This window comes from Priestia sp. FSL R5-0597 (assembly GCF_038006305.1).
Lineage (GTDB): Bacteria > Bacillota > Bacilli > Bacillales > Bacillaceae_H > Priestia > Priestia zanthoxyli.
This window is the reverse complement of sequence record NZ_JBBOUZ010000001.1, coordinates 823,185-938,527: the sequence shown is the minus strand read 5'-3', so window position 1 is coordinate 938,527 and position 115,343 is coordinate 823,185. Positions and strand designations below refer to the sequence as shown.

Genomic DNA, 115,343 nt, shown 5'->3' with positions numbered 1-115,343 from the left:
AAACGCGTAACAGCTGACCACCCAATAAGAGCTGGCAAAAAGGCAAAAGCCGTATTCGCAATTAAATTAATCATGCTTGCGAAGTCTTTCCACTGTGTATGAACATCTACGATTGATTTATCATCGTAAAAAATTCCGGCTCCTGTTAGTACATTATTGATTCCCATCAATAAACCCGCAGTTACGATGGCCGGTAAAATAGGAATAAAAATGTCAGCTAATGTTTTTATTGCGCGCTGCAGCGGATTTAAGTTTTTAGCCGCTTCGTTTTTCACTTCTTCTTTTGATAGCTCGCCTATACCTGTAAGCGCCACCATTTCTTTATATACTTTATCCACCGTGCCTTGACCAATGACAACTTGAAACTGGCCGTTTGTAGAAAAAGATCCTTTTACTAATTCGTGCTCATCTAGCATACGTTGATTGACTTTACCTTCATCTTTTAAAACAAGTCGAAGGCGCGTTACACAGTGCGTTGCAGCAGAGATATTTTCTTTTCCGCCAACGGCTTCTACAATGCGTTCAACAGATTCTCGATTCATGTCTTTTCCCCCTTGTTTCCGCTTTCATTTCACTCCTATATCTCCTATCCCCCATATAAATCTCACCACAAACCTGTATATACAAGTTTTATGTTTTTATTCTAACCTGTATATACAGGTTCGTCAACAAAAATAAAAGTACTTCTTTTTCATTTCATGATATAGTCAAAAAGCAAGGTGTATGGAAGGAGACATTACAATGCTGCAAGTAAGATTAATGGGAACACAAGAAGAAATTAATGAAGCAATCAAACAATTTGAACAGAACTACCATATAGAACATCAGTCAAAAGAATATACGCGAAGCGCTAATCCAAAATATGAGCACAAAAAAGATACTCGGGTGTATCTTTCTATGCATCCTAAAAAATAATTTCTGCTTTATTTCAGAGAAGAATAGTAGCTTTTACAAACTAAAGGATTTATATTATAATTTCAGTATTTACTATAACATCCGATTTGTATTTAAAAATCAGAAAGAGGCTTAAAAATGGCATATAACGACATATCTCTTAGAGAGAAAAGTATTGTGTTTATCGGCTTTATGGGGGTAGGAAAAACAACTATTGGAGAAATGGTTGCCAAAAAATTGTATAGAGATTTTGTTGATATAGATCAAGAAATCGAAAAAGAATTTAATATGCCTACTTCTCAGATTTTTAAAGAGCACGGTGAAACTTTCTTCAGACAAAAAGAAAAAGAAGTAATAAGTCGACTTTCACAGCAGCGCTTAAAAATCATTTCTTTAGGGGGAGGCGCTTTTTTACAAGAAGAAATTCAAGAGATTTGTTTATCTAACTGCATCGTATTCTTTTTAGATTTGTCTTGGGATTCTTGGAAAGAACGCATTAGTTTGATCATTGATAGCCGTCCTGTTTTACAAGGAAGAAGCTTAGAAGATATTGAAAAGCTATTTTACGACCGTCAAGCTATCTACTCAAACCACCATTCAAAAGTTGAAACTGATAATTTGGATATCGAAGAAGTAGCTAACTATATCGTTGATTCATTAAAAACAGCTTGGGATATTTATCAACCTTAATGAAATAAAGGTTTGTTCCCTCAACAAGCCTTTACAAAAAAGACGTAGCTTAATGCTACGTCTTTTTTCATTCCTAATGGGAACTCATATAAAAATTGATAAAAAAGGCAATGGTGATTACATACATCATCCAATGAATTTCGCGATGGCGTCCTGTAAACAGTTTAATCGCTGTGTATGAAATGAAGCCGAATGCTAACCCTTCTGCAATGCTGTAGGTTAACGGCATCATGACAATTGTTAAGAAAGCGGGAACAACTTCAGTGAAATCGTCGAAGTTAACGTTTCGAATGTCACTTAGCATAAGCGAACCAATAATAATGAGTGCTGGAGCAGTAGCAACGCTTGGGATAAATTGAATAAGCGGTGCAAAAAACAAGGTAAATATAAATAAGATGGCAACCGTTAATGCCTTTAAGCCGGTACGCCCTCCTTCTGCAATACCTGTTGCATTTTCAATATACGTATTTAGCGCAGTGCTTCCAAAAATAGCACTCGCCATTGTACCAATTGAATCTGCTGCAAGCGCGCGATTTAAACCTGGAATTTTACCGTTTTTATCTACTAAGTTTGCTTTTTTAGATAGTCCAATCAATGTCGCTAGCGTATCAAATAATTCTACGATGGTGAAAGAAAATACAACTGAAAAAATGCCGTAGGCAACTGCACCCTTTAAATCCATTTGAAAGAATGTTTCTCCAACGCTTGGCGGCGTAGCTGAAAAGACGTCTTTCAGAGAATGAGGAACTGCTTGTACTCCTACAATCATTGCTAATATTGTCGTAGCAAAAATACTTATAATAAGAGCACCTTTTACATTTTTAGCCATCAGTACAGCTGCTAATATCAGCCCAAAAATAGCAAGTAACGGGCCTTTATCCATGACATTTCCAAGCCCTACAAAAGTAGACTCGTTTGCCACAACTAATCCAGCGTTTTTCAAACCGATAAACGCAACAAAAAGACCAATTCCAACTGCTATTGAAGACTTTAATACGTTCGGAATGGCATCAATAATCTTTCCGCGTATTCCTGTTACCGTTAAAACAAAAAATAAGACCCCGGATATAAAAACTGCTCCAAGTGCCGTTTGCCATGACAATCCTTGTCCTAATACTACTGAATACGTAAAAAACGCATTTAAACCCATCCCTGGACCGGTTACAATCGGGAAGTTTGCCCATAGAGCCATCAGTAACGTACTAAATACAATGGCATAAATGGTAGCTGCAAGAGCCGCTTCTCGAGGGATACCCGCGTCAGACATGATAATGGGATTGACGATTACCATATAACTGACCGTCATAAAAGTTGTAAGTCCTGCTAGTATTTCTTGTTTTGGTGTTGTGTTGCGCTCTGATAGTTTAAACAAGCGCTCTAATATTCCGTTACGCTCCAACACGCGCGCCTCCCTACTTCTAAAAAAAAATAAAAAATCCTACCTATTCGAATGTCCTAAAAAGGACACGATTTAGGAGGATTTTACGTTTCAAAGTAAAATCTTTTGTCCTATTATAGTCTTAATTTGTAGATATGCAAAGGTAGAAAACGCTATCATTATAAAAATTTTTATCTTCCGTTAGTTTGGAATTTTGAAAATTTATTTCTCTTATCTTTTTAGTCTGTTGCAAGAGTACTCTTTTTACTCATTTATACAAAAAAGAGATTGAAACATAACTAAATAAATCCATTCTAAAGACAAATAAATGGAATAACCGCAGAAGTCTACGCCTTGTCCTCCAATCAACAGCTAGAAGCAACTAAACAGATGAAACCTACGTTCACCTTGACAACAAAAAACTCAAATTATTAATCAATAATTCCGATTAATAATTTGAGCTTTACTTTTGTTAAAATACTTTTATCCCAGCCTCTTCTTCGTTTTACATCTTACGAAATTAAAAGTGGAATTCTTTTTAAAAGACGATCTATCGAATGATTTGCCTCTTTCAGCACAATTCCCTGGTCAATGGTTTTTAACTGGCGATTCTCCATCACAATTTCACCGTCAACCATTGTTAGTTCTACATCTCCTCGCGTTGCTGAATACACAACTCTGGAAATAGGGTCTACGCCGTAAGATGGAAAAGTATGAAGCTGATTTAAATTTAAAATGGCAAGATCCGCTTTTTTCCCAACCTCTAAACTTCCAATTTCTTTTTCAAGCCCAACTGCTTTCGCTCCGCCGATTGTAGCCATTTCGAGCACGTGTTTTGCATTCATGGCTGTTGGTCCGTAAGAGGGTTTATGAATCGTAGCGGCCAGCCTCATTTCGTTGAACATATCCAAATTATTATTACAAGGAGCACCATCAGCGCCAAGGCTTAAAAATACACCTTGCTCTAATAAACTGGGCACATCTGCGATTCCCGATGCAAGTTTTAAGTTTGAGCCTGGGCAATGACTGACTTTTACTCCTTGATTCTTAATAATTTGCTTTTCTTGATCGTTTAGCCACACACAGTGCGCTAAAATAAGGCGCTCATTGGCTAATCCTAAATGGTCTAAGTACATGATATTTCTCATACCCGTTTCAGCTTCTACAATGCGAATTTCTTCTTGATTCTCAGAAGCATGAGTATGGACATGAACATTATAGGCAGCTGATAAATGGCTCACTTCACGCAGCAAATCTTCCGTACACGACAGCACAAATCTTGGGGAGAATGCGTATCGAATACGACCGTTATTTGAATTATGCCATTTTTCAAGCAGCTCTACGCTTTCTTTAATCGAGTCAGCCGTTGTCTCCTGCAGAGCTTTTGGCAGATCGTCGCCTTTTTTATCCATCATTACTTTTCCTGCAAGAGCTCGGATTCCACTCTTAGATATAGCTTGAAAAGCAGAGTCTGTATGATGAACAGTTTCCATATCGACAATTGTTGTAGTCCCGCTTTGAATGAGTTCACCGATCCCTAACAGTGCTGAATAATAGATAGATTCTTCATCATGCGAAGCTTCAAGCGGCCATATTTTCTTCTTTAGCCAGTCTAGCAGCTCTAAATCATCTGCTTGCCCTCTAAAAAGCGTTTGACATAAATGAATATGAGTATGTATAAAGCCCGGCACAATCGTTTTATTTGCTGCGTCAATGACTTTATCTACCTTTTCCGGATGCAGATTTTTCCCGATGGCTGCAATACGATTTCCAACAATATAAAGGTCACCGTAAATAATATCATTCTTCTCATTCATCGTAATAATCTCTGCATTTTTAATTAATGTGTGCGTCATACCTTCTTTCCCCTCTTTCGTAACATCTATCTATTTCTAGCTCAAACCGAACACTAACATCTTCAAGCAATCTTTCTTACACTGGTCTTAAATATATATGGTGCATGCTCTGAGTTGAATAAGTGCAGGTAACCTCATGGGCGATAGAGACTTTGGGTAAAAAAAATTCCTAGCTGATTATACAGCTAGGAGGTTGGATTTATGATAAAATCCCAAGTCCCTTTTTCAAGAGGTTATACGAAATCGCAGGAGAATAATGTGATCTTGTATTTATAATATGGTGTTTTCAGTCTATATACCAGCTTTTTGTCAGAAGTTCTAACATTGTTTTTTTATTCTTTTTCACTATGTGACTTTTCTTGACACCCTTAATTTTCATGTTATGCAATTTATTCTCGTTTCTTCTATGTAATATTTACTAAAAATAAAGAATCTATCTTCTGTTTCTATACAAAACAGAAAAGTTATTTTATGATTTGTATGATTAAAAAACTACAAATCTATATTTTAGGGGTGATTAACTTGGAAAAAATAAATGTTGGCTGTCGTTTTACGCTTTCCGTTATGAGCGATAACTTCATCGATATTATTTTAAGCGCACTAAACGAAGTGGATATGTCTAAAGTTCAGCGAAAAACGGACCGTGTTAGTACGTTTATTGAAGGAACTGCCAAAGACGTATTTGAAGTTGTACAGGCCATTTATAAAAGTGCTGGAAAATCAGAAAAGCATATTGTGCTGAATGCCACGTTTTCAACAGGGCGTCACGAAGAATATTTCGAAGAAAGAAAAATAAACTCAAAAGAAAACATGCCTTTAAACCAACAGCTTTGTGCTTCGTTCCCTGTATCCACTCAATTTTCTTTGTATCCATTAGATACGCCGCATTATGTAGACATCATCAAAAGCGGAATTGGCGCAGTTAAACAACAGGGAGTATTTGCCGAAACCGTGCCTTTTGCAACAGCTTTAGAAGGAGATGTGGACAAAGTATTCGCTTCTCTATACGAATGCTTTATGAAATCTGTACAGCAAGCTCGTGTCGTGATGACAGTTAATATGTCAGCACACAGCCCTTCTTCAAAACGATAAATTACTTCTTATCTATTTATAAAGATAGAGTACTAGAAAGGATTTATATGAATATGGCTACAAAAAGAACGTTTTTTGCTTTTTCCCTGATAGGTGCATTATTATGTCTATTAGTCGTACCAAACTCTGTTCAGGCTAGTGAAAAACCTGCTCATTTAACGGTTGCTTCTTACACGCAGTTCTTGAAAGGGCAAGGTGATAAAAGTTCACTGTATGAATTTTCAAAACTGTCGCGTCAACAAAAACAAAAAGTTGTACAATCACTAAGGGATCCATCTCTGTTCAAAATGGATATTGAAGAGAGCAGCGGCACGGTCGAAGCTGCAAGTACAGCAGCATACGGAGCAAAAACGGCTTCACCTTTATTCAAAACAGCAGCTTATACGGCTTCTTATAAAGCGGCTGGATTTACAACAACAAAACTAACGGTGTATGTAGATTATTACACAAAAAGCTCCTCAGTAACTTCAGTCAAAAGTGTACGAGGTGTGGTCACAAAAAACGTAAACCCCCTTGTGTCTATTTCAAAAAAGAGCTCAAAATCTTGGGTACAAAATAATCGAGCCTACGGACGAATTGACTGGCAGTGGAAAGTTGCAGCTAAAAATGCTGGAATCAAAAGACAAACCGCTTATGGTACGGCTTCCGGCGCTTCTGGCGGATCTACAGCTACAGTCAATTGATAATGAGGAATAAACGATGAAAAAAATGATGTGGTGGATTATTGGTATTACGGCCGGGGTGCTTTTACTAGGAATTCTGGTAGGTTATTTATCATTTTACAGCATATAAAAACAGCAGGTAATTTCACCTGCTGTTTTTTATCTAAATGTCATATTCTTGTCATAAAATTAAAACCTCCACTTACAGTGTCTAAGTGCCTGTAAGAAGAGGTTGGGATCACAATTGTTAGTAAGCCTGGTCTCTTCTCATCTTTCAAGCACTGCTTGTGGGAGTTGGCACGGTTCTATAAAGTCCGTTGCCGAGGTTTCACAGGGCCTATCCCTCCGCCTCTCTTGATAAGAAGTTTGTCGAATTTTGTTGATAATTGTTGATAAGATAAATATTATGTTACATGCTGCACAAACAGATGTCAACTACTTTTCAGAAAATTGTTTTCCCTCTAAAACTATGATATCGCTACCATTACTATGACAACTAGGTTACAAATATATAAATTTTTTATATTTTTTTATTACGCTTTTACAGCTGACTTTTTCTCAAAAGAAGTAATAGCCTCATCTAGCATACGAATGCCGTCATCTATCTGTTCTTTTGTCACAGTAAGCGGAGGTACCATGCGAATAACTTCACTTGCATTTCCGCAAAAATAAAATAACACGCCTTTTTCTAAAGCTAAGTCCAAAATCTCGAATAAAGCGTCTCCATCTCCTTCTCCCGTATGCGGATTAACAATTTCAATTCCAATCATAAGTCCTAAACCACGGATATCTCCAATAACTGAATGTTTTTCCTTTAAAAGATGCAGCTTTTCTAATGCATAAGCGCCCATTTTTTTCGTGTTATCCAGCAGCTGTTCTTCTTTCATCACTTCAAGAGTTGCAAGAGCTGCTGAGCATCCGATAGGATTCCCTCCAAATGTTGTACTATGTGTGCCAAGAGGCCACTGCTTCATTAATTCTTGAGAAGCGACCGTTGCGCTAAGCGGAATTCCAGAAGCAATTCCTTTTGCTATAGCCATAATATCTGGTACAACATCAAAGGTTTGGCCAGCAAACCATTCACCGGTACGGCCAAACCCTGTTTGCACTTCATCAAAAATAAGTAATATTCCGTGACGATCACAAATCTCTCTTAACTTCTTCATCCAGCTTTTCGGAGGGATAATATAGCCGCCTTCACCTAATACTGGTTCCAAAATAACGGCAGCCACTTCTTCAGGCGTGACTTGGTGCTTAAAGAGTATTTCAAAATCTTTTTCAAGCTTTTCAGTGAAGTATACATCGCTGTCTAGCTCCGCAGAGCACTCTTTTGGATTGGCATATGGAAGTTGATACGTCAGTCCCGAAGGCTGCTGAAATTGTCTATATTTGCTTTTCGATGTTGTAACACTTAAAGCTCCCATCGAGCGTCCATGAAAACACCCTAAAAAAGAAATAACATACGGACGCTTTGTGACATGTCTCGCTAATTTTAAGGCTCCTTCAATTGCTTCTGTGCCGCTATTTCCAAAGAAAAAGCAGTCTAAATTGCCCGGCGTTACTTTTCCTAACTCATCGGCTAACTTTAATATCGATTCGTACATAATGACACCTGAGGGACCGTGCAATAATTGATCTGCTCCGTCTTTGATTGCTTTTACTACTTTCGGATGTCTGTGTCCTACATTTGTCGTAGCGATTCCGGAAGTAAAATCGAGATATTCTTTACCATCCAATCCATAATAATAGCATCCTTCTTCTTTCACAACGGGCAAATTCGGATGATCTTTAGCCATTGTCGGTGCTAGCAATTCAGGCATTCTTTCAAATAAGTGACTCCAATCTTTAGACATACTACATCCTCCTTGAAATTATACAAATCAATTAATCTTATTCCGAAATATAGTTACTTATTAAACAATATTAGGAAATCCAGTTATACTAAACGCTTTAATAGAATAGTAATAAAACTTATTTTACTATGCATTTTTATTAAAATCAATTGTATAAATATTTATATATATAATTAATATGCGGGGTCTCATCCCTTCCGCTTTTCCCATAGGAGTCTTCGCCTTTCCCTCCAATCAACAGCCAGAAGTACTTACATATATGAAACCTGCGTTCACCATAACCATAAAAAAATCCGAACGATTAATCGTTCGGATCCTCCCTCAACTAAAATACTACTGTCACAGCCTCTTTAAGTATATTTATTCAAGATGTTTGGCATCATTGATTGTTTCAAGACGCCATTTTCCACTTTCATAAGCAAAAGTTGTAATCGATGTATTTTGTAAAATAGTAGTCCCTGTTCCTTGTTCTCCGCTTGTTACATGATGAATGAATGTATTAATTGCCGCCCCGTGACTAACAACTGCTACTTTCTTTCCAATAGACTCCTTCATAATTTCCGTTAAACGCCGAACCATCCGTTCTTGAGCGGCTTCGAGTGTTTCAATATTATATAAAGGTTCTTCTCCCCAATTTGTCGCATAGTTTGGCACAAGATCATGCAGAACTTCTACGTTCTTTGATTCTAATTCTCCAAAAGAGCGCTCGCGCAGCTGCTCACAAACCTCGACTTTCTCTACTTTAGCGACTGCGGCAATTTTCCTAGCCGTCTCCTGCGCACGAAGCAAATCGCTTGTGTAGACTACATCAATATGGATATCTTTAAAACGTTCCGCTACGCGTTTGGCTTGTTGCTTTCCTGTTTCGTTGAGCGGAATATCAGCATGCCCTTGAATAAGTTTGTTTTTATTCCAATCTGTTTGGCCGTGTCTAATTAAGTAAAGCATCGTAATCCCCCTTTAATCTCGTTTTAAAAATTGATAAACAGCTTTATCAACCTCTGAGCTTTCATGTAAATCCGAATGTGCTTCATGAAACGTTTGGAGATGAATGTGTTCGGTAAACTCTTGCAGTCCGTATGCACTTTCTACTGTTACCACTCCATCTGTCTTATCTCCCACATCTCCTGCTCCTGAAAAAACGTCGATCTCTTTTGAGAAATCTTGACGACTTTCGTATAGCTTGTTTAACGCTATAGAGTGAAAAGCTAAATCACGAGCCCCCATAGATCCGATATGATTGCGTGCATGAGGATACATCTCCATTAATTCCTGATAATCTAATCCTTGAATCGGCGATCCTAACGTAACTAACTTTTGAATATATTGAGGGTTAGCCAAACTAACTGCTGCTGCTGTTACTCCTCCCATACTATGTCCAACTAAATCAACAGAAGATGCTTTATATGTATCACGTACATCTTGCATAATAGCTTCAATCCATTTTTGCTGCTGTGCAATACTGGCATCTGGCTTTTTAAAGACGATATGAATAAGCGGGAGTTTTCCCTCTTTTGCTTTCATAATGTGCTTCCACTGAATAGCTCCATCTTTTTGAACGACGCAGTAAGCTACTTTAGTTCCCCATCCGTTTTGTTCAAATCGTTTAATCATTTTCCCTAAGCTTTTTTGACTGCCTAAATAGCCATGAATAAATAAAACCGGCACATTTTTCGATTGGGCGCCTCGTTTTATTTGTGGGGCAAAAATATAAAAACAAAGCGAAATAAATAATATGATACTAATCAATAAAATTAACAGCCGCAAGTTCTCACCCTCCGATCGTCTCGTCTATTACACTCATTAATAAAAAAATTTGGAGTAAATTTTATTCTGATACGTCCTGTAAGCTGCAGAACTTGTCATCTTTTTCTTGTCAACGAGCTGCTCAAAGCGCAAACGCTTTTCCGTAAGCATCTCTGTTAGCCTTTGTTCTTCATTAGCATCCGTGCATATAGAAATCAATTCTTCTATTGTAGCCATATCTCGTTTTAGCTCTTGTTCATCACTTATCATATTTGCATTTTTTAACATCCTATACGCTTGGCGCAGTTCTTCAGGTATATGTGATAAATCTTCTAACTTTAATGGTTTTCCTTCCCCAGGCAGCTTATCAAAGTCACCGTCTTTTATTGCTTGTCTAATTCTTTCTTCAGCAATTATATACGCAATATCCAAGGAAAGACCTCCTTTAAGAAAATATAAAATTCAATCTTACCTTCTATATAAAAGATGTATAAAAAACACAGCTTTTATAACCGTATTTTTTATTATACTATGATTATAAAAATTGAACTACCTTCACTTCTTGGAGAGACTATCCTCCCTTTGTGAAATCGTTTCTAGAGCTTCACTCCTTTCACTATCAAACTTTCTTGAGCAGTTTGTTAACGAGCTGAAAGTCAATAAACGATTCTGCATGAGGTTTTGTTATCTTATCTTACTATATTTATACAAAAAAGCCTCCTTACGCATGTAAGGAGGTGGAAAAAGGTAATTCTAAGGTCATCATGTTATGCCTACTTTCTATAAAACCACATTTTGATAGCGTTTTCAATGTTTTTTTATTACTTTACTAATTTTCTTTTCGTTTAATGAGACTCCGTACATATAACGAAGCCTCACCAAATTTCTACTCTTCTTTATCTGATGGAATCATAATTTCTCCTTCATGCTCTTGTTTTTTCAAAAGCAGCTGGAGAATCGTTTTAGATAGTTTACTAGGCTGATAGGGTTTAATCAGAAACTCACACACTCCAAGCTCTAATCCTTTGCTTCTTTCGTCTAAAGCAGATGAGATTAAGATAGGAATTTTTTCTGTCTCTGTATTTTCTTTGAGATGCCTTAAAACATCCCAGCCGTCTAACTTATTTTCTCCTAGCATGATATCTAGAACAACCACTTCAGGCTTTTGCTGATGAATAGAGTTTAATGCGTCTTCTCCGTTATTAAAATACCGAACGTGAAAGCCGCTTTCTTTTAATTCTACCTGTAAAAGCGTCGCTAAACTTTTATCATCTTCTACAATCACTACGCTTTTACGGTTATCATTCGCACTTATCATCATTTCTTCATCGTACTGAACTTCATGTAGAAGCGGGAGAACAATCGTGAATGTTGTTCCTTTTTTCCATTCTGATTGTACAGTAATGTCTCCACCATGAGCTTTTACAATTTCTTTTACAATTGCTAACCCTAGACCCGTTCCGCCAATTTTGCGCATATCGGAGTTATCTACTCTGTAGAATTTGGTAAACAAATGTCCTAGCGCTTCACTTGGTATACCAATTCCTTCATCTTGAATATCAATATAAACAGCGTGTTCCTTTTGATACACTTTAACTGTAACGTTCCCTCCATCGGGCGAATATTTTACTGCATTGCTAATTACATTATTAAACAATTGCAGAAGCTTATCTTTATCTCCCATTACTGTAAAATGCTCTTGATCGGAAATCATATCAAATTCATGCTTACTTGTTTGTATGTTCTGGACCTCAATCACCTGCTTAATAAGCGGCAGAATGTCTTGATACTTTTTATCGTAGGTTTGTTTCCCCGCTTCCATTCTTTGGACATCCAAAAAATCGTTGATTAAAGAAGTTAACCGCTGTGCTTCCTGATAAATAGTAGTTAAATACTTCTTCTGTCTTTCTTCTTTTAATGTTTTGTTTAGCATAAGCTCAGTGAACCCTAATACACTTGCTAAAGGTGTGCGCAGCTCGTGACTCACAGTGCTTACAAATTCCGACTTCATCTGATCAACTTCAAATTCTTTCGTAATATCACGATGAACGAACAATACGCCAAACATCTGACGGTTTCGATATACGTATTCGCTATAAACTTTTATAACTTTTCGCTTACCTTCCGTGTGCAGATAATAAACAAAAGATTTTTCTACTTGCTCTCCCTTACAAATGGCTTTAACGTATTGTCTTAGCTCCTCTATATTTTCGACTTTTTGAGAGAGAGCATCTAGCCATTGATCGCGAGAAAGCTGAAGAAGCCCGCTTTGATGCTCATATTGAAACAATTCGCTAGTCTTCGTATTCACTTGTAGAATCGTACCGCTTGTATCTACAAGCTGCATTCCTTCTTGAATCGAATTTAAAATATCTTGAGATAGCAGTCTGTCATGCTCAGACTCTTCGTAAATATAAATTTTTTCAAGAGCAATCGTAATTTGTTTGGCCAATATTTCAAATGTCTGTAATTCATGTTCTGTGTATTCATCCGCGTAGCGGCTGTAAAACATATAGGCTAGCATATCTCCCTGTGAAGACAGCACCGGTACGATAACATCATACAAATAAAACGTTTGCCGATGATATAGGCGCTCATGTTCTATACACTCTCTTTTTACTACCATACATTTTTTCGTCTTTTGCACATGATCAATGTAATTATTATGAAGGTTTTCCATCATCTGTTTAACACTTGATGAAGATAGACCAAATGAAGCATGTGTCTTTTCATCGGTTAGCATAATAAAACCGTGATCAGCTTTCATTACTCGGCTCATGTTTGTGACAGCACTCGTGAGAACTTCTTGCTTGTGAAGAGAATTTGTTAGTCCATGCACAAATAAATTGCGCAATTCTAACTCGCCTTCTCGTTCCTTTGTCAATTCCAATGCGTGCTGAAGTTCATCTTGCTGACTGTGCAACTCATCTTGCTGTGCAATCAGCTCTTCATTTTGAGCCGTTAACTCCTGTTCGTTATTTTGCAAAGTCGATACCATTTTGTAAAAGGCCTGAGATAGCATACCGATTTCATCTCTTCTATGTTCATCAAATGTCATAGGCATTTCTTTTCCCGCAGCAATTTCGCTTGCCGTATATGCTAGCTGACTCAGCGGCTTTACAAACTTATTTAGCAATACCCGTGTAAGCAATAATAAAATGACCACTGTAAACGCTAAAAATAAAATAAAGAACGTTTGACTTTTCTGCATGTCACTCGACGTGTCATCGTACTGTGTATTTAAGTCTTTAGTTAATTCATTTTGGTAGTCATCAAGTTCTTTTTGCATTTGTTCTATTGATTTAGAAGCAGCCTTCCGCTCAGGACTAGAGCGGACTCCTTCAATGCCTTTTTTGTCGTAAATATCTTTAAAATAAGGAAGCGTTTGATTAAAATACGTGTTTAGCATCACCGTCGCTTCATTTACAAACGTACGTTCACGTCTATCTGCCGCTAGACCTGAAAGTCGATCAAGATTTTCTTCGATACTTTTTTGCTGACTTGCAGCCTCGTTATACATATCCTCTGAATCAAATGCAATAAACCCACGAGCCTGCAAAAAAGCTCTGTTCATTGATTTATCAATTGTAGATAGCAGCTGTGCCTTTTCCCGTACTTGTGCCCTGTACTGGGCATAATCAGCTGTAATTTCTTTTTGCCGTACAACAAGTACAGTTGAACCCGCCGCAAAAGCAAGTAAAAGGATACTTGCTAAGAAGATGAACTGGGTTGAGATACTTTTTCGTTTTAGTTTATTGTTCATCTAAAATTTCCTCAACACGTTCGGCTAGCAATAGGGGACTAAACGGTTTAGACATAAAATACGCAGCCCCTGCTTCTAACACCCGGCTTTGATCAGCAGCTTGATTCTTAGCTGAAAGCATCAATACTTTTGTATGGCGCTTATCTTTCATTTCTTTCAGCTGCTGAATGACTTCAAGCCCGGTGAACACGGGCATCATATAATCCAAAATAATTAAGTCAAAATCACGTTCTTTAATAAATTCCAACGCTTCTTCGCCGTTTTCTGCTTCCGTCACTTCATGTCCTTCATCTTCAAGCGTATCTACCACTAACATACGAAGCACTTCTTCATCTTCCGCTAATAAAATTTTTGCCATTGTTATTCCTCCGCTTGTAGTCGTCCATACGTTTTTTGCAATATGAAGTAGGACGGCTTTATTCGTTCGTGAAAAGTTGGATACTCCCAATTTTTCCACTTGTATAAGTAAAAATCTTTTAATAAAAGTTCTCCTTTTTTCTGAGTCGGAAACGTATCTTCCACGTCATTGCTCTTCTTATTAACAGCTACGACTCCCACTTGAATTCCTTTCATTTTCTCGCTGGATTCTAATCCTTTTTTGGACCAAATATCTCCCATTATTTCTTTTTGACTCGGGTCTTTTACATTTAAAAGCGCCCAAGGAATGCGAAGTTCAGCAATTCCATTTGATTCATTCACTTTAAAATCTGCCAGCGAATCAAATGAAGAAGAGTTAGGATCGCTGTTTCCTTCTTGGAGCTTCCCAGTTTCATAGGCGTCAAAAGGAATGGTTCTCTTGTTTTTCCCCTCTCCAATCGCTAATTCTTTGTTAAGGGCGAGCCTGATTGGATTAAACATGCCGTTATCTTTTGTATCGGTTCCTTTTACAGATGGAATCATTTGAAGCTGATGGGCATACGAAAAATAATACGTATCGTAATAGCTGTCTATCCACAAGTGACTGTCCTCTTTCCCGTTTAATTCTGCTACAAAATCAATTCCTTTTGTTTTTAAAGAAGGAATTTGAGGAATCTTTGACTGTCCCTGATTGTTAATTGTGTTAAACAAGAAATAAAGCTTTTGATCTTCCAGCTCTTTTGCACTCACGTGTAGATATAGATAACCTTCATCACTTGTAATGTTCAATGCTTTTAACTTCTTAGACGGCTTATATACCGACTTGCTGTTCAGCTTTTTCCAATCATCTGATTTGCCGTCTACTTTGACTTTCAGCTTTGTTCCTGGATCAAAACTCAACAGGCCAAAATGCTGTTCTCCCGTTTGCAAATTCGTCCAAAATGGCCTGCGGTTCGGATTGTCGTACTCCATCGTATTCCACGTTCGCTTAAACCATTCATCTTGCCATGTAAAGACCATACCGCCAGCCATTTTTTCTTCAACAATATCTTCGTACAAGCGTGACAGAATCTTTCCTTGTTCTTGTTCCGTATGAAAGCCTTGATCCCATCCGTATACGTTTCTATGGGTGAGTCCTCGCGAAGCCGGAATGCCAAATTCAGCAACAAGCACGGGCATATGATGAACTTCTTTCATATTTTGCAAATAACCTGCGTAGTTATTTTTCTCTCCTCGATGATCGCGATAAGCGAGATAACGAGGTTCATAGTTTAAGAAATCAGGATAGTAAGGATAAATATGATAAGAAGCAAATAATCCCGGCTCAAATTTTTTAGTTGTGTGAATTAAATTAGGATTAACAGACACTTTATCTTCGTCTTCAGAAGGCTCATATGGATGAGTCAATAAATCCGTCGTCACCCAGTTCGTAAAGCTCATAGGCCGCTGCCAATCATATTTATCCTGCTCATAGGAAATTGTTTTTTCCATAAGCTGCGCAAGCCAAATTTCAAAGGGATTGCCTTTTTCCGTATAGATGTACTTCCCTTTAAAATCTTTCATTCCTTTATGTTTTTCATTTGTCGAAAGGGCTACCGTGGGATCCCATTCAACTCCTATAATCCAGCCTAAAACATAAGGAGACACGTCTGCTGTATACGTTCCGCTTGCATGTCCCGTCCGTTTTGGCAGTGTTGCATTTCCATGAATAACGTTTACAATCCTTTTCATTTCAGCTTCAAATTCTTTTGTATTTTCCTTTGCAAAAGCATCTTGTGAATCATAGAAAACTTCTTCATTCACCCATACTCCATGAAAAAGATAAATGGGTTCTTTGGCTTTTTGGTTATACTCAGCAAGCGCTTCATAAAAGCCGGGAGGGTGAATGGTGTATACGCGGATTGAGTTTGCATTCATCTTGCCAATTTCTTTAAACCAGCGCAAATATTCTTCTTTCGAAATAGCGGTCTCACCAGGGAAATGGCCTGGCTTACTAATGCCCATATTTACTCCTTTAATCAGCAAATCTTTCCACTTGCCGTTTTGATAAACTTGCAAATAATCTTTTCCTACTTTCCCTGCTACTTTACGGTCAGCATCTTCATAGATTTCCATATTTTCATTAAAAGTAACAGAAGCAGGCTGCGATGCATTTTGCTGTTGATCTATAATCTTATTCATAAGAGGCAGATAAACAGTCCAGTAAAAAGAAGACTCATCTTCTTTTCCGATTTTCTCTGTCCATTTCTTCCACACCGGGTAAAAAGAGGTTTGATAAATGGAAGGTACTTCTCCTTGATCTGCAAAATCTCCTGCAAAGTAATAAGTATCATATCGCTCTTTATTATGATGAACGACTGCTGGTATGGACAAAGGAATACCATTTTCCTTTAGCTTGTTTTTTCCTTCAGAATCCAAGTGAAAGACAAACTGAGCCTGCACATCACTTTTTTGCTGGGGTGTAATTACGTCAAACCAATATTGATAAGCAGATTCATCCTGTAAATTCAATGTTTTTTTTCCTTGTTTTATATATTGAAACCATACTGGATTTTCTTTTAATTCTTTTTCCGTTATAATAACGAGCTTATTGGATTCATTAACAAACAGTAAGCCTTTGCCCGTAAGGTTCCACTCTTTGTTGTACTGCTTTTTGTAAGCACTTTTCACCCAAGCAGGAACTTCTTCACTGCCGAATTCATCAAAATAGCGACCAATCCAGCCGGACCACGTAACATTGTACAATTCATACAGTTCTTTGCGAACGTCTAGAGAAGTAGGACTTCCAAATGTATTAAACTCTCCAATCAGCGTTTTTGTACGTCCATTCAGTGCTTTCTTAACGTAGCTCACGTCTTCAGAAGTCATGCCGCCATACACCAGCTGAGAACGATCTCCTCTTTTAGCTTTTACGCCTAAATCTTCTTTGTATACGCCATACGTGTCCGTGATATAAATCATATCTGCAGAGTTTGTTTTTGGCAGAGATTTAATGCTGTATGTTTTATCTCCATTCGGATAAAACCCTGCATAATCTTTTGAGATTTCATAAGGCTTCCCGTCTTTGCGTACTTTCGCTTGATTCAGCATCCACATTAAGCCCTGATGCTCTCGAAACGTTTGATCTGGCACTGTTTTATCAATGACAAGCATATTCAAATCAGTTGGTTTCTTTAGCTGCCAAATAAGAAATGGCGAAGCCGTTACTGCCATAACCAAAATAATGCCGCCGATTAATAACCATTTTTTCATTGTGAAACTCCTTTTCGCTGCATGTCTCCCCAGCCTTTTTTATTGCGAATAACGTCCAACAATCCATGACAGCGCCATATAACAGTTAGAGGGCGATACCAAAAGGATTCAGTCAGGGAAAAGACAAACAGCTTAGCGATATCAGATACTTTTGGATATTTGCGAAGGCTCCACTCTTCTAGCAAAACAGCCGCCATCGAATAAAGAGAACCATATACAACCATTAAGAGAAAAAGCAAATACGCAAATTCCACATAAATCCCGCCTACAACTAGAGAAATAACAATAAACAAATAGCCTAACATTTCCATAACCGGCCCGATTAGTTCAATAAACACAAAATAAGGCATAGAAATCATTCCGATACTTCCGTATTTCGGATTAAACAGCATCTCTTTATGCTTCCAAAGACTATCAAATAAACCGCGGTGCCAGCGGTTTCGCTGTCTTCGCAAATATTTGATTTCATCAGGTGCCTCTGTCCAGCATACGGGATCTGGAATATAAACAATTTGATTGTTGGCTTTTTTCTGTTTAATCAGTCGGTGGAGGCGAACAACAAGCTCCATGTCTTCGCCGACTGTATGAGAATAACCCCCAGCTTCAATCACCCAGCGTTTAGAAAATACGCCAAATGCTCCTGATACAATAAGTAATAAATTATGGCGACTGAGACCAATGCGCCCCATAAGAAAGGCACGTAAATATTCAATAATCTGCATCACAACAAGCGGCTGCGTATCAAGTCCAATCGATACGACCGCACCGTTTTCGATTTTACATCCGTTTGCAATTCGAATACTTCCTCCTGAAGCAATTACTTCTCCGTCTGAATCAATAATTGGCTTCATAACTTTTAAAAAAGCGTCTCTTTCTAACACTGAATCGCCATCGATCGAACAAAAATAAGGATAGTTGGATAAATTAATTCCTGCATTTAATGCATCTGACTTTCCTCCATTTTGTTTATCGACTACATATAAATAATCGTATAATTTAGAACGATATACAGCTTTTACTTCTTTCGTTTCCACTTGCTTTCTCACAACTCGATTCATTTTCACAAGAGAAAACTCTTCGATAAGCTTTTCTAACGTATCATCTGAAGATCCGTCATTTACTACGATTACTTCATATTCCGGATATTCAATTCCGAGCAGCGAACGTACGCTTCCAATAATCCCGACAGATTCATTATAAGCGGGAACTAATATAGATAACGGCGTTGTATAGCTAACCGTAAGCAAATCTTCATAAGGTTCTTCATCGTTTAATTGATATTGCTTTCGCAGTTGAAAAGCAGAGATGATAAACATCATAAAATAAAAACAAAGCACAAAAATCATATAAGCAAATACAGCCCATCCGCAAATGGACAATAAAAGATGCCAAACACTATTCCACAACCGTAATTCCTCCTTTTTCAAGCCATTCTGCTGCCATATCTTTCGAAAACTTGTCATCAGTCGTTTTATATACATGAACTAAGTATTCTGTACCCGTTGGGATTTTCATCATTGACTGAGCAGCATTTGAACGCACAAGAAAATGAGAATCTTTTAGCGACTGCTCGAGAAGTGACAATCCCTTCTCATCTCTCGTTTTGCCTACTAGTTTTGTAGCCATCATTCTTTCTTGCCACATATCTGATTGAAGATGTTTCGTGAGCTCCTCTATTTTTAATGGAAAAGATAAAGCGTTAAGTGATTTCAACGAACGAATTCGCAGTTCTTCTGATGAACTTTTCATGTACACTTTTAAGAAATCTATATACTCTAATTTACGATCGATACCGATCATATCAATAAGTGGCAGCTGAATTTCTTCTTGCAGGTCTTCAAATTTATTAAAAAATTGCTGAAACTGCTCACTGTTCATAGTTCCAAACAAAGAGCGGTACATAAATTCAGACAGCGGTCTAGAAGCGTTCGTCATATACACAACAAACTCAGGGCGGTTCAGCTTAACTAAAATCTTTAAAATTTGATTTTTTTCAGCCGCTGTACTATGTTTTTTCTCATACATTTCTAGTAATTGGTCTGTTAACGTAGTAAGACCAAAGTCTTCAATAGCATAAAGGGCATTCATTCTGACACTCCACCTAGAATGATGCAGCTCTTTTTTATATTTAGGTGTAAAAGCCTTCTCCGCATAGAGCGTGATGTTATTTAGAATGTCATCGCCTTGAACAGCTGCAGAAAATCCGCTCAATAGTTCTTCTACACCTGTCAGCTCTATTTTGTTTTTAGGCTCCACCCGACGCTCTTCATCTTTTCTATATAAGTAAATGAAAAGAGATTCGTTAACACTCTCTTTATAGGATTCTACTTTTGCTCGAAAAGCGTTTAAACGCGCTTTTTGAATGAGTAAATAACTTAAAAAACAAACCAACAGCAATAGCAATCCGCCAAATAAGGCATATACCACTTGAATGGACATCCCCATTTATTTCACCTTCTTCATTAAATGACGTACGCGCGCTTCAAGCTCCATTAACTTAAATGGCTTTGTCATGTAATCGTCTGCCCCAAGTTCTAATGCTCTTTGAATATCTTGTTCGCTGTTTCGTGATGTAAGCATAATAACCGTGTACTGATCGTGACGTTTCTGCTGCCTTAATTTTTGCAGCACTTCTAAGCCATCCATCTTAGGCATCATTCCATCTAAAATAACAAAGTAGTGATCGCTAGAGTGAATCCATTGGGACTCAAAAAATTCGATGCCGTCTTTAAACACTTCTATTTTCACTTCATAACGATCTCCTACATCAATCTTACTCAAAAGCTCTTTCAGCATCGTTCGAATGATAGAATCATCATCAATGATAGCCATACGAAGCGTTCGCTTTTTAACCAGCTTGCTTTGAGAAGAAGCTACAATTTTTTGACGTCCTGATTCCTTCGCTATATATAATGCTTCATCAGCTTGATGAAGCGCTTTTTCTAACGGCCATTCATTGTTATGAACTTCTACAACTCCACCGGAAAAGCTGCAATAAAACGAATTGCTTTGATGTGTGAACACTTTTTTCACAAAGGAATCCAACAGTCTATTTAATACTGTTTCCGCCTCTTTTATATTGGTTTTTGGCAGTAAAAGAATAAATTCTTCGCCTCCATATCTAAAAATGTGATCTGTTGGACGAATTTCATGCTTCATATACTCTACAAATGCTTGCAGCACGCGGTCTCCCATAAGATGTCCATACTGATCATTTATTCTTTTAAAGAAATCTAAATCTAAAATCGCTAAACAAAAAGGATCTTTTAAGCGGTCGTAGCTGGATAGCTGCTGACTGTAGATTTCTTTTAAATACGTTCGGTTATAGGCTCCTGTTAATTCATCAAACATTAAATAGGAGTTAAACATTTGCTTTCGTTCAATATGGTGACCAATTCGAAGTAGACTTTCTTCCAAATCGAAAGGTTTAACAAGAAAGTCATCGGCCCCTAATTTAAAAGCCTTCAAACGCGTCTCTCTTTGATTATCAACGCTCATCATGACAATCGGGACGAACAGTTGCTTTGTTTTATCACGTAAAAATGAAAGAATGTCAAAGCCTGTACAGTCTTTCATATGTACATCAACAACAAAACAATCCGGCTTTAATTCGTAAAAAGCCGTAATGGCTTTTTCTTTAGATGCAGTTGCTAATACGTACCATCCCTGCTTTTCAAACTGTTCTTTTAAATACATAAGCATTGAAAGATCGTCGTCCACAAGTAAAATGCTAGCTGTTTGTTCACTGATTTCTATCGGTTTATTTATATCTTCTGCGGATTGAATTTCATCTTGATAACAAATTTTAATAATATCTAATAAAAAAGTATTCAACTCCCCGTAATCCCAGATTTTTTTCTGTTTTTTTTCAACAGCTTCCATTAACGCGCGGGAACGATCTCCTAAATAATGCAGTCCAATAGTCGCAGACGTTCCAGAAATTGAATGCAAAAAGCGGTACACCTCTTCATGAGGTATTTCTTTATTTTGATCAGTCCACTCTTGCAGCTGCTTACGCACATTAGCTAATAATGCAATTTGATATTTATCCATCTTATACACCCTTTGTTCGATATAGTTAACACTTACCCCATATTACTCCATCCATTTTTCTATAATATTTTGTAAGTAAATGAAATATTTTCTTACTTTTATTTTAAGTATGTTTTTTCCAAATGAAAAGCAATTCCTTTTTAACCATACTTTTCCTCCAATGATTTTACTTTAAAATGATTCTTTTTTCACTCATTATTTTTCTTTCCAGATAAGTAAAATGTCCTGTTATCTTCTTTACAAATAGACCTGCAACCTTATTGACAAAATTAATGAGTCTTTGTTACCCTTATACACGTTGTAAAAAATTTAAAAGTGAATGTTAAGGAAAGCAGCCGTTTTGATGAACGATCAATCAAATCAGGTTCTTTCCTTTTTATATTTTTACTAAGGCAGATACTTTGCTAAATAAAGTTTCGCTTTATACACCGTGTCCTCTTTGTCATAGGCGCACTTAGACCGAAAACAGACGGAAAGGAGTATAAAATGTTTACTCAGCTTACAGAAAAAAACCAGAATGCAGAAGAACTAAAAGAAACACTTGATGATTTAGAGTTTCAGCTATTTCGCATGCAGGATAATTTAAAAGAAATTGCTAAAAAGTACGAAGTTATCGGTGTCGATCAGCCTGAAGATAATCAGTTAGTTATTGTATCGGCACAAAATGACGGAAACGCATGTAAAATTATGCTAAATGAATGCACAAAAGCCTATAGAGGGGCTTGGGATTTTGCCATCGATGGCGTATATGAAGATAATCACACGATTTTTATTGGTGATATTAAAGGTCCCGCTAATAAGGGATATGGCTCTGTATGTATGAATTATTTAAAAGAAGTAGCGGTTGATCAAAATGTTCATGTCATTAAAGGAGATATCGCTGAGCGCGACTGGGATCATCTCGAAAGATTAATTCATTTTTATGAAAAACATAACTTTGAAGTAAATATTGATTATACGAATAAGTGCGGAGAAATTGAATGGACTCCAGCTTATCAATAAAAAACGAACAGACAGCGTCTGTTCGTTTTTTTTATTTGATATATGCTAAGCTTTTTTTAATACTGCTAAGAGGACTTTCTATGCACTGATCTTGTTCAACGATCCACCATTTTACGCCTGCTTTATTGCCTTCTTTCATGACAGCCTTTACATTTACCCCTCCGGTACCAAGAGGAGCAAAGAATTGCTCGCCGTCTGTTGTCATATCTTTTAAATGGATAAAAGGCGTACGATTTCGATAGTGCTTCATCCACTCAACTGGATCTTCGCCTGCTTTAGTGAGCCAATAAATGTCCAGCTCTACATTTACCCCAGTTTCTTCTAGAATCGTTTGGAGAGCTGACTTTCCAGTTAACAATTTTTTTAGCTCAAAATCATGATGGTGATAGCTAAACGACATGCCTTCTTTTTTACAATAAGCATCAATGTAATTTAAAGAATCAATAAGTTCGAAATATCCTTTTTCAGTTTGTCGTTCAGGCATTAAATAAGGACAAACAATATGTGAATTTCCAACTTGCTGCTCAAAGTGAATCACTTGCTCTAAATTTGCTTCTAATTGTTCAAGCGGCACGTGACTAGAAGCTGCCTTCAGCTGTAAATCCGTTAACCACGCTCTTACTTCTTGCGCTGTATATCCTTCGTACCCTGCAAACTCTACCCCTTGATATCCTAAAGCAGCTACTTTTTGAAGAGTTCCTTTAAAGTCTTTTTTCGTTTCTTCACGCAGCGTATAAAGCTGTACTCCTACAGGTATTTCTCCCATCTTCTCTCCCCCTGTTCATTAAGAAAGTGATTGAACTATGGCTAAATCAACCCAATCTAAAGACGAACAAATTGAACTAGTATGAATTACTTGTTACACAGCTGTTGATTTCCATGCAAGACTTCGCTTTCCGCGCGCGGCCGGTGAGCCTCCTCGTCGCTTACGCTCCTGCGGGGTCTCACCTGTTCCGCTTTTGCCGCAGGAGTCTTCGTCTTGCCCTCCAATCAACACCTAGAAGCAATTAACTACAATTAAATCTACGTTCATCCTAGAAAGGGAAAAATCCGAACGAATTTGATTCTCGATCAACAATCAGATTCTTTCGGATCCTCCTTTAACTAACATACTTTTTTCTCAACATCTGCTGCTTTTTATTTTACTGCACTTCCAAGCATTCCTGAAATAAAATGACGCTGAAGTGCTAGGAAGAAGACAATGATTGGAATGGTTGCAATCGTTACCCCCATCATTACTTGACCGTAATCAATAATCGATAACCCAATTAAGCTTGAAAGAGCAACTGGCAATGTAGCCATTTCGTTTGATGTAGTCGCAACTAAAGGCCACATAAAGTTATTCCACTGTGTCATAAATAAGAAAATAGCTGCTGCAGCCATCGCAGGCTTCATAGAAGGAAGCACAATGGTTAAAAAGATTCTCATCTCTCCAGCACCGTCCAAACGTGCTGCTTCAATCAGTTCCGTTGGAAAAGCTAAAAAGTTCTGACGTAATAAAAAGATAGCGAACGGAAAGCACAGCTGCGGAACAATAAGAGCAAAATACGTATCAAGCAAATTAAAATTCGACATCAGCTGAAAAAGCGGAATGAGCGTTGCTTGATATGGAATCATCATGGACAATAAAAGCGTCGTAAAAATTGCGTTTCGTCCTTTAAATTCAAATTTAGATAGCGCATATGCAGCTGTAGAACAAACCATTAAAGCTACAATCACATACACTACTGAAACAAATACTGAGTTAAAAAAGACCCGCCCTAAATCAATTGAAGCATTTAAATTTTGTAGATTTGTCATAAATTGATCGCCAGGCTTCAGCGTTGGAGGGTTTGTAAACATTTTTCCCGATTCATTCGTAGCGCCGATAATCATCCAGTAAAACGGAAAAATAGAGATAATCGTGAACAGCCCAAGCATGCTGTATAATCCTATTTTACGCATGATGTTGCTTTTCTTTTTAACCTTAGGCACGGTAGCTACTGCGGTTGCTTCTACTCTCTCTAATACACTCATGATTTATCACCCGTAAATTTAAATTGGAAGAACGTTAAAATACCGACTAATAATACAACAACGTACGCAATGGCTGAAGCATATCCAAAATCAAAATATTTAAAGCCATTTTGATAAATATATAAGCCTAGCGTCATCGTGGAATCAGCAGGGCCGCCTTTTGTTAAGTTAAAAGGTTCGTCAAACAATTGAAGCGTGCCAATTGTTGATAAAATAGTAGCAAACAAGATAACGGGTTTTAATTGTGGAACCGTTACGTGGAAAAACTTTTGAATACGATTTGCCCCGTCTAAATCAGCTGCTTCGTAAACTTCATGAGATAAACTTTGAAGAGCTGCTAGAAAAATAACCATATTATAACCTGTCCATCTCCAAGTCATCGCCACGATGATTGAGACTTTAGCCCAGAAAGGATCTCCCAGCCACTGAATGGCATCGATACCGAAAAACCCTAAAATAGTATTCATAATTCCTTCATCTTGAAGAATGATTGAAAACAAAATAGAATAGGCAACTAGCGACGTTACTGCGGGCAAGAAAAATGAAACTCGGAAAAAACCTTTTAGCCTTAAAAGCTGACTGTTTAACGCGTTAGCTAGTACAAGCGCTAATAAAATCATGACGGGTACTTGAACGATTAAAATAATCCCCGTATTTCCAAGCGCTTTCCAGAAAATGTCATCTCCGAGCAAACGTGTATAGTTTGATAAACCGGTAAATACATACTTTCCGCCTTCCATACTCTGAAAGCTTAGAATAAACGATGAAAAAATAGGATAGATGGTAAACAGCGCGAACAGCAAAAGTGCTGGAGCAATAAATAAGTAAGGCAATGATTTATTTGTCTTCATGATGACCTCCTAGTACCGCAAGAAGAAGAGATAGAAGGCAATTTTCTAGAAATCACCTTCTATGCTTCTTGATTATTTTTGAATTCGGTTTTCTAAGCGTTTTTGAGCTGCTTCAAGCGAGTCTGTAACGCCCTTACCATTTGTTACCTCTGACACAGCTTTGACTGCTTCACTGTTTGCAACTGAGTAATTGCCTGTAAAATTAACCGGCTTAATATCTTTCATTTCATCTGCGAATGTTTTCCAAATCGTCTGATTGTTAAAGTACTCATCTTGTGCAGTGAATAATTTTGAAGAATATACGGTATTTAATGATGGGAATAATCCGCCCTTCATCGCTTCTTCTTGAACTTTATCTGTTGTTGAGAAATATTCCATAAATTTGTACGCTTCATCTGCTTTTTGGCTATTTGCTGAAATCACATAGTTGCTTCCGCCTAAGTTAGAAGCACGGTTGCCTCCTTCTTCAAACGAAGGTAATAAAAATACTCCCCATTTTCCTTTTAAATCTGGAGCCTGCTGCGTAATAGAACCAGATAGCCAAGCACCAGATGGTGAACTTGCTACTTTACCTTCTGCTAAAGCACTGATTGAAGCATCCCAGCCCACTGTATTTTTAACAATGCCTGCTTCTTTTAACTTCTTATTTAACTCCATCGCTTTTTTCGCTTCTTTAGAAGTTAAATTGAGCTTACCTTTGTTATTAAAATAGAACGTACCTTGCTGCGTTAGTGCCATTCGGAATAAGCCATCGTCATTATTAAAATCTAAACCTAGTAAATCAACGCCAACTTTTTCTTTAATTTTCTTACCAGCCGCAATATAATCATCCCATGTTTTGATACTGTTTGGATCTACGCCTGCTTTTTCAAAGTAATCTGTGCGGTAGAAAACGCCTGTCGGACCTGCATCAAACGGGAAGCCGTACATGTCCCCATCCTTTGATAAAAGAGCTTTCTTAAACTCTGGAAATTTATCTTCTTGCTTATCGAATCCTTTTTTAGATAGGTTTAAAAATGCCTTTGGAAATGCATCCAAATATCCTTGGAAACGATCGTCTTCTACTAATACAATATCAGGAAGACCTTTTCCGCCAGCCTGCAATCCTGTTGTTAGTTTTGAATAAACGTCTTCACGTCCCATATCCACTACTTTTAATTTAAATCCTGGATTCTCTTTTTGATATTCTGCTGCTGCTTTCTTTAATACCGGTACGTTAATATTCCAAGCCCATGCAACAACTTCTTTTCCACCGCTACCACTTGTTTCATTAGCGGACTTTCCTCCGCATCCTGCAAGTACTAGGGTTAAAATGAGTGCAAAACTGATTAAACTAAACCAACGTTTCAATGAATACCCCTCCTATGATCTCGTCTCCTAGTGTGGCAAGTTTTTTTGTAAACGCTCACGTCTCTTTCTAGATAGAATTATTGAAAAATAATTCTGTATATTGAAAGCGTATACAATTTACTTAATCTAAATTATATGAATGAATACCCTTTTCCTCAATGGTAAATATAAAAGGCAAAAACCTTACATTTTTGCCTTTTTGTAAATTGATTTTGTTATTATGGTTTCTATTAACTTTTTCGTTCATAAAAAAAAGCGAATGTACTGTTATTGTTGAAACAGAACACAATCGCTTATTTAAAAAAATCCAATGTATACTATTTTTTTGCTACATAAGTAACACTTTCTTGCTTATTTGGGACGTTCTAAGGAAAATAATTGCCCCAATTTACTATAGTTAGAACCCGCAAGCCGGCTGACTGGCTTCACACGTTCTGCAGAAACGCGATCGTTTTCTATCACTTTTTCACTAATATGAAACATCACAACTTCACCGATAAACAAATCTGAGCTGTATGCCTCATCCGTTCCTAATGGAACAATTTGGTGAAGCTTACATTCCATTCGAATGCTGGCTTCTTGAATTCCGGGAACCTGCACTTTTTTGCTCGGTGCTAGTGTTAACCCTGTTTCCTCGACTTCACTCACGGAAGAAGGGTAAGAAGATGCCGCTTGATTCACCTGTTCCACTAAGTTTTCGTCTACAAGATGAACTACAAATTCTTTAGATGCACTAATATTTTTGGCCGTATCTTTCGTCATTTGACCTTCACTTCTCGAAACCGAAACGGCAATCAGCGGAGGCTCTGCCGCAACTACATTAAAAAAACTAAACGGCGCGGCATTCACTACACCGTCATCATTTTGACTTGTAATAAACGCAATTGGCCGGGGAATGACGACACCTGTTAGCAAATGATAATTATCTTTTGCACTTTGTACCGCTGGATCAACTACCTTCATTTTACCCACTCCTTTTCTTCCATTTACTTTATTGTATGGTAACGAAAAGAGCATAGATTAGCTAGCAACTTGCTCACTAAACATGCAAAGAAGAGGCTGAGACATAGCTGCATCCATCTCATCTGAAAACCAACAAAATGAAAAAATCCGAACGATAAATCGTTCGGATCTTCTCTTTAGTTTAGCACCGTTACTTTCACTGTACGACGTCCAAATGCTTTTGCAGCTGACTCAGAAGGTACTAATACGTCAATTCGATATCCTTTAATCGCACCGCCCGTATCACCTGCTGTTGCCACTCCGTATCCTTCTACATATACTTTTGAACCTAATGGAATAACGGATGGATCTACCGCAATAATTTTATGAGTGCCTGAACTTACATTTTGTCCAGTGGCTGTTACGCCGCTGCAGCCTGCACAATTAGCTGTATAAGCTGTTGCTTCTACATACATTTCTTTTCCAGAATGCTTTTGTGTGCTTTCTTCTTTTTTCGTTTCTTTTTCTTCTGAAGAAACGGCTGCTTTCTTCTCTGTAGCCGCAGCTGTTTTTACTTCTTGTTTCGGCTCTGTTTTTACTTCTTTTTTAGCTGTTGCTAATTCAGCTTGACGCTTTGCTTCTGCATCAGCCTCAGCCTTTTCAGCCGCCTGCTGTTTTGCCACTTGCTCAGCTTGCTTTTGAGCTGCTTCTTTTTCTTTTGCAATCTTATCTTGAATGCCTGTTAGTTCAGACTGAAGATTTGCTTTTTCTGAAGAAGCTGCATCAATTTCATTTACGACCGTACTGTATTTTTCTTGCATAGTTGTTAACGTTGCTGTTTGTTTCGCAACGTTTTTATCTAATTCAGCTTGTTTAGCCGCTAGGCTACTTTTTGCTGCTTCTAATACTTTTTCTTGCTTATCAATTTCTTTTTTATCTTTTTCAATTTGATCTAAGTCATTTTGATGCTGCTTTAAAATATCATTATCTGCTGACAATAAAGTTGTGACCGCACCCATACGTGCAACAAAATCTCCAAAGTTATCAGCATTCATTAATGTATCAATAACAACGCTTGTTTTATCGTCCTGCTGTAAAGCAACTAATCGATTTTCAATAATATCTTTACGACTTAACACTTTTTCCTGAAGCAAAACGATCTCTTTTTTCTTTTTCTCAATCATTTTGTTCGCTTCTGAAATCTGCTTTTCAGTCGATGCTAACTCTTTTTTATTGCTAGAGATTACTGTATGTAATGAATTTAATTGTGACTGTATGTTTTGAACATCTGAATTGATAGACTGTTTCTCTTTCTCTTTTTGTTGAACAGCCTTTTCTGTTTCTTTAATTTTATTTTCAGTAGTCTGGAGCGCTTCTTCATTCGATTGGGCGTGAGTCTCTGTAATGCCGGTCATGAAGAAAATTCCTGTGACTGCTGCAAGAGTCATACGCTTAAAAATTTTCATAAAGTAATAGTCCCCTTTCCTCATAGACATAGTTATACCATAAAAAACTAGCTGTTTATGTTACAATACAGTTAAAAGTTTCCCATAATCTGTATAACCAAGAATCTCTTTCTGGGAATTTACCACCAAAATCCCTTGATAGAGAGGTTTACTGTTTATTAAAAAAGATATATTTTTGTCACAAAGGGGGCAAAATTACTCTTTAAAAATCAAAATAAACGCTTATTATTACAGCTATATTACAAATTTTTCACAGAAAATTATGTGTTTTACCGCCTTTTTTCTGTGTTTTTTACTTTTTATTACATAAATTCCACCTACATAATTCCTACACTATTTATAAAGTTGTGACTTTTTCACTTCTTTTTTACACTTTATATATATATAAAGACGCCCATAAATCAAATGAGCGTCTTTTTTCTTCACACGTATAAAGCCATTATTTTTCAGAGGTTACTAGTTTTAAAGGCACTGGAATTTGCTTATCTACTTTTTTGCCTTGAAGAACATTTTTAGCAGACTTTACGGCAAGTTTACCAATTAAAACAGGCTGCTGGGCTACAGTTGCTCCTAGTTTTCCTTCTTTTACTGCTTTAATTGCATCGTCGTTTCCATCAAACCCTACTACTAATACATCTTTTCCTGAGCTGTTAATCGCTTGAATAGCTCCTAATGCCATTTCATCATTGTGAGCAAATACGGCTTTGATACCAGGGTTTCCTTGAAGAACGTTCTCCATAACGTTTAAGCCTTTTGTACGGTCAAAATCAGCTGACTGTTTAGCCGTAATATCTAGCTTTTGATCTGCAACGTTGTGGAACCCTTTTCCTCTTTCACGAGTTGCTGAAGCTCCGGGCACGCCTTCAAGTTCTGCTACCTGAGCTTTTTCACCTACTTTTTTTACAATGTAATCAGCAGCCATTTGACCACCTTTTACATTATCTGAAGCTACCAGTGTTTCCACTTTTCCTTTTTCTGCTGAACGATCTAGCGTAATAACTGGAATCCCTACATTATTAGCCGATTGTACAGCTGTTGAAATAGCGGCTGAATCCGTTGGGTTAATAAGCAGAATGTTAACACCTTGCTGCATTAAATCTTCTACATCGTTAATTTGTTTTGCTGAATCATTTTGAGCATCTACTACAACTACTTCCATGCCCAGTTTTTTTGCTTCTTTTTGTACTCCTTCTTTTAGGGAAACAAAGAACGGATTGTTTAATGTAGACACGGATAAACCAATTTTAATATCTTTTAAATTTTTACTTTCAGATGGTTTCGCCCACTCAGGAGGCTGAAGTGAACAAGCCCCTAACAGTAATAATGAAAATGATAATAGCACGAGCCAAATTTTCTTCATGTTTTTCCCTCCTAAGCTGACTTTTTGCGATCAATTAATACCGCAATTAAAATAACAATTCCTTTTACGACCATTTGGTAAAACGACGAAACGCCGAGTAAGTTCAAACCGTTGTTTAATGTTCCGATAATCAGCGCACCAATTAACGTTCCAACAATGCGTCCACGTCCTCCGGAAAGGCTTGTGCCACCCAGTACTACTGCGGCGATAGCATCTAACTCGTAAGACGTACCTGCCGTTGGCTGAGCAGAATTCAAGCGAGAAGTCAAAATCGCTCCTGATAGCGCTGCCAATAATCCTGCTAGTGAGTAAATCATAACCTTAACTTTCGGAACTTTGATTCCTGAAATAAATGCTGCTTTTTCATTTCCACCGATTGCATATGTTCTACGGCCAAACGGTGTTTTATGCAAAATCACCCATAGGACAGCAAACGCTAATACCATCGTAATCGCTGGAACAGGAATACCTAGGAAATAGCCTCGGCCAAATAATTGGAAGTAATAGTTTTCACCTAAGCCCGTAATCGGATTTCCATCTGTATAAACAAGCGTTAACCCTCTAAAAATTGTCATCGTCGCTAGCGTCGCAATAAACGGCGCCATTTTTCCTTTTGTAATAAGTAAGCCGTTAACCATACCCATTACAGCTCCTAACACACATCCTATTAAAATAGCTAAAATAGGATCTACACCTGACACAATCATACCTGCCATTAACGCACTTGATAGAGCAAGTATAGAGCCCACGGATAAATCAATTCCCCCTGTTAAAATAACAAATGTCATACCGAATGCAATTAAAGCATTAATAGCCACTTGACGCAGCAAGTTTAAAATATTTAAAGCTTCTAAAAAGCTTGGATTTAAAATCGATACAATGACAATAAGAATAAATAAACCTAGTAACGGACCTAGCTTTTGCATCACGTTATCAACGCGATTTTCTTTTATCGCTGTGTTTGCTTTCATTTTACTGACCTCCTGTTGCAAATGTCATAATTTTTTCTTGAGTTGCTTCTTCACTTGTCAGTTCACCTGTTATCTTTCCTTCATGCACAACCAAAATGCGATCACTCATGCCGAGTACTTCCGGAAGCTCTGAAGACACCATGATAATAGCCACGCCTCTGTCTGTCAGTTCATTCATAAGCTGATAAATTTCACGCTTCGCCCCGACGTCAACTCCTCGAGTTGGTTCATCTAAAATTAGCACTTTTGGTCCAATGCCAATCCACTTGGCAATAACTACTTTTTGCTGATTTCCTCCCGATAAATTAGCCGCACTCGTCTCAGACGACTCGGTTTTGATCGTTAAACGTTTAATAAGCAAATCTACAAATTGCTGCTCGCTTTTTTGTTCAATAAAGCCTTTTGGCGAAAAGCTGAATAGACTTGGAAGTGCAATATTTTCTCGAATAGAAAAATCCAGAACGAGTCCTTCTGTTTTACGATCTTCTGTAATGAACCCGAGACCTAATTTAATGGCTTGGTCTGGCTTTGTGATACTGACCTGTTTGCCATTTAAGATAATTTCGCCTTTTTCTAACGGATCAAGCCCGAAGATAGCGCGCATAATCTCGGTTCTTCCAGCTCCCATTAGCCCCGCAACGCCGACAATTTCTCCTGATCGCACTGAAAAATGAACGTCTTGAAACACACCTTTTCTCTCCAAGCCTTTTGCTTCAAAAACAACGTCTCCCTTAGGAGATGTCCTAGCAGGAAATCGATCCGTTAGCTCTCTTCCTACCATTTTGCGAACAACATCATCGAAGCTGGTTTCTGGAATCGGCTTTTTGTCTACCGTCTGTCCGTCACGCATGACCGTAATGGAATCACAAATAGCGAAAATCTCTTCCATACGATGTGAAATATAGACAATCGATACACCTTGTTTTCGCAGCGCATTAATTACGTCAAATAACTTTTGAATTTCTCTTTCAGTAAGCGCTGCGGTCGGCTCATCCATGATAATCACTTTTGCATTCGTCATCAGCGCTTTGGCTATCTCAATCATTTGCTGCTGTCCGACAGAACAAAGTCCTGCTTCTTGATCAAGAGGAATGGTGACAGCTAATTTTTCAAACTGCTTCTTTGCTAACGCTTTCATTTCTTTTGTTTTTAAAAAACCTAAAGGTGTTTTTAATTCTTTGCCGATAAATAAGTTTTCAAGCACCGTCATTTCAGGCCAAACGTTCAGCTCTTGATGAATAAAGGTAATTCCGTTTTGTTCTGCTTCTTTTGGGTTTTGAAAATACGTCTCTTTGCCATCAATCAGAATCTGTCCTTCATCTTTTTTATGAAGGCCGGTTAAAATATTCATCAGCGTAGATTTCCCCGCTCCATTTTCCCCCATTAGTGCGTGAACTTCACCTTCATGTAATTCAAAATCCACGCCTCTTAGTACACGGTTTGCTCCAAAGGCTTTATGAATCCCTCTCATTGCAATATGCATGCTGTTCACCTCTTTTAAAAAATAACTCCCGCTTGTAAAATACAGTTTGCATAAGGAGTTGCTTCTCCTGTACGAATCACAACTTTCGCTTTGCTTGTCAACATTTTCAATTGTTCATGCGATACTTCTTCTACTAAGATGTTTTGCTTTTCTATCAACTCGTAAGCCTTTTGGTTTCTTTCTTTCATTTCAGAAGCAATCACTATTTTTTCTGTAGCCATATCTTCTAACACAGCTACTACTACATCTTCAAAGCTAGGCACTCCTAGCTTTAAAGATAAATCAATTTTAGGCACGTCACTCGGAACAGGTAACCCTGCATCTGCAATGACAATAGTGTCTGTATGACCTAGATCTGTTAGTATTTTCGTAATATGACTGTTAATCATTCCGTGACGTTTCATTTACAGACTCTCCTCCACTTCTTTTCGAGTCGGCATGCCGCCTTGCGCACCAAATTTAGTGACGGATAGCGAAGCTGCGCGATTAGCAAACTGAATTCCTTTTTCAAAACCCATTCCTTCGGCAAGTGCCACAGCAAGCGCTGCGTTAAACGTATCTCCTGCTCCTGTTGTATCAATCGTTTCTACTTGATAAGAAGGAACCAATACTTCTTTCTCGCCGTTAAAATAGCGTACGCCTTGTTTTCCTTCTGTAATAAACAATTTATTTGGATACTGTTTTAATACTTCTTCTTTTTCTTTTCCTTCAAATAAAAGCGCTGCTTCATGTTCATTTGGAGTGATGTAAGAAACTTGTTCAATCACTTCTGCTTTTAATGGTCTTGCAGGCGCTGGATTTAATAAAAGCGGTACTTTAAGTTCCTGACAAAGCTGAGCAACATATTCAACCGTTTCTTCTGGAATTTCTTGCTGAATAAGTACGATATCAGCTTCTTTAATTTTTTCTTTGGCTTTTTCTACGTAGTCTGGAGTAATATAATCGTTTGCTCCTTTAACAACTACAATGCTGTTGTCTCCTTCAGCGAGTATAATGTGAGCTGTTCCGCTATCTGAATCTGTAACCGGTTTCACATTTTCCACAGATACACCGTTTGATTTGAAATTCTCCAGGATTGCTTTTCCGTAATGATCTTCGCCCACACATCCAATCATACTCACATCCGCTCCAAGCCGGGCTGCTGCAACAGCTTGGTTCGCTCCTTTTCCTCCCGGAACGGTTTTAAATGATTCTCCTAACACTGTTTCTCCAGCTCCAGGACGAATATTTGATGTTACTACTAAATCCATTGATGAACTTCCAATCACAGTTACTTTAGCCATGTTCCTCAACCTTTCGTGTCGTATTTCGTTCAATAAACGTAACGGGTAGTTGTACTTGCTTTTGAATTAAAGGTTCTTTCTTAATGCATTTCATTAACAGACCTGCTGCTTGCTTGCCCATTTCATAAGCAGGCTGACGAATTGTAGACAGGGCTGGAAACGAAAAGCGGCTTTGCGGAATATCATCAAAACCAATCACTTGAAGATCATCAGGCACGCTTTTCTCTAATCGAAACGCCTCATGTAAAACAGCTGTGGCTACAATGTCATTACTTGCGATAATCCCGTCTGTTTCAGGGTACTTTTGAAAGATTTCCTTTGCCCATTTCTGCGCATCGTCAAATGCTAGAGAATTTGTATTTAATACGTAAAAGTCTGCATCAGACTGACTCAAGACAGAAAGAGAGCCTTGAAAACGTTCCTGAGCAGGCTTTACATTTACTGGACCTTTGATAAGAGTAATTCTTTTACTTCCTCTTTTGATTATTTCTTCTGCAGCGATTTTCCCGCCTTCAAAACCATCAGCATAAACGGATGGATACTGATCAGAACTTCTATCTAAAAACACGACGGGAAATGTAAGACCTTCATATAGTTTCTGAGCTAAACTTGTTGTTGCCGTAATCATTCCTACTACATGATTTTGCGTAAACGTTTGGAGATATGTTAATTCTTTCTCTAACTGCTCATCACTATTGCCAAGAATTAAACGAAATCCATGGCTATGTACTTCATCTTCTATTCCTCGTGCGAGCTGAGGGAAAAAAGGGTTTGTGATGTCTGGAAGCAATAGACCAATCAAACGTGATTCACGTGTATAAAGCGAACGGGCTACTTCGTTAGGGCTGTAGTTTAATCTTTGAATTGTATTCATTACTCGCACACGCGTGTCTTCTTTTACATACCCTGTACTGTTTAAAACACGCGAAACGGTCGCAACGGACACGCCTGCTTCTTTTGCTACATCACGAATTGTTACCACTTTATTTCCCTCCCTCCATATATGTAACCGTTTACACAAATGATATCATGGAAAAGTGAAGTTGACAATCTTTTTATCAAAAAAAAAATCACTCCATTAAGAAGTGATGTTTCTTTCATTAGATATTAGCGTCTAGTTTCTTAAATAATTTCAAAAATTGCTCTTGATCTTTCGGCTCATAGCAAGAAAAGAAATGAGCAATCATCTTTTGCACAATTTCATTTGCTTCTTCAATCACTTGTTCACCTTTAGCAGTTAACTCAATGTTTACCTTACGGCGATCCTCTTTAGAGTGATAGCGTGAAACTAACTCTAAGTCTATTAAACGAGTAATAACAGGAGTGATCGCACTAGGCTTTACACGCATCTCCTCTGCCAGCTTGGTTACTCCAATATGACTGCATTTACCGATAATTAATAAGATATGATATTGAAAAGGCGTAATCCCTTGTGAAAGTAACCTTTCTTTTATCTCTGTCATTACCTTTTTGTTAAGGGATATCGAAATTCTCTGGACCTCTTCAATAAATGTGAGCTGTTCCATGTTTTGACGTCCCCTTTCTTATAATCAGGGAGTCGATGTTAACATGTCAGCCCCCTGCTGCACTCCAAGCGAAACCTAACCTGGGGAGAGCGGCTGGTTTCGCGGAATGCTTATGACCTATTTTCTATCTGTTTTATTCCGTACTATTATAATAGAAGAAACTCATTCATTATCGTTTTTCTTAAACGATCTTAAAGCCTTACGAAAAGCGTCATCATTCATAACGTCACGTTCTTCTTTTGTAAAAACCGTGTCGTCTTTTTCGCCTTCTCTAAACTTTTGCAGCACTTGACGATACATATCATCGTTCATGACATCTTTTTCTCTCTTATGTCTAGATGTTCTTGTTTCCGTCTTCGCCTGCGGCTCTTTTGGCTCTTCTTTTGGTGTTTCTTTTGGTGCTGTAGGTTTTTCTTCTGCTACTTTTTTCTCTTCTACTTTTGGCTCTTTAGGAGCATTTGAAGCAGCCGCTTCTTTTTTAGGTGGAACTGTACGCTGGCGCTTAGAAGATGATGCTTTAGCATTCATTGTAATAATTAGGACAACCAGAATCACAGCTACAACGATCAGTAAAATACCTAACATACTGTCACCTACTGTCCTTGTGTCATTCGTTTAGTCACTTGAACAACACGTTCTCCTAACGCTTTACCTAGCGCTTGGTCGTTCTCTGTTAATAATTCGTCACCTTCGATTGGACAAGTAATTCCCACACCGTAATAAGTACCGTACAGCGCATTTTCTGGAATGTTACCTGGTAAGCCAGCGATAACCATTCCTTGGTGAAGCATCGGTGTAATTAAATTTAAAAGCGTTGCTTCTAAGCCACCGTGCGTTGTAGCTGTTGTACAGAACACCGCACCTACTTTATCAATTAATTTACCTTCTGCCCATAAATAACCTAATTTATCAATCCACGTTTTTAACCCTGAACTGATTGTTCCAAAATGCCCTGGGCAGCCCCAAATAATAGCATCCATTTCAGGCAGTTCACGTACATCTGCTTCTTCGACATGCTTTACATATACAGTTGCTTCTCCAGACAGCTCAGCGCCAGAAGCAATCGCTTTTGCTAATGCCTCTGTATGTCCGCCTTCACTATCATATACGATACAAATTTTCATCCTTTATCCCTCCGTTGCTTATGAGTTCATATCTTTTGGTGCCGGTAACATACGAATATCGTCTGTTGTTTCTTTTTCTGTCTCTTCTACTTCTACCACTGGATCTTTACGAACATCACGTAGGAAGAAACTTAAAATCAATCCAATAATGGCAATGATAACTGTCCAGTAAAACGCGTCGTTAATTCCTTGTACAGTTGCTTGCGCTTGAACTTTTCCAGCTAATGTTGTTAAAGCTTGTTTTTGCGCTTCTGTTTGAGAAAGGTGAAGCGTTTGAGCAATCTTTTGCACAAATACCTGGAAGTTATTCATAAAGAATGGATCAGATGTAGTCATTGAACTGCTCATTTCATTCACATGATATGTTGTGCGATTTGTAAAGATTGTAGTCATTAAACTGATACCGATTGAACCACTCACCTGACGAAGCGTGTTCGACATAGATGTACCGTGGCTGCTTAATTTTGCCGGCAGCTGATTTAAACCAGCTGTCATAATTGGCATCATTAATAATGACATACCGAATGCACGAATCATATAAATAATAACAATATGACTAAACGGTGTTTCAAGCGTTAATTTTGTAAATTCAAATGTTGTCACAACCGTAATCAACATCCCGACAATCCCTAGTGGACGCGGTCCTAATTTATCAAACAGCGTACCAGAAATCGGTGACATGACTAGCATAACAAGTGCACCAGGCAAGATTAATAAGCCTGAGTCAAACGCTGAATAGCCACGGATGTTTTGCAAATAAATCGGCAATAAGAACATACCAGCATACATGCTGATTGTAATGGCAATACTGATGATATTAGATAATGAGAAAATATTGTATTTAAATACTCTCACATCAAGTAATGGACTTTTAAGTCGAAGCTGCTGTACAACAAAGATGATTAATAAGACAATACCGCCGATCATCGTTGATAATACAACTGAATCCGTCCAGCCATCGTTTCCAGCTTCACTGAAGCCGTATAGAAGTAAAGCCATACCTGCAAGAGATGTAAACACAGAAATTAGATCTACTTTTACATTTTGAGGCGGTTTAATATCTTTTAATTTAAAAGCTGCAATAATAAGTACGAGTGCACCTAGTGGCACCATTCCCGTAAATAAAATGTGCCAGTCATAGTTTTGAATAACCCATCCTGAAAGCGTCGGTCCAATTGCCGGAGCGAACATCATGGCTAAACCAAAGATACCCATTCCTTTTCCGCGCATATGAGGAGGGAAAATAAATACGATAATGGTCATAACTAGAGGTGCTAGCACTCCGCCCCCGACTGCTTGAACCAGACGTCCAATTAGCATAATTGAGAAAGTCGGCGCGATTCCGCAGACAAGCGCTCCAATTGTAAAGCAGGCCATCGCAAATAAGAATAAGCGACGAACGCCAAAACGTTCAATTAAATAGGCTGATAATGGAATAAGTGCACCATTTACAAGCATATATCCTGTAAGCAACCACTGTGCGGTATTAGCCGTAACGCCAAACTCTGTAATCAGATGCGGAATCGCAACATTTAGCAGCGTTTGGTTTAAAATTGCTAAGAACAATCCAAGCATAAGTACGACTAGTAGCGGGATATGCTTTTTAACTGAGCTTTCCTCTGGTTGTATCGTGTTTGCTGACATCAGTTCCTTCCTCCTTTCTTCTCTTCTTAATCATGTACGTTCTTAGTTTTTAGAGATTTTAACTTCTGCGTTCATACCTGGCAGTACGTTTTCAGAGTAGTTAGAAATAGAGATTTTAACAGGAACTGTTTGTGATACTTTCGTATAGTTGCCGTCTGAATTAGAGCTTGGCATTAATGAGAAAATTGAGTTTGTTGCATAACCGATTTCTTCTACTTTTCCATCGATTGTTGTTTTAGTATCTCCGTCAACTGTTACATCAACGTCATCGCCAGCTTCAATATCTTTTAATTTGTCTTCTTTAATGTTTGCAATGATGAATAAGTTATTCATATCTACTTCGCTAGCAATTTGTTGACCAGCTTGAACCATTTGATTTTCTTTTACCTGTGTTTTGATGATTTTACCATCCTCTGGTACTGTAACTGTTTTTTCTCCATCTTCTGATTGGATTTTAGCTACCTCATCGTCTTTTGAAACATCTTTACCTTCTTCAATATTCCAGCTTGCTACTTTACCTGCCGCTGGCGCTACTACTGTATAAAGATCGCCCGACACTTTTGCATTGTCTGTGGATACATAATTAGATTTCTGAATATAATAGTATCCTCCACCAATAATTAAAGCTAATACTACAATAATTCCGATAAAGTTCATTAAAATTAAACGCCCTCTTGACATTTATTTTACCTCCTTAATATTTCATTCAGTTAAGTATTACGCTAGATAACTTTATCACAAAGATATTTAGTTGTAAATAACTTTGATTTTAATTTATTTTTAAAACTAAACATTTATGTTTCATAAAGTTTTCCCGACTGAATACTTTACTACATCTTTAACTGAAATACAACTTAAAAGTTTTGGTTTCTTTACAAGTACTTTACTTTACTTTAAAGTTAGATATATAAGCATAGGGTTATACACAAAAACAGCTCCTTTTTTTGGAACAAACTCCCTATATACATAAACCACAATAGGTAACTAGCAGCAATTGTTTAACACCTATAATGATAAAGAAAAGGTGATTATGATGGATCAGCAGTTAATAGATAAACTAGAAAAACTTGACCAAGTTAAAACCTCATTATTTGAACTCAAGCGAAAGCTCTTGGAAGATAAAATCAGTGAGCAGCCCTATAATTTGACCATTACAAAATTTTTAATTCTAAAATTCATTGGAATCAGCTCTAAACGTATGGTAGCCGAAATTTCTTCAAATCTAAAGCTAACCTCCGGGGCTACTACCATTTTATTAAATCAATTAGAAGATGATGCACTCATTAAGCGCGTACGTGACCAAAAAGACCGCCGAATTGTATGGATATCCTTAACAGAGGCTGGCGAAACATTAGTGAACTATGTAATTGAGCAGCGAAATTTATTTTGGCAAGACATGCTTTTTGCTCTAACTCCTGAAGAACAGGATGAGTACCTCCGTATGCTTGAAAAAATGGAAAAAAGAATTAGACAAACTGTAGATCGTTAATGCTAAAAAGCGTGTGTTCATTTATTTTATGGACACACGCTTTTTATGACCCGCTACTCTTGACGACTTTAGGAAGCTTTTTGCTTCCTGCCTTTAAAATTCAGGATTATTTTTCAAAAATCCATTCCAAGCCTGTGCTGTAGCTTTCTCAATTTCTTCTTTGGAAGCTTGAAGCCTCTTAGCGCTATCTCCATAGCCAATTTCGATTTTACCTTTTTTCAATTCTTCAAATATCGAATCGGCAAAGTCATCAAGCGGTGCTCCAAATGTATGAAGTCCCGGTCCTCCTAAATCGGTGTTCACGGCTGGAGGAAGAATTTCTATCACTTCGGTATTTGTTTCTTCTACTTGATGTCTTAAACTAATCGTAAACGACCTTAACGCCGCTTTTGTTGCGCTGTAGATTGGCACCCATGCTCCAGGTGTTAAAGACAGCCCGGACGTTACGTTAATAACCGCAGCACGTTCTTGTTGAACGAAATGAGGAATCAATAGCGAAGTTAAATGAATAGGAGCACTTACATTACTCATTAGTTCTTTTTCGTAATACTGCCACTCTTCGTGCATGTGTAAAAGATTTACGCGCTGCTGAATGCCTGCATTATTAACAATAACATTTAGTTTTGGGAACGTTTCGGTCGCCCATTTTACTAGCTCTACTCTGCTTTCTTCTATTGATACGTCGCACACTTTTGTATGTAACGAAGGGAATTTTTCTTTTGCTTCTTGCAGCTTTGATTCCCTTCTTCCACAAATAATGACTTCATTTCCTTCATTTAAAAACCGTTCTGCAAGCGCTAACCCAATTCCAGACGCTCCGCCCGTAATTAAAATAGTGTTTCCTGACATTTTCATTACTTTTCCTCCTCGTTCAACCATCACATTTCCTATTTAATAAACAAAGCGCTACTGCATGAATGACAATAGCGCTTTGTTTATTATTTATCTTACAAGACGTTTTAGTCTTGATTTAAAATTAAAAGTCAAAGTTATCCGGATCTGGACCTACGCGATGATTTTGATTTAATGTGTTAATTTTTTCAACTTCTTCTTCATTTAATTCAAAATCAAATACGTCTGCATTTTGGATAATACGATGTTCTTTTGTTGACTTAGGAATCGTTACTACTTCGTTTTGCAAGTCCCAGCGTAAGATAACTTGAGCAGTTGATTTTCCATACTTTTCAGCAATTTGAGTTAACACTTCGTTATCAAGCAGCTCACCTTGTGCAAGCGGTGACCATGCTTCCACTTGGATTCCTTGTTTTTGGCAGTATTCGCGCACTTCTGTTTGTGTTAAAAGTGGATGAAATTCGATCTGGTTTACCATCGGCTTAACTTCTGCATCTGCAATTAAGTCTTCTAGATGATGAACTTGGAAATTCGATACGCCGATTGCACGAATTTTCCCCTCTTTATAAAGCTTTTCAAGTGCTTTCCACGTATCTTTATACTTACCTTCAACCGGCCAGTGAATTAAGTATAAATCTAAATATTCAAGACCTAGCTTGTTTAAGCTTGTTTCAAACGCTTGAAGAGTTGTGTCGTATCCTTGATCTGCATTCCACACTTTTGATGTAACAAATAGTTCTTCGCGAGAAACACCTGATTCTTTGATCGCTTGTCCCACGCCTTCTTCATTTTCATAAATTTTAGCCGTATCAATGCTTTTGTATCCAGCTTTGATTGCATATTTAACTGAATCTACAACTTCTTGACCATCTTCTACTTTATAAACACCTAAACCTAACCAAGGCATTTTCACGCCGTTTGCTAAGGTCGTTGTTGACTGTAAGTTTTCCATGTTGCTGTTCATCCCCTTTTTTTACTGTTGAATTATTCGTAAAGAGTAATTGCTTGTGAAATTTGTTCTGCGCACTGTTTAACAAGTGCAGCATGTTCTTCGTCTTTCTCTTCTGAAATACGAACGGATGGACCTGATAAAGCAATAGCTGCCATTATTTTTCCTTTTCTAAAAATAGGGGCTGCAATACAGCGAACGCCAGGCTCCCGTTCTTCATCATCGACAGCATATCCTCTTTCCTTACTTAAAGCTAAGTCAGCTTCCAGCTCGTCCAGCTCGGTGATCGTTCGATCTGTATAAGCTTCAAGCGAAAGTTCGTGAAGAATAGATTTTTGCACGCTGTCCTCTTGATAAGCAAGAATACACTTTCCAATAGCATTTGCATGAAGCGGCTTTTTATTTCCTACTTCGGAATGTGTACGAGTGCTATATTGCCCGTTCACCACCTGAGTTGTAACCATCTGTTTATGATGGAGAATTCCCGCGTAAATGGTCTCATTGGTCTCTTCACTCAGCTTCTGCATAGCAGGAACAGAGAGCCAATTCATTTCATAGTTCGTATGCATCGTATTTTGTACGAGTGCCAGCACCAGTTGTGGTGAAACCGTATAGCGGTTAGACGGGTTTCTTACAATAAATCCGTTTTGTTCAAGCGTGCTCACAAGACGATACATCGTACTCTTATTAAAACCGAGCGCTTCCATCATTTCCGGAATAGTCATATTCGGACGGTTTAAAAGCAAAGAGAAGATATCTAATCCTTTTTTTAAAGTTCCAACCTCGGACATGCCCTTCTTCCTCCTTTTATCCGAACAACAATTTTATTATAAAACAAAGCTCTTTATCGTATCAAATAAGGAAACTAAACTAAGTTATTTTCCCTATATGAGAGAATACATAACGTAATTGTTCTTCTTAATCTATTCCACTGTTTTTTCTATTTAAACATAAAAAAAGCCGTAACAATAGAATTTTTTTACAGTTTTTTAAAATTAACTTTGCTTTTCATTCGTTAACTTCTTCAAATCGCTTCAGCTGCTCCAGCTGATTTTCCTTTTTCATAATTTCTTTCTGACGCTCGCCTAGTAAATCGAAATGAGGATAGCCGGATCGATTATCAATATACTTAGCGGGAATGCCATACTTTTCTCCCCACTTAATCAGCTTATTTAAGTCACTGCAACCTACTTTTGTTACGGTAGTTGCGTGTGGAAAACGCTCATCGAGCCAGTAATGAGTTAAAAATGCGATCTCTCCTCGCTTAACAGCTGCTTTCCATGCGTTTAGTTCCGGGCGTTTGATTCCAAATGCCATTATTTCACCTTTTCTCTTTTATATAAGTAGTCACATTGTTTGTTTACTATAAAGAAAAAATATCATTCATATAGAAATCTTTCATAATATCTTGTCTATTTATAACCATCTCTAAATAATAGCGTACTTTCTTCACCTGTTTCCTATCTAACATTATTGTGTGCTTATGATTTTATCATCATCTTCTTTTATTTTTCAAAAGATCCAACAAAAAAATAACGTTTAAATAATAAAGAAAAGCCTTATATGTAAAAGAAGCTAAGGGTTAATTTCAATATTTCTATTGTGAACGATTTCTCCTTTATATTGAATGTTGTTCGTTTTTTATTATGGCAGTATGCATTTAGTTTGAAGCTTTAGTATATTAAAAAACTTCCAAAGTTACCATTCTCACAAAAAGACAGAATTTACTTTTTATTCCGAAAATAATATAATTCAAGTGATATGGAGCTTTTTGCTTCATCTATTTATTATCAAAGGGGGAATTCCGCTTGGCGATGAATGAAAATTCTTTAAAGAAGGTAAACAATGCTTCTTCCTCTCCTGATTACACAGAAATTGTACAGTCTGCTTCATTTCAAAAACTTTTGAAACAAAAACGCAATTTTATTTTACCGCTCTCTCTGTTTTTTCTTGCTTTTTATTTTACCTTGCCTATTTTAACGGCTTACACAACCGTCTTAAACAAACCAGCTTTTGCTTCTATGACTTGGGCATGGGTATTTGCTTTTGCACAGTTTGTGATGACTTGGACCCTATGCATTTTATACACAAAAAGAGCCTCGAAATTTGATGAACTTGTTGACACGATAAAAAAAGAAGCTGCAAATTGAATAGGGGGTTAAATGAATGAACGTACTAGCTTTCTCACTTTTTTTAGCTATTGTAGGTCTTACGCTAATCATTACGTATGCGGCATCCAAGCGGACAAAAACGACCAGTGACTTTTATACAGCAGATGGAAGTTTAACCGGCTGGCAAAACGGCATGGCGATTGCCGGAGATTATATGTCTGCTGCGTCATTTTTAGGCATAGCTGGAATGGTAGCGCTTTCTGGATTTGACGGTTTTTTTTACAGCATCGGCTTTTTAGTTGCCTATCTCGTTGTGTTATACATTGTCGCTGAACCACTTCGCAACTTAGGAAAGTACACGATGGCAGATATGATAGCAGCTCGTTTTAACGAAAAGAAAGTGCGGGGAGTTGCCGCATTAAACACGATCACCATTTCCATTTTTTATATGATTGCGCAGCTTGTTGGAGCAGGAGCATTAATTCATTTATTACTTGGTCTAGATTACGTGTATTCTGTCTTGATTGTCGGCGTGTTGATGACGGTTTACGTTGTATTTGGCGGGATGACGGCGACCAGCTGGGTGCAGATTGTCAAAGCCTTGCTTCTCATGATTGGTACGTTCATTATTTCCATTATTGTATTTTCAAAATTTGATTTTAGCTTTGCTAAAATGTTTTCTGAGATGAAAACCGCAACTCCTCTTGGCGACGGATTTTTAAATCCAGGAAATAAATTCAAAAATCCGCTGGACATGATTTCGTTGAATTTAGCTCTTGTTCTTGGTACAGCAGGCCTTCCTCATATCCTTATTCGTTTCTTTACAGTAAAAGATGCCATCACCGCACGAAAGTCTGTTATTTATGCAACGTGGATCATTGGCGTTTTTTACATTATGACAATCTTTTTAGGGTTCGGTGCTGCTGCATTCGTAGGGTACGATGATATTATCAAAGCAAATGCAGCAGGAAACATGGCAGCTCCCCTGCTCGCTCAAGTTCTTGGCGGAGACTTTCTCTTTGCGTTTGTCTCAGCTGTAGCTTTTGCTACGATTTTAGCTGTTGTAGCTGGGCTGGTGCTCTCAGCAGCTTCAGCATTCGCTCACGACTTTTATAGTCATATTCTCCGTAAAGGGGCTGCAACTGAAAAAGAACAGGTAGTGGCTGCACGATGGGCTTCTATTGGGGTATCCATTCTATCTATTATTCTTGCATTATTTGCTCAAAACATGAACGTAGCATTTTTAGTTGCACTTGCATTTGCCGTAGCAGCGAGCGCTAACTTGCCAATTATTCTTCTTACTATTTTTTGGAAACGTTTTAATACAGCAGGAGCAGTCACTGGCATGCTGGTTGGACTATTCAGCTCACTGTTTTTAGTTGCCATTAGTCCAAACGTGTGGGCACCTGAGCCTGGAGCTGCTATCTTTGTAGGTGAGCCGCTCATCACATTAACAAACCCTGGTATTATCTCCATTCCTCTAGGCTTCTTAGCTGCTTTTATAGGAACACTTCTTTCGTCTAAAAAAGCAGACGAAAAGAAATTTGATGAGATTTTAGTAAAAGCAAATACAGGTATGGGAATCGAAGAGCCTGTCAAACATTAATGCCAAAAAGCCTTGAAGCAGGTTGCTTCAAGGCTTTTTACTAGAATAAATCTTCTTGTAAGCCAATAGCGGCAATTTGTTCATTTCTAAACTTTACAGCTAACATATGCTCTTCTTCCCACGTACATTCAAAAAACAAACCAACTTCTCTTGTATCATGGGGTGCTTCAGGAACAAAGATTTGAATACACTCAACTAAAAAACCGATGTCTTTTCGCTTTTTTACATTCGGAACTAATAAGTCTACCACGTCTTTTTCAACTTGAGTTCTGTATTCATCTCGCACCTGTTGATAATAATCAAAAAGAGCTTTTTCCGTCCTCTTTAACAATAATTCGCTTTGAAGCCAAAATGCTTGAAAAGCCTCTTCTTGCCGTTTTTGAAATGGCTTCTCTTTATCTCCATCAATTGTCAGCAACACATGTTGTTGTTGTCCAAAGAAAGTGACCTGTTTTTCTCCAACCCAGGCCGAGTCATATAACAAAGATCCAAAAAGTGGATGATGTACTCGTAATGTTTGATTCATTGCATACCTGACCCTCTCAAAAAGTGGATTTCTGCTTGCATTGGCGTATAATAAATGGTGCTTGAAACAAACTTCTAAACTTATTCTATGTTACCATATTTTTTACAGAAAGGAGTGCCACAATGTGTGAATACAATTAAATCTTTATACCCTTACTTAAAACCTTACAAATGGCTCGCGCTGTTTGCCCCGCTATTGATGGTCATTGAAGTGTTAGCTGACCTTCTTCAGCCTACTATTATGCAGCATATCATTGATTATGGCATTGCAAACAACAATCAAACATATGTTATCACCCGAAGTATCCTTATGCTTATGTTAGCAATCATTGGCTTAGCTGCTGGTATCGTCTGCGCCATCCTTAGCACAAAAGCAGCAGTAAATTTTTCTACCGATATTCGAAAATCGCTTTTTGAAAAGATTGAAAACCTCTCAAACAGCAACAGAGATAAACTAGGGACTGGTCACTTAATCACCGTCATGACAAATGATGTAACGAGTGTTCAAAACGCATTGAATATGACGCTAAAAGTATTAGTTAGAGGACCTTTACTTTTTGCAGGAAGTATTGTGATCGTGTTATTAACCGCTCGTTCTTTGTTTCCTATTATCGTCGTGGTCGTCCCTATTTTATTTTTATGCATTTGGTTTGTGATCACGAAAGCCGGAAAACTTTTCAAAAAAGTTCAGCGAAGCGTTGATCGTGTAAACACAAAAGTCCAAGAAAATTTATCAGGGATGCGCGTAGTAAAAGCGTATGTAAGAGAATCATATGAAATCAATCAGTTTAAAGAAGCAAACAGCTCCTTGACGCAAGCTAATATGAGTGCTGTTCAGCTTATTTCGCTTTTAATGCCCGTTATTTTATTTGTAGTAAATATCGGCATGGTAGCTACTCTATGGCTGGGTGGACTTCAAGTTGAAGCAGGAAAAATTGAAGCAGGTGTGATTTTAGCTTTTATTAATTACTTAACGATTATTTTAAACGGACTTATGTCAAGCAGCATGGTGCTGATGCAAATTACACGTGCATTCCCTTCAGCTGAACGAATCGATTCTGTTTTAAAAACAAAAATAGACATTCCTCCAGCAAACTCTGCTCCTCAAATCAACAGGCTTAAAGGTGATCTATCGTTTCAAAACGTTACATACAGCTACAGTAAAAATGGAGAAAACGTATTAAAAGATATTTCATTTACTGCTAAACACGGGGAAACTATTGGCATTATCGGCTCTACTGGAAGCGGAAAATCGACGCTTGCAAAACTTATTTCGCGCTTATATGATCCTGATGGCGGCGAAATTTTTGTAGATGGAAAAAATCTGACAAACTATGACGTAAAAGAGCTTCGCTCATCCATTGGGTTTATTCCTCAAAAAGCTACACTGTTTACCGGAACGATTGATATGAATATTCGAATGGGAAACGATCATGCTTCTTCCTCAGAAATTGAAGATGCTGCAGCTTTCGCATGCGCAACGGAGTTTATTGAAAAACTCCCAGAAAAATATGAGTATCCTTTAACGCGAGGAGCAACCAACTTATCAGGAGGGCAAAAGCAGCGTCTTTCAATCGCGCGTGCATTTGTTAGAAAGCCTGCTATATTGGTCATTGATGATGCAACTTCCGCGTTGGATGCTGTCTCAGAAGCGCAGGTACTAACACATTTAAAAGAAGAGTTTTCCGATGCGACCGTCATTATTATTGCGTCTAAAATTTCGTCTCTTCTTCACGCTGATCATATTATCGTCATGGATGAAGGCAAAATTGCTGAACAAGGGACTCATGAAGAATTGCTTCGTCACCACTCTCTTTATTACGACATTTATCTAGCACAAGGCGGAAAAGAGGTGTTGCCTAGTGAATAATCAAGGTAAAAATCAAATGAGCTCTATTCGCGGCCCTAGAGGCATGATGAAGGGTCCTGTAGTGAAGCCAAAGAATGCGAAAAAAACACTATATAGAATCTGGTCATATATGGGAAAACGAAAGCCTCCGCTTGTGGCTGCGATCATCTTAGTTATTGTGACTTCCCTGCTTAATTTATTAGGCCCTTATTTAATTGGGGTTATTATTGACGAGCATATTATTCCCAAAGATATCAGCGGAACGATACGAATGTCACTCACTCTTGCAGGAATTTACATTACGACATCTTTGTTAACATGGCTGCAAACCTATTTAATGGTAAACGTTTCGTTTACGACCATCGGAATGCTCCGCCAAGATTTATTTGCAAAGCTTCAAACTCTCTCTCTTCGCTTTTTTGATAAGCGAGCTCACGGAGAGTTAATGAGCCGGGTTACGAATGATATTGATAACCTGAATAACGCTCTGAGTCAAAGCGTTATTCAGGCTCTGTCCTCTATTTTATCTCTAGTCGGTATTACCATTGCGATGTTCTCGCTCAACTGGATTCTTGCCATTATCACACTGATTGTTATTCCATTAATGGTTATAATCGTTCGACAAATATTAAAACGAAGCAGTGAAAATTTTGTCAAACGCCAAAAAGACTTAGGTGAGCTAAACGGCTTTGTAGAAGAAGCAATCTCTGGAGGAGAAGTTGTTACGCTTTTTAGTAAGGAAAAAGATTTTTTAACTGTTTTTAATGAACGAAATGAACAGCTGAGAAGTTCAGCAACAAAAGCAGAAACATTTTCAGGCTTTTTAGGTCCTGTCACAAACTTTATTAACAACTTAGGCTTAGCACTAGTGATTGGAGCAGGAGCATTTATGGCTGTTCAAGGTAGCGTTACAGTTGGGATGATCGCTTCATTTGTTAACTACTCACGTCAGTTCTCTCGCCCAATCAGTCAAATGGCAAACTTAGTAAACACTATTCTTTCGGCTATTGCCGGCGCAGAGCGCGTGTTTGCGATTATGGATGAGCAGCCGGACGTCACAAACAAGCCAAACGCTCTTTCTGTTACAAAATTTGCAGGAGACGTTGCTTTTGAGAACGTATCATTTGGCTATACTGACGAAAAAATGATTTTAAAAAATGTTACACTTACAGCAAAAAAAGGTGAAATGGTTGCTTTGGTCGGTCCTACAGGTTCTGGTAAAACAACAATCATTAACTTGCTCACACGATTTTATGACATCGCAAACGGAGACATTAAAATTGACGGCCGTTCCATCAGTGACTATAACATCCATGATTTACGAAATCGAATTGGCATTGTTCTTCAGGATACCTATTTATTTTCCGGTACGATTGCGGATAACATTCGATTCGGCCGGTTAGATGCCAGCGATGAAGAAGTGAAAAGCGCAGCAAAAATGGCAAATGCTCATTCTTTTATCAAGCACCTGCCGCAGCAATACGATACCGTGATTTCAGCCGGTGGAGGAAATTTAAGTGAAGGTCAAAAGCAACTCTTATCGATTGCCCGAGCCATGCTCTCTGACTGTGATATTTTAATTTTAGACGAAGCTACTTCCAATATTGATACAAAAACAGAAATTGATATTCAAAAAGGAATGAGTAATCTATTAAAAGGAAAAACAAGCTTTGTAATTGCCCACCGCCTCAAAACGATTGAAAATGCAAATCAAATTCTTGTCTTAAAAGACGGACAGATTATTGAAAAAGGAAATCATCACGAGCTATTAGAGAAACAAGGTTTTTACCACAAGCTCTATACGCAGCAGTTTACGATTTAAAAGAGGCTGGAACATAACTTAACCCAATCCAATCTAAAGACGAGAAAACGAACTATTGATCAATAGTTCGTTTTTTACTTCAACTAAAATACTTTTTTCTCAAGCTCTTTTTCGCTCTATCATTTATCTATCACAGCTACAATTTTTCCTTTTACTCGACGAGTCGCCAGTTCATCTAAAGCTGCCGGCACTTCGTCTAGTGAAATGACTTTTTCCACAAGAGCATTCAGCTTATTTTCTTGTAAAAGCAAAAGCATTTTATTTCCCATCTCCGCAAGTTTTTGCTGTTCTTTTACGTTGTTAGACTGATGTACGCTTCCTAATGCAACTTGATGAAACGATAGTGGATGCGCAAACGAAATCGCATCATTTACATTAGGAGGTCCTGCGATAAATGCAATTTGACCATTAAAAGCAAGAGCCTTTACCGACTCGTCTGCATTGTTACGCCCGACTGTATCCAAGACTAAATCTACACCGAGTCCATCGGTAAGCTCCAGCACTTTTTTCACAAAATCTTCTTTACGGTAGTCGATTGCATAGTCAGCACCTAAACTTTTTACAAACTCATGATTGGCAGAAGATGCGGTTGTAAGCACTGTAAGACCTGCATTTTTAGCAAGCTGAATGGCAAACCCTCCAACCCCTCCAGCACCTGCGTGAATTAAAATCGTTTGTCCTTTTGAAGCGTTCATTTTGTGAAACAATGCTTGATATGCTGTATACCCCGCACATGGAATAGCTGCAGCGTCTTCAAATGAAACTCCTTGTGGAATAAGGGAAACCGTATGAGCTGTTGTCACTCCGTACTGTGCAAACCCGCCTTTTTTTGATAAATCGCTATGATATACAACGCGGTCTCCGATTTTGACAGTTGTGACTTCTTCTCCCACTTCCTCGACAACGCCAGCTGAATCAAGTCCTAATACGTGAGGGTATGTCCAACTGGGATTACCGCCGTTTCCTGTTTTATAATCTACAGGGTTCAAGGCAGTAGCTTTAATTTTAACTAAAATTTCACCTTTAGCTGGATGCGGCTTTTGGATATTTCCGACTTTCATCTCACTTACTTTCCCTTTGCCTTCTAGCAGTAAAGCTTTCATCAAGATCTCCCCTTTTACATTTCTTCCTTCAATTAAAAGTTCTTTTTCAGTATAATAAATACATGTTGTTTACAAAAGACGGCACTTTCATGTAACCAGGTACCTTCCCGGTAACCTAGGTCTATGGATATTAAATTATTATATCCATATTTCATATCTGTTTATGAATGGAGGATTAGCGGTGAAAGCACCCCACTATAATGTACCTGTTGAAGCAACACTTGAAGTAATCGGCGGGAAATGGAAAGTCGTTATTTTATGCCTCTTAAAAGAAGGCGAAAAACGTTTTAGCGAACTTCAGCGAGCTATGCCTGCTATTACTAAAAAAATGCTGTCTCAACAGCTAAAAGAATTAGAAAAAGACGGTGTAGTTAATAGAAAAGTATACAATGAAGTTCCTCCTAAAGTAGAGTACTCACTCAGTGAAGAAGGCGAAACCTTACGAGAAATTTTAAATATGATGTGCGCATGGGGAGATAGAAGAATGGGAAACACCCCAAATTGCAGCTAAGTTCTCCTAGCAGCTTTGTTAAAATAACCGAATAGCTGCTGGGAAGAGCTATTCGGTTGTTTTATCTATTTCCCTACTCTTTCTTATGAGTCGCCCTTGTGTAAGAACATCTGACAACACTATAGAATTCTTTCGCATTTTCATATATGATGATGTCGAACGATGCAGCCAGAATTGTCGAAATAAAACTCAAGAATGATAGGTGATTCAATGATGCAATTAGGTTTAGATTTATCTCAAAAACAACTATTAAAATTGGCCATGACACCTGAATTACGTCAGTCTATCAACATTTTAAATTATTCTACGGCCGATTTAGTTCATTATCTTCATGAGCAAGTCAATGAAAATCCTGTAATTAAACTGTCTGCTGGCGATTCTCAGCAAAAAAATTCATTTAACACTCGAGAACAGCGTTCATATTCAAAAGGTCACACCGATGACGAGTATAATCCGTTTAATTATATATCCGATCAAACTGTGACATTAGAGAGCCATTTATTAGAGCAGCTGTCTATGCTAAATCATTTACACTCACAGCAAAAACACATCGTTCAATTTCTAATTGGAAACTTAAATAAAAACGGCTTTTTAGCAATTGAACCAAAATTGGCAGCCGAACTGCTTAACGTTTCAATTGACGAAGTCAACGATATGATTCACGTTTTACAAAGCTTTGATCCAATCGGAGTGGGCGCTCAAAACTTTGTCGATTCACTGCTTATTCAAATTAAGGCCAAAAAGTCAAAGCCTCCTCTTTTATACGATGTGGTGAAACACGATATTGAAGATATTGCTAACAAAAAATATCGGAACATTTCAAAAAAATACTCTATTTCAATGCGCGAAGTACAAGAAATTGTTGACTGCTTGCGGACATTGAATCCTCGTCCAGCAGGAGATTTCTATGTTCCGCTTACGAAGTACATTTCGCCTGATGTAACGGTACAAAAAATAGACGGCCGCTATCATGTTATTCTTCATAGCGAGCTGCTTCCGCCCATCGAGATTAACAGCACCTACCAAAAACTGGTTCATCGCTCTGCATGCGTAACAACCGATCGATACGTACAGGAAAAAATCCATGAAGCTACTTGGCTAATTAATAGTATTGAGCAGCGTAATGCGACGATTTACAACGTGTCTAAAGCCATTGTGGAACATCAGCAAGATTTTTTTGAAATGGGTATTTCGGGGCTAAAGCCGCTTACCTTAAAAGATATTGCTCAAAAAGTAGACTGTCACGAATCAACGGTAAGCCGTGCAACTAACGGAAAGTATATTCAAACGCCGCGCGGACTGTTTGAACTAAAATACTTTTTCACTAATTCTTTAGAGAGAACCGATGGCGAACAAAGCAATTCTACCGCCTTTATAAAAGAGAAAATTAAAACATTAATTGCCGAAGAAAATAAATTAAAACCTCTTTCAGATCAAAAGCTCATGTCTCTTCTTTCCAGCGAAGGAATTCAAATTTCAAGAAGAACAGTAGCTAAATACCGTGAAGAAGCTGGAATTGAAAGTTCTTCTAAGCGGCGACGATTTTAATATTATTTATTCTAAATTACAGCTTTATTACTACTAAAAAGAACCCGTTGAATAAAAATCAACGGGTTCTTTTTATCGGTTTCCAATAAATAAAAGCCATATGATATTGATACGTATATTCATATGTGCCATTTATTTTCTTTACATGCTGTAAAATAATCTTCTCAGTTTCTAATTTGTCAACATCTTTCGAAAGCAGCTTTGTCGAGTTCTTCTTGATGAGATCTTCGTACGTCTCATACGTTACCGTTTTGGTTATAGGAACCAGCTTACAATCTGCATAAATGCCCAGTTCATATAAAATATTTAGTAAGTCAATATATTCCTTACGGCGCCATTTAATCTCGTACCCAAGTTTTCTATGTAACTCTACGTAATGAGGCTTTTCTGGACCCGCTGACATGCCAATAACCGCCAAACGATTAGCCGAATCATTCATATTTAAGAGACCATCGACAATGTTATGCATACGGTAAAAACAGTTTATTCCTACTACCACGTCATAGTTATCTGTTAGACGCTCATACTCCCATTTACCTTCTATGAACTTTAGATTAGAGCGGGCATTTGATTGTTTTTGTAAGTAGCGGATGATGCTTGGCGAACAATCCATACACGTAAGTTCTTTTACATAATCCGTAATTGAAAACGTATAATTTCCCCAGCCAGGGCCAATTTCCATGACAGAGTCACTTGGATTCAAAAAAGCAAGAAGTTCTTGCTGAAGCTGTTTCACTACAGGATCGTTTTCTGAATCAAAAGACATTTTTTCTAGATATTGCTGCCAAAATTCATCTTCCGCTTTGTCATTTATCATCCGTTCCGATATTGAACCGTCCCATTCTTTCAGCCCTTCCTGCCACTTTTTCACACGATCACTTTCATACACCGCAAATTTTGTAAGCTGCATGCATTCACATTCCCCTCTTTTACACGTAAACCTATACTAACATAAAGAAAAAGAGAGTTCCTTTTTAAACTGGAACTCTCTTTTTCTATTAGTTAAATTAGGCTGCTGCCTCTTCCTCTGTGTGATGCTTCTCTTTTCTGGCATTGATATAAAACATTATCAATGAAAGAGTGATGAAGATTGCTGCAAAGATTCCAAGTACGCCAGCCTGATGCCATACATAGCCGAAATCATCACCAATTGAAATAATTTCACGGAAACCGCGAATTGCATAGGTCATAGGCAAGTATGGATTGATTGCCTGGAAGAATTCCGGCACAAGTGCTTTAGGGAATGTACCTGCACTGCCGCCAATTTGAAGCAGCAGAATAATAAAGGCTAAATACTGCCCTACTTTTCCTAACCCTGTTGTTAAGAACAAGATCAGTGTAAAGAACGTTACACCTGTAATCATGGTAAAGATATAGAAGTGCCAAATGCTTGTTACGTTTAAATGCAAGCCCCAAAGAAGGGCTGTAACAGCAATCGCTGCTTGCAGCATACCTACAATAGTGATGACACTAAACTTACTTAAGAACCACGAAATACCTGATGTCGGTCGAATTGATGGCTCTTTCATTGGGTACACCGCTGAAAACATTAATGTTCCCGCAAACAAGCCAATACATAAGATGTATGGAGCTAATCCGACACCGTACTTATCTACGTTATTTTGTTTATCTGATTTTAAATCCGTTGGATTTGAAAACATGCTGTATGTTTTATCATCTGCTTTAACATCTTTTGCATCTTTTGCACCATCCGCTAAAGATGAATGAAGCTCGCTTGTTCCATCTGATAATTTAGATGAACCGTCATATAGTTTGGATGAACCATTTGTTAACTCTTTAGAACCATTTGCTAATTTGGTTGCTCCGTTTTCTAACTGCGTTAAACCATTTGCTAGCGCTGCGCTTCCTTGTTCAGACTTCTTAAGCCCATCCACAAGTTGCTGCTGCCCGTCAGCAAGCTTTCCAGCTCCTGTATGAGCGTCAGCTATACCGCTGTTTAGCTCTGCAAATTTACTGTTGAACTGCTTTTCTCCGTCTGCTAGTTTAACAGCACCGTTATATACTTTCGTTTGTCCATCGTACAGCTGACTTTGTCCGTCAGCAATTTTATTAATTGCGCTTTGGATATCTTCTCCGCCTTTAGAAAGCTTTTGCAGCGCCGCAGATAACTCTTGCACTTTATCTACTTTTGCTTTTAGCTGCTCTGCTTTTTGCTGCTGTTCATCCATAAACTGCTGAGACGTCAGCTTTTTAATTCCTGCAATCAGCGTTTGTTTTTGCTCATCGGGAATGGATTCGTTGCTGTTAATGCTGTCAATAAGAGCTTGCTGCTGCTGTTCAAACTCCGCTTTTTTTGAATCTACCTGCTGTTTAATCTGAGTGATTTCCTGTTCCGCTTGATTAATTTGCTGCGTAACGCTGCTCACTTCAGCATCCACTTGGTTTAAGCCGCTCGTGAACTGCGGAAGCTTTCCTTGAAGTGTCTGTGTTCCATCATTAAGTTGTTTGGTTGCACTTTGTAGCTTTGACAACCCATCTCGAACACCAACAGCTCCAGTTTCTAATTGACTAGAAGCACTATATAATTGACTGCTTCCATTCTCTAGCTTCCCTAAACCGCTGTTTAGGCTGCCTAAGTTTTCATTAATTGTGTCCGCACCGTTTAGTAGCTTAGCTGCACCGGCATTTAAATCTGTTGCTCCTTTTCGTGCATCCGTTAACCCGCTTGCTAATTTAGCTGTACCGTCTTCAAACGTAACCGTGCTGTCTGCTAGTTTCTTCATGTTATCTCGCAGCGTTTTCGAGCCATTTTCTAGCTCTCCTGCACCGTCACTTGCTTTTTGAAGACCGTCCGCTACTTGCTTAAAGCTGTCAAATACCGTTTCAGCATACTGCTTTGTAACTGCTTCTTTAATCTGATCATTGATTTTAGCTACTGCATTTGAGCTAATTTGAGCGCCTGAATAGTTCTTTCCGGCATTTGTATGGTAGATAAATTTCATTTTTTTAGGATTCTCATCCATTAATGTTGTTGCATTTTTGGAGAAATTCTTTGGAATTTCCAAAACTAAGTAGTAGTCCTCATTTTTTAAGCCTTCTAACGCTTTTTCTTTGTTCGTAAATTTCCAGTCAAATTTATCGTTTTTCTTTAAATCATCAACAAAATCACGACCGACATTCAATTTCTTTCCATCTAACGTAGCACCTTTATCTTCATTTACCACTGCAACTGGAATTTGATCTGTTTTTCCATATGGATCCCAGTAAGCAGATAAAAAGATGACATTATAAAGTAATGGAACAAATAACAATCCGCAAATCACAACAATAGTCATTGGTTTGGAAAAGATTTTTTTCCATTCTCCTTTAATCATATTCATGTTTTTTAGCCTCCAATAATCCTTACTTCCGCCTGACTGTTTGACCGAAAAACATTTTCGGTCATTAAGTTCTGATTAATGTTACCATATTCACAAGAATAAGGTCAATCGTTATTCTGTAATTAAAAGCTGATTTTAGCAGAAAGTTTAAAATCAGCTTTTTAAGATAACGTTCACACTAAATATCAGGCTTAAATCATGAGTTTCATTCGCATCGTTCTTAGTAAATGCCCGTCAAATTCATCATCAAATTCATCCACAAGCTGGAAACCTTTTGATTGATAAAATGCACGGCCTATTCCGTTTTCCCTTTCTACGTTAATGTAAACGATTTTTAATTCCTTCGAGCGCTTCATTCCTTTTTCTAACAATTGCGAACCGATTCCTTTTCCTTGATAAGCAGGCAGTATATAGATAGATCCTAGTTCTATTTCCCCTCTGTTTTGTAGTCGGAAAAAGTTAGCGTATCCTACGATTTTCTCATCAATAGTTGCTACATAAATGAACGAATTACGCAAGCGCCACAGCAGCCTTTTATTGGAGTATGCTTCTGAAAGAAACCGATTCTGAACGCTTCTAGGAATAATTCCTTCATATGTATCATACCAACTCATCTTTGCGACGTATTGAACAGACGTAATATCTTCTTTTCTCATTTTGCGAATGATTACCTCCACTCACATCCCTCCTGACAATTTACTGCTAAAATCGTACATAATTTCACCTGAAAAATATAGTTATAAATATATATTTTTAATTGTAACGCTCTAGAAGCATTGATTGATTTTAGAACCTTATGTATAATCGAGATAGATACAAATTGAAAATGATTATCATTAACAGGAGTGCTGAATGATGAATTTAACTACCGTGAGTATTGGCGACAAAGTAAAAGTTAAAAACATTGAATTTTTAGATAGATCATTAGAACGCCGCCTTCTTTCTTTTGGAGTAAAAAAAGGCTGCGAACTATGCATGAAGCAAAAAACCATCTTAGGAGGACCTTGTATTATTGAATGTCAAGGTCAAATGATTAGCATCCGAAAACGCGATGCGGCCAAAATTGAGGTTGAGACAGCATGAGTACAATTGCACTTTTAGGAAATCCAAACACAGGAAAAACTTCTTTATTCAATATATTAACAGATTCCTATGAATACGTAGGAAACTGGAGCGGTGTAACCGTTGAAAAGAAAGTTGGATCTATTAAAAAGCAAAACAGCCAGCTGGTTGATTTGCCGGGTGTGTATGACTTTACTCCTCTTTCTTCAGATGAAGCAGTGGTAACTAACTTTTTGTTAACCGGAGAATTTAACAGTATGCTGAATATTGTAGACGCTTCTCAGTTTGAAAGAAGCATGCATCTCACTATTCAAGCATTGGAATATGGAAAGCCATTAGTAATCGGCTTAAATATGATTGATGTAGCGGAAAAACGCGGATTGACTTTTAATTTGGAGAAGCTTAGCAAATCATTACATATTCCGGTTTCAGCGATTATTGCCCGCAATGGAAAAGGAATTAACGATCTGCTCTCTACTTTGAAGCAAGATTTAAAAGCCCCTTCATTTCAATTAAATTATGGGGAAACCGCTGAACAAGCAATTCATATGATTCAAACAAAAGCGGACGTCAGCAGATGGATGGCCATTCAGTTCTTAGCGGAAAATAGCGTAATCGAATCAACATTAAAAGAAAAAACGAGTTACTCAGAGCTGCTTGAGCTTCGAAAAGCCGCTGCACAAAAAATAAACAAGCCGCTTAGTGAGCATTTCTTCGACGTGCGTACGACATTTATTGAACGCATTTCGAGCGAGTGTATCATAAAGGGCAGCGAAACACCTTTAACTTTCACGGATCGAATCGATCGAATTGTGACGCATAAGTGGCTTGGTCTCCCTATTTTTCTTGGCTTAATGTATTTGATTTTTAATATTACGTTTACGTGGATTGGCGTTCCGCTTTCTGATAAACTGGACGGCTTCTTTGGCGGAACGCTTAGTGAAGGCGCTGATTCTCTTTTAAATGCAGCTGGTGCTGCTCCATTTATTCACGATTTAATTGTGGATGGCATTATTGCAGGAGTAGGCGGCGTACTGGTATTTGTACCACAAATTTTTGTCCTGTTCTTTTTCATTTCACTGCTTGAAGATTCAGGATACATGGCTAGAATTGCTGTAGTAATGGATCGTATAATGGAATTTTTCGGTTTGAACGGAAAAGCATTTATTCCGATGATTATTAGCTTTGGATGTAACGTACCGGGGATTATGGCCGCGCGTACAATTGAACAGCGAAAAGAGCGCCTTATGACCATTTTAGTCAATCCATTTATGAGCTGTTCAGCACGTCTTCCTGTATACGCTTTGTTTGTAGGTGCGTTTTTTGTGCAAAACGGAGCAGCTGTGGTGTTTTCTATGTACTTGCTTGGCATTATTTTAGCACTTGTTGTAACGAAAATTTTATCAGTAACGCTTCTTAAAGACGAACAATCAACTTTTATTGTTGAACTTCCTCCTTACCGCGTACCTCAAGCCAAGACTCTTTGGAGAAGCACGTGGGAAAAAGGCCGAAATTTCGTCCGAAAAGCAGGTACGGTTATTTTAGCTGGCTCTGTATTTATCTGGCTATCATCTTACGCTGGCCCTGGCGGTTTTGGAGTAGATATGGAAAATAGCTTTATGGCTATTATTGGAGGTGCTATCGCTCCTCTATTTATCCCTTTAGGTTTTGCGACATGGCAAGCTGTAGCATCACTGATTACAGGGTTCCTAGCGAAAGAAGTGGTTGTTTCAACTATGAGCATCATTTATAAAGTACAAGAAGGACAGCTTGGCGACACAATGAAGACATTCTTTACACCGCTAACAGCCTATACGTTTATGGTGTTTGTTCTTCTTTACGTTCCGTGTCTAGCAACCGTCGCTGTTATTCGACGAGAAACCGGCTCATTAAAATGGACAGCATTTGCTGTGGCCTACCCTTTGGTTGTCGCTTATCTCGTAGCTTTGCTTGTACACACTATTGGAAAAGTACTTGGTTTTTCTTAAAAGGAGTGAATAACATTGATTATTAACATTTTAATTGGGGTTTTGATTTTTGGGTATGCCCTTTATCATATGACAAAATTCTTCCGCAAGAGTACTCAGGGAAAATGTGCAAGCTGCGCACAGCAATCTTCTTGTGCAACGGATGATTGCGGTATTGACTGGGATAAAACGATTCAAGAGGCTCAAAATCAATCATCTTAATACATTAAAAAAGCATCCTGATAGACGGGATGCTTTTTTAATGTTACGCAACTAGTTTTAAAATGAGATGAGAAAGGACTTCCTTTTCCTCTTCACTGCTGACTTTCCATAACTCATGAAGGACTTTTTCTTCTCGGTTTCGAGGCTCCTCATTTTTGGCTAAATAGCTAGCCACTTTTTTTGTAGCAGCTGCTAATTGTTCCTCATTTAACCCGAGCTTTTTACCGACATGAACTTTTTGAGTTAAATAATCAGTAAACGTATCAAAATTCTGCAAAATTGCTTCTTTTTTCTCCGTCCCTAAATTATCTACCGTTTCTTCAATTTTATTCATGTCTTTTGTAGTTCCTTCATTCATTTGACTCACAGTTAACATCTCCTTCTTAGTGAATAGACTGATATGTTCTTTCACGCTCAGATTCTGGTTTTTCGTCCGGCGTCATCTTTTCCTTACTTATTTCAGAAGTTGCATCTTTCACTTTTTCACCAATTTGCTGTAAATCACTTTTAGCATCTTCTACCGTTGATTTTGCATCATGCGTAACGCTTTTCACATCTTCTGCTTGCTTAAAGAAATCTTCATTTACACGCTCGTACAAATGTTTGGCATCATTAATTGCATCTTTTAAAAGATTCGATGCATTTTTCATTTGCTGCACCATTTTTTCTTTTGTTTCTTGAGGGTTCTCTTTTACTTGATTAATCATGTTTGCAGAAGAGTCCTTTAATGTAACGGCTCTTCTTTTAACAGATGAGCGAGTTTTATTATCAAGTAATGTTATACATCCACCTACAACTGCCCCGACAACAACACCTTTTACTAGCTTGCTGCTGTAGCTTTTCCCCGTGGTGCTAACAGCAGCAGTGCTATTAGCTGTCTGTGGATTGTTATTAATTCCTACATCGTTGTTGATGCCTGCGCTGTTGCTTAAAGCAGGGTTTTGTAATTCAGATCGGTTTCTTTCCATTTTTACTGCCTCCTTTAGCATCGTTATTGAGTGATTTCCCATCTTTTTTTATATTTAAACAATTGAATTCGTTAAAAATAAAAAACATGACTAAAGGCCACCTTTTATATCTCACTAGTCAAGAATAACTATATAGTAAAAAAAGCTAAATTTTTTAATGGAAAGATGGGGACTGACCCCTGTTTTTGAGACAGGGATCAAAACACCTTTTAAACGACCAGTTGCCGATATTGTACCGGTGACTGGTTGTTTAGTTTTGTTTGAATACGGGCATTGTTATAATAAGTAATATAGTTTTTGACGGTTTGCTCTACGATGGTGGTCGTAGTATATGTCAACTCGTCAAGGTAGAACGTTTCAGACTTTAGCGAGGAATGAAACGATTCGATAGAGGCATTATCTGCGGGAGTCCCTTTGCGGGACATACTCATGGTAATGCCTCTTTCTTTGATTTTTTGTTGATAAGCATACGATGTGTACACGGAACCTTGATCGCTATGCAGCGTGCATCCTTCAGGCAAAGAAGGAAGTTGACTTAACGTATCTAAAACAAACGCTACGTTTTGACAATCACCAATGGAATACGCAATGATTTCTCCGTTAAATAAATCCTGAATACTTGAAAGATACAACTGTTTGGGTCCAAAAGGCAAGTAGGTAATATCCGTCACTAGTTTTTGAAGAGGACAATCAGCTCGAAATTCACGATTTAATACATTCTCTGCAACCTGATAAGGTTGCCCTGTTCGCTGACGTTTCTTCCGTTTTACGCGACATTGCCAACCATACTTCTGCATGGCACGCTGCACAAACTTATGATTAATCTTCATCGTTCGATTGAGTAATGCTGTAATCTTTCGATAGCCATATCGAAACTTGTGTTTATGACATTGTTCACCAACTTGTTGTTCCATCCATTTCTTTAATGTATCCCGTTTTGTATGTTGCTTCCAACGATAGTAAGTGGATCGAGGGATATTAAGATGTAAACAGATTTGATAAATAGGCACCTGACCTTTTAGCTCTTCCACTGTGTTTACTACAATTTCTGGTACCACTTCCTTTCCAATTCCTTGTGCTTTTTTAAGATCTCAATCTGTTGCTTTAACTGCCGGTTCTCTGCCTCTAACTTAGACGTCTCGCTTTTAAATTCAGGACCTTTTCCATATGAATACTGCTTGCCTACAGGCTGTCCAAATCGATGCATTTCTCCATTTTTATACCATGTCATCCACGTTTTCAATTGGGTATGATTACGAATATTCAGCTGTGACAATACTTCTTTTACAGGTATACCAGCTAATCTCATTTCAATCGCTTTTAATTTTATTTCTACCGGATAACTGACTCTTGTCCCCATAGAAAAAACACCTCCAAGTTATTGTTAGGTACTACATACCCGTTTTTTAACTTAAAGGTGTTTTTTATTTGTCTCACTCTAGGGGGTCAGTCCCGATACAAGCCGGATTTTTGTAAAAGGATTGTCAGCACCGGTATAATAAGAAGTACTGTAAAAGAAATTTTATACTATTGGTCATAGGGGTGAAACAATTGAGCCAGCTTAATAAGGAATTTAACTGTGAAAAAGAATTAACGCTTGCTATTATCGGCGGAAAATGGAAGATGCTGATACTATGGCACTTAGGACGTGAAGGAACAAAACGGTTCGGGGAACTAAAATCGCTTATTCCTGATATTACGCCGCGCATGCTGGTTAACCAGCTGCGGGAACTGGAAGAAGATCTAATTGTTAACCGTAAAGTTTATCCTGTCGTACCACCTAAAGTCGAATACTCACTTACAAAAGAAGGAGAAAGTTTAATGCCTATTTTGACAGCCATGTACGATTGGGGTAAAAATTACCGTGATACAGTGCTGGTCAATCAAGAACAAAAGGCAGAAACGTTAATTAAATGATGGAAACGAATCCTTCTATTCCATAGTTTTTATTTTTTTATGCGGATGATATTACTCAATATCATCCGCATTTTTAATGAAAATTAAGCGATTACAAGACTGATATGTCCATTAGTATACTTCTGTATACTATCATTCCCCACACTATTTGTGGGAAAAGTGCGTACTTTTAAGAACCTCAAACTGCGGGTACAATAACTACACCAGCTGCTTTTTATGTAAAAAGGCACAAAAGGTATCTATAGATTTCTGTAAGGAGTGGAGTAGAATGGAATTACAATTAGCATTAGATCTTGTTAATATTTCTCAAGCAAAAGAGGTAGTAAAAGAAGTTGAAGAACATATTGATATCGTGGAAATCGGTACACCTGTTGTAATCAATGAAGGGCTTCGCGCCGTTAAAGAAATTAAAGAAGCATTTCCTAATTTAAAAGTATTAGCTGACCTAAAAATCATGGATGCAGCTGGTTATGAAGTACAGCAAGCTTCTCAAGCTGGAGCAGACATCATTACCATCTTAGGTGTGGCTGAAGATATGTCAATTAAAGGTGCAGTTGAAGAAGCGAAAAAACAAGGTAAAAAAATTCTAGTCGATATGATTGGTGTAAAAGATATTAAAGGACGCGCAAAAGAGCTAGACGAATTTGGCGTTGACTATATCTGCGTACACACAGGATACGATCTTCAAGCAGTTGGTCAAAACTCTTTTGAAGATTTAGTAACAATCAAAAGCGTTGTAAAAAATGCAAAAACAGCCGTTGCTGGCGGCATTAAATTAGAATCTTTACCTGAAGTAGTAAAAGCACAGCCTGATCTTGTTATCGTTGGCGGAGGCATCACGAGCCAAGATGATAAAAAATCAGTTGCTTCTCAAATGAAAGAGCTTATTACAAATTAAGGAGCTTTCTATGCAGACGAGCGAACATTTAAAAACGGTTATGAATGAGCTTTTACAAACAACAGCTCTAATCGCTGACGATGAAGCTGAACAGCTTGTAAATGGCATCATCTCATCTAAAAAAGTGTTTGTCACAGGAGCAGGCCGTTCAGGTCTTATGGGCAAGTCGTTTGCTATGCGTATGATGCATATGGGCATTGATGCTTATGTCATTGGAGAAACCGTGACGTCCACTTTCACGCAGGATGATTTATTAATCATCGGATCAGGTTCTGGCGAAACGAAGAGCTTGATTCCTATTGCTCAAAAAGCAAAAGAACTTGGAGGAAAAGTTGGAGTAGTCACGATTTCCCCCGATTCCACGCTTGGCAAGCTGGCTGACTTCATCGTGAAGCTGCCCGGCGCTCCGAAGGATCAAGAACAAAGCAGTTATCAAACCGTACAGCCTATGGCGTCACTGTTTGAACAAACGCTTCTTCTTTTTTACGATGCGCTGATTCTTCGCTTCATGGAGAAGAAAGAACTTGATACTCATACGATGTACGGAAAGCATGCAAATTTAGAGTAGAAAAAGGTCTTGCCTAGGCAAGACCTTTTTTGTTTTGGAACTTTCTATATAACCAAATATTCACTTATCAGATAACTAAATGTACTTTATCATTATTTATTTTTTCAAAAGCCCTATTCGAATTTTGCTGCATCTCCATAAAACGGCTGCTCTGCAACTTTAATCGAGTCTGTTGGACACCCTTCGTACGCTTCCATCATCTCATCTTGCTGATGCTCAGGAACTTCTTTTGTTCCTTCGTTGTTATCTAATACGGCATAAGCAAGACCTTCTGAATCATAATCATAAAGATCTGGCGCACTCCCTCCACATGCTCCGCAAGCAATACATGTTTCCTTCTCTACTATCGTAAAAGCCATAAAAAAACCTCCTTGACCTTTTCACTTTCTCTTTCAGAAAGTTACGTTCAGTATAAGGAGGTTTTTTTAAATTCGTCTTAAATTATTTACTGAGATTCCCCAATATTCTCAAACATCTCATCTACATTTGGCTTTTTCTTAATTAACCCTGACTCTTTTAACCAGTTAACATTTGATTGCCATGATTCTTTCGTTTGACTGCCGAATCCTTGTTCAGACTTCATTTTTGGAAGTAAGATATTCAAACTTTTTGTTTCCACATCTTTTTCAAGCGGGAAGTTTGATTTATCTTGATTATCTAACAAAATTTGAAGTGATTCTTTTGGATGTTTCTCCGTGTATTCATACCCTTTTGTCGCGGCACGCCAAAACGCTTTAATCGTATCAGAATCTTTTGCCCACGTTTGATCCCCTGTAACGGCCACTAGCTCGTAATAAGATGGCACGCCGTAATCTGACGGATCAATGTCAACCGTTTTGTATCCTTTTTTGTGAAGCAATGGTACTTCGTGGTTAATATACGCACCTATTACAGCATCTACTTTTTTGCTAATCAGCGATGAATTTAACTCAAACCCTACGTCTACTAGTTTTACTTTATTCGGATCTCCTCCATCGCTTTTCACCATTTTCTTTAGAACAGATTCACTTAATGGTGTTCCACTGTATCCTACTACTTTTCCTTCTAAATCTTTAGGACGCTTAATACCGCTATCTTTCAATGCCACAACCCGGTTTAGCGGAGATCTTACAATCGCTCCTACCGACTTTACCGGCACATCTTCATTTGCTCGTGCCATTGCTACATCAGGCTGATAGTAAAGGCCGAGCGTGACTTTCCCTGCAGCTGCTAAATTAAGCGAGTCTGTTGGATTAGCAGGAAATTGTACTTTTACATTCAGCCCTTCTTTTTTGAAATATCCTTTTTCTTGTGCAGCGTAAATGAAGCTGTGCACTGCATTTGGATACCAATCAAGCATAATTGTAACGTCTTTTAATTTTTTACTGTCACCAGCTTTATTTTCCTTGTCCTGACCGCAAGCAGCGAGCATCAAAACAAGCAGCAGGCTTAAGCTAATCGCAAACCATTTTTTCATTCTATTTTCCTCCACTTTAATGAACGTTTTTCGAAACCTACTACAATAATAAAAAATAAAATACCAAGCGCGGATAAAATCACAATTGGTGCAAATACACCAGCTGCATCAAACTGTGTCATCATGCGACGACTGAAATATCCTAAGCCTGCTTGCGCACCCAACCATTCCCCAATGGCAGCACCTATTATACTAAAGGTAACCGCTACTTTGAGTCCCGAATAAAAATGAGGCAGTGCAGAAGGAATGTTCAACTTAAAGAAAATATCTTTTTTTGTTGCTCCCATCGTTAACATGAGTTCTTTTAACTCTTTGTTTGTAGAACGAAGCCCGTCAAATGTGCTAACGGTAATGGGAAAAAACGTAATTAATACGGTCACAATCACTTTGCTCCAAATGGAGTAGCCAAACCACAGCACAAATACAGGAGCAATGGCAATGGTCGGAATCATTTGTGACGCAATAATAAGCGGATAAAAAGCACGCTCAATAAGCGGACTCCAATTCATCCACACAGCCAGCAGAACCCCTAGCACAACGGATATTACAAGCCCAATTACGACAATAGATAACGTAGCTGGTAAATGCTTAAACAATAAATCCATTCGCAGCTCCCAAAGCTTCGTTAAAATACCGCTGGGCGTTGGTAAAATAAACGGATAGTTTACAATGCGTGCTCCAATTTCCCAAGCAGCCAGCAAAATGACTACTAAAATCACTGAAGCCCCGTACTTTTTCATGTGTTCACCTTCGATCTTAGCTGTTCAATTAAATAATCTTTCACATCAAGCACTCGCTGTTGATTCAGATCTTTTTGCGTTCGAGGTCTGCTAAGCGGCACTTGAATTTCTTCAAGACAACTTACTGGCTTGTCTGAAAAGATAAAAATGCGATCTGATAAAAAAAGCGCTTCATTGACGTCATGAGTGATAAATAAGATGCTATGCTTACGCTTTTGCCATTGGTCAAGCAGCCATTCCTGCATCGATAAACGTGTGATTGCATCAAGTGCACTAAAAGGCTCATCTAAAAGCAGCACGTTAGAACCGCTTAATACCGTCCGAAGAAAAGAAACGCGCTGCTTCATCCCTCCGGATAAATCACTTGGAAAACGGTTTTCATACCCTTTTAGGCCAAACTCTTCAAGCAGCTGAGACACTTGCTTATGAGCACTTGCTTTTGATACATTGTGAAGCTCAAGAGGCAGTGCTGCATTGTCTAGAATCGTACGCCACGGAAGCAGCAAATCTTGCTGCGGCATATAGCCTACTTTTCCTAGTCGCTTTTCATAAGACTTTCCGTTAATCACGATATCGCCTTCACTCTGCTGTTCAAGACCTGTAATGAGACGAAACAACGTACTTTTCCCAGAGCCGCTCGCTCCAACGATACTGACAAACTCGCCTTCTTTCACGTCTAAGTTTAATGATTTTAAAATCGCTTGATCACCGTTCTTGTACGTAAAACTGACGTTTTGAAAAGATAACACAGACCTATTCATGAATTGGCCACATCGCTTCGTTATAAGCCATATCCCAGAACATATACTCAAAACGCGTCGTATTCAAGAAAATTTCTTCAAGCTTTTCTAATTCCACTTCTGATTTATCTTCAGTAAGTGAGTCAAATAAATTGATACACCATGTCGCCAGTTCTCCAAATTCTTCTGAGCTGTACATTTCAATCCACTCACGGTAAAACTCATTGTTAGCTCCAGGCTTTTCACTAAGTTCTTTTCCTATTTCCCAGTAGCTCCACATACAAGGCAAAAGAGCGGCTACTAATTCAGCTAATGTTCCACTTTGACCAACGTGCAGCATATAGTGCGTGTATGCAAGCGTTGTAGGAGATGGCTGCGCTTTTTCTAATTCTTTTTCGCTGATTTCAAATTTCTTGGCATACTCACGGTGCAGACTCATTTCTTCGTTTAATGTAGAATCTAAAAGGGCTGCAAATTTCCCCATCGTTTGAAGATCGGTAGCTTTCATGGCTCCAATCGCAAATAATTTGGCATAATCAATTAGGTAAAGGTAATCTTGAATCATGTAGAAGCGAAACTTCTCCTTTTCAAGCGTTCCATCTCCCATCCCCTGTACGAAGGGATGATTATGATTTTGACGCCAAATAGGCTGCAGCTTTTCGTATAATCGTTCACTAAATTTCATGATGATCACTCCTTATGCGTATGCAGCCACGTATAAATGAACTGCACTATCACTTTTGTATATTGAACAAGCTGATTAATATCTAATTGTTCGTTCACAGCATGTGCATTTGCTAAATTTCCCGGACCGTAAATAGCGGCGGGAATTCCCGCATCAGCTAGCCATCCCCCGTCTGTTACGCTAGTTGACACATCAATTGGAGGCTTTTTACCTTCCATTTGTTCATGAGTATTTGCAAGCAGCTGCACTCCTGCATGATTTTCATCAATTTCTAATGACGGAAAGATTTCTCCTCTGTCTTCAATCATTGATGTGCCTCCCCATTCAAAGGTTGGCAGATTATCTTTTAACCATGGATCTGCTTTTGCAATAGCTATAATATATTCTTCCACTTCTTTTGATACTTGGTCGTACGATTCATTAGGATAATAGTGAACGGTGATCCACAGCCTGCATTCATCTGCAATAAAAGCAGCATGTCTTCCGCCTTCGATTACTGCTGGATTAATCGTATTTGTCCCTGGCAAAAATCCTGGATAGCTCTTTGTAACAGCCCAGTGACGCTCCAATTCTTGTAGCCCTCCGATCACTTTTGCCATCTTTTCAATAGCGCTTGCGGCTAACAGCCCTCCTCCAGCATGAATCATACTTCGGCGTGTACCGTCATGATAGGTTTTACTGCTTTTTATCGTAATCCATCCCGTGATCACTCCGCCTTGACCTTGAATATGTAAATCACTTGTATCGACTACAAGCGCAAAATCAGCTGTATACCCTTTCTGACAGCATTGCAGCGTACCTGCCTCTCCTACTTCTTCTCCTACAACGGATTCAAAAATCAAGTCTCCTGGCAGCTCGATTCCTGCTTCTGTTAAAAGCTGAACTGCAAATAATGCTCCCGCCAAACCGCCTTTCATATCAGCAACTCCGCGTCCAATTATCATATTGTCTTTCACAACAGCTTCAAACGGATTGGTTTCCCAATTTTCATTTTCTTGTACCTCAGCAACATCCATATGGCCGTTAATAATCAAGCTTTGATAGTCAGCCGATTTTTGTCCTTTTAACGTTCCCACTACGATAGGGTCGTTAGAATATAAGTCCCACATATCAATGGAAAAACCGCAGTTTTTAAGAAAATCCGCTACGTACAGCTGCGCTTCATGAGAATTTCGTGCAGGAGGCGCTAGCGTTTTATACGAAACAAGCGTTGTTAATAACTGGATTAACTCTCCTTTGCGCTCCTCTACCTGTTTGACAAGCAAATCAATTGTTTCTTTCATGTATGACACCTTCCTTTACGCATAAAAAAACACTTCTTTCGCAGGAAAGAAGTGTTTTTGTTTATGTACACAAAATTATTATAACGAGTTCGTAAGGAAATCCCATACAAAACATCCATTACAATACCTCTTTCCTACGCTAGTATTACCTAGTTCAGGTTATAAGGGTTAAGACTTATCGTCTCTCTCAGCTTCGAAAGCACCCCTAGTGGTGTTGTATCTCTATGAAATTAATCTATTATCATATGTTTACCTGTAATAGTTTTATCATAGTAAAGCGTTTTATTCAATAGAAAGGTTCATGATATGGTAATGAAAATAGTTTCCTTTTTAGTAGTAAAAGAAAAAGCACACACCTTTTTCATGCAGTGTGTGCTCTTTCTTTTTGTGACATTACTAGTTAGCTATTGGCTTCTTTAAAAATACACCGTTTTTTCCTTCAGACAGTAATAAGCTCAAGCTTTTGCCCCGGTCTCACTAATGAAAGCAGCTCATGATCTTCTTCTATTACATACCCAATCACATTCACATTAGCATTTGCAGACAAATTCCTTTTAGCTATTTGAACCTCTCCTCTGTAACGTCCGTAGCCATCATTGTCCATTGTAATTGCTCCGATTCTGCGTTCTACTGTATGAAATGGCAGCACTGGTTTTACAGATCGTGTATCAACCAAACGCAGAACGTCTCTTGATACATCCGGACGCACGCTGTACGTTCCCTGTATATGAGGTGAACGAATGCGTAGCGGAATAATGCGGTTTTCTTGATATTGAACTAAACGTTTTAATAAATTTGAACTGGCGTATGGATCTCCAATATAAACCTCCGTTACTCCGCATCCGTATAAATCTACTGCAGAGGTAAAAGGACATTTATTACGGTCTTTTTCTCTAGTAGGAAGTCCTTGATAAATAGGTCCTCTCTTTTCGCCTTCCCCGGGAATATAAGCACAAACTGGAATACGAAGTTCATTAAATAAATCTGTTTGCTGTTGAAAAAACGTTTCTTCAAGCCCTGTTTCAGGCCGCGGATAAAAATTATGCCAAGCAAGCAGCTGATGATGATGAAGGCCTGCAGATAATAGCGCTTCTATTTCTAGTTTTGACACTGTACTTGCATTAAGGGCAATATAAAACTCATCCGCAAGTAAAATCGTTTCTTCTACGCTAAAGCCATCGTCTAGTCTAATACCTGATACGCCAAGTGAAGATAGAGTCATAAGGCTTTCGATACCTAAATGAACCGGTGTATGCTTAGATACATCTGCATACACGCTTATTCCACAATCTCTAGCCACATGAAGCAATTCTTTTGCCCGTTCAGCCAAATCTCCTTTTTCCTCTGGAATGTGAAGTGAAGTGAATGCGCGTGTAACGCCGCATTCACTCGCTTCTACTAATCTTTGTTTGGCATCTCTATCGTTCAAATAAAATGAAATGCCAATCATTCAAACTCCCTCGCCATTTCATCGTTAAATCCAAAGAAATAGGTACAAATAAAGCCTGCTGCGTAAGCAATAACTAATCCAAGTAAATAAAGAAGAATTTGATGCGCATGAACTAAAAACGTAAGCGGCAAACCCGATACTCCCACTGCTACAGTTGCAATATGGAAGTGCGCCTGAAACGCTCCGCCGATTCCAGCTCCAAGACAAGCGGTTAAAAATGGACGCCCTAAAGGAAGTGTGACTCCAAAAATAAGCGGCTCTCCGATTCCCAGCAGCCCTGAAGGAAGTGCGCCTCCAATTGCTCGCTTTAAGCGTTTTTTCTTTGTTTTGATATAAATAGCAAAAGCTGCACCAACCTGACCGGCTCCGCCCATTGCTAGTATAGGAAGAAGCGGATCATCTCCAATCGAATTAATAAGCTCTAAATGGACCGGAGTAAGACCTTGATGCAGTCCTGTAATAACGAGCGGCAAAAACGTTGCCCCTAAAACAAAGCCTGCTACAACTCCTCCAACCTCTAAAACTCCTAAAAGACCTTTTGTGATTCCATCTGAAATGAAGCCGCCGATTGGCATGAATACCACATACGTAATAATTCCTGTAATTAACACCGTAACGGTTGGTGTAATAATAATATCCAGTGACTGTGGGACAAATTTACGTACTCGTTTTTCTAACACGGCCATAAAGATTGCTGCAAGCAGCACTCCTATTAAGCCCCCACGCCCCGGCAAAAGTGCTTCACCAAAAAGTTTAATATCAGCTACGGCAGGATTAATGACTAAAATGCCCGCTAAGCCTCCTAGAGCTGGCGAACCACCAAATTCTTTTGCTGCATTAATACCTACTAAAATACCCAGATAGGCAAATAAACCGCTTCCGATAACGGTTAAAAGAATAGCAATCTGTGAATCTGCCGGAAGCCACTTCGCCTGCACAGCTGCTTTTGTCACTCCGGTAATAAGTCCAGATGCTACAAGAGCAGGTATCAACGGAATAAAAATACTTGCAATTCGGCGAAGCAACAGCTTAAACGGAGTTGCATTTTTTTCTTTCAGCTCCGATTTCCGCTGTGCTGCACGATCTTCTAAGTTAATACCGCCGGATTCATCAATTAACTTTCCAAATTCTTCTGTTACTTTGTTCACTTTGCCCGGCCCAATAATGATTTGCAGCGTTTCTTCTTCCACTAATCCGAGCACGCCTTCAAGTTTTCGTATATCTGCCTTTTTAACAATTGAATCATCTTTTATAGTCACACGCAGCCGCGTCATACAATGCGTATACGCTTCAATATTAGATGCTCCCCCAAGCATCTCCAAAACAGCCTTTGCTAATTGATGATTATCTAAAGACATGTTAATCCCCCTTTGTATTTTCCTCTTAGATGGATACGCCACTGAGGAAACAGACCACAAAATCCCCTTTTTGTAATCGTTTTCTTTTTTTATTTCTTATCTTTCAAAAACTGAATGGCATCTCTTGTTTTGTCAATATACTCAATCGTCTGGTCGTACTGCTGCGCTGCAATACTTAAAAATAAAACATCAATCACATAAAGCTGGGCTAAACGAGACGATGTTGCTGCGCTTCGAAACGGCGCTTCTTGAGAATAAGACGTATACAAACAAATATCTGCTAAAGACGAAACGGTAGACTGTCCGTACTTAGTTAAGCTAATCGTCTTTACTCCGCGATTTTTAGCTAAAGATAAGACGTTGCTTACTTCAGGAGTCTCTCCTGAAAAAGAAATACCCACAACTACATCGTCTTTACTTGCATTTGCGATGAGTGTAGCTGCTAAATGGCTATCCGCAAAAGCCGTCGCATTTTTATTAATTCGAAGAAATTTTTGCTGCGCATCTATAGCAATAATATGTGAAGCACCAATTCCGAAAAAATGAATGTTTTTTGCTCCAATCAGCGCCAAAACAGCCCGCTCTACTTCTTTATAATTCACAAGCTCAGCCGTATCACTTAGACTTTGAATGCTGTTGCTTGCCGTTTTTTTGACAATAGATTGAATTGTTTCATTTGTTTCAATATCACGGTATCCTTGTTCTGTATCTTTAGCTAAATCACCGGCTACTCTAACCTTTAATTCTTGAAAGCCGCTAACCCCGATAGATTTACACAAACGAATAACAGCAGCACTGCTCGCATTCGCTAGTCTTCCTAGTTCCCCAGCCGTACTGTTTACCACAGTATGCGGGTTGTTTAAAATATATTCAGCAATTTTCCGCTCCGAATCTGGAAGCTTAGCCACCGTGTTTTTAATCATTGTTAATCCGCCTGTTGACATCGTTTCTCTCCTTTATACGTAATGTTCAATCGCTTTTCTCACATACCCCCCCGCATTATTCAGTAACATCTTTGCGGTGTCGTAATTTTCATTTGTTTTGATCATCACCACTGCTGTTTTTACCTCATTATTTGCTTCTTCAAGCGTTTGACTTGCTCGCTCGTAAGAAACACCTGTAATTTTACAAATAATACCTATCGCTCGTTCCTTAAGCTTTTCATTACTCACATGAACATCTATCATTAAATTTTCATATGCTTTTCCTACTTTAATCATAGCCGCGGTAGAAATCATGTTGAGAATCATTTTATGAGCGCTTGCTGCTTTTAACCTTGTGGAACCTGTTAGCACTTCTGGACCTACTACTACCTCGATGCTATGATCTGCTTCTTTTCCAATAAGTGAATTACCATTGCAAGACAGCGCCACTGTTTTAGCTTTTACAGATTTTGCATATTTCAATGCACCAATCACATAAGGCGTACGTCCGCTTGCAGCAATTCCAATGACTGTGTCTCGTTCATTTAAATGTATTTTTTGTAAATCTGCTGCTCCCAATTCTTCTTTATCTTCTGCACCTTCAACTGCTTTCACAAATGCTTTTTCTCCTCCAGCCATCAGTCCCTGTACCTGATTGGGATTGGTACTGAAAGTAGGCGGGCATTCAACAGCATCCAATACTCCCAGCCGTCCGCTTGTTCCTGCTCCGACATAAATAAGCCGCCCTTCCTTTTGAAACGATTCGCTTACAAACTCAACTGCTACCTCTACGTCTGGAAGTACCTCTTGCACAGCCAGCGCCACTTTTTGATCTTCTTTATTCATTACGTTTAAAATTTCTTTTGTACTAGCCGTATCTATCTTCATGGTCTGCTCGTTTTGAGACTCTGTTGTTAATAACGTAAGCTGTTCATTCATCTTTTCGGCTCCTTTTTCATCATGTAGTGAAGTTATGGTTATTATAATTCGTTTAAAATATAATTTCAATAATTTATTTTATTTTTTGAAATTATATTTTAAAACAACATAAAAAAAGATTTCAGGCATATAGCTGAAATCCTTTTTTATGTCTATTTATGATTGTTGAGCAAATGTTAACAGATACTCATCTTGCATTAAAACTTCGTAATCTTTTTCACCATTTCTTACGACGTGTACAGGGACTGTTTTTGCCGGAAGTAATTCAACTGGCTCACGATAGCGTTTTGCTACTCCGTCAATAAGTTCGTTTACTAACTGCTCGTTACTCAGCTCACCCGCCTGATATTTTTCTGCAAGTGGTGTCATGACTTCCGCTAATACACTTGCATCGTTAAATCCTTGAATTTCGACTTGTACGACGTACGCACCATCTTCAGCACTATACGCTGCATCTTTAATAGTATATTTTGTAGATGAAAGAGCTTTTAGAAAAGCGCTGCTTACTTCGTTTAACTGCTCATCGGTTATATTTGAGCTCAATGATGATAAAGCCCCTTTAAAATTCGTTTCAAAAAACTCTACAAACGAACTCTTTTGGAACTCCCCTTTTTCTTTTACCTGTTTCTTATCTTGCTGATTCGGATGTTTAGCAACAAATTGATCTGTATTTTGATAAACAGTGGCTTGAATTAAAGCATCCACGTATTGTCCCGCTTCCTTGGCATAGGCAGCCTGCTTTTCTTTACTTGGCGTTTCGGTGCTGCTACCATTAGAAGCAGCAGCGGCTTTTGCTTCCACTTTTGGTTTTGTTACATTGTCTAATTGGTTATATGTATACGTATACGTTTGCTTAGACTTTGAGTTTTCTGTTTTTCCGTCTACTTTAACTGAATACGACTGATTTTTTACTACTTTCTTTATTTGCTTCGTTTCTTTATCAATTGTCACAATAAGCGAAAAATCTTTTCCTTTAATTTGGTCAAGGTCTACAGCAGTATCGCTGCCTTGATTTGTTATTTTATAATAAGCTTTAGCATCACCTGCTACAATTTTTTGCTTTTTGTCTTTGTCTCCGTTAAATGTTAATACATACTCTTTGCCTTTTTCGGTGACGTCAAATTCATTTGGAAGATTTTTATCATATTTTTGGTAGTAGCGTATTGGATTTTGTTGAAGCTCCCTAGCGTTATTAATTAAAGCCTTAACGTACTTTTTTTCTTCTCCCTGTACTTTTGTGCTTTCTTCTCCAGCCACAGCTAACGTTTCATCACCGTCATGATACATCTTCAATTCTTCGCCGTTCATTTTTGTGTTAATGTAACCTGCTTTACTTTTAAAATCAAACTCTTGTACTCCGTTGACTTTGTAATCAGACGATCCTTCTTCTTTCCCATTGACTTTCACTTGAACATTTTTCACCTTTTCTTGTGCTTCTTTCACGTCACCCGTTAATTCCTCTGAAGACGGCATCCCACATGCCGAAAGCAATAGAGCGAATGATAGTGCTAAGCCGGTATTCATTATTTTTTTCATCTAAGAAACTCCTTTTTAAATATTTTTCCAAAAATAAGAATCTATGTACTTAGTAAATACACATTTTTACCATTTGTGAAACTCAACTTTACTAAATTACCATATTTACATTTAAATGGTAACCAACAAAAGAAGGAAATTGAACAATAAAAAAGTCACGAATCCGTGACTTTTTTAACAACCTTCATAACTTATTTTTTGTTAGCGCCTTCATTTCAATCTCTTATAATTCCATTACTTGTCCCTATCAGTACTTCTTTACCTTGTTGATTTCGATACACTGATTTGATTTTCACTTTTTGAAAACCATCTGCTTTTTCTACTTCAGTTAATATACATTCACAGGTAACTGTATCTCCTGCAAAAACTGGACGAAGAAATTCACTCACCATTTCTCTTGCAATGTAGTTTAAGTCTCCCCCTATCTTTGTCCCAATACTAGCAGTCATAAGCCCATGTACCATTAGCCGCCCTTTTTCGTCACGTTCTATATGATGTTTGCCCCGGTCTCCAGTCATCTCCGCAAACTGCATGATTTCTTCCTCTTGAAACGTTCTTTGCCACGTAAATGTATCTCCTGCTTTACATTCCATCTTATCCCTCCCCTTAAGATTATGACTTTATTTTTTAACTATATCACAAAAATGAACAGTCATTCATTTTCACATCAAAAAAATAGCAGAATAAATATATCCTGCTATTTCTGACAAGTAGGACAGTAATAAAGCCTTCTAGAAGCAGCTTGGACTTTTAGAATAGGCGTGCCGTCAATTCGACAAGCTTCTCCTTCACGGTTAAAAACCCAGTGGCGGTATGCAGAGCGCTTTTGCCCTTTCTTTTTTAACGATTCAGCAAGCTTTACATCATTTGTAATGCCACCTGTTTTATAGGACTGTTTTACAAGAGAAATGGTTGCTTCAGCTGCCTTTTTAAGCTGTTCTTCCGTGCAGTCTATGGGACGAGCTGCAGGGTTAATTCCCGCTACAAATAGGATTTCACTGCGCAAGTAATTGCCAATCCCAGCTATAAAGCTTTGGTCTAGCAGCAGCGATGCCCACTTTCTACGATAAAATGGTTTAGAATAAAAACGGTCTAAAAGCTCACCTGCCGTTACTTCTTCACTTAAGATATCAGGACCAACCCTTGATACAAAAGGATGAGCTGGAACTTCTTCATCACGCAATACTTCAATATCAGAAGCGCTATAAAGCAGCGCTGATTTTTTTTCATTATGAATTGCAAGGCGCAGCTGTCTGTTTGTAGATGGATAATTGTAAGATGAACGAACATACCATTTTCCATAAAGCTGATTATGTGAGTAAATGGTATAGCCGTTGTCAAAACGAATAAGCATAGCTTTTCCTTTTGTATCTACTCTCTCAATACGAGCTCCTGTTAATACTTCTTCATAATGTTGCAAAGATGGAAAAGCAAACCATATCTCGCGAACAGGAAGACCGATAATCGCTTTTTCCACTTCGTCGGCTGCTCGTCTAATTTCTGGACCTTCTGGCATATAATGAAACTCCTTTCTTGCCTAACTTTCTTCATTTATTATTTCGGTTTTATTTCTGCTTTGCAAGAAAGAAGCGGCTGCGCCCTTCTTTTGCTAAAAGAACCTTTAAATTATGCATGACGTTTACTCTTATAGTAAAATGTTGATACCTTTTTTACTTTCTATAGTGTTTATCTTACTTCCTTTGACTTATACTAGTTGGTAACCTTTTAGAAACTTGTTAATTACTTAGCATGAGGAGTTTATTATGAATAATCAATCATTTTCTCCACTATCAGCCGCTGAGATGGCTGTTATTTGGAAGCAATATATGAACGATAAAGCGATTTCTTGTATGCTCAAACAATTTCTTTGTCATGTAGACGATTTAGAGATTCAAAAAGCGATTCAAGGTACACTGCATATCACAACAAAAAACAGTGATGCGCTCACTGCTATCTTTTTAAAAGAAAATATGCCAATCCCGCTTGGTTTCGGAGAAGAAGACCTTGACGCTGAAGCTCCAAAATTATTTTCGGATTCTTTTTATTTGCTTTATTTAAAGCATATTTCAAATGTCCTTCTGCTGTCAGCAACTACGGGCGTCGATGTTGCCGCAAGAAATGATGTACGATCTTTTTTTCGCAGCTTGCTGTTAAAAGCAGAAAAGCTTAACCAAACGATTACAGATTTGTTGTTAGAAAAACAAATTTTTATAGAACTGCCTCCCATTCCTATTGCAGATGCGTCTGATATGAACGATAAAGAACTCTTCTTAGGAAGCTATTTTGATGAAAAGCGGCCGTTAACCGTCATTGAAATTTCTCATATCGTGTCAAGTATACAGACGAACTTAATTGCAAAGGATTTAATTTTAGGGTTTGCTCAAACAGCTCCTTCTCAGGACATTCAGGCTTTTTTATTAAAGGGTAGAGAGCTTGTGCAGCAGCATATTGAATCCCTGTCACAACCGCTAATGGTAGAAAACATACCGGTCACAATGAAGTGGGATTACGGAGTAGAAAAGTCTTCTGTTCCCCCATTTTCAGAAAAACTCATGATGTTTCACCTAGCTGCGATGATTACTGAAAATGTACGTGGCTACGGGCTTGCGATGTCAACAAGCCCCCGTTTAGATCTCGCTTTAAACTATACAAACTTCACGACTGAAATTTTGGAATATGCCAAAGAAGTATCAAGAATAAGTATTGAACAAGGATGGCTAGAAGAGCCTCCGCATATTCCATTTCCCAAAATTCACTTGGAATAAAAATAAGCTCGCGCTAAAGCGCGAGCTTATTTTTTAGATTCTCTCCACAGTAAATAAAGAAAATACGGAGCGCCGATAATGCCAATGATTAATCCGGCCGGAATTTCAATCGGAGGAGCAATTCCTCGCCCAATCAAATCTGCCGCTAGTACAAACAAAGCTCCAAGTAAAGCGGCTGTAGGAATCAGTTGTTTATGTCTCGGTCCCACTAACCGTTTGGCCACATGAGGAATAATAAGCCCGACAAAGCCAATGGTACCAACAACCGATACAACGGCAGCCGTCATTGCCACTGCGCTTGCTAGTAATACTAGACGAATTAGCTCTACTCTAGCCCCTAGCCCCCTAGCCACTTCATCGCCTAAATGAATTAAATCTAACCGAGCAGCTAACAGCCAAATCAGCGGTACTAGTATAACGACCCACGGAAGTAAACCAATCAATTGATCCCATGTTCTTCCCCATAAGCTGCCGCTCAGCCAAATGAGTGCTGCGTTTACGTTTGGATTTGCTTTTGAAATTAACAAGTGAATACCGGATGAACAAAAAGCGCTGACCGCTACACCTATTAACGCAAATCGAATAGGTTCTACTCCTTTTTTATAAGCAAGCAAATAGACTATTACGAAGACAAAGGAGCCTCCTGCAAACGCAGCGACTGATAAAACAGACGGACTTGCTAAAGGCAGTAAAATAGTGACTGCAACAGCAGCTAACCCTGATCCGCTTGAAAGACCTAATGTATCGGGACTAGCGAGCGGATTTCTCATAATAGACTGTACGACGACTCCGGACACAGCTAGGCCGATCCCGGTTAAAATAGCCAGCAAAATACGAGGCAGGCGAAATTCTACCAAAATAGACGTCAAGTCAGGATCGCCAATGCCAATAAAAGACGTAATAATATCTAAAGGAGGTATGTTAATGTCTCCTAAGCTAAGGCTTATCACGCTCAGCGCTATAATTAAGACAGAAAGAATGATAAACAGGCCGACAGACTTGAATCGAGATGGCTGCTTTTTTGTTTTATTGACAGTCTGCATATATACTCATGCCTTCCTTTCTGTTTTTTTGCGTCTCGCTAAGTAAATAAAGTACGGTGTTCCAAGCAATGCTGTTACTGCACCTACAGGGGTCTCATACGGGTATGTAATAAATCGCGACAATACGTCTGCTAATAGCAGTAAAGATGCTCCAAGCAGCGCGCTCATTGGCAAAACAACTCGGTAATCTACACCTATTAAATAGCGCACCATATGAGGAACAACAAGCCCTACAAATCCAATAGGACCCGCAATCGCCACTGAAACACCAGCTAATACAATCACAACAACTGCAGTGAACGCTCTAATGGCAAAGACTCGCTGCCCGAGTCCTCTAGCTACATCATCTCCTAAAGATAGCAAAGAAGACGCTCTTCCCAGACCAAACGCAACAAGCAGACCTACAATGCTAAAAGGAAGCAACACGTGAACATGTCCCCAGTCCCGCCCAATAACTGAGCCGGTGAGCCAGAACATAACGCCTTCTGTTTTGCTTTCATTAAAAATTAGCAGCGTTTGTGTAAGAGACATAAGCATACCTTGTATAGCGACACCCGTTAAAGCAAGCTTTACATCGCTGTCTCCTCCTTTAATCAACGAACTCATGACGTAGACAATAACAGCAGCAAAGGCGCCTCCTAAAAATGCTCCAAACACCCCGCCAATCATGCTTACACCTGGCACTAAAACCGTTAAAAATACCATTGCCGCTGATGCCCCGGCATTAATACCAAAAATACCAGGAGAAGCTAATGGGTTTCTAGTTAATGCTTGCATCAACGCTCCGGCGACAGCCAAATTAGCACCAACAAATGCCGTGACCAATAAGCGAGGCAGACGGACAGTTTGAATAATCGATTGTTCTTTTGATCCGTCAAAATCTAGTAAAGCTTGCTTAATCGTCCCAAAAGAAATATGTATAGAACCGATGGAAATAGATAAAAACATAGAAATCAGTAAAAGAATGATAACAGCAAGAAAAATAGCTATTATGCGAAGTGGAGATTTGTTTCTTTTGGATAAACCGTGAACAGCTTTCATAGTAGACTGCGCCTCCTTCCATTTGAAAGTTCAATAAAAAGAAAAAAACAACCCCGCTGGATTGTTCTTTTCTTCGTTATTATTTGCCTTCAAATAATAACTTTTCTGCTTCATCTGCAATACCATTTGCACCTTGTACACTTCGGCGAAGAGACCATTTAAATACATCAACTTCATACACTTGATTATTTTTAACCGCTTTTAGCTCTTTCCATAATGGCTGTTTTGCTAAAGGCGTATGACCTTTTTCATTTCGCATAACAATGAGTTTGTCTGGATCTGCTTTTACGAGCTGTTCCATTGTCATTTTTACACTGTACTCTTTTGTAGGATCTGTTAATGCATTTTTGAAGCCTAATTGCTCAAGAACACCCGTTGTAAAGAAATTTGAAGTTCTAGCATTAATATTACCATTTGCATCAGCGATAACAAGTACATTGCCCGGATTTTTTGGCGCTTTTGCTTTTAAATCTTTCATTTTTTGCTTATGCTCTTCTACAACTTTTTCAACTTTTGCCTTCTTGCCAACCGCTTCTCCTACTTTTAACTCCGTATTTAGTAAATCATCGTAATTAGCATTTAAATTTTTTAATTCAATTGTTGGCGCAATTTTCGATAATTCTTTATATACATTTTTATGACGTTCTGAATCAGCGATAATCAAATCTGGCTTCAAAAGTTTAATCGACTCCAAGCTAGGCTGTGCTCGCGTGCCAACTGATTTGTATCCTTTGATTTCTTTTAGTACATCTTTATCAATAAGCTGTTCTGCTTTATCATCATCAGCTACTCCTACAGGTTTAATACCAGCATCTAACAATGCATCAATAAAACCTAACTCTAATACAACTACTCGCTTTGGATTTTCTTTTACTTTTGTCTCTCCAAGCTCATGTTTAACCACTCTTGTTTTTTCATTTTTTTCATCGGCTGAATTTTCCTTGTTCGTACTGCTGCAGCCGATAAGCATTCCGATTGCCAGCATTGTAATAAAAGCCAGCAGTCCTATTTTTTTCTTATTCAAATGTCATTCCTCCTGCTTGTATCTTTATGTAGATAATTGACTCTTGAAACTGATAATCGTTATCATTATATCAGTTTTATCTATTTAAACAAGCTGATTCGTTATTTTTTAATTAAAAAAGTTATACCCATTCTATTAAAAAAGAAATTGCTACATAATGAAACCCATCCAATCAACAGCTAGAAGCAACTCAACATATGAAACCTACGTTCACCTTAACCATAAAAAATCCGAACGATTCATCGTTCGGATTTTCCTACAATTAAAATACTTTTGTCCCAACCTCTTTTTTTAGTAGACTTCTATGAATATGGGGTAATCGGCGGCAGTTCACTGCTAAGATACCATTTACCTATGTCACGAAGCTTGTAAGCAACAGGATCGTGTAAGCTAATTGTTCGTGCGTTGCGCCAGTAGCGATCAAATTTGTACTGATCAGACGTGGCCCTAGCACCCATCCCATCAAATATAGTGGAAGTAATATGTAAGGCCGTTTTGGCAGTAAACGTTTTAGCCATCGCAATGGCGACTCCACACTCGCCACGCTGCTGTTCCGTTAGCGCATCTTCTTTTGCCCATGCACGATCAAATTCTGTAACAGCTTTTTCTATAAGTGCTGAACAAGCATGAAGGTTTAAACTCATTTCACCGTATTCCTGAATAATATAAGGATCTTGCTCCGCTGCTTCAACACCTGAACTTAGCCACGGTTTTGTATGAGCCTTCAGATAAGCTTTTGATTCTTCCAAAGCGCCTTGAGCAATACCGTACAATAAGTGAGTGAGCATAAGCTGAGCTAAATGTGTTCGTACCGTAGGAAAAACCTTTTGCTCTCCATCTGCTTTATGCAATATTTCTTCTCCATAAACGATAACACCTTCAAACTTTACACTTCCGCTGTCCGTTTGACGCTGCCCAAATCCGTCCCAATTATCTTCAGTAACGATTCCTGCTCTATGAGTAGGAAGTACACATAGCAATACCTCACCGTTTTCTTCTTGAGCCGATACTAACAAACGATCGGAATCCGTTGCCCCCGAACAAAAACTTTTGCTTCCGCTGAGCATTAATCGTCCGTTTTCTCGAACTGCTTTCAACCCTGAATCTCTAGGATTAAAGGCATTGCCCCAAAAAAGCTGCTGAGCTGCTGTTTCTTCGTAAAAAGTTTTGTACTGCTGAGTACTTCCGAACAGAAACGTCGAACAAACCGTCAAATAATGATACCCCAACAAGTGTGCAAGTGAACTATCTGCTTTCGCAATGATATTCACGACTTTAAAAACAATCGGCCAGCCGGCTCCATAACCTCCGTATTCTTTAGGAATGGGGAGTGCTAAAAGACCGCTTTTTCTAAGTAGATTACGCTCATATAGAGGCGTTCCACCTTCTCTATCTCTTTTTGCGGCTGTTTTGAAAAACTCTTTAGCCAACTGATTAGCCAATTCAAAGATTTTCTCTTGAGACGCTGCAACCGTTTGTGTGTTGTTCATGATCCCCCTCCTTTCTCACCTTTTAGCGGGTGCTTTATCATTCACTTTCACTTCACCAAATGGACTGATAAATGTGCGCTCGTTCTCATCTTGCTTACGCTGAACTGGAAGTCTTGGAAACAAAAGCTCTGCTGTTCGATATGCTTCTTCTAAATGAGGATATCCAGATAAAATAAATGTTTCGATACCTAACTCAGCATATTCTTTGATTCGCTGTGCCACCGTATCAGCATCCCCTACTAAAGCAGTCCCTGCGCCTCCTCGAACTAACCCTACACCAGCCCATAGATTAGGGCTTACCTCTAAATTTGAACGGTCGCCTTGATGCAAGGCGCTCATACGTTTTTGACCTTCTGAATCCATTCGAGAAAATACTTTTTGGGCTGATTTAACGGCTTCTTCATCTACATGTTGAATCAGTTCATCTGCCGCTTTCCAGGCTTGTTCTTCAGTTTCACGAACAATGACATGAAGCCTGATGCCAAATCGAATTTCTCTTCCTGTCTGCCTAGCTTTTTCTTTCATTCGTTCAATTTTTTCTTTTACTTGCGCAGGTGGCTCTCCCCAAGTTAAATAGACGTCTATATGCCTTGAGGCAACGTCCATCGCTACAGGAGAAGAACCTCCAAAATAAAGCGGAGGATACGGTTTTTGGATCGGCGGATAAAGCACGTCTCCACCTTTAACACTCAAGTAGTCTCCGTGGAAGTGAACATCGGATTCATTTAATACCCTTCTCCATATCGTTAAAAATTCATCTGTCAGCTCATAGCGGTCGTGATGGTTCAAAAACACCCCGTCTCCTTCTAGCTCCACAGGATCTCCTCCTGCTACGACATTAATAAGAAGCCTTCCTTTAGAAAAGCGGTCAAATGTTGCCGCCATTCTTGCGGCTTGTGTAGGGGACATTAAACCGGGGCGTACCGCCACTAAAAACTTCAGATTTTCAGTGACTGGCACTAAAGTAGATGCAGCAACCCACGCATCCTCGCATGACTTTCCCGTCGGAAGCAAAACCCCGCTATATCCTAGCTCATCCGCAGCTTGTGCAACTTGTTTGCAATAAGAATAGCTTGCAGCCCTGGCTCCTTCATGGCTTCCTAAATAACGTCCATCTCCGTACGTTGGAATAAACCAAAATAACTCCACTTGTATTCGCCCCTTTTGAAAGCTACAAAAAAAACTCCGTTATTACAAATAAACTGCAATAAGGAGCCTCAGTTGTCTGATAGCTTCATTTTTTACTATTTTTAAATCAAGCATACGGATTAGGTGTAGGGTACTGCTGATTCAACACCCAGTTCCCAACCGTTCGAAGCTTGTATTCAGCTGGATTATGAAGAGTATGAGTTCTTACATTACGCCAGAATCGGTCGTATCCGTATTCAGCATGAACCGAACGCGCTCCCATAACTTCGAATATCTTACTTGTGATATCCAGTGCAGCATTACCAGCGAAAACATTGGCAGCCGCTACGTGAACTGCTAGATTTCCACGTTCTTCTTCCGTTAATTTTCTGCCTTTTTCCCACGCTTCATCCAATATGAGAGCTGCTTCATCTGCAAGTGCACTGGCTGCTTTCGCTTGAATCCAAAGTTCACCGTATTTTCGCAGTATACCTGGATCATCCGAAGCTTTTTCTACCCCTGATGTTAACCAAGGCCGTGTTTTAGAAGCCGTGTAGTTTTGTGCTTCTTCAATTGCTCCAAAAGCGCTTCCTATAAAGACATTCGTTAAAATAATTTGCGACAGCGAGGCTCCAATAGTTGAAAAAGGAGTAGGATTTTTAACAAAATCTTGAACCACTTCATATTCTTCTATTCGTACATTTTTAAAATCTACATTTCCACTTCCCGTCTGTCTTTGTCCCATCGCATTCCAGTCATCCTTGACGGTAATGCCTGTTCTCGCAGTAGGCACGACTCCGTTTAAATATTGCCCCGTTTCTCTATCATTAAACGATAGCCATAAGTACTGAGAATCAGGTGAACCAGAACCAAAAGCTTTTGTTCCATTTAATAGATAACCTTCTGATTGCTTATCGCCTTTTAGACTTTCTACTAAAGGATTAGAGGCATTTCCCCAAAAAGCTTGCTGCTGAACAGATAAAGGATAAAAATAAGCCTGCTGTTCTTCTGTACCTTTGATTCGAATATCTGAGACAAACAAGGAGTGATAGCCGTATAAGTGGCCTAATGCTGCATCGCCTTTGGCCAACTCTCGAACAATAGCCAAAGCTGTTGACCATTTCCCGCCTTCTCCGCCATATTTTTGAGGAATTAATAAATTTAACAGCCCGCTTTGGCGAATAGCATCTTTTTGCTGCTTGGGTGTTCCGCCTTCTTTATCTCTTTGCGCTGCATCCTTTGCAAAAGAAACGGACAGCTTTTTTGCTTGATCAAGATAAATTTCTTCCTTTACAGTGGTCGCGGTCATGTTAAACTCTCCTTTTGGCTCGTCTTTCGATATCGAGCGCCATAGTGTTCATCAGGCAAGAAATGTGATTTTTTAAATAGCTTTTCTCTATAAGTTCCTTCACTGTAATCCATTTTGAATAAATCTCTTTCCTGCAGAACAGGAATCACTAAATCAATAAAATCAGCAAACGTTCCCGGTGTGGTCACATAAGCCATATTAAACCCATCCATGCCCGTATCGTTTATCCATTCTTCCATAAAATCAGCTACTTGTTCTGGACTACCCACAGTAACTGGGCCCATCCCTCCGATACTGACAAATTTCACTACTTCTTCTATCGTCCACTTTCTATCGGGATTACTTATTGTAAATTTCTCTAAAGCAGAACGAACCGAATTCGTTGCAATAAATTCAATGAGCTGTTCTGGCTCATAGGCAGAAACATCAATTCCCGTCCAGCCGCTAAACAGCGTGGCTGCTCCTTCGAAATTGACATAGCTCTCAAACTGGGCAAGCTTTTCCTCCGCCTCTTTTTCAGTTCGTCCAACAATTGGTGTAAATAAATTGAAAATTAATACGCTCTGTGGGTCTCTGCCTTCTGCAGCAATTTGAGCGCGCATTTTTTTCACGTAATCTGCGGCTACTTTTTTAGTAGGAAAACTTGTAAAGATACATTCAGCGTGTTTGGCAGCAAATTCTCTTCCTGGTGCAGAAGCTCCTGCTTGGAATAAAACTGGAGTCCGCTGCGGTGAAGGTTCTGATAAATGTACGCCTGGAACACTAAACCACTTCCCTTTATGATTAATCGGATGAACCCGGTCTGGAAGTGTAAAAATTCCTTTTTCTTTATCTTTTACAACAGCTCCTTCCTCCCAACTTCCTTCCCACAACTTATAGCAGACTTCTAAAAATTCATCGGCAATATTATAGCGGGTTTCATGCGTAAAGTGTTCTTCTAATCCTAGATTGATTGATCCACTTTCAAGGTATGAAGTCACAATATTCCATGCAATACGGCCATTTGTTAAATGATCCAATGTCGAAAATTTTCGCGCAAACGCATAAGGCTTCTCATAAGTAGTAGATACCGTTACCCCAAACCCTAAATGCTTTGTAGCATACGCCATAGCGGAAATAAGTGCAGTTGGTTCATTCACCGGAAGCTGAGCAGCTTGTTTAAGAGCTCCTTCGTTACTTTGCCTATAAACGTCATAAATGCCTAATACATCAGCTAAAAACAAACCGTCAAACTTTCCTTTTTCCAATAGCTTAGCTAACTCTACCCAGTAATCTAACGTTTTATATTCGGACGCCTGATCACTTGGGTACGTCCATAAACCAGGTGTCTGATGTACAACACAATTCATATCAAACGCATTTAAATAAATATGTTTCCCCATAGAAACCTCCAAAACTAATTAAATACATAAATTAACTAAGAATTAAGACTGTTTGGAAGTAATCTTAAAACATATTCTTCCAGAGTGTCAATGAAACTTCTTCCCTTATAACGAAACATAAATGAAGCTATTACTAATACTGAATTAGGATTTCTTTAAAGGTTATTGACTTATTATTCTAATAACTAAAAAACATTACGACGGCGTCTATAACCCTGTAGATAATCCTTTTGATTTGACTGAAGAAGCAGTAAAACAATAAAAAAAGCGGCACATTTTCTTTTGGAAAATGCGCCGCTTTTCGCTTTAGTCTTCAATACAAAGATACTGAATCACTTCTTTTAAACTTTTCTCTTTCATCGATTCGATATGTAAGTGATATCTTTCGAATGACAGATGTTTAGTTAACGGATTTGGTACAATCACACAGCGCAAGCCTGCTGCCATGGCAGCTTTTGCTCCATTAGAAGAATCTTCAAATGCTAAAGCTTCAGAAGGCTCTACGCCTAGCTTTTCAATTGCATTTCGGTAAAGAGCCGGATCTGGCTTCACTTTTTCTACATCATCGCGCGTTTGAATGACTTCAAAATAGTGCAGCAAATCTAGCTCTTTTAAAAATGCTGTTACCCAGTCGCGATATGAGCTGCTTGCTAAACCAATTTTTAATCCAAGTTCTTTTGCTTCTGCCAAGTACTCTGCTACACCTTCTCGGGCTACTAATGATTTCATTTTTTCTTGATGACGTCTTAACGATTCTTGAGCCAGTTCTTCTTTCGTGAACTCATTGTTAAACTGCTGAAGCAAATAATCGTAAAGTGCCGTAGCATCCGTTCCCACATAAGAAGCAAACGTTGCAATCGGTAGATCTACTCCCCTGTCTTCTAACATTTCGCGGTACACCTCGTACCACACTGATTCTGTATCAATAATTAATCCATCAAAATCAAACACAACTGCTTTAATCATAATTTACCTACCTTTTTCTATCTTATCGTTCTTACATAGTAACACGTTCAAAATACGTAATCCATAAATGTGGCTTCCTTAATAAGATAGGCTTAAACAGGTAGTTTCTATCCTTACTTTTCTCCGACTTTCATCAAAGGTGACATTTCTTCTGTTTCCTTAAACTCAATGGAAGACAGCTGCCTTCTAAAACCTTTCGTTGCATACACCAAATAAACTAAACCAGCAATCGCCCAGCCAATCCCAAGTAAAAATGAATTGCGCTCCAAGTTAAGCCATAAAACGCCAATCGCAGCTGCTCCTAATAGTGGCATAACAATGTATGACAAAAATCCCTTAGCCGACCGGTGCTGCTTTTGATGAACAGCATAGTGCGCGATAACCGAAATATTAACAAAAGAAAACGCAATGAGTGCTCCAAAATTAATAAATGAAGTAGCCGTTGCCAGACTGAAGAAAATGGCAGTTGCTGATACAACTCCGACCAATACAATATTTCGCGAGGGAGTGCGCAGCTTAGGATGAACATAACCAAAAAATGACTGAGGTAAAATTCGATCCCGTCCCATTACGTATAATAAACGTGAAACGCTTGCATGCGATGACATGCCTGATGATAATGTTCCTGCAATTCCTCCAGCTAAAAAGACAATTTGAAACAGCGTGCCGCTCACATACATAGCAATTTCAGGAGCTGCAGCGTCTGGATGCTTGAATCCTTCTAACGTTGGAAAAACCGCTTGAATAAAATAAGATGTCACGGTAAACATGACTCCTCCAATTAACGCAACTAAAAAAATAGCTCGCGGAATCGTTTTTTTAGGATTGGGCGTTTCTTCTGATAACATGGCCACTGCATCAAACCCTAAATAGGAAAAACACATAAGTGTCGCTCCCGCTATTAGCCCTGATGACGTCATGTTCTGATTAAAAAAAGGCTTCATAGAAAAAAGGGTTCCTTCCCCCATTCCGCCTAGCAACGCTTTGACTGAAACAGCAACAAACAATACTAAAATCGTCATTTGAAATACAACAAGAAACGTATTGAAATTGGCGGTGAAATTAACGCTTCGTAAATTTAGCAGCGTAACGATAATGACGAAACTGACAACCCAAATCCACGATGGTACCGAAGGAAAAATAGATGATAAATAAATTTGAAAAATAAGTGCGTTAACCATCGGTAAAAAGAGATAATCCATTAGTGCAGACCAGCCAACTAGGAACCCTAAATGTGGATTGATTGTCTTTTGCGTATATGTATAGGCTGAGCCTGCATTTGGAAACACTTGAATCATCTTTTTGTAGCTTACTGCCGTGAGAAGCATCCCGACAAGGGCTATGATATAAGATGTGGGAACGTGTCCATTCGTCATATCAGACGCAATCCCAAACGTATCAAACACTACCATCGGAGTCATATATCCGATCCCCATTAATACAATCTGCCATAATTTCAACGACCTTTTTAATGTTACTGTTTCATGTTTCATTTATCTTCCCCCTTCACTTTATTAAGAACATTCTGACAATTTAACCCATAAATGCATATGATTTAATTTCTTTATATAAAAATGAATGACTTTCATTCATTTTTATATAAAGAGTTGTTACATTTACTATAAGCAAATATATGATTTATTTCTTTAAGTTGGTAAGGGTTGCTAACAAACTATCTTTTTCTTTTATCATATTATGAAAGCGCTTTATTTTAAATAGCTATATATTCCTAATCTCCTGCTATATCCACGCAGAAATACCCTCTGAATAAGAGGGATTTCTGCTTACAAACTGTTATTTAATCATCGTATCCAATGACTCTCTTTTCGTTTTCACTGCAACTAAACTAGCAAAATCATGAATGATTGTAGCTGCAAGCAAAGAGGTTATCTGCGTTGGATCATAAGCGGGTAGCACTTCTACCAAGTCGAATCCAACATAGTTAAATCCCGTCAGAGAACGGATCATTTGCAGCGTTTCTCTGCTGCTGAATCCGCCTACTTCAAGCGTTCCCGTTCCCGGTGCACACGAAGGGTCAACAAAATCAATATCAAATGTTAAAAAGCACGGGGTATCTCCAATCGCTGTCTTCATTTGCTCCAAAATCAATGAAAACCCTTGATGTTCAAGCTCTCTTGCCGTTACTACATGGTAACCGAGATCTTTGCTTTCTTGAACATCTCCCGGATGATTTAATGTTCCGCGAATACCAATTTGAAAAACTTTCTTCGGATCTACTAGCCCTTCTTCATATGCGCGTATAAAAGGAGATCCGTGCCAATATTTTTCATCATAATACGTATCCCACGTATCTGTATGAGAATCAAAATGAATCATAGCCACTGGGCCATATCTTTTAGCAGCAGCACGAAGGCTTGCTAAAGTAACAGAATGATCTCCTCCGATTCCAATTGGAACGATTCCTCTATCCATAAGAGCTCCTACCGCTTCTTCCATCAATTCATAGCTTCTGTGAATATTGTGCGGAATAACCGGCACATCACCAATATCAATGGCATTTGTATCATCAAATGGGTATACGTCGTGTACCGGGTGATAAGGAAACAGCGTCATGGAAGCTTGACGAATGGCTTGAGGTGCAAAGCGTGCACCTACTCTGAAAGATGCTGCCGTATCAAACGGCATTCCTACTAGCCCTACTTTTGCATTTTCTCTTTCCGCTGGCAGCCTCATAAATGAGCCCGTTGTACAAAACTCTGGTTTGACATCTGGGGACAATGGATATTTCATAATTTACTCCTCCGTTTCAATGATTTCAGTTAGTCGCTAGGCATTTCCACTACTAAAATCATTGAAAGCAATACAGGAATAAGAAACGTTTGACGACTCATATTCATTGCTCCTTGTTACATTTATTGGTGGTTCAGCTCATTTAATACTTTTTCAAATGTAGAAATGACTTGATCTACTTCTTCAGCTGCAATAGTCAACGGTGGCTCAATACGAATTGTTTTAGAGTTTACAAGCGTCCCAGCTACTAGAATTCCTTCATCAAACATTCCCTTAGAAAGCGCGTAGCCAATTTCATCTTGGTGGAACTCAATTCCAATCATTAAGCCTTGCCCTCTGATTTCAAGTACTTTATCTCCATGGTTTTCAGCAGCTTTCTTTAAACCAGCAAGGAAATATTCTCCTAGCTCTTTTGCACGGTTTGGCAGCTGTTCTTCAATCAACACGTTAATAGTTGCAATAGCCGCTGCGCAGGCAAGCGGGTTGCCTCCAAACGTTGTTGTGTGCATAAACGGATTATCAAAGAAGCTTGAAAACACTTTTTCTTTTGCTACAACCGCGCCAGCAGGCATAACTCCTCCTCCAAACGCTTTAGCAAGACATAAAATATCGGGTACAACATCGTATAATTCTGATGCAAACATTTCACCGGTACGTCCCATGCCTGTTTGAACTTCATCAAAAATTAAGATAGCGTCGTACTCATCACATAGTGCACGCACTTCTTTTAAATAATTTTCAGGAGGAAGAATAATGCCCCCTTCTCCTTGAATTGGTTCTAATAAAACAGCTGCCACATCTTCCCCTACAAGCGCGCACGTTTCAAATGTTTTGCGCATCATGTCAATATCACCAAACGGTACATGACGGAAACCTGGAATTAACGGCAGAAATGGTTTACGGAACATTCCTTTTGCCGTACCTGATAAAGAACCTAGACTTTTTCCATGAAAAGAACGTGTTGTGGAAATAAACGTTGTTCGATCACTATACATTTTCGCTAGTTTTAAAGCGGCTTCTACACTTTCTGTTCCGCTGTTTGTGAAAAAGGAATACTTCAAATCCCCCGGTGTAATATCTGCTAAAATTTTAGCAAGCATCGCACGAAGTGGATCTAATAAGTCTTGGCTATGAAGGGCTTGACGCTGAAGCTGATCTTGAACAGCTTTGACTACTTTAGGATGACGGTGTCCCACGTTATAAATTCCAAACCCGCCCAAACAATCAATGTATTTTTTACCGTTTACATCCGTAAAACAAGAACCTTCATCTGACCATTCAACAGCTGCAAACTGCGTATCCACCGTTACTGTTTTACGATATTCTAAAAAGCCTGGGTTGACATGCTCGCGAAATCCGTCTACTGTTTCTTTCGTAATCCACTGTGCTTCTTCAGCTGACACTTCGCTTTTTTCAATAAGTCCCAGCACTTTGTTGATGTATTCGTTTACTTCACCATATGCTTTGTTTACCTCTTGATTTTTCGTCACTGTATTCATTTTAATATCGCTCCTTCTCTACTTTTTAATTTTTAAACCAGCCGATTGGCTCTACTTGTAAATTAATATTAATTTGTTTTACTTCTTGAAATTCTTCCAATCCAAACGTGCCCAGTCCTCGGCCAATTCCGCTCTGCTTATATCCGCCCCAAGGTGCTTCGTTAAACGTAAAATGATACGTGTTTACCCAAGTGATGCCCGCACGCAGCTTTTTAATCACCCGAAGAGCTTTTGCACCGTCAGTTGTAAACACGCTGCCTGCCAAACCATATTCCGTATCATTTGCAAGCTTAATAGCTTCTTTTTCATCTTTAAACGTTTGAATAACAACCACGGGCCCAAAGATTTCATCTTGCACAATTTTCATATTTGACGTAACGCTACTAAAAACCGTAGGTTCTACAAAGAATCCTTTTTCCAATCCACTGCTGGTGATTCGATTGCCTCCACATACAAGGCGGGCGCCTTCTTGCTTTCCAATTTCGATGTACTTTAATACTTTTTTCATATGTTCTTCACTTACAAGAGGACCCATTTCAATCTCTTGGTCCATTCCATTTCCTACTTTAATTTTTTGAGCACGTTCTGCAAAACGTTCGATAAATCGCTCAGCAATGCTTTCTTCTACTAAAATACGAGAACCTGCAGCGCAAATTTGGCCGCTCCCTGCAAAAATTCCAAACAAGGCATAATCTACAGCTGTTTCAAAATCAGCGTCAGCAAATATAATGTTCGGTGACTTTCCTCCAAGTTCTAAAGATACCTTCGTTACATTTTCTGCTGCTTGACGCATAATGTGTTTTCCAGTTACCGTTCCGCCTGTAAAAGAAATCTTATCAACACGCTTATCTTGAATAAGCGTATTTCCCACAGTATCTCCGGCTCCCATAACAAGGTTTGCCACTCCTTTTGGCAATCCTACGCTTTCTAAGATCTCAAAAAGTTTTGTAGGAGTAACTGGTGTCACTTCAGAAGGTTTAAATACAATCGTATTTCCTGCAGCTAAAGCAGGTGCAATTTTCCACACGCTCATTAATAGCGGATAATTCCAAGGTACAATCAATCCGCACACGCCGATTGGTTCTTTTATAACCATTGCTTGCATAGGTGCAGGAACGCTGTACGTTTGACCGTCTGGCTTTGTAATTAACCCAGCGTAATACCTAAAACAAGCAGCTGCATCTTCCACATCAGCCTCAGCTTCACGATAGGGCTTTCCGTTATCCATTGTTTCTAATGCTGCTAGTTCTTCTTTCGCTTCCTCAAGCTTATCGGCAATCTTGAATAAGATGGCTGCTCTGTCAGATGCAGAAGTCTCAGACCAAATTCCGTTGTCAAAGGCTTCTCGTGCTGCTTCAATTGCTGCTTTCATATCTTCTGCGCTGCCTTCTGCAGCATATCCAATCACTTCACCTGTCGCTGGATTAACAGTAGAGCGCTGCTTCTCTGCTTTTCTCCACTCTCCGTTTATGTACATATTCAAGGTTAAAGTTTTAACGGCTGTACGATCCATAAAATACCTCCTTATCGAATAACGACTGATTGTCAGTCATTTTAAACCTTAAAAAACTTATAATTCTGATAATTAATTGTATATTTTGAATGAATGTCAGTCATTTTAGTAGATGTAATATCAGCAGTGCTAATATTACACGGATGGCACAAGAGAACGCTTTAAGAATTGAAAAAGTTCTTCCTTTGATTGCTCAAGTGTGACATCTTGCTCTCGCCCGATATAAAAAAGTTCAGCAGCATTTTCAATCAAATTAATCATCGTCTTAGCTGTCCATTTAACGTTAAGCTGCTTGATGACTTCTTCCTTTCTAACAGCCTGATTTAATACCTCTTCAAACCAGTTGTAATAAGGTAAATAAATAGCTTCCCATGTTTCTAATGAATAGTCAAAAGCGAGCCCTGAATAGCATAAAACAAGAACATCCCTATATTCATCTGTTGTTTTATACGTTTCGTCAATCATTACCTCTAATGTACTTAAAAAATCCGTTGCTGTTTTAGCTCGTTCTTTGATTTTTTCAAGTGACAAAGAAAGTAAGTTTTCTGCAATAGCCGGAACAAGAGCATTTTTAGATCTGAAATAAAGATAAAAAGTCCCTTGTGCTACGCCTGCACGCTTTACAATGTCTGAAATTGATGTTTTATCAAGTCCTTTTTCAGATATGACTTCAATCGCTGCCTGTAAAATCTTATCGTATTTTTCACTTGTGCTTGTAACCAACTTTTTCCCTCCACCTATAAAATGAATGACTTTCATTCATTTTACTATAAGAAGTTGAAATTATGCAAGATAAAATTTTCTGAATCTTTAAATTCAATCAAAAATTTATCCGTATGCTGGCTTCAAAAATATTTTTTTATTTTATCAATTTCCTCTCACGTTTCTTATATGTCTCACTGTTATCTTTCTTCCTTTTACAATTCAAGGTAAAAGCTGATGCAAAGCTCTTTAATCACCTATTCTTCCTAAAAAATAACTTTATTAAAAAGATATTTTTTCGTATCGGTTTATACGGCTCAATTGCCGAATTACTCTTGACTTGAAGTTGACGGAGTAAAAAAAAGAGTGATAACATGTAAGACTGATTCTACAGTCACTTATTTTATCCATTTATTTCCCATATTTTCTCTTAACTACGATGTACATTTTTAGCTAAAAATAACTTTATAACGCCGAAAAATCACCCACTCTATTTCACATTTTATATTTTTTATGTTTACCACCTAAAAAAACCGGGTATACACTTCGTTGTGTTTAGCATCCGTTCTACATATCAGTCATATTGATTTAAAACTTTATAAAGGAGTTACATTGCATGAAGAAACTATTTTTAATCAGCATGATTTGTTTTCTTCTAGTTATTACTTCAGCTTGCGGCAACGGTAATGGCGCCTTTAAAGATAAAAAAACCATTACCATCGGCATGAATAACTATACTGAAAACATTGCCTACACGTACGTATGGAAACAGATTTTAGAAGATCGAGGTTATAAGGTTAGAACTGTTTTCTTAGAGAAAGCCGGTGTTTGGGTAGGAACAGCTAATAACGACATTGATATTTCGTTTGCACCATGGCTTCCTACAACAGATGCGCCTTTTTACAAAAAGTATAAAGATCAAGTAAACATTGAAGACCCTTGGCTTAAAAATGCGCGCTTAGGATTTGCGGTTCCCGCCTATATGAAAGACGTGAACACAACAGAAGACCTTACTAAGGTTGCTTCTGATGTCGATAACAAAGTTATTGGAATTGACCCAGGCTCCAGCATTAACGGATTAGCCGAACAAGCGTTAAAAGATTATAACCTTAAAAGCTATACGCTTGTAAAATCGTCTGAGGCAGCTATGCTCAGTGAACTGCGCAAAGCCTATGAGGCAAAAAAACCAATTGTTGTTACTATGTGGAATCCTCACTGGGCTTTTGCAGACTTTGACATCAAATATTTAGAAGATCCTAAAAACTCGTTTGGAGACCCTGACAACATTTACACAATGACAAGCAAGGAATTTAAAAAGACAAATCCTCAAGTCATAAAATGGATGAATAATGCACAGATGAACGATAAATTAATCAGTCCTCTTCTGTCACAAGTTGAAAAATCTTCAAACCCTGAAGAAGCAGCACAGAAATGGGTAAAAAAACATAAAAAGTTAATCGATAGTTGGACGAAAAAGTAATGAACGTAAAAGAAAACAACAATTGAGGTGGACATATGGAACACGTAAAATTAAAAGTACAAAATATAACCAAAGTGTTTGGTAAGAATCCGTCAAAAGCGATTGATTTACTTCAAAAAGGAAAAACAAAAAAAGAAATTCTAGAAGAAACAGGAATGACAATTGGAGTTAATCAAGCAAACTTCGAAATCAAATCCGGTGAAATCTTCGTCATTATGGGCCTGTCTGGAAGCGGTAAATCCACTTTAGTTCGCATGTTTAACCGCCTTGTTGAACCAACATCTGGATCTCTTATTTTAGACGGTGACGATGTAGTAAAAATGAACAAAGAGGAACTTCGCGACATGCGCCGAAAAAAAATGAGCATGGTTTTCCAAAACTTTGCTTTATTCCCTCACCGTACGGTTCTTGATAACACAGAATACGGATTAGAAGTTCAAGGTACACCAAAAGCCGAACGCGAAAAGAAAGCAAAAGAAGCGCTTGAATTAGTAGGTTTAAAAGGATACGAAAATCAATATCCCGGTGAACTGAGCGGCGGTATGCAGCAGCGCGTCGGACTAGCTCGAGCACTTGCCAATGACCCTGACATTTTATTAATGGATGAGGCATTCAGTGCACTAGATCCGCTTATTCGTAAAGACATGCAAGATTTTTTGCTGGAGCTTCAAGAAAAAATGGAGCGAACAATCATTTTTATTACCCATGATCTTGATGAAGCTCTTCGAATCGGAGATCGCATCGTTTTAATGAAAGACGGCAGTGTTGTTCAAGTAGGAACACCTGAAGAAATTATGACAAACCCTGCCAATGATTATGTAGAGCGCTTTGTCGAAGACGTTAATGTAGCTAAAGTATACACAGCTGAAAGCGTGATGAATCGTGCCGAATCCATTACCGTAGACCGTGGTCCGCGCGTGGCTCTTAAAATTATGCAAGAAGCTGGTTATTCAAGCATCTACGTCGTAGACAAGAAAAAAACTCTTCTAGGAGTTGTAACGGCAGATGATATCAGCCGCGCCATTAAACAAGATAAACTGACAGCAGACGTATTAGATACGGATATTCCGACTGTTACGACAGATACGCTACTAGAAAACTTGTACGACAAAATGGTTATCAGCCGTTTCCCGCTACCGGTTGTAGATGAAAACCATCGTCTGCGCGGCATCATTAAAAAAGAGCGAGTGATTGAAGCACTTGCCGGTACTGATAGTAATGAGGTGAACGTAAATGAATAGTATTCCTAAAATTCCCGTTGGCAATTGGATTGACCATTTTGTCACGTTTTTAAATGATAATATCAAAGGGTTTTTTGATGTTATTTCAGCTATTGTCGATGGTATTGTAAGTTTTATTGTACTAGTGCTAACCTTTCCACCAGCATTAATTTTAATCTTAATTGTCGGAATCATTGCTTGGTTTTCAAGTAAAAAATGGTCATTTACTATTTTATCGATGATTGGTCTATTATTTATTCTTAATCTTGGCTACTGGCAAGAAACAATGGACACACTAGCCCTCGTTTTAACAAGCGTATTAATTTCAATTATAGTAGGAATCCCGCTAGGCATTTGGGCATCTCAAAGCGAAAAGACAGCTCGGATTATTACGCCAATCTTAGACTTTATGCAAACGATGCCGGCATTTGTGTATTTGATTCCAGCACTTTTCTTCTTTGGAATTGGTGTGGTTCCAGGTGTTATCTCATCTGTTATCTTTGCAATGCCTCCAACGATTCGCTTAACGAACCTAGGTATTCGTGAAGTACCCGCTGACTTAGTAGAAGCAGCAAATGCCTACGGTTCAACAACAAAACAAAAATTATTTAAAGTACAGCTTCCATTAGCTACAAAAACAATTATGGCAGGAATTAACCAAAGCATCATGCTATCTCTTTCAATGGTCGTTATTGCCTCTCTTGTGGGTGCTCCGGGACTTGGTGCAGAAGTATATCGTGCAGTTTCTCGACTTGAAGTCGGCACGGGCTTTGAAGCTGGAATTTCAATCGTTATTTTAGCAATTATTTTAGACCGTATTACGCAATATTTTGGAAATCGTTCAAACCAACGAGCATAAGTAAAAAAAGAAGCCAACTCACCGGAGTTGGCTTCTTTTTATTTATGTTTGTAGCACGCTACAAAGATTGCTTCTCCTTGAAACGATTCAATTCCCTGTTGATTCGTTTTGATTTCGAAAAACTGTTTAAATCCGCTTGGTACATTCAGCATATATTGAGTAAGCTCACGCTTTGTCTCTTGGGGAACATTCATCATCGCACACCAGTCATCAAATAAAAAGCGCTTTGGAAAAGTTGTCAGCACTTCTGTACGGAATCCTTGCATTTCAAGCATAGAAAGCCACTCTGTTTTTTTATAAGCACGATAATGGCTTGGATCTCTTGTCTTTTCAGCTCGATTATAAAACTCGTCATAAGCATTCACTTCCGGTGCTACATTATCAATGAGCAAGAACTGTCCTCCTGGCTTTAACACTCGGTATACCTCTTTGATGAACTGTTTAATATTAGGAAAATGGTGCGGTGCAATTCTGCACGTTACCGTATCAAACTCGTCATCTTGAAATGGCATATCCTCAGCATCTCCTTGAACAAACGATACATTTTCATGACCATTTTCTTTAATGAAGCCTTCAGCACTTTGCAACATTTGAGGAGTTAAGTCAAAAGCCGTTACTTCTTGAAAGACAGGTGCTAGCTTATTTGCCACGTGTCCTCCTCCTGTCGCTACATCAAGCAGCTTTCCTCCTCTATTTTCTTCAGCAATTTCCGCTAAAACCGCTAAATCTTTGCCTTTTGCATGACCTTTACTTTTGACATACTTTCCGGCATTCCCCCCGAACTGACTGACCACCATTTCTTTATTACTCATCTATTCTCCCCCCATTTCCCTCTTTAAAACTCTCTCTTACTCTACCTAGTGCATTCACATATTTATTATGAAACGTGTGAATGTATTCTTTTTCTTTCTCCCCACTGATGAAACATGCGAAACAGCGGAGGCAGAAGCAGCCAAATTGTTAAAATACGAAGCACTTGGACCGCTACTACTAACGTCGAATCAGCCTGCAGTACAATGGATGTAGTCGCCATTTCTGCAATGCCTCCAGGAGCAAACGCTAAAATAGACGTGATAAGCTCAATTCCAGTTATTTTGGAAACGAATAGTGCACATACAAACATGGCGGCGATTAAACCAATTGTATTAATAAGCGCCACAACCATAATTTTTTTTACGCCAATGAACATTTCCTTATGAAAGCGAGAACCAATGCTTGAAGCAATAAAAATTTGCGATAAAATCATCACAGAATGAGGCCAGTATGCTTGAAGATTATACCCCACGTACGATGAAGCAGCTGTTTGAACAATTGCAACAGTAAGCATTCCTCCTACTAACCAAGGAGCAGGAAATTTTAGTTTTTTCCCTATATAATAGCCGACTACTGCTGTAACAATTAAAACGCCTGTCCACAACAGTGATCCCCACTCAAAAACACTCGGGGTAACGGACACTGCATGCCGTCCTGTATTACTTCCCCAATAGACTACAAATAAAGGAACAGCAAGCACAACTAAAAACACGCGCATCGTTTGAATGATGCTTACAACTGCCGTATTGGCTCCTACTTCTTCAGCCATGCCTGGCATGGCGCTCATTCCACCCGGAGTCGTACCGAAAAAGCTTGTTAATAAGTCTGTGGAACTGAACTTCCATAGCAAATAACCGGATAAAAGAGAAAAAACAACGGACAGCAAAAGCATAATCGTAATGGTGGACCAGTGAGATTGAAACGTAGTCACCACAGATAAGTTAATCTTTTGACCTAATTCAATCCCTAAAATGCACTGTCCAGCGTACAGCCAATATTTTGGAATGCCTTTTTTGCTTGTTTGAGATAAAAAACGCGGCTTTCGAAAAGCTAGAATAGCAGCTAAAATGAGAGTCCCAAGCATCCAGCCAATGGATAAGCCTGTTAACGATAAAAGAAATCCTCCCACGCTTGTTAATAGAATAAAAAATATAGATTGTAAAAAAACAACTCTTGCGTTCATACCTACTTCCTTCCTTCTACAAGGCTTTTCTTTCTTACACCGAACATTTCTCTTCTTAACTATAGTATAATTTTAGAAATAATTAAAATATCGAAATTTTATTATAAACCATTCATTTTTTTTATTCCTGGAGGGGTAGTATGGACGATCGAGATTGGCTTATTCTACAAGTATTGTACCGTGAGAAAAACATTACAAAAGCAGCCAAGGAGCTATTTATATCTCAGCCTGCGCTTACGCATAGACTGCAGCAGATGGAGAAGGAATTTCATGTTCAGATTGTAAATAGAGGGCGCCGCGGAGTTCAGTTTACACCGCAGGGAGAATATTTAGTGAAGTGCGCAGAAGAAATGCTGCTTACGGTTCAAAAAATAAAAGAAAATGTGTTAAACATGGATGATCAATTAACCGGGACTTTACGTCTAGGCGTGTCTAACTTTTTCACTGACTACAAGCTCCCTGGGCTATTGCGTTTATTTAAAGAGCGATTTCCTGATGTTGAATTCAAAGTCACAACCGGATGGAGCAGCGACATGGCTCATCTGCTTTATAAGCACGATGTTCATATTGCGTTTGTAAAAGGTGATTATAACTGGCAAGATCAAAAAGAGCTGCTTTTTAAAGAAACAATTTGCATTGCGTCTGCACAGCCTGTCGACATAAACAATCTTCCCAATCTACCTCGAATTGATTATCATCAAGATCGTTTTTTAAAAACATCCGTTGATAACTGGTGGGCTGAAAATTACTCTCAGCCTCCCCTTGTCAGCATTGAAGTAGATAAAGCAGAAACATGTAAAAAGATGGTTGTAAACGGACTGGGCTATGCGATTTTGCCGAGTATGCTGCTTGACGATGCTGCAGAGATTTACAGATACACGTTAAAAACTAAAGATCAAGTACCTTTAACGCGCAGCACATGGATGTTTTATCATGAGGACTCCTTAAAAATTAACATTGTAAAAGCTTTTATTGAGTTCATTCAAAACTTGGATTTAAAAGATGTACACTGACAGAAAAAGGTTGAGACATACCGAAATGAATCTAATTCTAAAGACGAACAAATGGGATATATGAGCGGAACTGCTAGAAGGAACGAAACAGATGAAACTACACTTACCACAACAAAAAAACGAACCAAGAATTAAAAACTTTAATCAATGGTTCGTTTTTCACTCCATCTAAAATCCTTTTGTCCCAACCTTTTTCTATTGTATTTATTCATCATTTGCTCCGCCCATTAAGTCAGAATACAGCTTGCTTTGCTGCTCAAGAAAGACTTTAGCACCGCTGCTATTTTTATAAAAAGAGGTTAAATCATTATCTTTAAGAAGCTGTTCCCATTCTTTTGTATGAACCATTTCATACACGGCCTTATTCCAATATGCTACCTGTTCTTTGGTCATATTAGGCGGTCCCATTAGACCTCTCCAATGGCTAAACGTTACGTCAATTCCCGCTTCTTTCCACGTCGGTATCTCTTTTAGCTCTTCTAGCCTTTTAGGAGAAGAAACGGCGAGTATCCTTACCTGCCCTTGTTCATACTGCTTTTTTACTTCTGATAATGACATGGGTGCTACATCTAGCTGATGATGAACGAGCGCATCAATTACTTTATGACTGCTGTTATAAACGAAAAACTCAAGCTTGGAAGAGTCTACGCCTGCTTTTTTATTTAGCTGCATGAACGATAAATGATCGTCGTTTCCTAATCGAGGTGATATTCCCACTTTCATACTGGATTCACTTTGATTTAACGTGCGTATGAGCTGTTTTAAATTGTATATAGGAGAGTTAACAGGAACTACGATGACCTCCCATTCAGATGTTAAAATAGCGAGCGGAGTAAAGTCTTTATAGGTTAATTGACTTTGCCCTAGCAAATTATTTGTAATCAGCAAACTGGAATTCCCGGAAACAATATTTCCTTCTTTTCTCTGTTTAATATATTTCCATCCTTCTTCACCTTGCCCACCTATTTTATTACTAACAGAAACGGGTACCTTCACAATCTTCTTTTCCGTTAGCACTTGTTGAATGGCTCTTACTGTTGCATCTGCTCCTCCGCCTTTTGCACCGGCTGCCACAATTTCAATTTTTTCCATACTAATGCGGTCTTTTTTAGAGGGAGTAGAACAGCTAACAAGCAATGCACTTATAAACACTATCATGAGCTTTTTGATCATATATACCATCCTTCAAGGCTAATGCTACGCTAAATAGTACTTGCGCTCCGGTCTTCCAATAATCCCATAATCATATTCAACGTGACATTCACCGGTTGATACTAGATACTCTAAATATCGTCTAGCTGTCGTTCTAGATACTCCCATGTGTTGCCCCATCTCTTCGATCGTAATTCCTTTGATGCTTTTTAAAATGTCTTTTGACTTTTGTAATGTGATACCATCAATACCTGAAGGAAGAGATTTATCCGCTTTTGGCTTTGTTCTGACATGTCCAAAGTACGCATCAATAAATGATTGATCAACTTCTTCATGCGTACTAAACAGTTCCTTTTTCTCTTGATACTGTTTAATAGCATTAATGAAGGATTCCATCATAACCGGCTTAATCAAATAATTAACGACGCCGTTTCTCAAACAGATTTCTACAATGTTTTTTTCTGTTGCAGCCGTTACCACGATAACGTCAACTTGTGGAAACTGGGCTCTGATTTTTGGGAGTAAATCTGTTCCCATTTCATCTGGCATATAGATGTCTAAAAGAAGTAAATCAACTTTCTTCTCCTTTAGCATTTCAAGCGTCTCTTTTGCATTCAACGCTTTGCCTACGACTTCTACACCATCTACTTCTAATAAAAATCGCTCTTGAACTTGAGCAATTCGAAAATCGTCTTCTGCAATTGCGACTCGTAACATTTCGACTCTCCCCTTACTTCTCATGATTCAGTTTTTTGGAAGGTAAACTGAAAAAATGGCTCCTCCTTCTGGCTGATTATACACTTCAATAGATCCTCCAAGTTCATCTACCATTTTCTTTATATTTGCCAGTCCGTATCCTCTGTCTGTACCTTTGGTTGAAAACCCTTTTGTGAAAATTTGATTTAGTACTTCTTCTGATATACCGGGTCCGTTATCCATCACTTCAATAATTAAATCATGACCAATATCGGTAATAAAAAACGACACTTCTTTTTTAGACCGCTGACTCACGGCTTCAAATGCATTATCAATTAAGTTCCCAATAATGATAATGAGATGAGAAATTTCAATATGTTCTGGGAGCGTATCGAGTGTACTCTCCGAATCAACCGAAAAATGAATTTTCTTTTCAGATGCTTTTCCAATCTTCCCAAGCAATATTGCTTGAACTTTGGAATCTAATATCTGATCAAATAGAATACGATTTTGCGTTTGGTGTACGGCTGATTCTTTTTGAATAAACTCCAATGCATCTTTGTACTGCCCTAACTGCAGCAAACCCGACAAAACATACAGCTTATTCGTAAACTCATGCGTTTGAGCTCGTAAATCCTCTGAATACTTTCGTACTTCTGAAATCGTATTGATTAAGCTTTTTAATTCTGTTTTATCACGAAAACTAGCGACCACTCCTACAATTCGCTGATGTTCAATAATGGGTGTTAAGTTTAAGATAAACGTTTTTTCATTCAAAAAAATTTCTTGGTCGCTTCGGGCTATTCCCGTATCTAGCACTTCAATCATATTCGTATAAGGAAATACTTCAATGATATGATGATGTAAATATTCCGTCTGTAACCCCAGCATATTTTTAGCTGATGTATTCATCATCGTAATAAAGCCTTGATGATCAATAGCAATAATTCCTTCTTTTATCGAAAGTAAAATTGCATTTCGTTCACGGTACAAAGAAGCGATTTCATGGGGTTCAAGACCAAGAGTATCTTTTTTAATACTTTTAGCTAAAAAAATACCCCCGATCATACCAAGCAATAAAACAGCTAGTGAAAATAGGATAATTTGCTGAATACGCGTAATGAGCTGAGCATGAACATGAGATTTTAAAAACTCAACCGTCACCACTCCCACGACTTCCGTATACTTTCCGTGACTGATGACAATAGGCGCTTTCCCCATAATAGCAGGACCTGTGGTTCCCTCTCCGTCCAGCGTATAATATCCGCCGAATAATAGTGCTCTATCGTTAACCGCCTCTTTGTTTTTCTTTCCTATCCATTTTTGATTAGAATGAGAATAGATGATTTGCTCACGGTTTTGAACCACAATACTTGCTGCTCCGATTTGTTCCCTCACTTGCTCGGCAAGCGGCTGAATATATCGACTCGGCTGTTTTTTTTGAAAAGCAGCTTTGACTTCCGGCATAAATGATATTGATTTGGCTGCTTGAAGAGCCAGCTGCTCGGCTTGCCTTTTAGATTCTACAAACTGCATGTAAGAGAAAATACTCGCTAAAAGAACAATAACAGTTATGATTAATGCTGCGGATAAACCTACGATTTTTGTTTGCAGCGATACTTGAAACCATTTTTTCATTTCATCGCACCTTTAGCCTTTACCTTATAGTTCTATTCTTCTTTTATTTTATCAAAATTTTTTGTATATCCGCTCCTTATTCCAAAAGCTTTTTAGACAAAAAAACTTATCAATCCCAAAAGCGGAATTGATAAGTTTTTAGTTTCCTGATCTTTACAGCGTAATAACTCCTGTAATAATAGCTACTAAAAGCATCACCATAGCTGTTCCAATCGTCCACTTTAAAGTAAAGCGCTGAAATTCACCAAGCTCGACTTTTGCCATACCGACCAATAGATACGTAGAAGCAACTAAAGGACTTAGTAAGTGAACAGGTTGACCAATCAATGAAGCACGGCCAATTTCTGCAGCATCAATACCGTATGCTGAAGCTGCTTGAGCAATAATTGGTAAAATCCCATAGTAGTAAGCATCATTTGACATAAAGAATGTAAATGGCATACTTGTGATGGCAGTAATCACAGACATGTAAGGCCCTAACGCATCTGGAATTAATCCTACTAAGCTATTACCCATTGCATCTACCATTTTGGTACCTGATAAAATACCCGTGAATACGCCTGCTGCGAATACAAGAGACACAACAGCAAGTACATTACCAGCATGTGCAGTAATACGCTCTTTTTGAACTTCTAAATTTGGATAGTTAATCATGATAGCGATTGCAAATCCAATCATAAATAGAATTTGAAGCGGCATAACTGCTGTGATAAGTCCTACTAATAATAGAGCTGTTAAAGCAAAGTTTACCCATAAAAGCTTCGGACGCTTGTACTCGATTCCTTCAGCGGCTGCTGCTTCTGCAAAAGCTACTTGAGCATTTGTAACGTCTTGAATATCAATAACACCTAAGCGCTGGCGCTCTTTTTTCCCGAAATAGTAAGCCGTGAATAACAACCAAACAGCTCCGCCAATCATGGCTGGAATCAGTGGTGTAAACACCTGTGAAGCATCTAACTTCAATGCACTCATCACACGAGCAGTAGGTCCACCCCAAGGTGTTAAGTTCATAACTCCACTACCCATAATGGCGATACAGGCTAAAATCATTGGCTTCATGTTTAGCTTTTTATAAAGCGGAAGCATCGCTGAAAGCGTAATCATATATGTTGTTGTTCCGTCTCCGTCTAATGAGATAATAAGAACTAAAATAGCTGTACCAATTGTGATTTTTAGTGGATCACCTTTTACGATTTTCAAAATTCTTCCTACAACTGGATCAAACAAACCAGCATCAATCATAATCCCAAAATATAAAATAGCAAACATTAACATAACGCCTGTAGGTGCTAATTCTTTTACACCATTTAAAGCCATTTCTCCAATACCGCTTGTGAATCCCCCTATGATTGCAAACAATACTGGAATAACCATTAAAGCAATAAGCGGCGTTAATCGTTTTGTCATAATCAGAAACATAAATGTACAAACCATCAAAAACCCAAGAATAGCTAACATTATTACCCCTCCTATTTTTGAATCCGCTTTCATAACAGTGGAAGCGATTCGTTTGTATGTATGACTCGCATATGTATGCCAGTTCGTCTATACGATTACAACATCGCTTGTTCACTATTAAGTTGTACCTTAAAACTTTAAAATTTTCTGTTTTTTCTTAAAATAATCATAATTTACAGGAGGGTATAGTGTAAATAATTCGTACTATAAAAACTTTTAAAACTTTATGGGTAATTAAATCCTTTTTGTTCATTGGGAGGATAAAAGACAGGAAGAGGAAAAAGGTAGGAAAATAAAAAACGGAGAGAGAGGAACTATTCTCGTGAATTATTCAATTTGAACTCTAAGAGAATACGCTCCAGGATGAGGAGTTTTATTCCACTGAGTAAGAGATTCCTCTAAAAATGGAATCTTTTTTAACTTCTTTGTTTGGAACTTTTCTATTTTTGAATATTTTTCTAAGGCATACGTATTAGCAAACATTTCTTGCGTTCTATTTCCTTCTTTTAAAAGCGTTCCATTTGTCATACGATCCACATGATGGCCTAATTCATGCAGAATGATAAAAGCAAATTGATGAGGCTTTTTGTTTTTTGTTGTATCGATAAAGACAATGGGACATTCCGTTACTGTATATTTAATATAGTCAATTTCAAACTGAAGTTTGCGCTTCTCCTTTGGAAGGTTATCATTAAATTGGCCATAGTACACACCTAACACATCTTTTCCTTGCACCTTTACACTGCCTAAGCAGTACACACCTTTTAGCCCATCCCAGTCTTTTTCGTCTGTTACATTAGCAATTTCGTGCAGGGCCGCTTTTTGCTTCGCACTCATGACTCCATGAAACGTTACGCCATGAATTTGGATTTTTTCACTACGCTTAAACATCTTCTTGCCTCCTTTACTAAATTCCTTCTACAACATATTATTTAGCATTAAGTATATTCATTCACAATACATGGTTAAAAACATGAAGTTAATGTCAAGATTCCCGTTTTGATGTTTTTTAACCCTGCTTATATGCTGCCTCGTTTATTTTCTATTTTTACTATATTACATATGTAGCCATTAATAAAATATCATTTTTTTATGATTTATCATTACTTTTTTTTATTTCTATTTTTGCTTATCGATAACCTGGAGCCTGCGTATCATTTTTAAATTTAAAGCCATTGCTATATAAAGAAAAGGATAGCAAAAAAACGAGTATAGCGTCTTCCATTCGTTATAATAAAACACTTCTGTTTGGGCAGAAATGTATTCAAACAGTGTTGTAAGAATTACCCACACTGTAATGTATAAAGCTTTTTTAGCCAAGCTCTTGCTCCCAGGATAAAAATTTAAAAATACACTATTCGTCGCAGGATAAATAAAAATAAAGACTAAAAGATATTCAAAATCTACTCCTGTTTTAAAAAAGCCATAAAGATTATATTTAACATCAAGATATATATCTGCTACCGATCCTAAAAACATAACAAACAAAGAAGTTGTGTACATTTCTATCCAGCTGATACGTTTTGGCATGACTAGTACACTCAAAATAGAAATCACCGTTGTAAAGATTAAGAGCACCATGCTGAGGACCTCGTTTTCTAAAGGAGATAGAAACAGCTTTCCCATTGGATATTAAATTCATTCTGAAGGCTAAAAAATTAAGACTTCATAAAAAAAAAGATGGAGACATAACGAAGTCAAGCCAATCTAAATACGAACAAATGAGATAAATAAGGTGAACCGCCTGTTACACCTGTGTTGATTTCCGTGCAAGACTTCGCTTTCCGCGGGCGGCCGGTGAGCCTCCTCGTCGCTTCCGCTCCTGCGGGGTCTCACCTGTTCCGCTTTTCCCGCAGGAGTCTTCGTCTCGCCCTCCAATCAACCTCTAGAAACAACGAAATACGTGAATCCTACATTCACCATCACAATAAAAAATCCGAACGAGTTGGATTCTCTATCAAGAATCTCGATTCACCGTTCGGATCTTCCTTCAACTAAACTACTTTTGTTTCAAGCTCTTTTTGTTAACGAAGGGAAACGATGCAAGAACCAAGCTCTTGCTGCCCCCATTTAAGTGAAAGATGATCCTGATGTGAAAGCGGACCTACTCCTTCAGGTGTACCTGTAAAAATAAGATCTCCTTTATCAAGACCAAAATGTTTTCCTGTAAAATCAATAATCGTTTGTAAGTCAAAAATCAAATCTTTGATATTTCCCAGCTGAACGCGTTCATTGTTTTTCACTAACGAAAAGTCTTTCTGCTTAGATGCTTCTACTCCTTCAAACGGAATAAAGTTTCCCACGACCGCTGAATGTTTGAATCCTTTTGCAAGCAGCCAAGGGTGCTTTTTTTGTTTTAATTCGCTCTGCACATCCCGAAGCGTCAAATCTAATCCAATCGTCATCTCGTCAACAAGTTCATCCACTGTTATGCCTTCTTTGTAAAGTTGTCCAATATGAAGAATCAGTTCGGTTTCAAAGTGCACCTCTCCTTGGTCGCGAGGAAGAGTGATTGATTGTCCAGCTGCTTCAACAAGAGCGTGAGTAGGTTTGGAAAATAAAAAAGGTGATGTTGGAATATCATTATGTAATTCTTTTGCATGCAGTGCGTAGTTTCGGCCCACACAATAAATATTTTTAATATCTTTCACTTTCATCATCCCTTCTTTCGTTCAAATAAAAATTTCTCAACTTGTATTCTTTTATTTTACAAGAAAAAAGAAATTGAGACATAACAAAATGAATTCAATCTAAAGATGGAAAAAGGGAATAAATGAGCTGGACTGCTTATGACACCTCTGTGGATTTCCGTGCAAGGCTCCGCTTTCCGCGAGAGTCTTCGCCTTGCCCTCCAGCCAACAGCTAGAAGGAACTGCGCACACGAAACCTACGTTCACCATGACCATAAAAAAACACGAACTATCTATTTTTGATAGATCGTTCGTGTTTAAGGTTAGCGAAACAGCTTTTCTCACATTCTCTTTTTTTCAATCCGTTATTTTCTAGCCCATTTTGTGATGCCTTTGATATCATCTGGAGTTGTGCGACAGCACCCTCCGATTAACTGAGCACCTGCTTCATACCAGCTGTGAGCGCTGCAGCCATACGTTTCGCCTGCAGATGTCCCGTTCCATGTTTTAGATTCAGCATCATAATGCTCTCCTGAATTTGGATACACAATGACTGGCTTATCCGTTTGAGATTTAATTTCTTTAATAAGTGAAGAAATATATTGAGGCGGCGTACAGTTAACTCCAATAGCTGCTACTTGCTTATAGGAATCCAGATAGCGTGCACACTCCAAGATTAATGTTCCGCTGCTAATGTGCAGGTCATCTTTTGCGCTGAACGTAATCCATGCGTACGCTCCTTCAAATTCTTCTAGCAGCCTCGCAATGGCTCTTGCTTCCATTAGATTAGGAATGGTTTCACAAGCTAACACATCTGCTCCTGCTTCAATTAATGCTTTCATACGAGGACGATGAAATTCCATTAACTCTTCTTCTGTTACGTCATACTGTCCAGTATATTCCGATCCGTTTGCTAAAAATGCTCCGTAAGGACCTACCGAAGCGGCGACAATTGGTTTTGGGCGATTAAGACAATTCTCTTCTTGCTGCCAAAATTCATCTCTTGCTTCAGCCGCAATTTTTACAGATGCTTGAATTAACTCGCGCGCCTCTGCTTCACTTAAACCACGTTTTGCAAAACCTTCAAACGTGCTTTGATAGCTTGCAGTAATTGCACAGTCAGCTCCTGCTGCAAAGTAATCTTGATGCACTCTCTTAATCAATTCCGGCTGCTCCATAAGCACTTTTGCAGACCATAAGCTGTCGTTCAAATCACAGCCATATCTCTCCAGTTCAGTTGCCATTGCACCATCTAGTACAATCACAGGAAATGTATGTAAAATTTGTTGGATAGGATTCATTGTTTGATCTAGGGTTGTCCACTAGCAGTTAGCTTCGATTACCCTATCCTCCTTTCAGATAATTTAAAATATATGCAAAAAAGTCTAAAGGACTAGGCAGCTTTTGTCAAGAAATCGAAGAAATGAGGAGAGGCTTATAACCAAGCATTTTTCAACCTCCTTATTCCTTCTTCTATTTCTTCTCTCTCCAAACTTCCAAAACCTAATAATAGATGAGTCTTTTGTTGAGGTGATTCCGTAAGCCAATAACGAGAAGTGCCGTAGACAGAGACATCTTGCTTTTGAGCTGCGTTAATTAACTGCTGTTCGTTCATATCGTTGTGCACGCGGACAAGGATATGCAAACCTGCATATTCTCCTGACACCGTGATGTTTTTGTTAAACTCCTTCTGTAAAGCTGCTAAAAGAGTACCGTGTTTGAGTTGATAAGCAGTTCTCACTCTTCTTAAATGCTTACTCCACTCTCCGTTTTTCATCATCAGTCCGAGCGTCCACTGATGAAGGGCTGGAACAGCTTGCTCGTATAAAGAGAAGCGTTCATGATATTCCTTTAGAAGCACTTCCGGTAATACAAGGTAGCTGATTCTTAAAGAAGGCATAAAAGATTTTGAAAATGTCCCTGTATAAATGACGCGCCCTTTAGTATCCAAGCTTTGCAATGAAGGAATGGGACTTCCTTTATAACGAAATTCTCCGTCATAATCATCTTCAATAACAAATCCATTGCAGTCATTCGCCCATGTAAGAAGCTCTATTCTTCTTGAAACAGGCATGATCATTCCGTATGGAAACTGATGAGATGGTGTGACATAAACAGCGCGTGCTTGGCTATCATAAAGCTCTTGGATGTTTATGCCTCTGTTATTAAGTGACACAGGTTTTAAGGAGAATCCATGCTGTTTAAATACAAAGCTAGCCCCGTCATAGCAAGGATTTTCAAAGGCAATATCTCTGATGCTTGGCTTTAACATCTGCGCTAGCAAACTGAGCGATTGCTGAGTACCTGTTCCGATAATAATTTGATGTTTCGAACAAACCACTCCTCTTGACTGATAAAGGTACGTCGCAATTTCTTCTCGCAGTGATTCTTCTCCTTGAGTTTCTTGGTACGTGAACAGCGCTTCTTTATAAGTTTGAAGACTTTCATTGTATCGTTTTTTCCACTCATTCAAGGGAAACAAACGGCTATCAACTTTTCCATACCGAAAATCATAGGTACACGACTTTGTTTCTGAGTGAGGTTGTAAAAATACAGTCGGCTTTCTATCTGTTTGCAGTAAATCAAACTGTGTATTCGTTACGTACAGTCCACTTTTGGGCTTGCTTTCTACATATCCTTCAGCTAAAAGCTGCTGATAGGCCATATCTACAGTATTTCGACTTACGTTTAAGTAATCAGCAAGAGACCGGATAGAAGGCAGTTTGTCATTTACTTTCACCCTGCCGGATACAATTTCTTTTTTTATATATTCATATAGCTGGTGATATAAAGTCATATCATTCCTTCGGTTTAATAAAGGTGTGAACTTCACGCTAGCTCCTTTCATCTGTCCCTATCTTATTTTTTAAATCTGGCTCTTTTAGAGGGGATACATTTCTTTTACTATAAGTGTAGATCATCTAATTAAAAAGGAGAAGATTTAATGACTACTACTATTACAATTCGTCAAGCTAATGCTGCTGACATGGAAGCACTTATTTCATTAATGAACGAATACATTGTTGATTTTTACAAGCGCCCTCAGCCTGCCAAAAAACAGCTGAGAAATTTAATTGATCACTTGTTTCAACGTCCCGATACTGGCGTCCAGTTTATCGCGACTCAAAATGACGAGGCAGTAGGTTTTTCAACGCTTTATTTTACATTTAGCACCACGCGTGTAAAGCCTGTAGCGATTTTAAATGACTTGTACGTTACTGAAAAAGCAAGAGGTCAAAAAATTGGGGAAAAGTTATTTTCGATTAGTCACCAGTATACAAAAGAACATCAGTATGCAGCCATGTCTTGGGAAACGGCTTATGATAATACAAGAGCTCAAACGCTTTACAGAAAAATGGGAGGAAATGTAACGAACGGTGAATGGATTCACTACGACATTTCAAACGACATCTTATAATATTTTTCCATCCATAAAGTTTTAACACGTTCTTAACACTCCTTTCATAAATGTGTTTTATGATGAATACGACAAATAAATCAGTTTCTGTATGTATTTGTCACATTCTCTGTTAAAGTTTTCACAAAGTGTTCAAACTTTTAGTGAAAACGCTTTCTATTTTTGTGTATAATAAAAATATGCAAATGAAAATGAATGTTACAGCTCGTTAATCATACACATTTTAAATATGGAAGGAGTTTTGAAAATGATTTTAAAAGCATTAAGAAAAAACGGGGCCGTTACAATTAACTATTATAAAAACGGTTTGCTTCAAACGTTTAAAGGAAAAGTACAGCGCCTAGATTTAACAGACCAAACGCTTTCATTAAAAGATGAACAGCAAAATACTTTCTCTATTCGCTTATCGGGAATTAAAGAAATTTATTGATGAATAGTTTACAGTAAAAAAGAACATGATGCTCATTCTGCTTTGCAGAAGTCATCATGTTCTTTTGATTTTAGCTTTATTTAGCTGATGTTTCTGTTTCTTCTTTCCCGTACATATATTTCGAAGGGTCGACTGTTTGGAAATCCTTCAGCTTGTGGAAACGAAGTAAGTCTCCATAAAGCACCTGATCAGATAACTCCAGTTCTTTCGCTACCTTCTGTTTATAAGCTTTCATTTGATTATTTTCTTTAAGCGCTTGGCCTGTCTTAGAATCATAATACGTTCCATCCACTAGTGTATATTTCGGAGATACGTAGTTGCCATTGCGGAACGCTACTACATCATCATGACCTTTAGAAAATAAATCTGTACCAAATTGGATAAACTCTTTGCTGTCAATCCCTACTAAATGAAGAAGAGTTGGCACAACATCAATTTCTCCACCGTACGTATGATTAACTCCGCCTTTTACTCCAGGAACGTGAATGAATAGAGGTACACGCTGCAGCTGAGCATTTTCATAAGGTGTAATTTCTTTTCCCATTACTTTTTCCATTGCCGCATTATGATTTTCAGAAATACCGTAGTGATCTCCATAAATCATAATCACAGAATTATCATAAAGCCCAGAAGCTTTCAGTTCTTGGAAGAAAGATTGCAATGATTCGTCTAAATAACGAGCCGTTTGGAAATAGCGGTCAACTGTCGCATCGCCCGTGTTAGCTGGCTGTATGCTTGCCTCATTGTTTCCAAGTAAAAATGGAAAATGGTTTGTTAACGTAATTAAATGCGCATAAAACGGCTGTGGTAAAGACTGCAGCATTGGAACAGATTCTTTAAAGAACGGTTTGTCTTTTAAGCCATAATTAATTTTATTTTCACCCGTCATATTGTAATAACTTGCATCAAAAAACTTATCCACACCGAACTGCTTGTAAATTTCGTTACGGTTCCAAAACGTCTTATAGTCTCCGTGCAGTACAGCGCTCGTATAGCCAGCTTTTTGATCTAAAATAGCTGGTGCTGCCTGATACGTATTGCTTCCTTTTAGTACAAAGGCAGAACCTTGAGGAAGGCCGTATAGAGAGTTGTCCATCATCAGCTCAGCATCTGATGTTTTTCCTTGTCCTGTTTGATGAAAGAAGTTATCAAAATACGTAAAGTCATTTCCATGGGCCAACGAATTTAAGAACGGTGTCACTTCCTGGCCATTTAATTTGTAATCAATTAAAAAAGACTGAAATGATTCCAAATGAATTTTAATAATATTTTTCCCTTTAGCTTTTCCGAAGTAAACGGAATTAGGCTCCGCATAGTGACTGTTTTTAAAATTAACGACGTTCGTTAAGTCATTGCTGCTTGCAAAAGCTCGCTGTTTAGAGTTTTGAGCAGTCTGAACACCGTCATACATCGTATAATTATAGGCGCCTAAATACTTTACTAGATAATTGCGGTCAAAAGTTCGAGATAGAAGCTGCGGGCGATCAATTTCTGCTAATGTTAAGTTGACAGAAAAAACCATGAATCCTAAAGAAAGAATGGTTACAGCATTCTTAACCGATACTTTTTCATTATGCCAGTCAATTTTTTTACTAAAAAAGAAGAAAAGATAAATAATAAAATCAACAAAATAAAAAACATCATGTGCTTTTAATAAATCCATAATACTTCCGCCCATACTTCCTGCATTACTTGTCTGCAACAGTGTGGGAAGAGTTACAAAATCGTTAAAAAAACGATAATAGAGAATGTTGCTGTACAACAGCAGCGTCATAATGAAACTGCCTGCAAGAATCCAAGCTCCTGCTTTCTTTCCTTTAAAAAATAAGCCGATTCCTAAAAAAATCAGCACTGAACTTACAGGGTTTATAAACAGCAGCATTTGCTGCATTACGCCGCTTACGCCTAAGTTAAATTCAGTTTTATAAGCCACATACGACTTTATCCACATTAAAACAGCGGCTAATATGAAATAGTGCAGCGGCTTAGAAACGATTCGCTTCATTTTGATTTTCCTTTCTCGATTAGTTTATGAGTAGATTCACAAAGAACATATAGAAAACCTTTATCATTATACTCATAGAAAATGAAAATTAAATGAAATCCTAGCCTTCACAACTATAGATAGATTCTTTAAATTCATCTACTAGTTTACCTAATACCCACAAATAAATAAACTAAAATCACCTTTTTTATCATAAAACCCCTCCTCTCCTCATATACTGTATTCTGTTGCAACACCCGCACTGCAAACTTGTGCATTTTTTCACAATTTATCTACAAACTATTCTCATCTTGCTGTATAATAATAATTCTGCCTTGAGCATTCTCCAAATTCTTATGCTTAAGCCACAGCTTTCTTTTCATAACAGATGCACACATGAAAGGAGATGAATAAATGATTTTAAAAGCGTTAAAGAAAAACAAACATGTAACCGTGAATTATTACGAAAATGGCCTGCTTCAAACCTTCAAAGGAAAAATCCAAAATTTAAACCTAACCGACCAAACCCTCTCCCTACGAGATGAAAAACAAAACATTTTTTCCATTCGTTTGTCTGGCATTAAAGAAATTTATTAACAAAAAAGATCCTAAAGAATTCTTCTAGGATCTTTTTTGTATTTTTTATCCATTATATATTGAAAAATCATCCAATTGATGTTAAATTAACTTTACATAATGTTAAATCAACTTAACAAATTTATTAAAAAGGCAGCGGGTGATCATATTGACTCTTATTAATCACGTAAAAGAGCTTAGAGCTAAACATGGATATACGCAAGGAGATTTAGCTGAAAAAGTTGGAGCCACTCGCCAAACCATTGCAGCTATTGAAAAGGGAAATTACGTTCCTTCCCTACTACTTGGTTTAACAATTTGTGATGTCTTTCAATTAAAAATGGAAGATGTTTTTACACTTCAAAAGGAGGAGAAAAATGTTGAGTAATGTTATTAAATCTTATTTGTTGAATGTAGTGTCTCTGTTATGTGCAGGTTGGGTTTTGTATGATGTGCTAAATTTAAATGCTCAATTAAGTGAAATTATGACCCACCCTGAGCCGCCTTGGGAAGCTACTATGTCTATAAGTTCCTTCGCTTCTTTTATTGTTCTTTTAATCGTGATATTTTTTTATTACCGCGCACGTAAAAAGACAAAGAATGTTTCCCTTTTACTATTTCCGTTTGAGTTTGCAGAAGATGATGAGCGTGAAAAAATGATGACAGCAGAAGCTTGTAAAAAAGCCTTTGTTTTTCTTTTGTTTTCCTTTCCTATTGGCGGGGGTTTGATGACTCTCTATCCGCTCTTATCGAATTCTTTTCGCTTTTACCCCATTGCCGTTCTTTTGCTTCTTTCTCTTGTACAGTTAACGGTTTATTACGTATCGATTAGTAAGATTTATCGCTGATTAAAAAAAGGTTGTTCTAAAAAGAACAACCTTTTTTTAATCTAATAATTCGCTGAATTCCCTATGAGAATAATCCAACCTACATCTATTTCACTATTTTTTCATTTTTTCTGTCTATATTGAACTATAACAATTGAACGATGTATGTTACCTTCCACTTCAGTTTTTCTTCAGTGTTCAGTTGCAAAATAGGAAAGATAAAAGGAGCATATCAATGGCAACTAATAAATGGTCAAAATGGATGGTTGGTTTATCGAGCGTTGCTGCATTTACAACATTTGTAGGGCTTTCTCAAAAATA

The 115,343-nt window shown here is 38.3% G+C and carries 111 protein-coding genes and 2 riboswitches (2 of these 113 cut by a window edge); of the genes, 29 read left to right on the top strand and 82 right to left on the bottom strand.

Annotation, left to right across the window (positions count from 1 at the left end; genetic code table 11):
* A protein-coding gene (treP, locus tag MKX72_RS04840) for a PTS system trehalose-specific EIIBC component (RefSeq protein WP_155008431.1) crosses the window boundary here: on the bottom strand, nt 1-542 show its 5' portion. The gene continues 922 nt to the left of window position 1, outside the view; 542 of the gene's 1,464 nt are visible here — the first part of the coding sequence; the start codon lies at nt 540-542; the stop codon falls past the left edge of the window.
* Nucleotides 543-741: 199 nt separating this feature from the next.
* Here treP and MKX72_RS04835 point away from each other — a divergent pair, with 199 nt between their 5' ends.
* Together MKX72_RS04835 and MKX72_RS04830 are read left to right on the top strand one after the other, a co-directional pair.
* A complete protein-coding gene (locus tag MKX72_RS04835; protein ID WP_080754382.1) occupies nt 742-915 on the top strand; it encodes a YvzF family protein in 174 nt (57 codons plus the stop codon).
* A gap of 117 nt (nt 916-1,032) precedes the next feature.
* The gene (locus tag MKX72_RS04830; protein WP_033578182.1) at nt 1,033-1,584 is read left to right on the top strand and encodes a shikimate kinase; all 552 of its coding nucleotides are present in this window, start codon (nt 1,033-1,035) and stop codon (nt 1,582-1,584) included.
* Between the two features lie 73 nt (nt 1,585-1,657).
* Here MKX72_RS04830 and MKX72_RS04825 read toward each other — a convergent pair whose 3' ends face one another.
* Nucleotides 1,658-2,983 (bottom strand): NCS2 family permease, encoded by a 1,326-nt coding sequence (locus MKX72_RS04825; RefSeq protein WP_016763224.1) that lies wholly within the window; start codon nt 2,981-2,983, stop codon nt 1,658-1,660.
* A gap of 491 nt (nt 2,984-3,474) precedes the next feature.
* Nucleotides 3,475-4,818: a 5'-deoxyadenosine deaminase gene (locus tag MKX72_RS04820; protein ID WP_028412202.1), complete on the bottom strand. Its 1,344-nt coding sequence runs from the start codon at nt 4,816-4,818 to the stop codon at nt 3,475-3,477.
* Nucleotides 4,819-5,340: 522 nt separating this feature from the next.
* On the opposite strand from MKX72_RS04820, the gene MKX72_RS04815 reads away from it, so the two are divergent.
* Both MKX72_RS04815 and MKX72_RS04810 read left to right on the top strand, forming a co-directional pair.
* The gene (locus MKX72_RS04815) at nt 5,341-5,910 is read left to right on the top strand and encodes a YkoF family thiamine/hydroxymethylpyrimidine-binding protein (RefSeq protein WP_028412201.1); all 570 of its coding nucleotides are present in this window, start codon (nt 5,341-5,343) and stop codon (nt 5,908-5,910) included.
* Between the two features lie 53 nt (nt 5,911-5,963).
* Nucleotides 5,964-6,593, top strand: coding sequence for a hypothetical protein (locus tag MKX72_RS04810; RefSeq protein WP_034269729.1), 630 nt, complete (start codon nt 5,964-5,966; stop codon nt 6,591-6,593).
* 243 nt (nt 6,594-6,836) lie between these two features.
* Nucleotides 6,837-6,936: riboswitch (SAM riboswitch) on the bottom strand.
* A 169-nt stretch (nt 6,937-7,105) separates the two neighbouring features.
* Here MKX72_RS04810 and MKX72_RS04805 read toward each other — a convergent pair.
* From MKX72_RS04805 to MKX72_RS04760, 10 genes are all read right to left on the bottom strand, one after another.
* Nucleotides 7,106-8,425 (bottom strand): aspartate aminotransferase family protein, encoded by a 1,320-nt coding sequence (locus MKX72_RS04805; protein ID WP_034269726.1) that lies wholly within the window; start codon nt 8,423-8,425, stop codon nt 7,106-7,108.
* A 360-nt stretch (nt 8,426-8,785) separates the two neighbouring features.
* Nucleotides 8,786-9,373 carry a histidine phosphatase family protein gene (locus MKX72_RS04800; RefSeq protein WP_034269720.1) on the bottom strand — a complete coding sequence of 196 codons (588 nt, stop codon included), beginning with the start codon at nt 9,371-9,373 and terminating at the stop codon, nt 8,786-8,788.
* A 12-nt stretch (nt 9,374-9,385) separates the two neighbouring features.
* Nucleotides 9,386-10,192, bottom strand: a complete 807-nt coding sequence (locus MKX72_RS04795) for an alpha/beta fold hydrolase (protein WP_155008432.1) — start codon at nt 10,190-10,192, stop codon at nt 9,386-9,388.
* 36 nt (nt 10,193-10,228) lie between these two features.
* Complete coding sequence (locus MKX72_RS04790) at nt 10,229-10,603, bottom strand: DnaJ family domain-containing protein (RefSeq protein ID WP_014461362.1); 375 nt, start codon at nt 10,601-10,603, stop codon at nt 10,229-10,231.
* A 454-nt stretch (nt 10,604-11,057) separates the two neighbouring features.
* Nucleotides 11,058-13,934, bottom strand: a complete 2,877-nt coding sequence (locus MKX72_RS04785) for an ATP-binding protein (protein WP_098626024.1) — start codon at nt 13,932-13,934, stop codon at nt 11,058-11,060.
* Nucleotides 13,924-14,292 (bottom strand): response regulator transcription factor, encoded by a 369-nt coding sequence (locus MKX72_RS04780; RefSeq protein WP_028412195.1) that lies wholly within the window; start codon nt 14,290-14,292, stop codon nt 13,924-13,926. The genes MKX72_RS04785 and MKX72_RS04780 overlap by 11 nt, the downstream gene beginning before the upstream one ends.
* Nucleotides 14,293-14,294: 2 nt before the next feature.
* On the bottom strand, nt 14,295-17,543 hold the full coding sequence (locus MKX72_RS04775; RefSeq protein ID WP_098626022.1) for a hypothetical protein: 3,249 nt from the start codon (nt 17,541-17,543) through the stop codon (nt 14,295-14,297).
* Entirely contained in the window at nt 17,540-18,949 is a 1,410-nt protein-coding gene (locus tag MKX72_RS04770) for a glycosyltransferase family 2 protein (protein ID WP_098626020.1), read from the bottom strand. The genes MKX72_RS04775 and MKX72_RS04770 overlap by 4 nt, the downstream gene beginning before the upstream one ends.
* Nucleotides 18,939-19,988, bottom strand: a complete 1,050-nt coding sequence (locus tag MKX72_RS04765; RefSeq protein ID WP_155008433.1) for a HEAT repeat domain-containing protein — start codon at nt 19,986-19,988, stop codon at nt 18,939-18,941. The genes MKX72_RS04770 and MKX72_RS04765 overlap by 11 nt, the downstream gene beginning before the upstream one ends.
* Entirely contained in the window at nt 19,989-21,596 is a 1,608-nt protein-coding gene (locus MKX72_RS04760; protein WP_155008434.1) for a GGDEF domain-containing response regulator, read from the bottom strand.
* A gap of 486 nt (nt 21,597-22,082) precedes the next feature.
* Between MKX72_RS04760 and MKX72_RS04755 the strand changes: the two genes are divergently transcribed.
* Nucleotides 22,083-22,598: an N-acetyltransferase gene (locus MKX72_RS04755; protein WP_013055642.1), complete on the top strand. Its 516-nt coding sequence runs from the start codon at nt 22,083-22,085 to the stop codon at nt 22,596-22,598.
* A 31-nt stretch (nt 22,599-22,629) separates the two neighbouring features.
* Here MKX72_RS04755 and MKX72_RS04750 read toward each other — a convergent pair whose 3' ends face one another.
* The 18 genes from MKX72_RS04750 to MKX72_RS04665 form a co-directional block, all read right to left on the bottom strand.
* Nucleotides 22,630-23,364 carry a sugar phosphate isomerase/epimerase family protein gene (locus MKX72_RS04750; protein WP_155008435.1) on the bottom strand — a complete coding sequence of 245 codons (735 nt, stop codon included), beginning with the start codon at nt 23,362-23,364 and terminating at the stop codon, nt 22,630-22,632.
* A gap of 93 nt (nt 23,365-23,457) precedes the next feature.
* On the bottom strand, nt 23,458-23,592 hold the full coding sequence (locus MKX72_RS04745; protein WP_268952891.1) for a hypothetical protein: 135 nt from the start codon (nt 23,590-23,592) through the stop codon (nt 23,458-23,460).
* A 143-nt stretch (nt 23,593-23,735) separates the two neighbouring features.
* Nucleotides 23,736-24,542 (bottom strand): carbohydrate ABC transporter permease, encoded by an 807-nt coding sequence (locus MKX72_RS04740; protein WP_013055640.1) that lies wholly within the window; start codon nt 24,540-24,542, stop codon nt 23,736-23,738.
* A gap of 68 nt (nt 24,543-24,610) precedes the next feature.
* Nucleotides 24,611-25,465, bottom strand: a complete 855-nt coding sequence (locus tag MKX72_RS04735; protein ID WP_014461372.1) for a carbohydrate ABC transporter permease — start codon at nt 25,463-25,465, stop codon at nt 24,611-24,613.
* Between the two features lie 72 nt (nt 25,466-25,537).
* Nucleotides 25,538-26,815 carry an ABC transporter substrate-binding protein gene (locus MKX72_RS04730; RefSeq protein WP_028412189.1) on the bottom strand — a complete coding sequence of 426 codons (1,278 nt, stop codon included), beginning with the start codon at nt 26,813-26,815 and terminating at the stop codon, nt 25,538-25,540.
* A 351-nt stretch (nt 26,816-27,166) separates the two neighbouring features.
* Entirely contained in the window at nt 27,167-27,778 is a 612-nt protein-coding gene (locus MKX72_RS04725; RefSeq protein ID WP_016763208.1) for a flavin reductase family protein, read from the bottom strand.
* 176 nt (nt 27,779-27,954) lie between these two features.
* Nucleotides 27,955-29,223, bottom strand: a complete 1,269-nt coding sequence (locus tag MKX72_RS04720) for a 3D domain-containing protein (RefSeq protein WP_033578168.1) — start codon at nt 29,221-29,223, stop codon at nt 27,955-27,957.
* 439 nt (nt 29,224-29,662) lie between these two features.
* The gene (gene rbsB, locus MKX72_RS04715) at nt 29,663-30,583 is read right to left on the bottom strand and encodes a ribose ABC transporter substrate-binding protein RbsB (protein ID WP_014461376.1); all 921 of its coding nucleotides are present in this window, start codon (nt 30,581-30,583) and stop codon (nt 29,663-29,665) included.
* A gap of 11 nt (nt 30,584-30,594) precedes the next feature.
* On the bottom strand, nt 30,595-31,554 hold the full coding sequence (rbsC, locus tag MKX72_RS04710) for a ribose ABC transporter permease RbsC (protein ID WP_155008436.1): 960 nt from the start codon (nt 31,552-31,554) through the stop codon (nt 30,595-30,597).
* A gap of 1 nt (nt 31,555) precedes the next feature.
* Complete coding sequence (locus MKX72_RS04705) at nt 31,556-33,037, bottom strand: sugar ABC transporter ATP-binding protein (protein WP_155008437.1); 1,482 nt, start codon at nt 33,035-33,037, stop codon at nt 31,556-31,558.
* Between the two features lie 14 nt (nt 33,038-33,051).
* The gene (gene rbsD, locus MKX72_RS04700; RefSeq protein ID WP_108674409.1) at nt 33,052-33,441 is read right to left on the bottom strand and encodes a D-ribose pyranase; all 390 of its coding nucleotides are present in this window, start codon (nt 33,439-33,441) and stop codon (nt 33,052-33,054) included.
* The gene (rbsK, locus tag MKX72_RS04695) at nt 33,442-34,320 is read right to left on the bottom strand and encodes a ribokinase (RefSeq protein WP_028412184.1); all 879 of its coding nucleotides are present in this window, start codon (nt 34,318-34,320) and stop codon (nt 33,442-33,444) included. It lies immediately after the preceding gene.
* The gene (locus MKX72_RS04690) at nt 34,313-35,302 is read right to left on the bottom strand and encodes a LacI family DNA-binding transcriptional regulator (RefSeq protein WP_028412183.1); all 990 of its coding nucleotides are present in this window, start codon (nt 35,300-35,302) and stop codon (nt 34,313-34,315) included. The genes rbsK and MKX72_RS04690 overlap by 8 nt, the downstream gene beginning before the upstream one ends.
* A 118-nt stretch (nt 35,303-35,420) precedes the next feature.
* Nucleotides 35,421-35,846: a MarR family winged helix-turn-helix transcriptional regulator gene (locus MKX72_RS04685; RefSeq protein WP_028412182.1), complete on the bottom strand. Its 426-nt coding sequence runs from the start codon at nt 35,844-35,846 to the stop codon at nt 35,421-35,423.
* A gap of 162 nt (nt 35,847-36,008) precedes the next feature.
* Nucleotides 36,009-36,431, bottom strand: a complete 423-nt coding sequence (locus MKX72_RS04680; protein WP_155008438.1) for a hypothetical protein — start codon at nt 36,429-36,431, stop codon at nt 36,009-36,011.
* A gap of 8 nt (nt 36,432-36,439) precedes the next feature.
* The gene (locus MKX72_RS04675; RefSeq protein WP_014461382.1) at nt 36,440-36,970 is read right to left on the bottom strand and encodes an NAD(P)H-dependent oxidoreductase; all 531 of its coding nucleotides are present in this window, start codon (nt 36,968-36,970) and stop codon (nt 36,440-36,442) included.
* Nucleotides 36,971-36,988: 18 nt separating this feature from the next.
* Entirely contained in the window at nt 36,989-38,614 is a 1,626-nt protein-coding gene (locus MKX72_RS04670; RefSeq protein WP_028412180.1) for a DHA2 family efflux MFS transporter permease subunit, read from the bottom strand.
* A gap of 42 nt (nt 38,615-38,656) precedes the next feature.
* The gene (locus tag MKX72_RS04665) at nt 38,657-39,295 is read right to left on the bottom strand and encodes an HlyD family efflux transporter periplasmic adaptor subunit (RefSeq protein WP_028412179.1); all 639 of its coding nucleotides are present in this window, start codon (nt 39,293-39,295) and stop codon (nt 38,657-38,659) included.
* A 352-nt stretch (nt 39,296-39,647) separates the two neighbouring features.
* On the opposite strand from MKX72_RS04665, the gene MKX72_RS04660 reads away from it, so the two are divergent.
* On the top strand, nt 39,648-40,103 hold the full coding sequence (locus MKX72_RS04660) for a MarR family winged helix-turn-helix transcriptional regulator (protein ID WP_025749716.1): 456 nt from the start codon (nt 39,648-39,650) through the stop codon (nt 40,101-40,103).
* Between the two features lie 93 nt (nt 40,104-40,196).
* On the opposite strand, the gene MKX72_RS04655 is transcribed toward MKX72_RS04660, so the two are convergent.
* From MKX72_RS04655 to MKX72_RS04640, 4 genes are all read right to left on the bottom strand, one after another.
* Nucleotides 40,197-40,958 carry an SDR family oxidoreductase gene (locus MKX72_RS04655; RefSeq protein ID WP_155008439.1) on the bottom strand — a complete coding sequence of 254 codons (762 nt, stop codon included), beginning with the start codon at nt 40,956-40,958 and terminating at the stop codon, nt 40,197-40,199.
* A gap of 121 nt (nt 40,959-41,079) precedes the next feature.
* Nucleotides 41,080-41,907, bottom strand: a complete 828-nt coding sequence (locus MKX72_RS04650) for an aldo/keto reductase (RefSeq protein ID WP_155008440.1) — start codon at nt 41,905-41,907, stop codon at nt 41,080-41,082.
* A 32-nt stretch (nt 41,908-41,939) separates the two neighbouring features.
* Nucleotides 41,940-42,695: an IclR family transcriptional regulator gene (locus MKX72_RS04645; RefSeq protein ID WP_028412172.1), complete on the bottom strand. Its 756-nt coding sequence runs from the start codon at nt 42,693-42,695 to the stop codon at nt 41,940-41,942.
* Between the two features lie 217 nt (nt 42,696-42,912).
* Nucleotides 42,913-43,221, bottom strand: coding sequence for a hypothetical protein (locus MKX72_RS04640; RefSeq protein WP_034269656.1), 309 nt, complete (start codon nt 43,219-43,221; stop codon nt 42,913-42,915).
* A gap of 497 nt (nt 43,222-43,718) precedes the next feature.
* Between MKX72_RS04640 and MKX72_RS04635 the strand changes: the two genes are divergently transcribed.
* Both MKX72_RS04635 and MKX72_RS04630 read left to right on the top strand, forming a co-directional pair.
* The gene (locus MKX72_RS04635) at nt 43,719-44,054 is read left to right on the top strand and encodes a DUF485 domain-containing protein (RefSeq protein WP_034275644.1); all 336 of its coding nucleotides are present in this window, start codon (nt 43,719-43,721) and stop codon (nt 44,052-44,054) included.
* A gap of 16 nt (nt 44,055-44,070) precedes the next feature.
* A complete protein-coding gene (locus MKX72_RS04630; protein WP_028412169.1) occupies nt 44,071-45,621 on the top strand; it encodes a solute symporter family protein in 1,551 nt (516 codons plus the stop codon).
* 40 nt (nt 45,622-45,661) lie between these two features.
* Here the strand turns inward: MKX72_RS04630 and MKX72_RS04625 are convergent, their stop codons facing one another.
* Nucleotides 45,662-46,147, bottom strand: a complete 486-nt coding sequence (locus MKX72_RS04625; RefSeq protein WP_028412168.1) for a DUF6985 domain-containing protein — start codon at nt 46,145-46,147, stop codon at nt 45,662-45,664.
* A gap of 126 nt (nt 46,148-46,273) precedes the next feature.
* Between MKX72_RS04625 and MKX72_RS04620 the strand changes: the two genes are divergently transcribed.
* Both MKX72_RS04620 and MKX72_RS04615 read left to right on the top strand, forming a co-directional pair.
* On the top strand, nt 46,274-48,016 hold the full coding sequence (locus MKX72_RS04620) for an ABC transporter ATP-binding protein (RefSeq protein ID WP_155008441.1): 1,743 nt from the start codon (nt 46,274-46,276) through the stop codon (nt 48,014-48,016).
* A 16-nt stretch (nt 48,017-48,032) separates the two neighbouring features.
* Nucleotides 48,033-49,817 carry an ABC transporter ATP-binding protein gene (locus tag MKX72_RS04615; protein ID WP_028412166.1) on the top strand — a complete coding sequence of 595 codons (1,785 nt, stop codon included), beginning with the start codon at nt 48,033-48,035 and terminating at the stop codon, nt 49,815-49,817.
* A gap of 119 nt (nt 49,818-49,936) precedes the next feature.
* On the opposite strand, the gene MKX72_RS04610 is transcribed toward MKX72_RS04615, so the two are convergent.
* Nucleotides 49,937-50,920, bottom strand: coding sequence for a zinc-binding dehydrogenase (locus MKX72_RS04610; RefSeq protein WP_033578159.1), 984 nt, complete (start codon nt 50,918-50,920; stop codon nt 49,937-49,939).
* Between the two features lie 163 nt (nt 50,921-51,083).
* On the opposite strand from MKX72_RS04610, the gene MKX72_RS04605 reads away from it, so the two are divergent.
* Together MKX72_RS04605 and rpoN are read left to right on the top strand one after the other, a co-directional pair.
* Nucleotides 51,084-51,431: a winged helix-turn-helix transcriptional regulator gene (locus MKX72_RS04605; protein ID WP_014461394.1), complete on the top strand. Its 348-nt coding sequence runs from the start codon at nt 51,084-51,086 to the stop codon at nt 51,429-51,431.
* Between the two features lie 210 nt (nt 51,432-51,641).
* Nucleotides 51,642-52,979 (top strand): RNA polymerase factor sigma-54, encoded by a 1,338-nt coding sequence (rpoN, locus tag MKX72_RS04600; RefSeq protein WP_224979863.1) that lies wholly within the window; start codon nt 51,642-51,644, stop codon nt 52,977-52,979.
* Nucleotides 52,980-53,037: 58 nt separating this feature from the next.
* On the opposite strand, the gene MKX72_RS04595 is transcribed toward rpoN, so the two are convergent.
* The 3 genes from MKX72_RS04595 to MKX72_RS04585 all read right to left on the bottom strand — a co-directional run bounded on the left by MKX72_RS04595 (nt 53,038) and on the right by MKX72_RS04585 (nt 56,997).
* Nucleotides 53,038-53,889: a class I SAM-dependent methyltransferase gene (locus tag MKX72_RS04595; protein WP_098626004.1), complete on the bottom strand. Its 852-nt coding sequence runs from the start codon at nt 53,887-53,889 to the stop codon at nt 53,038-53,040.
* 97 nt (nt 53,890-53,986) lie between these two features.
* A complete protein-coding gene (locus MKX72_RS04590; RefSeq protein WP_154991691.1) occupies nt 53,987-56,320 on the bottom strand; it encodes a YhgE/Pip domain-containing protein in 2,334 nt (777 codons plus the stop codon).
* A gap of 191 nt (nt 56,321-56,511) precedes the next feature.
* The gene (locus MKX72_RS04585; protein ID WP_013081920.1) at nt 56,512-56,997 is read right to left on the bottom strand and encodes a GNAT family N-acetyltransferase; all 486 of its coding nucleotides are present in this window, start codon (nt 56,995-56,997) and stop codon (nt 56,512-56,514) included.
* Between the two features lie 175 nt (nt 56,998-57,172).
* Between MKX72_RS04585 and MKX72_RS04580 the strand changes: the two genes are divergently transcribed.
* The 3 genes from MKX72_RS04580 to MKX72_RS04570 are packed head-to-tail and all read left to right on the top strand — an operon-like array spanning nt 57,173 to nt 59,571.
* Complete coding sequence (locus tag MKX72_RS04580) at nt 57,173-57,403, top strand: FeoA family protein (protein ID WP_013055605.1); 231 nt, start codon at nt 57,173-57,175, stop codon at nt 57,401-57,403.
* Nucleotides 57,400-59,370 carry a ferrous iron transport protein B gene (gene feoB / locus MKX72_RS04575; protein WP_155008443.1) on the top strand — a complete coding sequence of 657 codons (1,971 nt, stop codon included), beginning with the start codon at nt 57,400-57,402 and terminating at the stop codon, nt 59,368-59,370. Before MKX72_RS04580 ends, feoB begins: the two co-directional genes overlap by 4 nt.
* 15 nt (nt 59,371-59,385) lie before the next feature.
* Nucleotides 59,386-59,571, top strand: coding sequence for a FeoB-associated Cys-rich membrane protein (locus MKX72_RS04570; RefSeq protein WP_013081918.1), 186 nt, complete (start codon nt 59,386-59,388; stop codon nt 59,569-59,571).
* Between the two features lie 43 nt (nt 59,572-59,614).
* Here MKX72_RS04570 and MKX72_RS04565 read toward each other — a convergent pair whose 3' ends face one another.
* From MKX72_RS04565 to MKX72_RS04555, 3 genes are all read right to left on the bottom strand, one after another.
* Nucleotides 59,615-59,938, bottom strand: a complete 324-nt coding sequence (locus tag MKX72_RS04565) for a DUF3243 domain-containing protein (RefSeq protein WP_013081917.1) — start codon at nt 59,936-59,938, stop codon at nt 59,615-59,617.
* 16 nt (nt 59,939-59,954) lie between these two features.
* Entirely contained in the window at nt 59,955-60,539 is a 585-nt protein-coding gene (locus MKX72_RS04560) for a hypothetical protein (RefSeq protein ID WP_033578155.1), read from the bottom strand.
* A 209-nt stretch (nt 60,540-60,748) separates the two neighbouring features.
* Nucleotides 60,749-61,899 (bottom strand): IS3 family transposase gene (locus tag MKX72_RS04555; RefSeq protein WP_340758824.1). Its coding sequence is split into 2 segments (ribosomal slippage): nt 60,749-61,617 and nt 61,617-61,899, totalling 1,152 coding nucleotides; the frame shifts between segments, so codons are not numbered across the junction.
* Nucleotides 61,900-62,090: 191 nt separating this feature from the next.
* Here MKX72_RS04555 and MKX72_RS04550 point away from each other — a divergent pair.
* The 3 genes from MKX72_RS04550 to hxlB all read left to right on the top strand — a co-directional run bounded on the left by MKX72_RS04550 (nt 62,091) and on the right by hxlB (nt 63,922).
* Nucleotides 62,091-62,456, top strand: coding sequence for a winged helix-turn-helix transcriptional regulator (locus MKX72_RS04550; RefSeq protein WP_028412158.1), 366 nt, complete (start codon nt 62,091-62,093; stop codon nt 62,454-62,456).
* Nucleotides 62,457-62,724: 268 nt separating this feature from the next.
* On the top strand, nt 62,725-63,354 hold the full coding sequence (gene hxlA, locus MKX72_RS04545; protein WP_013055599.1) for a 3-hexulose-6-phosphate synthase: 630 nt from the start codon (nt 62,725-62,727) through the stop codon (nt 63,352-63,354).
* Nucleotides 63,355-63,364: 10 nt separating this feature from the next.
* Nucleotides 63,365-63,922 carry a 6-phospho-3-hexuloisomerase gene (hxlB, locus tag MKX72_RS04540; protein ID WP_013055598.1) on the top strand — a complete coding sequence of 186 codons (558 nt, stop codon included), beginning with the start codon at nt 63,365-63,367 and terminating at the stop codon, nt 63,920-63,922.
* 113 nt (nt 63,923-64,035) lie between these two features.
* Here the strand turns inward: hxlB and MKX72_RS04535 are convergent, their stop codons facing one another.
* From MKX72_RS04535 to nei, 13 genes are all read right to left on the bottom strand, one after another.
* A complete protein-coding gene (locus MKX72_RS04535; RefSeq protein ID WP_028412157.1) occupies nt 64,036-64,281 on the bottom strand; it encodes a ferredoxin in 246 nt (81 codons plus the stop codon).
* 86 nt (nt 64,282-64,367) lie between these two features.
* Nucleotides 64,368-65,378 carry an ABC transporter substrate-binding protein gene (locus MKX72_RS04530; RefSeq protein ID WP_033578153.1) on the bottom strand — a complete coding sequence of 337 codons (1,011 nt, stop codon included), beginning with the start codon at nt 65,376-65,378 and terminating at the stop codon, nt 64,368-64,370.
* Nucleotides 65,375-66,118, bottom strand: coding sequence for an ABC transporter permease (locus MKX72_RS04525; protein WP_155008494.1), 744 nt, complete (start codon nt 66,116-66,118; stop codon nt 65,375-65,377). Before MKX72_RS04525 ends, MKX72_RS04530 begins: the two co-directional genes overlap by 4 nt.
* The gene (locus MKX72_RS04520; protein ID WP_028412154.1) at nt 66,115-66,879 is read right to left on the bottom strand and encodes an ABC transporter ATP-binding protein; all 765 of its coding nucleotides are present in this window, start codon (nt 66,877-66,879) and stop codon (nt 66,115-66,117) included. The genes MKX72_RS04525 and MKX72_RS04520 overlap by 4 nt, the downstream gene beginning before the upstream one ends.
* On the bottom strand, nt 66,872-67,543 hold the full coding sequence (gene tenA, locus MKX72_RS04515) for a thiaminase II (protein ID WP_028412153.1): 672 nt from the start codon (nt 67,541-67,543) through the stop codon (nt 66,872-66,874). The genes MKX72_RS04520 and tenA overlap by 8 nt, the downstream gene beginning before the upstream one ends.
* A gap of 5 nt (nt 67,544-67,548) precedes the next feature.
* The gene (locus MKX72_RS04510; RefSeq protein WP_155008496.1) at nt 67,549-68,826 is read right to left on the bottom strand and encodes an acetylornithine deacetylase; all 1,278 of its coding nucleotides are present in this window, start codon (nt 68,824-68,826) and stop codon (nt 67,549-67,551) included.
* Between the two features lie 114 nt (nt 68,827-68,940).
* A riboswitch (TPP riboswitch) is annotated at nt 68,941-69,043 on the bottom strand.
* A 222-nt stretch (nt 69,044-69,265) separates the two neighbouring features.
* Nucleotides 69,266-70,276 carry a MupG family TIM beta-alpha barrel fold protein gene (locus tag MKX72_RS04505; RefSeq protein WP_047751584.1) on the bottom strand — a complete coding sequence of 337 codons (1,011 nt, stop codon included), beginning with the start codon at nt 70,274-70,276 and terminating at the stop codon, nt 69,266-69,268.
* Nucleotides 70,273-71,634 carry a PTS transporter subunit EIIC gene (locus MKX72_RS04500; protein ID WP_033578151.1) on the bottom strand — a complete coding sequence of 454 codons (1,362 nt, stop codon included), beginning with the start codon at nt 71,632-71,634 and terminating at the stop codon, nt 70,273-70,275. The genes MKX72_RS04505 and MKX72_RS04500 overlap by 4 nt, the downstream gene beginning before the upstream one ends.
* Before the next feature lie 89 nt (nt 71,635-71,723).
* Nucleotides 71,724-72,578: a MurR/RpiR family transcriptional regulator gene (locus tag MKX72_RS04495; RefSeq protein WP_033578150.1), complete on the bottom strand. Its 855-nt coding sequence runs from the start codon at nt 72,576-72,578 to the stop codon at nt 71,724-71,726.
* A 12-nt stretch (nt 72,579-72,590) separates the two neighbouring features.
* On the bottom strand, nt 72,591-73,496 hold the full coding sequence (murQ, locus tag MKX72_RS04490) for an N-acetylmuramic acid 6-phosphate etherase (protein WP_028412145.1): 906 nt from the start codon (nt 73,494-73,496) through the stop codon (nt 72,591-72,593).
* Nucleotides 73,497-73,652: 156 nt separating this feature from the next.
* A complete protein-coding gene (locus MKX72_RS04485) occupies nt 73,653-75,032 on the bottom strand; it encodes a DUF6612 family protein (protein ID WP_098113718.1) in 1,380 nt (459 codons plus the stop codon).
* 215 nt (nt 75,033-75,247) lie between these two features.
* Nucleotides 75,248-75,625 (bottom strand): FAS1-like dehydratase domain-containing protein, encoded by a 378-nt coding sequence (locus tag MKX72_RS04480; protein WP_013055587.1) that lies wholly within the window; start codon nt 75,623-75,625, stop codon nt 75,248-75,250.
* Nucleotides 75,626-75,729: 104 nt separating this feature from the next.
* Nucleotides 75,730-76,548, bottom strand: coding sequence for an endonuclease VIII (gene nei, locus MKX72_RS04475; protein ID WP_028412142.1), 819 nt, complete (start codon nt 76,546-76,548; stop codon nt 75,730-75,732).
* 247 nt (nt 76,549-76,795) lie between these two features.
* Between nei and MKX72_RS04470 the strand changes: the two genes are divergently transcribed.
* Nucleotides 76,796-77,797, top strand: coding sequence for a DUF3231 family protein (locus MKX72_RS04470; RefSeq protein ID WP_033578148.1), 1,002 nt, complete (start codon nt 76,796-76,798; stop codon nt 77,795-77,797).
* A gap of 26 nt (nt 77,798-77,823) precedes the next feature.
* Here the strand turns inward: MKX72_RS04470 and MKX72_RS04465 are convergent, their stop codons facing one another.
* The 13 genes from MKX72_RS04465 to MKX72_RS04405 all read right to left on the bottom strand — a co-directional run bounded on the left by MKX72_RS04465 (nt 77,824) and on the right by MKX72_RS04405 (nt 93,666).
* Nucleotides 77,824-78,840 (bottom strand): FecCD family ABC transporter permease, encoded by a 1,017-nt coding sequence (locus MKX72_RS04465; RefSeq protein ID WP_028412140.1) that lies wholly within the window; start codon nt 78,838-78,840, stop codon nt 77,824-77,826.
* Between the two features lie 6 nt (nt 78,841-78,846).
* The gene (locus tag MKX72_RS04460) at nt 78,847-79,881 is read right to left on the bottom strand and encodes a FecCD family ABC transporter permease (protein WP_033578146.1); all 1,035 of its coding nucleotides are present in this window, start codon (nt 79,879-79,881) and stop codon (nt 78,847-78,849) included.
* Between the two features lie 79 nt (nt 79,882-79,960).
* Nucleotides 79,961-80,905 (bottom strand): ABC transporter substrate-binding protein, encoded by a 945-nt coding sequence (locus MKX72_RS04455; protein WP_028412138.1) that lies wholly within the window; start codon nt 80,903-80,905, stop codon nt 79,961-79,963.
* A 302-nt stretch (nt 80,906-81,207) separates the two neighbouring features.
* Complete coding sequence (locus MKX72_RS04450) at nt 81,208-82,395, bottom strand: acyl-CoA dehydrogenase family protein (RefSeq protein WP_155008497.1); 1,188 nt, start codon at nt 82,393-82,395, stop codon at nt 81,208-81,210.
* Between the two features lie 15 nt (nt 82,396-82,410).
* Nucleotides 82,411-83,544 carry an FMNH2-dependent alkanesulfonate monooxygenase gene (gene ssuD, locus MKX72_RS04445; protein WP_034269596.1) on the bottom strand — a complete coding sequence of 378 codons (1,134 nt, stop codon included), beginning with the start codon at nt 83,542-83,544 and terminating at the stop codon, nt 82,411-82,413.
* A gap of 106 nt (nt 83,545-83,650) precedes the next feature.
* Complete coding sequence (locus MKX72_RS04440) at nt 83,651-84,832, bottom strand: acyl-CoA dehydrogenase family protein (protein ID WP_155008499.1); 1,182 nt, start codon at nt 84,830-84,832, stop codon at nt 83,651-83,653.
* The gene (locus MKX72_RS04435) at nt 84,829-86,214 is read right to left on the bottom strand and encodes an LLM class flavin-dependent oxidoreductase (RefSeq protein WP_155008501.1); all 1,386 of its coding nucleotides are present in this window, start codon (nt 86,212-86,214) and stop codon (nt 84,829-84,831) included. The genes MKX72_RS04440 and MKX72_RS04435 overlap by 4 nt, the downstream gene beginning before the upstream one ends.
* Before the next feature lie 306 nt (nt 86,215-86,520).
* Nucleotides 86,521-87,180, bottom strand: a complete 660-nt coding sequence (locus MKX72_RS04430) for an HAD family hydrolase (protein WP_014461428.1) — start codon at nt 87,178-87,180, stop codon at nt 86,521-86,523.
* A gap of 113 nt (nt 87,181-87,293) precedes the next feature.
* Nucleotides 87,294-88,673, bottom strand: coding sequence for an APC family permease (locus MKX72_RS04425; RefSeq protein ID WP_033578140.1), 1,380 nt, complete (start codon nt 88,671-88,673; stop codon nt 87,294-87,296).
* A gap of 301 nt (nt 88,674-88,974) precedes the next feature.
* A complete protein-coding gene (gene speB, locus MKX72_RS04420; RefSeq protein WP_033578139.1) occupies nt 88,975-89,931 on the bottom strand; it encodes an agmatinase in 957 nt (318 codons plus the stop codon).
* A 122-nt stretch (nt 89,932-90,053) separates the two neighbouring features.
* Nucleotides 90,054-91,430 (bottom strand): putrescine aminotransferase, encoded by a 1,377-nt coding sequence (locus MKX72_RS04415; protein ID WP_033578138.1) that lies wholly within the window; start codon nt 91,428-91,430, stop codon nt 90,054-90,056.
* Nucleotides 91,431-91,455: 25 nt separating this feature from the next.
* A complete protein-coding gene (locus MKX72_RS04410; RefSeq protein WP_047751593.1) occupies nt 91,456-92,943 on the bottom strand; it encodes an aldehyde dehydrogenase family protein in 1,488 nt (495 codons plus the stop codon).
* A 135-nt stretch (nt 92,944-93,078) separates the two neighbouring features.
* Nucleotides 93,079-93,666, bottom strand: a complete 588-nt coding sequence (locus tag MKX72_RS04405; RefSeq protein ID WP_028412132.1) for a TetR family transcriptional regulator — start codon at nt 93,664-93,666, stop codon at nt 93,079-93,081.
* 595 nt (nt 93,667-94,261) lie between these two features.
* On the opposite strand from MKX72_RS04405, the gene MKX72_RS04400 reads away from it, so the two are divergent.
* The 3 genes from MKX72_RS04400 to MKX72_RS04390 are packed head-to-tail and all read left to right on the top strand — an operon-like array spanning nt 94,262 to nt 97,204.
* Nucleotides 94,262-95,125, top strand: a complete 864-nt coding sequence (locus MKX72_RS04400) for a glycine betaine ABC transporter substrate-binding protein (RefSeq protein WP_155008503.1) — start codon at nt 94,262-94,264, stop codon at nt 95,123-95,125.
* Nucleotides 95,126-95,160: 35 nt separating this feature from the next.
* Nucleotides 95,161-96,366 (top strand): quaternary amine ABC transporter ATP-binding protein, encoded by a 1,206-nt coding sequence (locus MKX72_RS04395; RefSeq protein ID WP_013081886.1) that lies wholly within the window; start codon nt 95,161-95,163, stop codon nt 96,364-96,366.
* Complete coding sequence (locus MKX72_RS04390) at nt 96,359-97,204, top strand: ABC transporter permease (RefSeq protein WP_013081885.1); 846 nt, start codon at nt 96,359-96,361, stop codon at nt 97,202-97,204. Before MKX72_RS04395 ends, MKX72_RS04390 begins: the two co-directional genes overlap by 8 nt.
* A gap of 38 nt (nt 97,205-97,242) precedes the next feature.
* Here MKX72_RS04390 and MKX72_RS04385 read toward each other — a convergent pair whose 3' ends face one another.
* Both MKX72_RS04385 and MKX72_RS04380 read right to left on the bottom strand, forming a co-directional pair.
* On the bottom strand, nt 97,243-98,016 hold the full coding sequence (locus tag MKX72_RS04385; protein WP_155008505.1) for a class I SAM-dependent methyltransferase: 774 nt from the start codon (nt 98,014-98,016) through the stop codon (nt 97,243-97,245).
* 65 nt (nt 98,017-98,081) lie between these two features.
* Entirely contained in the window at nt 98,082-99,200 is a 1,119-nt protein-coding gene (locus tag MKX72_RS04380; protein ID WP_028412129.1) for an AbrB family transcriptional regulator, read from the bottom strand.
* Nucleotides 99,201-99,340: 140 nt separating this feature from the next.
* On the opposite strand from MKX72_RS04380, the gene MKX72_RS04375 reads away from it, so the two are divergent.
* Nucleotides 99,341-100,213 carry a LysR family transcriptional regulator gene (locus MKX72_RS04375; RefSeq protein WP_028412128.1) on the top strand — a complete coding sequence of 291 codons (873 nt, stop codon included), beginning with the start codon at nt 99,341-99,343 and terminating at the stop codon, nt 100,211-100,213.
* A 204-nt stretch (nt 100,214-100,417) separates the two neighbouring features.
* Here MKX72_RS04375 and MKX72_RS04370 read toward each other — a convergent pair whose 3' ends face one another.
* The 10 genes from MKX72_RS04370 to pdxR form a co-directional block, all read right to left on the bottom strand.
* The gene (locus MKX72_RS04370) at nt 100,418-101,386 is read right to left on the bottom strand and encodes a tripartite tricarboxylate transporter substrate binding protein (protein ID WP_028412127.1); all 969 of its coding nucleotides are present in this window, start codon (nt 101,384-101,386) and stop codon (nt 100,418-100,420) included.
* Nucleotides 101,387-101,410: 24 nt separating this feature from the next.
* Nucleotides 101,411-102,082, bottom strand: a complete 672-nt coding sequence (locus MKX72_RS04365; protein ID WP_028412126.1) for a response regulator — start codon at nt 102,080-102,082, stop codon at nt 101,411-101,413.
* A gap of 27 nt (nt 102,083-102,109) precedes the next feature.
* Nucleotides 102,110-103,699 (bottom strand): ATP-binding protein, encoded by a 1,590-nt coding sequence (locus MKX72_RS04360; protein WP_028412125.1) that lies wholly within the window; start codon nt 103,697-103,699, stop codon nt 102,110-102,112.
* Nucleotides 103,700-103,852: 153 nt separating this feature from the next.
* Entirely contained in the window at nt 103,853-105,157 is a 1,305-nt protein-coding gene (locus MKX72_RS04355; RefSeq protein WP_028412124.1) for a CitMHS family transporter, read from the bottom strand.
* A 327-nt stretch (nt 105,158-105,484) separates the two neighbouring features.
* A complete protein-coding gene (locus tag MKX72_RS04350; RefSeq protein ID WP_028412123.1) occupies nt 105,485-106,048 on the bottom strand; it encodes an ImmA/IrrE family metallo-endopeptidase in 564 nt (187 codons plus the stop codon).
* A 228-nt stretch (nt 106,049-106,276) separates the two neighbouring features.
* The gene (locus MKX72_RS04345) at nt 106,277-106,738 is read right to left on the bottom strand and encodes a CBO0543 family protein (protein WP_033578135.1); all 462 of its coding nucleotides are present in this window, start codon (nt 106,736-106,738) and stop codon (nt 106,277-106,279) included.
* 166 nt (nt 106,739-106,904) lie between these two features.
* Nucleotides 106,905-107,039 carry a hypothetical protein gene (locus MKX72_RS04340; RefSeq protein ID WP_257041451.1) on the bottom strand — a complete coding sequence of 45 codons (135 nt, stop codon included), beginning with the start codon at nt 107,037-107,039 and terminating at the stop codon, nt 106,905-106,907.
* Nucleotides 107,040-107,181: 142 nt separating this feature from the next.
* Nucleotides 107,182-107,814: a fumarylacetoacetate hydrolase family protein gene (locus MKX72_RS04335; protein WP_033578134.1), complete on the bottom strand. Its 633-nt coding sequence runs from the start codon at nt 107,812-107,814 to the stop codon at nt 107,182-107,184.
* A gap of 338 nt (nt 107,815-108,152) precedes the next feature.
* Nucleotides 108,153-109,088 carry a homocysteine S-methyltransferase gene (mmuM, locus tag MKX72_RS04330; RefSeq protein WP_034269574.1) on the bottom strand — a complete coding sequence of 312 codons (936 nt, stop codon included), beginning with the start codon at nt 109,086-109,088 and terminating at the stop codon, nt 108,153-108,155.
* Between the two features lie 134 nt (nt 109,089-109,222).
* The gene (pdxR, locus tag MKX72_RS04325; protein ID WP_235918782.1) at nt 109,223-110,584 is read right to left on the bottom strand and encodes a MocR-like pyridoxine biosynthesis transcription factor PdxR; all 1,362 of its coding nucleotides are present in this window, start codon (nt 110,582-110,584) and stop codon (nt 109,223-109,225) included.
* Between the two features lie 147 nt (nt 110,585-110,731).
* Here pdxR and MKX72_RS04320 point away from each other — a divergent pair, with 147 nt between their 5' ends.
* Together MKX72_RS04320 and MKX72_RS04315 are read left to right on the top strand one after the other, a co-directional pair.
* The gene (locus MKX72_RS04320; RefSeq protein WP_047751599.1) at nt 110,732-111,205 is read left to right on the top strand and encodes a GNAT family N-acetyltransferase; all 474 of its coding nucleotides are present in this window, start codon (nt 110,732-110,734) and stop codon (nt 111,203-111,205) included.
* A 229-nt stretch (nt 111,206-111,434) separates the two neighbouring features.
* Nucleotides 111,435-111,635, top strand: a complete 201-nt coding sequence (locus tag MKX72_RS04315) for a YolD-like family protein (protein WP_074893948.1) — start codon at nt 111,435-111,437, stop codon at nt 111,633-111,635.
* A 76-nt stretch (nt 111,636-111,711) separates the two neighbouring features.
* Here MKX72_RS04315 and MKX72_RS04310 read toward each other — a convergent pair whose 3' ends face one another.
* Nucleotides 111,712-113,640, bottom strand: a complete 1,929-nt coding sequence (locus MKX72_RS04310; RefSeq protein WP_033578131.1) for an LTA synthase family protein — start codon at nt 113,638-113,640, stop codon at nt 111,712-111,714.
* Nucleotides 113,641-114,033: 393 nt separating this feature from the next.
* On the opposite strand from MKX72_RS04310, the gene MKX72_RS04305 reads away from it, so the two are divergent.
* The 4 genes from MKX72_RS04305 to MKX72_RS04290 form a co-directional block, all read left to right on the top strand.
* Nucleotides 114,034-114,216 carry a YolD-like family protein gene (locus MKX72_RS04305; RefSeq protein ID WP_013081871.1) on the top strand — a complete coding sequence of 61 codons (183 nt, stop codon included), beginning with the start codon at nt 114,034-114,036 and terminating at the stop codon, nt 114,214-114,216.
* 148 nt (nt 114,217-114,364) lie between these two features.
* The gene (locus MKX72_RS04300) at nt 114,365-114,583 is read left to right on the top strand and encodes a helix-turn-helix transcriptional regulator (protein WP_013081870.1); all 219 of its coding nucleotides are present in this window, start codon (nt 114,365-114,367) and stop codon (nt 114,581-114,583) included.
* Entirely contained in the window at nt 114,573-115,043 is a 471-nt protein-coding gene (locus tag MKX72_RS04295; RefSeq protein ID WP_155008507.1) for an MFS transporter, read from the top strand. The genes MKX72_RS04300 and MKX72_RS04295 overlap by 11 nt, the downstream gene beginning before the upstream one ends.
* A gap of 214 nt (nt 115,044-115,257) precedes the next feature.
* Nucleotides 115,258-115,343: the 5' end (the start) of a hypothetical protein gene (locus tag MKX72_RS04290; RefSeq protein ID WP_155008508.1), read on the top strand. Its footprint extends 337 nt past the window's final position; 86 of the gene's 423 nt are visible here — the first part of the coding sequence; its start codon is at nt 115,258-115,260; its stop codon lies beyond the right edge, outside the window.

Bases quoted from the DNA above. Each gene is read 5' to 3' on its own strand.
- MKX72_RS04780 (WP_028412195.1), bottom strand. From the start codon at position 14,292: ATGGCAAAAATTTTATTAGCGGAAGATGAAGAAGTGCTTCGTATGTTA.
- rpoN (WP_224979863.1), top strand. From the start codon at position 51,642: ATGATGCAATTAGGTTTAGATTTATCTCAAAAACAACTATTAAAATTG.
- MKX72_RS04655 (WP_155008439.1), bottom strand. From the start codon at position 40,958: ATGAAAATGTCAGGAAACACTATTTTAATTACGGGCGGAGCGTCTGGA.
- MKX72_RS04465 (WP_028412140.1), bottom strand. From the start codon at position 78,840: ATGCAGACTGTCAATAAAACAAAAAAGCAGCCATCTCGATTCAAGTCT.
- nei (WP_028412142.1), bottom strand. From the start codon at position 76,548: ATGCCAGAAGGTCCAGAAATTAGACGAGCAGCCGACGAAGTGGAAAAA.
- MKX72_RS04400 (WP_155008503.1), top strand. From the start codon at position 94,262: ATGAAGAAACTATTTTTAATCAGCATGATTTGTTTTCTTCTAGTTATT.
- MKX72_RS04760 (WP_155008434.1), bottom strand. From the start codon at position 21,596: ATGGATAAATATCAAATTGCATTATTAGCTAATGTGCGTAAGCAGCTG.
- MKX72_RS04450 (WP_155008497.1), bottom strand. From the start codon at position 82,395: ATGAACAACACACAAACGGTTGCAGCGTCTCAAGAGAAAATCTTTGAA.
- MKX72_RS04370 (WP_028412127.1), bottom strand. From the start codon at position 101,386: ATGATCAAAAAGCTCATGATAGTGTTTATAAGTGCATTGCTTGTTAGC.
- MKX72_RS04480 (WP_013055587.1), bottom strand. From the start codon at position 75,625: ATGGAATGTAAAGCAGGAGATACATTTACGTGGCAAAGAACGTTTCAA.
- MKX72_RS04675 (WP_014461382.1), bottom strand. From the start codon at position 36,970: ATGAAAATTTGTATCGTATATGATAGTGAAGGCGGACATACAGAGGCA.
- rbsB (WP_014461376.1), bottom strand. From the start codon at position 30,583: ATGAAGAAAATTTGGCTCGTGCTATTATCATTTTCATTATTACTGTTA.
- MKX72_RS04485 (WP_098113718.1), bottom strand. From the start codon at position 75,032: ATGAAAAAAATAATGAATACCGGCTTAGCACTATCATTCGCTCTATTG.
- MKX72_RS04810 (WP_034269729.1), top strand. From the start codon at position 5,964: ATGGCTACAAAAAGAACGTTTTTTGCTTTTTCCCTGATAGGTGCATTA.
- MKX72_RS04350 (WP_028412123.1), bottom strand. From the start codon at position 106,048: ATGTTTAAGCGTAGTGAAAAAATCCAAATTCATGGCGTAACGTTTCAT.
- MKX72_RS04580 (WP_013055605.1), top strand. From the start codon at position 57,173: ATGATGAATTTAACTACCGTGAGTATTGGCGACAAAGTAAAAGTTAAA.
- MKX72_RS04615 (WP_028412166.1), top strand. From the start codon at position 48,033: ATGAGCTCTATTCGCGGCCCTAGAGGCATGATGAAGGGTCCTGTAGTG.
- MKX72_RS04345 (WP_033578135.1), bottom strand. From the start codon at position 106,738: ATGGTGCTCTTAATCTTTACAACGGTGATTTCTATTTTGAGTGTACTA.
- mmuM (WP_034269574.1), bottom strand. From the start codon at position 109,088: ATGAATCCTATCCAACAAATTTTACATACATTTCCTGTGATTGTACTA.
- MKX72_RS04390 (WP_013081885.1), top strand. From the start codon at position 96,359: ATGAATAGTATTCCTAAAATTCCCGTTGGCAATTGGATTGACCATTTT.
- rbsK (WP_028412184.1), bottom strand. From the start codon at position 34,320: ATGGCTAAAGTAACTGTGATTGGAAGTTCATCAATGGATTTAGTAGTA.
- MKX72_RS04630 (WP_028412169.1), top strand. From the start codon at position 44,071: ATGAACGTACTAGCTTTCTCACTTTTTTTAGCTATTGTAGGTCTTACG.
- MKX72_RS04740 (WP_013055640.1), bottom strand. From the start codon at position 24,542: ATGCGTAAAATAGGATTATACAGCATGCTTGGGCTGTTCACGATTATC.
- feoB (WP_155008443.1), top strand. From the start codon at position 57,400: ATGAGTACAATTGCACTTTTAGGAAATCCAAACACAGGAAAAACTTCT.
- MKX72_RS04735 (WP_014461372.1), bottom strand. From the start codon at position 25,465: ATGAAGACAAATAAATCATTGCCTTACTTATTTATTGCTCCAGCACTT.
- MKX72_RS04595 (WP_098626004.1), bottom strand. From the start codon at position 53,889: ATGCAGCTTACAAAATTTGCGGTGTATGAAAGTGATCGTGTGAAAAAG.
- MKX72_RS04785 (WP_098626024.1), bottom strand. From the start codon at position 13,934: ATGAACAATAAACTAAAACGAAAAAGTATCTCAACCCAGTTCATCTTC.
- MKX72_RS04820 (WP_028412202.1), bottom strand. From the start codon at position 4,818: ATGACGCACACATTAATTAAAAATGCAGAGATTATTACGATGAATGAG.
- MKX72_RS04415 (WP_033578138.1), bottom strand. From the start codon at position 91,430: ATGAATACAGTGACGAAAAATCAAGAGGTAAACAAAGCATATGGTGAA.
- MKX72_RS04720 (WP_033578168.1), bottom strand. From the start codon at position 29,223: ATGAAAATTTTTAAGCGTATGACTCTTGCAGCAGTCACAGGAATTTTC.
- MKX72_RS04560 (WP_033578155.1), bottom strand. From the start codon at position 60,539: ATGGAAAGAAACCGATCTGAATTACAAAACCCTGCTTTAAGCAACAGC.
- MKX72_RS04315 (WP_074893948.1), top strand. From the start codon at position 111,435: ATGGAAGGAGTTTTGAAAATGATTTTAAAAGCATTAAGAAAAAACGGG.
- MKX72_RS04385 (WP_155008505.1), bottom strand. From the start codon at position 98,016: ATGAGTAATAAAGAAATGGTGGTCAGTCAGTTCGGGGGGAATGCCGGA.
- MKX72_RS04320 (WP_047751599.1), top strand. From the start codon at position 110,732: ATGACTACTACTATTACAATTCGTCAAGCTAATGCTGCTGACATGGAA.
- MKX72_RS04705 (WP_155008437.1), bottom strand. From the start codon at position 33,037: ATGCATATTGCAATGAGAGGGATTCATAAAGCCTTTGGAGCAAACCGT.
- hxlB (WP_013055598.1), top strand. From the start codon at position 63,365: ATGCAGACGAGCGAACATTTAAAAACGGTTATGAATGAGCTTTTACAA.
- MKX72_RS04440 (WP_155008499.1), bottom strand. From the start codon at position 84,832: ATGACCGCGACCACTGTAAAGGAAGAAATTTATCTTGATCAAGCAAAA.
- MKX72_RS04430 (WP_014461428.1), bottom strand. From the start codon at position 87,180: ATGATTAAAGCAGTTGTGTTTGATTTTGATGGATTAATTATTGATACA.
- MKX72_RS04525 (WP_155008494.1), bottom strand. From the start codon at position 66,118: ATGAAAAAGTACGGGGCTTCAGTGATTTTAGTAGTCATTTTGCTGGCT.
- MKX72_RS04360 (WP_028412125.1), bottom strand. From the start codon at position 103,699: ATGAAAAAATGGTTTCAAGTATCGCTGCAAACAAAAATCGTAGGTTTA.
- MKX72_RS04775 (WP_098626022.1), bottom strand. From the start codon at position 17,543: ATGAAAAAATGGTTATTAATCGGCGGCATTATTTTGGTTATGGCAGTA.
- MKX72_RS04410 (WP_047751593.1), bottom strand. From the start codon at position 92,943: ATGGATCGTACAGCCGTTAAAACTTTAACCTTGAATATGTACATAAAC.
- MKX72_RS04830 (WP_033578182.1), top strand. From the start codon at position 1,033: ATGGCATATAACGACATATCTCTTAGAGAGAAAAGTATTGTGTTTATC.
- MKX72_RS04380 (WP_028412129.1), bottom strand. From the start codon at position 99,200: ATGAACGCAAGAGTTGTTTTTTTACAATCTATATTTTTTATTCTATTA.
- MKX72_RS04355 (WP_028412124.1), bottom strand. From the start codon at position 105,157: ATGTTAGCTATTCTTGGGTTTTTGATGGTTTGTACATTTATGTTTCTG.
- tenA (WP_028412153.1), bottom strand. From the start codon at position 67,543: ATGAAATTTAGTGAACGATTATACGAAAAGCTGCAGCCTATTTGGCGT.
- MKX72_RS04395 (WP_013081886.1), top strand. From the start codon at position 95,161: ATGGAACACGTAAAATTAAAAGTACAAAATATAACCAAAGTGTTTGGT.
- MKX72_RS04750 (WP_155008435.1), bottom strand. From the start codon at position 23,364: ATGGGAGAAATACCTGTAGGAGTACAGCTTTATACGCTGCGTGAAGAA.
- MKX72_RS04650 (WP_155008440.1), bottom strand. From the start codon at position 41,907: ATGGAAAACTTACAGTCAACAACGACCTTAGCAAACGGCGTGAAAATG.
- MKX72_RS04665 (WP_028412179.1), bottom strand. From the start codon at position 39,295: ATGTCAAGAGGGCGTTTAATTTTAATGAACTTTATCGGAATTATTGTA.
- MKX72_RS04295 (WP_155008507.1), top strand. From the start codon at position 114,573: ATGTTGAGTAATGTTATTAAATCTTATTTGTTGAATGTAGTGTCTCTG.
- MKX72_RS04335 (WP_033578134.1), bottom strand. From the start codon at position 107,814: ATGAAAGTGAAAGATATTAAAAATATTTATTGTGTGGGCCGAAACTAC.
- MKX72_RS04305 (WP_013081871.1), top strand. From the start codon at position 114,034: ATGATTTTAAAAGCGTTAAAGAAAAACAAACATGTAACCGTGAATTAT.
- MKX72_RS04835 (WP_080754382.1), top strand. From the start codon at position 742: ATGCTGCAAGTAAGATTAATGGGAACACAAGAAGAAATTAATGAAGCA.
- rbsC (WP_155008436.1), bottom strand. From the start codon at position 31,554: ATGAAAGCAAACACAGCGATAAAAGAAAATCGCGTTGATAACGTGATG.
- MKX72_RS04505 (WP_047751584.1), bottom strand. From the start codon at position 70,276: ATGATTGGCATTTCATTTTATTTGAACGATAGAGATGCCAAACAAAGA.
- MKX72_RS04530 (WP_033578153.1), bottom strand. From the start codon at position 65,378: ATGAAAAAATGGTTTGCGATTAGCTTAAGCCTGCTGCTTGTTTTGATG.
- MKX72_RS04635 (WP_034275644.1), top strand. From the start codon at position 43,719: ATGAATGAAAATTCTTTAAAGAAGGTAAACAATGCTTCTTCCTCTCCT.
- MKX72_RS04685 (WP_028412182.1), bottom strand. From the start codon at position 35,846: ATGGAACAGCTCACATTTATTGAAGAGGTCCAGAGAATTTCGATATCC.
- MKX72_RS04755 (WP_013055642.1), top strand. From the start codon at position 22,083: ATGTTTACTCAGCTTACAGAAAAAAACCAGAATGCAGAAGAACTAAAA.
- speB (WP_033578139.1), bottom strand. From the start codon at position 89,931: ATGAAATATCCATTGTCCCCAGATGTCAAACCAGAGTTTTGTACAACG.
- MKX72_RS04520 (WP_028412154.1), bottom strand. From the start codon at position 66,879: ATGAATAGGTCTGTGTTATCTTTTCAAAACGTCAGTTTTACGTACAAG.
- MKX72_RS04435 (WP_155008501.1), bottom strand. From the start codon at position 86,214: ATGGGGAAACATATTTATTTAAATGCGTTTGATATGAATTGTGTTGTA.
- MKX72_RS04365 (WP_028412126.1), bottom strand. From the start codon at position 102,082: ATGTTACGAGTCGCAATTGCAGAAGACGATTTTCGAATTGCTCAAGTT.
- MKX72_RS04640 (WP_034269656.1), bottom strand. From the start codon at position 43,221: ATGGCATTTGGAATCAAACGCCCGGAACTAAACGCATGGAAAGCAGCT.
- MKX72_RS04535 (WP_028412157.1), bottom strand. From the start codon at position 64,281: ATGGCTTTTACGATAGTAGAGAAGGAAACATGTATTGCTTGCGGAGCA.
- rbsD (WP_108674409.1), bottom strand. From the start codon at position 33,441: ATGAAACGTCACGGAATGATTAACAGTCATATTACGAAAATACTAACA.
- hxlA (WP_013055599.1), top strand. From the start codon at position 62,725: ATGGAATTACAATTAGCATTAGATCTTGTTAATATTTCTCAAGCAAAA.
- MKX72_RS04495 (WP_033578150.1), bottom strand. From the start codon at position 72,578: ATGTCAACAGGCGGATTAACAATGATTAAAAACACGGTGGCTAAGCTT.
- pdxR (WP_235918782.1), bottom strand. From the start codon at position 110,584: ATGACTTTATATCACCAGCTATATGAATATATAAAAAAAGAAATTGTA.
- MKX72_RS04375 (WP_028412128.1), top strand. From the start codon at position 99,341: ATGGACGATCGAGATTGGCTTATTCTACAAGTATTGTACCGTGAGAAA.
- MKX72_RS04625 (WP_028412168.1), bottom strand. From the start codon at position 46,147: ATGAATCAAACATTACGAGTACATCATCCACTTTTTGGATCTTTGTTA.
- murQ (WP_028412145.1), bottom strand. From the start codon at position 73,496: ATGAATGAACAGCTTACGTTATTAACAACAGAGTCTCAAAACGAGCAG.
- MKX72_RS04800 (WP_034269720.1), bottom strand. From the start codon at position 9,373: ATGCTTTACTTAATTAGACACGGCCAAACAGATTGGAATAAAAACAAA.
- MKX72_RS04660 (WP_025749716.1), top strand. From the start codon at position 39,648: ATGGATCAGCAGTTAATAGATAAACTAGAAAAACTTGACCAAGTTAAA.
- MKX72_RS04605 (WP_014461394.1), top strand. From the start codon at position 51,084: ATGAATGGAGGATTAGCGGTGAAAGCACCCCACTATAATGTACCTGTT.
- MKX72_RS04680 (WP_155008438.1), bottom strand. From the start codon at position 36,431: ATGTTAGGTATTTTACTGATCGTTGTAGCTGTGATTCTGGTTGTCCTA.
- MKX72_RS04590 (WP_154991691.1), bottom strand. From the start codon at position 56,320: ATGAATATGATTAAAGGAGAATGGAAAAAAATCTTTTCCAAACCAATG.
- MKX72_RS04645 (WP_028412172.1), bottom strand. From the start codon at position 42,695: ATGTCCGAGGTTGGAACTTTAAAAAAAGGATTAGATATCTTCTCTTTG.
- MKX72_RS04460 (WP_033578146.1), bottom strand. From the start codon at position 79,881: ATGAAAGCTGTTCACGGTTTATCCAAAAGAAACAAATCTCCACTTCGC.
- MKX72_RS04510 (WP_155008496.1), bottom strand. From the start codon at position 68,826: ATGAAAGAAACAATTGATTTGCTTGTCAAACAGGTAGAGGAGCGCAAA.
- MKX72_RS04765 (WP_155008433.1), bottom strand. From the start codon at position 19,988: ATGGGGATGTCCATTCAAGTGGTATATGCCTTATTTGGCGGATTGCTA.
- MKX72_RS04670 (WP_028412180.1), bottom strand. From the start codon at position 38,614: ATGTCAGCAAACACGATACAACCAGAGGAAAGCTCAGTTAAAAAGCAT.
- MKX72_RS04425 (WP_033578140.1), bottom strand. From the start codon at position 88,673: ATGAAACATGAAACAGTAACATTAAAAAGGTCGTTGAAATTATGGCAG.
- MKX72_RS04805 (WP_034269726.1), bottom strand. From the start codon at position 8,425: ATGTCTAAAGATTGGAGTCACTTATTTGAAAGAATGCCTGAATTGCTA.
- MKX72_RS04310 (WP_033578131.1), bottom strand. From the start codon at position 113,640: ATGAAGCGAATCGTTTCTAAGCCGCTGCACTATTTCATATTAGCCGCT.
- MKX72_RS04500 (WP_033578151.1), bottom strand. From the start codon at position 71,634: ATGTCTTTAGATAATCATCAATTAGCAAAGGCTGTTTTGGAGATGCTT.
- MKX72_RS04610 (WP_033578159.1), bottom strand. From the start codon at position 50,920: ATGAAAGCTTTACTGCTAGAAGGCAAAGGGAAAGTAAGTGAGATGAAA.
- MKX72_RS04470 (WP_033578148.1), top strand. From the start codon at position 76,796: ATGAATAATCAATCATTTTCTCCACTATCAGCCGCTGAGATGGCTGTT.
- MKX72_RS04725 (WP_016763208.1), bottom strand. From the start codon at position 27,778: ATGAAGGTAGTTGATCCAGCGGTACAAAGTGCAAAAGATAATTATCAT.